A 115,343-nucleotide genomic window follows, 5' to 3' on the forward strand; every position below is an offset into this window, starting at 1 on the left:
GACCGACCGCTTTTTCCATACGCTCGGTATGAAGAGTGGTACCAGTCACTGACAGTACATCGCCACGATGAATATCCGTTTGAGCAAGCATCGGGATTTCTTGACTCGCCGCGCCACGAGTAATTTTGTTTAGGTAAACACCACGAGTGTAATCTTCTTTTGCTAGTTCAACCAAAGTGCGGTTAGCAAATTTTTTGTTGGTGACAACAATATCGACCGTTTCAAGAGGCAGATTATCTAGCTCATCATCAACGACTTCTGTCAAATACTGCTGAGCATGAACCAATGCGTCTGTGTGACCAGTTAATGCAATCACATCTTTTGCCATCAGTGGGCTGGCTGCATCAAACTCAATCATCTGACCATTGCGTTTAATTTTCTCTATGAACAAACGCTCTTCTTGGTGCTGAGCTTCAAAGTCAGCTACCGTTTTGTTGTTGATGTTGTCTTGAACTTCATAAGTACGAGACTCTGTGCGATGCCAAACTCGTGCAATACCTTCTTCAGGTGTGCCTTCTGACATTTTTTGTTCGTAATCTTTGCAGGCTTCTTCTAGATCAACGCCCAACAGTTTTGGCCCCACGTACGCTAGAATCATACCAGTACCAATAGTACCGAACAGGTAACAAATTGCGTAAGCCACCGGAATTTGATCGAGTAACTCTTGAGTATTGGCAGCGCCAGATGAGTTAATCGCATCGGTTGCAAGACCAATTGAAGCTGAAATCGTTTGTGCGCCAGCCCAAAGACCAGCGGCCAGACCTACGTCGTAACCGGCCATTTTTGCGCCAGCATAAGTTACAGCAAAGCACAGAAGTGAAATAACCACGGCAAAGATAGCTTGTGGAGCACCATTTTTTGCAACACCTCGAACAAACTGTGGACCAACGCCATAGCCGACAGCAAACAAAAAGAGCGTGAAGAAAATTGATTTAACTTGCGATGATATCGAAATATCAAGCTGACCAATTAATACGCCGGCAATCAAAGTGCCTGTTACTGCGCCAAGGCTAAAGTGACCAAATTTGATAGCTCCTATCCAGTAACCCACAGCGAGAGTCAGGAAAATAGCCAGTGCTTGGTGCTCTCGGAATACTTTCACAATCCACATTGGTTCTGCTTTTACAGATGCTTTCACAGCGGATTTTACAGCAGTGGTATCTGTTTGTTGCGTAGATGCTTGTTCTTGTGCTTGCGCCGAATTAATGAGATTGAAAGAAGGCGTCGCTTGCGTCGCATCAATATTAATGGTGCCAGCGAGCATGAATATGGCAAGCAAGCTTAGAAATACATGTCTGACAAATTTTGTCGGGCACAGTTTGGATAAGAATGTCATGAAAACCTCAAAGATGTTGATGGTAATTTAGTTTGTTATTAATTAAGTGATGACTGGGGCTAAGTGAATAGCCCCAAATTGCGTTCGGATTAACCGTGGTTGAATGAGCTTGCGCTGTCTTCATCAACAGAGTTCACAACAGGGAATTTGTTGAACTTTTCAATCGTACGCTTAAGGTCTTGAACCAATAGATCAACCATGTCACGACTCACACCGTGGCGAATAAGCACACGCATGATGACCAAGTCTTCACGGTTAGAAGGCATTGAGTATGCTGCGATCTGCCAGCCGCGAGCACGAATTGCATCGCTTAAGTCAAACAGGTTAAAGCCTGCATCAACGTCGTTTTTCAAGCTAAAGCTCATTGCAGGGATACCGCCACGACCATCATAAATAATGTCAAATAACCCTAATTTCGCGACTTCGTCCGATAGATATTGTGCTGAGTGGTAACAAGCATCGTGGATGCGTTTGTAGCCTTCTTTACCTAGGCGTAGGAAGTTGTAGTACTGAGCTACGATCTGGCCGCCAGGACGAGAGAAGTTGAGAGCAAACGTTGGCATATCGCCGCCAAGATAGTTCACACGGAAAATCAAATCTTCCGGAAGATCACTTGCTTCACGGAAAACAACCCAGCCCACACCAAGAGGAGCTAGACCGTATTTATGGCCAGATGCATTGATAGATTTCACTCGAGGAATACGGAAATCCCACTCAAGCTCTGGGTCGCAGAATGGTGCGATGAATGCGCCACTTGCGCCATCGACATGCATCGGAATATCAAGACCTGTTTCTGCTTCTAGTTTGTCTAGGGCATCTGCGATCGCTTTTACAGGTTCGTACTGACAAGTGAATGTCACGCCCAGTGTCGGTACCACACCAATGGTATTTTCATCAGCAAGAGCTAGAACTTCTTCAGGTGTCATCAGAAGGCGGTCACCTTCCATAGGGATTTCACGAAGCTCAACATCCCAGTATTTTGCAAATTTGTGCCAGCACACTTGAACAGGACCACAAATCAGGTTTGGTTTATCTGTTGATTTACCTTCTTTGCGACGTTTTTCACGCCAGCGCCATTTCATAGCCATGCCACCTAACATTGCAGCTTCACTTGAACCTGTTGTTGAACAGCCCATCGTGTTTTCTGCATCTGGTGAGTTCCAAAGGTCAGCTAGCATACGAACACAACGGTCTTCAATTTCTGCGGTTTGTGGGTACTCGTCTTTATCAATCATGTTTTTGTCGATGCACTCATCCATGATCTTATGGATATTGCCATCCACCCAGGTTTGACAAAAAGTCGCTAGGTTCTGACGAGAGTTTCCATCTAGGATTAATTCATCAGAAACCAATTGATAAGCAGCGTCTGGATTTGATTCATCACTTGGAAAAACGTGATTGTTAATAGTGCTATCAAGTAATTGATCCGCAAATACGTCATCAGCAGCTTGGTTGTTTTGTTTGTTGTTTAGCATGTTTTTCTCCGTTACATAATTAATAATCAAGGACAGGTTTGTTTACTGTTTAAAACCAGTCTTAGTTGGGACGAGATGAATTATTACCGAATCAGAATATAAAACCATCAATTAAAAATAAAAGAGTCATAATTAAAGAATCAGGAAAAACATAATGGAAGAAAAATGATAAAGAAATAATTACTTGAGTTATTTCTTTGAAATGACAATTTTTCAATTTTTAGGAAAATAGTCATGGAGATACTATTTCAAAATTTACGCCAGAACCCAAAATACAGATTCCTCCTTTGCCTACTAGAGTTAAAGAAGCTCTTAAAAATCAATATCAATATCAATATCAATATCAATATCAATATCAATATCAATATCAATATCAATATCAATATCAATATCAAGAAAATATAATACATATAAATCAACAATTTAATATTTTTGTGCATATTAAAATTATGAATTAATGATGTAAGTGTAATTATTTAATCTTTCCGAATAGATATACTTCTTGGCAACTTATCGAGAGTGGTCAGCAGAGTTTCCTAATATTAAACATCAGTAACACATATTAATTACGTTTGTCCGCTCAATATCAAAACCATTATTAATGGGTGTTAAAATGAAAGACCAACTATTATTTGGCAACGTTTATATACCGAGTTTTATGATACTTGTTATTGTTAGCTTGTTTGCTCTAATGTTAGTTAAGTACTTTCTTGGCAATGTACTAAGAAAGAATAAAATCATGAACCCTTCTTTATGTGAACTATGCCTAGTAATCATTGTTGCTGGGCAGTTTTTATTATTACAGGTAAAATAAAATGAATGTATTTAAAGTATTATTGCCCACAGCTCTTGTTATTGGTGCCGGCTTGACTTGTTATACCTCTTGGGTGGCATACACAGATTCTTTGTGGACTCGTGATGCAAAAATACACGTGGAGATTGCGCAAATCTCGCCGAAGGTATCTGGGGAAATTACTCGTATCGCGGTGACAGACAATCAGTTTGTCCATGCAGGTGATTTGTTATTTACCATTGACGATATGGATTATAATAATAACGTCTCTGATGCCACGTTCTCAATGCTAAAAGCAGAATCTGAACTCAATCAAGCGAAGAATGTGTATCGTCGTGACTCGAAATTATTGTCTGCACGATTGATTTCACCTGAGCAGGTAATGTCAGAAAAGTTGCAAGTTGATGCCAATAGAGCTGAGTATAAGAAGGCAAAACTAGACCTAGCTAAAGCGCAGTTAGACTTGAGTCGTACCCAAGTGGTTGCACCGCAAGATGGTTATGTCACTAACCTTCAACAACGCCAAGGTAACTTTATTAATACTGGCGAAACCTTTGTAGCATTGGTGGAAAGCAACACTTATTACATTCAAGCTTATTTTACCGAAAACAAAATCAAAGAAATTAAAGAAGGGGCGATTGCAACTATCACACCTTACTCTTCTGGGGACACCTTTGAAGGTACAGTGGACGGAATTGGACGTGCGATCACCGACCAAAGTGCCGATAGCTCTGGCTTGGTATCAAATGTAGATCCCACCGTCCCTTGGGTGCGTTTAGCGCAACGTGTGCCTGTTCGTATTAGCATTCCACATGAAGTCATCGTAAATGAGAGACTGATTGCGGGCACCACTGTCTCGGTTACAATTCAATGATGTTACTTAATTGGGCACGGCAGTGGCTCGATCCTGACTCTGCCATTTTTGGTTTTCGTTTTGCTGTTGCCGTAGTGTTGACTTGGGTTTTGTCACAGCTGTTTGATTCAGATTCCACTGGAACGGCAATGATGACGACAGCCATTATTCAAATCACAGGTACTCGGGGAGCCAGCATCCGAAAAGCCATGGCGCGTCTTGCAGGCACTTTTATGGGGGGCGCTTATGTGTTGCTCATAGCAAGTGTGACTTTGATTGATGCATGGCTTTTTAACAGCTTCATTATTTTGGGCATTGTAGTTAGCCTTGGCATCGCTTCTTATTTTCATCACCGAGTTTCGTACATGTTTGCCATTGTGGGCGTAACGTTATCATTGGTTGGATTTCCTGTGGCAGCGGACCCGAATATGGCAAACCTCTTCGACCACGTTCAACTACGATGTGTAGGTATCTCGTTTGGGATAGTGATGTCTATGGTAGCGAGCCTCATGATTCCGTATCCGGATGATAAGCGTGAGCTAACGTTTGTCAAAAAGCAGACAATTCATTTTATCAACACACTTTTTCAATCGGATGCGTCCTCTGTCACTAAATCAATCCGAATTTTTTTGACGATGATTGGCCGAAAATGGCTGGCAGTGGATGATGAAATCTTTGGTAGTCAAAGCGATATGGCTGCCAAAATATCAAGCCGTACAAGTTTTTACGATTGTATCAACATTGCCATTATGGGTATTGAACTGCGTAACATGGGTGATTCTGCTGGTATGACCCAAGATGCATGGCAAGCATTACAAGAGAGTGACTTCATACTTGAAGCAAGTTTTGCACAAGAGTGGTCACTGACAGAAAGTGACTTTTTCTCACTTTTTCACTTTCAAGTTAAGCAATTTGCCGCCCAACTTAACAACTTTTCGCAGCAAAACGGCCTAGTAAAAACTAGCGAGACACAATTTGTAGATAAAATTAGCGATTTTACCGATGGTTATTTGGTGCTAATCAATATGTTCAGGGCAGCACTAGCCCTTTTTCTATTGTCATTTATGTGGATTGAACTGCAGTGGCAAGATGGAATGGGTGCAATGATCATGGCTGGTATGGTGGTATCGGTCTTTGCGGCAAACCCTGGTGCAGAAAAAGCATTTAGTCCAAACATTTATGCCCAGTTTTTGGCTGGAGGATTTGCCTTCTTAGTCAACTTTATTGTCATGCCCATAGGCTCACCAATCATTGTTTATACGGTGGGGTTTATGGGGATTTACATCATGGCGTATTGGTTTAACCAGAGTAAATCGCTATTAAAAATCATCATGATGGTCTCGTTGTTCTCTTGGAGTAATCTTGTACCGACAACCAGTATACCTACTTTTGATTTTGCTCATTTCTTAAACACATTGGTAGCGAATATGGTGGGATTAATTGTGCTTTGGCTTTCTTACCAATTAATACCTTCTAGAACGGCAGTAGATATTGTTAAACGTCGTGTTGAACAACTGGTGCGTAAGGTCAAATACAAGCATAAGAGTGCCATTAACCAATTGAATTTGAACAATCTGTTTTTATCATTTTATCCTCACGTATTAGGTGAGAATGAAGATGATACGGTATTTCGGTTGCTCTACACCAAGTCCATTGTTCGTGTGCTAACAAACGAAATGCTTGATAGCGTGGAGCGCGACGTGCTCCTTTCTTCTTTGGACAGTGATAAAGAGCAACTCCTGAAAAACCAAGCGTTGCTGAAGCTTGTGAGTAGCAGGGTTAGTGATCAAGCACAGTTAAATTACAATTGGTTTGCGCTAATGAAGTTATGCAATAGCACACCTTAACCGTGGCAACCTATATAGAGATTGGTTCGCCAATCTCTATATAGGGTAGGAGTAGCTCGCAATGTAACGATACTTGTCATCGACGTTAGTTCGACAACGCTGTTTGTTTTTATAAAGAGTCTTGTGCAGGGATAAACTAACCTGTCATGACTGTTTTATCTCCATTTTATTTTTTCGGCTAAACTGTTCGATCCAACATAACGACCAATATAAGCTGCTGATTTTATTTACTTAAAATGTATATTTTATATTTTTAATAGGTTTTATTTTTGTATAGCGAAGAGAAAATCATCAATGATTTAAAGGTTACGATAAAATGAAATTTACTTTATTTATTCGCTGACGGTATCGCGCATTATTCATATCGAAACTTACTTAACGATATGAAAGGTAGCGAACGATGAACACTTACATAAACCGTATTAATCAACCTTCTCCGCAGTCTAAAGCTTTACTGCTACTTCTTTCCTTAGCTGCGTCACCGGTTATGGCTGATGATACTCGAACCGATTCTGAACAAACGTTTGATAATTGTGTATTACGTCAAATCCATATGGATGTTGAGCAAGACAGCCTAGAAAAAATTAAAGCTCAGTGTGAGCAAGAAAAAACAGCGGGCCATGCTAAAACCACAACACGACATGAACTAGAAAAAGAAACGGCAGAGAACCCTTTTGTTATTACGCCTTATCGTCAGAACTACCTACTACCGATCACTCATATGAAATCGGTCAATAAAAACCCATACAACTCTGAGGTATTCGGCGATGCAGCCGATGGTTTGAGCGATGAAGAAATCAAATTCCAGATAAGCTTTAAAGTGCCTTTGATTACGGATGATATCTTCAATGAAAGTGACGAGTTGTACTTTGGTTTTACATTAAAATCATTTTGGCAGGCGTACTCGTCTGATATCTCAGCGCCCTTTCGAGATACGAACTATCGCCCAGAAGTGTTTTACGAAACAAAATTGCCTATCGAAGCTGGGGATGGCTTATGGTTCTCTCGAGTTGGTTATGAGCACGAATCAAACGGTCGTACTGATGAGTTAAGCCGAAGCTGGAACCGAATTTATGCGGGTGTGGGTTACGAGGAAGATAATTTTATGATGTACGTTGAACCTTGGTATAACCTGGGCGGAATGGACAGTGATAACACCGATATCGAGGACTACCTTGGTCACTATGAAGTGACGACAGCGTATAAATATGACGTATTAGAGTTCACTGGCGTGGGTCACTACAACTTCAGAACAGGCTACGGCGGTCTTGAAGCGGGCGTCAGCTTCCCACTCTTAGAACACGTGCGTGGGTACGTGCAGTATTTTAATGGTTACGGTGAAAGCTTGATTGATTTTGACTATCACAACCAACGTATTGGTGTCGGCATCTTGTTGACTGATATTATCTAATAAACTGAATTTAAAAGAGAAGCTTTCGATGACAAATATTATATCAATTCAATCACACGTTGTTTTTGGTCATGCCGGTAACAGCTCCGCCGTTTTTCCAATGCAAAGAATGGGCGTTGAGGTTTTGCCAATTCATACCGTTCAGTATTCTAACCATACTCAATATCAGCAAGGCTGGACGGGGCGAGCGTTTGACGCCTCAGATATTGACCAGTTGATTTCGGGATTAAACAATATCGGGCAGCTTGATCAGTGTTTTGCCTTAGTCTCAGGCTATCAAGGAAGTGCAGCTCAATGTGATTCTGTTGTAACGGCGGTTAACACCCTTAAAACCCGTAACTCACAAGCTTTGTATGTATGCGACCCTGTAATGGGTGACCCTGAAAAAGGGTGTATAGTACCTGATGAAGTCACCGATAAACTGGTCAACAACCTGATGCCGATCGCTGATGTGATTGTTCCTAATCAATTTGAACTGACTCAATTTACTGGGATGAAAATTGAATCACTTGATGATGCAGTGAAGGCGTGCGCATTGGCCTTGAGTAAAGGTCCGAAAGTGGTGTTAGTGAAACACTTGCATAGCTTGTCAGATGAAAATTTCTCGATGATGTTAGCAACAGCTGAAGGCACTTACTTAGCTCAGCGCCCTAAACTAGAGTTTGCCAAACAACCGGTAGGCGTTGGTGATTTGATCACGGGCTTGTTTTCTGCAGGCCTATCAAAAGGTTTATCGGCAGTCGATGCTTTTAGGCATGCACACAACGCAGCGTTTGGGGTATTAAAAATGACTCAAGACTGCGGGGAGTGGGAGTTGCAAACCATTAAAGCGCAAAATGAATTTGTCCAGCCTACTTACGATTATCCTGTACAAAAAGTAGGTTAACACTCTAAAAATCCAGTGGCGGTGAGTACGTAAATCAATGGCGGATATTGTCAATGAAACGCGAGACAGATTGGGTGCTCTTGCTACCATACTTCGATGAAAAGAGCGCTAACACAACCAGTTGTCAGTGAAGACGTTAGAAGGTTACTCCGAAGCGTATTTAAGCGCAAAATAAGCTATTGATTCTAAAGAGCCTCAATAATGAAAATTATCGAGGTTTTTTTGTTTTTTGTACAATTCTATCCTATAGTTTTTAACTAAATACAATAAGTTATAAAGAGTCTCGACAGAATTTATGAAGAATCAAAAAGTGCAGTATAAGTTCGACGAATGGTTGTTTGTTCCCTACGAGGATAAGTTTATCCTAGATGGAGAGACCATTGTTATTGATAATAGACTTTCCAAACTATTTCATTTCCTTTGTGAGTACCCAGATACTGTCTTTTCAAGAGACGAGCTGATTGACGAAGTGTGGAATGGTTCGATTCTTTCTGATCAAGTTATCACACAGGCTATTTTTGAGCTTCGTAAAATTCTCAAACAGCATGGGAATCACCCTCATGGATATATTGTTACGGTACCCAAACGAGGTTATAAATTAGACGCTACTGTTGATCGGACAATCGAAGCTCCGAAAGTATTGATTGATAGTGTTTTTAGAAGTGAATCGCTAGAAACTGAAACGTCGGACAATTCAAATGAAGGCGAAGTGCAACCTGAAACAGAATCTGCAGAGTCTGTTATCGCAGAGACTAAAGAAGTTGAACAATCTGAGGCTTTCAATGAAGACCCGGTTGCTGAAGAGCAGGCGCAGACGTCAACACCGTTAGTCGAGCCTACTAAACCCAGTCATCCGCCAGTACAGCCACCAAAGGCACAGACAAAAGAGCCCAAATCAACTAACGTAAAAAAAGCACCTTTGCTGATTATCGTTGCTGTGCTCTGTGCCGTGATAGTCTCTTGGTTTTTTATTAATCAGAACCAAGCCCCAAGCACACATGTAGCGACAAAAGATATCGTTGAAACACCAAGTTATTTATCTCTTGAGCCTAGATACATTCATGTGATTATTGATGATGATGTAAGAAAAGATGATTTGAAAGTCGGTGTCATCAAAACGTTATTAGACTTTTTAAAAACATATCAAGATTTTCGGATTATCTATGATGGTCCCGCTGCCAAGTTAGCGGCAAATGAGATTCACTTTAAAAGCAGTACAAATCAAAATAAAGAACTGTTAGAGATAGAGTATTTCAATCGTATATCGAAACATAAGCATTTAGACCGCAAATATGATGTATCTAATCAAGCATTGAAAAGATCTATAAAATCGTCGTTGGATGATTTACTGGATTCATTCAATCTTGATATCGATAAACAACAGATAGCGAAACTAGTTAATGAATTACCTGATGATAGCGTCGCATTAAACTCAATCTTGACCGCCCACTCAGCTACCTACCATGGTACTTCAGAGCTAGAAGCTCTTGAACTGATAAAACAAGCCGAGATTTACGCACCAGAAAATCCTTACATTGTGGCTTCGGGTTATATCTATAACCTTTCTTATATGTATTTGAATCCCAAGCAAGATAATACAACGTTAATTGCAGAACAAAATGAAAGAGCACTACGAAAATTCACGTCATTCTCAGAAGAAGGACGTAACACTCCAAGAGTAATAGAGGCTATGGTAATGATGGCCTTATCACAGGATGATACTGTAGCAGCCAATTCGTTACTTAATACGATACCTCCAAATCGCCGTTCGGTTCTTTTTTATATTCTAAGTGCTAAAAAAGCAGAGTTAACGGGTAATCGAGATGCCGCAGAAGAGCTTTATTACTATGCGGTATTAGAGGCTTCGACCACTTTAGTACTCGATCTATCTGAAGTCCTATTTTTCAACAGTGATTTATCGGATATAAAGACCAAAATAGAACTGAGCTCTCGTTAGAAACTAGCAACCAGATACACAAAAGGCACGGTAACTGAGGTTACTGTGCCTTTTGTGTTTGAGTTCATTCACCTTGTGTTCGCTTTACCTTAGTTAAGGATGGTATAACCACGTTCAGTCATACAGTTTCTCATCACTTTGTCTTTTTCTCCTGAATATTGCATAGAAGCTTGTTCTTTTTGCGCTGAACCGCCTAAAAACCCCGTCACCAGTCCAATGCCCGCGCCTATCTCTGCGCCTGTTGAACCTGAGCCACCGCCGATTGCAGCTGCGCCAGCACCTAGAGCCGCTCCTCTGCCAACATGCCTAATTGTCGTTCTGCCTGTGCTCTGTGTTTGTTGCAACTGCACTTGGCTACTCAATTGTTCACATTGATACATATCAGCACTGTATTTTTCCTGATCTAAACCTTTTGTGTCGATGATTAAGTTTTGTGAGAAAGCTTGCGGAGCAACCGCAATTGCCATTAGTGATAGTAAAAGTGGTTTTTTCATTTTCTTATCCGTTAGTTGATTAATTAAGATGATCATAACGGATGACAAATCTGAATAAATAAAGGCCGTATAAACCATATCTAATAATCTTCTACTGCAAAGCCACCATCAGAACGTTTTTAATTTCAGGATAAAAACCAGATAAAAATTAGATAAAAACTCAATAAAACTTAATCCTATCCTGTTGTTTTAAATAGATTATATAGAAAGTAGCATAGTGTAATTAATTGATGATAACAAAGCTTGCTTAGTACCTTAGTATTCTCACCACGTTAACCACATCCTATCTAGGAGAGAATATGCCAACTCCAACAAAATTATACCATTCAGAGACATTGAATAAGCTTCGTGATCTGATAACTCCAGCCGCTTTAGTTACTTTTTAATGAAAAAACTTCATATTTAATACGGTATCAAAATGAAAAATAAGACAAAAATTACTCCTCTGATCTTGTTGGCGATGAGTGGAGCGGTAAAAGCGGATTCACTGAGTGAAATCTATGGTTTAGCCAAACAACATGATCCTGAACTGCTTGAAGCGGCTGCTCAACGTGACAGCGCATTTGAGGCGATCAACTCAACAAGAAGTGACTTGTTACCACAAATTGACCTAACTGCAGGGTACGTCTATCAAGATACAGATCGTCATGAGGCTGACGGTAGTTCTGGGAACGTTAACCTTGGATTAGTCCAGTCGATATACGATCGCGGCAGCTGGATATCTCTCAGTATTTCTGAAAAAACGGCACGTGAAGCTGATGCTCGTTATGCGGTTACTCAGCAATCTGTGATTTACAATATAACAGAAGCTTATTTTGATGTTTTATCTGCGAAAGATAATCTTCGTTTTGTGCAGTCAGAGAAAGAGGCTTTAGATAAACAACTCAATCAAACTGAACAACGTTTTGCAGTGGGCAGTGCTCCCATTACTGATGTTCAGGATGCACAAGCGCAATATGACAATGTTGTAGCGCAAGAAATACAGGCTCAAAATTCGGTAGAAAACGCTTTGGAAGAAGTACGAGCGATTACCGGACAGCCTGCTTCAAACCTTTCTGTTCTTGATATCAATCGATTCTCGACTTCGATGCCTGAACTCTCTGCAAATGATCTTGTTCAAAAGGCAAGTAATGAGAACCTACAAATTTTAGCCGGACGTATTCAAAAGGATATTGCTAAAGAGCAAATCTCACTCGCTGATTCTGGTCATTTACCGACAATTTCATTGACCACAGGTTATGAATACACAAAGAATTTTGATGAACCGAACAACCCAGTAACAGGTTATACGCAAGATGATGATGAGAACTTATTCAACATTGGAGTATCTATTGATCTGCCAGTGTATTCCGGCGGACGTGTCACTTCAGAGGGCAAACAAGCTCAATATCAATATGTTGCTGCAAGCCAGGATCTAGAAAGTACTTATCGCGACGTAGAGAAGAATATTAGAGCAATCAATAACAACATTCGTTCAGCTATTGGGTCGATAAAGGCTTATGAACAATCATTGGTGTCTGCAAAGTCAGCGCTAGAGGCAACAGAGCAAGGCTTTATGGTGGGAACACGAACCATGGTAGATGTTTTGGAGAGTACGCAAAACGTTTATCAAGCCAAAAAGAACCTATCGGATGCTCGTTATCAATATATTTTATCAAGAGTTCAGCTGAAACAGGCTACTGGTTCACTAAGTGAGCAAGACATTTTTGATGTGGACGCTGGCTTAACTCGAATCCATTAATTGCGCTCTTAGAATACTATCCATGTGCTCCCAAAGCTTGGGAGCAATACAAATTACTATGGTGCAAGTGCCATTGAACAGGCAAACAAAATGAAAAATTTAACTCGAAATGTAGTTATCACTCCACAAACGCAATCAATGATTAATGAACAGTTATCAGCTTTAATGCAGTTAACCGAAGGCGCTTTACACGTTGAGTATGAAGCTAAATTCAATATTGTATTCCAAGATTATGAAATTAAAGTATCTGCGTTCCTGCCAAGCCAAACCTTTTATCTAAACAGCACTGATTGTGATTTGGACAAGGGACTAGAAGATGCATTTCTTGGACTCCAACATAAACTACAGAAATATGATGATAAAAAGGCAGTTAAACAAGCCATAGCAACTAAGATAAGTCAGGTGGTTCATGCTCTGAATGGTAATAGACAAGCTTTGCTTGCCAAGATTCGTTAACCCAAATCAAAAGCATCATTGCGACAGAATTAAATTTACTTACGTCCAATCCACATTACGAATAAGAGCTGTTTGAAACTTTCTTTCGAGAGTTTTATGCGGCTCTTTTGCATCTGTTATTTATGTTGCGCCATGACCTCGCTGTCGGGCTCTCTGTGATGCCATCTTTTTATCGGCACTAGAACATGATCTTCCTACACCGATACTGTACATAGTTAAGGCGTTTTTTAGTGATAAAAACTGTCTCACGTAGCCCATCAGAAATTGAGTTTTGGCAAATTCACTAAAACTTAGTAATCAGTCTTTAGAAATAGATAACGCACTATGTAGCTGGCTATAAAAAGTAGATAAACTAATGATAAAAGAGCAAAGCGAATTAACTCTAACCACTTGTTATAAAGGTCAAATTTAATAATTAGTTTTTGATTACCCTTAATTTATAACAATGTGTAGATGTTTCATTAGTATTTCTCTCACACCTACTCAATGAGAGAAACAACATGACAAATAAACTACTTAACCTTTCTATTGTAACGCTCGTAACATTTTCTACATTTGCTCAAGCAGCAAATGATGACATTTTAGATACAGCATCCACAACAGCAGAAATACAGGTTGAGTCAACTATTACTTGTGCCGATTTTTTGGAACTAGACCAAGAAATTATCCCTATCAGCGTTAACTATTTAATGGATTGGGATTCAGAAACACAAAGTATTGATACTCATAAAGTTGAAGATTTTGACACTATCGATATCACTCAGATTGTGGAAGTTTGTGAACAAGAACCAACGGCTTTAGCGGTAGAAGTTATTGAACAACAAACCGCAAAAACAAACGCAAAAAAAATTGAAAAAGCACTGTAGGACTAAATAATGAATTCAAATAAAACAATCGCTATCGCACATACTCATGCTGACGCAGAGCATTTAGTCACTCAGTTAGCAAAGCAGGGTTTCCCTATTGATAAAATGTCGATTATCGGCAAAGGCTATGAAACGGAAGAGCATGCTACGGGCTTCTACAACATTGGTGACCGAGTCAAATCTTGGGGTAAAACCGGCGGTTTATGGGGCGGTATCTGGGGAGCGCTTGTTGGTTCTGGTCTTTTTTGGTTGCCGGGTGTTGGTGCTGTACTTGCTGCAGGTCCATTTGTTGCCACGTTAGCAGGGGCAGTTGAAGGGGCAGTTATCACTGGTGGGTTCTCAGCATTGGGCGGTGCCTTAGCGAGTGTTGGAATTCCAAAAGACAGCATCATTAAATATGAAGCTGCAATAAAAACAGATAAGTACCTAGTCATGCTTGATGGTACTGAACAGCAATTGCTCGATGCTCAGGTATTTATTGAAGATCATCCTGGCAGTTCAATTTAATTAATACATTACTTTAGCTTATGTTTTTGAATACTCACACAGCAACTAGGTGTGAGTATTCTACTGAATAGCCAGTAGATAAAGGTTCTTTTAATATACGAAAGCCCGAATAGCTTTTGATGACTAAAGGTAACATCATGGGCTGTGGAATGACCACTCATTTACTTTTAATTCAAAAGTTTGTATTAGATTCTTGTAATCGATGTCTCCGTATTTACCTGATTATTAGTCCTTATATGCGGTGACAATTTTCGTTGCTGTTAATAATAAAATGGTCTCTTCAAACTTCGGACATTTTGTATCTGATCTACCACATAAACCTTAGACACCAAAGTAATCGACTTTCCATATCTATATTTATTCATAAGTCGCTAATATTCAATTTTCCAAAACTCATTTATGTCCAAAAGCAAGCTTCAGAACCTGTAATTCGCCTGCACCCACTACACCATACAAGCATCTTCAAGGTCGATTTCAAAATCAACGGGCGGTAAGTTTATTAAGTGCTTGCTCGTATCATTCAGTAAATCTACTTTTGCGGGCTTCCCTACTTCGTTTGTGTAGATGGTCGCAAGATAAAGCTTGTCTGATCGGTGGAACGCATCATGAAAGCTCACCTCTTTATTTAGCAAGCTGGCTAACAATGGTTTGGTTACCGGAATGTAAGCCCACTTAATGCATTGGCCGGCGTCGTAATCCCCACTCCAATAAACCATGAACCTTTGAGTGTTTTCATTCTTAACCGAAAAGCACTTCGGCCCTAAGACGTCTTGATATACTTCCAGTAGTTCCAATTTACCTAGCTGTGTGCCTGTTGGGAGTAAGTTCATCGCTCGTTCCTCATCTTTCTAACGTTGCCTATCAAACCTTGTCTATAATCTTATAGTTAAATACTGTTTTTATATACAGTTATTTGGACATGTTTTGATATGGCCGCTCGAAATTGAAAAGGCGGCAGCAGCAATACTTAAAGAAGACGGTAATTTCACCGATCTTTAAACCACGAAAACGTTTGTCTCCATTAAGTTCTAACCTATAACGATTAATTACACTTCACCCCTTGTTTAACCTTTTATTGCCTCCATATTTTCCATACAATCCTAAGCGATTATAAATAAAAACAATTTCAATTTCGGAGTCCTCATGAGCGACGTAAAGCACTGTAATTTATTGATTCTTGGTTCTGGCCCTGCTGGCTATACAGCTGCAGTTTACGCTGCTCGTGCAAACCTAAACCCAGTACTTGTTACCGGTATGCAGCAAGGTGGTCAGCTTACAACCACGACAGAAGTAGAAAACTGGCCGGGTGACGCTGAAGGTTTAACGGGTCCAGCTCTAATGGATCGCATGAAAGAGCACGCAGAGCGCTTTGAAACAGAGATCCTGTTCGACCACATTAACGAAGTCGACCTTTCAAACCGCCCTTTCCGTCTTAAAGGCGATTCTGGCGAGTACACGTGTGATGCATTGATCATCTCAACGGGTGCATCGGCTAAGTACCTAGGTTTAGATTCTGAAGAAGCATTCAAAGGCCGCGGCGTTTCTGCTTGTGCAACGTGTGATGGTTTCTTCTACCGCAACCAGAAAGTAGCGGTTGTTGGTGGTGGTAACACGGCAGTTGAAGAAGCACTTTACCTATCTAACATCGCATCTGAAGTTCACCTAGTTCACCGCCGTGATACGTTCCGCGCTGAAAAGATTCTAGTGAAGCGTTTAATGGACAAAGTAGAGAACGGCAACATTGTTCTTCACACTGATCGCACGCTAGACGAAGTTCTAGGCGACGATATGGGCGTAACTGGCGTTCGTATTAAAGATACTCAGTCTGATAAGACAGAAGACATCGAAGTAATGGGCGCATTCATTGCTATCGGTCACCAACCAAACACTGAAATCTTCAAAGGCCAAGTCGACATGAAAGATGATTACATCATCGTTCAGTCGGGTCTTGAAGGTAACGCAACACAAACCAGCATCCCAGGCGTGTTCGCTGCAGGTGATGTAATGGACCACAACTACCGCCAAGCAATCACTTCTGCTGGTACAGGTTGTATGGCTGCACTGGATGCTGAACGCTTCCTAGATGGCCTTAACGATAAGTAAATCTGAGATTGCAGATTTGATTATCGGTGCTCTCGCCTCAGTAGATGCAGGGCGTCATCACATTTTGTTGTAAATCCCTAGAGCCCAGTGGTATATCCACTGGGCTTTCTTTTGTATACTAGCCGCCCTCAACAAATAATAATTATCATTAAGCCTTCATAATGGATAAGAAAAAACAACGCAGCTTGAACAAGTGGCTTAAGCAACAGAGTAAGTTAGCGAAACGCTGGCTTATGATTGCGATTAGCCTTGGCGTACTTTCAAGCGTGTTCTTAATTGCTCAAGCAGCTCTTCTCGCCTCTATTCTTCACCAGCTGATCATCGAGAATGTCGATAAATCTGAACTGGTTGGTCATTTCGCAGGCTTGGCATTATCGGTCGTTGGCCGTGCTGGCTGTACATGGGGACGTGAAATCGCAGGTTATCGCTGTGGTGAACAAATCCGTGTCTACATCAGGCAACTCATCCTAGATAAATTACGTGAGTTAGGCCCTGCTTACATTAAAGGTAAACCTGCCGGTACGTGGGCAACGCTGTTGCTAGAACAAGTAGAAGACATGCAAGACTTCTTCTCTCGTTACTTACCTCAGATGTCTCTGTCGGTAATGATTCCATTCATTATTTTGGTCGTGGTATTTCCAGTAAACTGGGCAGCAGGACTGATCTTCTTGATTACTGCTCCATTGGTACCGATGTTCATGGCACTTGTTGGTATGAAAGCGGCCGATGCAAACCGTAAAAACTTCAAAGCGCTGCAGCGTCTTTCTGGTCACTTTTACGACCGTCTTCAGTCAATGACGACTATCCGTCTATTTGATCGCACCAACGCTGAAACAGAAGTACTTAAAGGTGCATCTGAAGTGTTCAGAACGCGCACGATGGACGTGTTGAAAATCGCTTTCTTGTCTTCTGCGGTACTTGAGTTCTTCACGTCGATCTCTATCGCGATGACGGCGGTTTACTTTGGTTTCACTTACATCGGTGAACTGAACTTCGGTCACTACGGTGCAGGCATTACTCTATTCGCGGGTTTGTTCATCCTTATCTTAGCGCCAGAGTTTTACCAACCTCTGCGTGACTTGGGTACTTTCTACCACGCGAAACAACAAGCGGTTGGCGCAGCCGAAAGTATTGTCGAGTTCCTAGAAACAGACATCACTAAGGTTAAATCAGGCAACACTCAGCTCGATCCGGCTCAAGGCATCAATATTGAAGCTACCGACCTAAAAGTGTTAAGCCCTGAAGGCGTTCAATTAGTTGGTCCTATCTCGTTCGCATTGAACACTCGCCAATCGACTGCATTAGTTGGCCCAAGTGGTGCGGGTAAAACAAGTTTGATCAACGCCATCCTTGGTTTCATGCCTTATGAAGGAAGCTTGAAAATCAATGGTATTGAACTGCGTGACTTAGACTTAGCCTCTTGGCGAAAAACCATTAGCTGGGTTGGTCAAAACCCGTTACTACTGCACGGCAGCATTCATGACAACGTCACCCTAGGTAAGCATGATATCGCTGACCAAGTTGTCGAGAATGCACTTGAGCAATCATTTGCTAGCGAATTTGTAAACGAGCACGGCTTGGATTACATGATTTCTGATCGCTCTGGTGGCCTGTCTGTTGGTCAATCTCAGCGTTTGGCTCTGGCTCGCGCAATGATTCAAGATGGCCAGTTCTGGTTGTTAGATGAACCAACTGCCAGCCTAGATACTCGTAGTGAACAGTTAGTGATGAAAGGCATCAATAGCAATATTGAAAGCCGCACTGCCCTGCTTGTGACGCACCAACTCGCTCCTCTTAAATCAGTCGATAATATTCTGGTGATGCGTGATGGTGGTCTGGTTGAACAAGGTCATTACTCTCAGCTTTCAACTGCGGGTGGTTTGTTCGAAGAGATGCTGAACGCGAACTTAGCTCAACAAGATAATAAGGGTAATTTAGATGCGTGATTTACTGCCTTACCTGAAACTCTATAAAAAGCATTGGTTTGGCCTATCGCTAGGCATGCTATTGGCTTTCGCTACTCTGTCGGCTTCTATCGGCTTGTTAACGCTATCAGGCTGGTTCATTTCAGCTTCTGCGGTTGCAGGCCTTACAATTGCACGTGAAACCTTCAACTACATGCTGCCGGGCGGCGGTGTACGTGGTTTGGCAATGAGCCGTACTGCGGGTCGTTGGGGTGAACGTGTTGTCAGCCACAATGCAACATTCAAACTGTTAACTGATCTGCGTATCTTCTTCTTCAAGAAGCTGGCTCCGCTGATCCCAGGTCGTATCTCAAACCTTCGTGACGCAGACTTACTCAACCGTTTGGTTGCTGATGTTGACGCCATGGATCACGTGTACTTGCGCTTAGTAAGCCCAGTGACGGTTGGTGTGTTCGGGATTTTCTTCCTGACTCTGTTCTTGATGTGGTTCGATAGCTCACTAGGTTTGATCTTAGGTTCTATCCTTCTGATCATGCTGTTGGTTTGGCCAATCTTGTTCTACAAGCTGGGCAAGCGTAACGGCGGCGAACTGACACAGAACAAAGCGGATCTTCGTGTAACGACACTAGATTGGATTGAAGGCTACAGCGAACTGACTCTGTTCGGTGCGGAAGAGCGTTACCGTAATGCGATTCTAGAGACACAACACAAGCTGATGGCAAATCAGTTTGTAAACGCTAACCTAACCGGTATGGCGTCAGCTGCGCTAATGCTGTTCAACGGTTTGACACTGGTTCTGATGCTTTGGCTTGCGGCTGATGGTGTGGGTGGTAATGCACCAGACCCGTTCATCGCGCTAATGGCTTTCGCTACTATGGCAAGTTTTGAATTGTTGATGCCAATTGCAGGCGCGTTCCAGCATTTAGGTCAAACTCTGTCTTCAGCACGTCGCTTAAATGAAGTGATTCTGTCGGAGCCTGAAGTTCAGTTTGCTGAAGAGAAGCTCGACATCAACAAGCCGCTGGATATTACGTTCTCAAACGTGACGTTCAACTACCCTGATTCTGAGCGCAGTGTTCTGAACGCTGTTGACCTAACGATTCCTGCAACGAACAAGGTTGCGATTGTGGGTCAAACGGGTTCTGGCAAATCGACTCTGATTCAGCTTCTAACTCGCTACTGGGACCCGAAAAAGGGTTACATCTCTATCGCGGGCATTGAACTGACGCAGTGGAATGAATCACAGCTTCGTGAATCTATCAGTGTGGTAAGCCAACGTGTCGACATTCTAAATGGCACTTTGCGTGACAACTTGTTGATTGCAAAACCAGAAGCGACCGATGATCACTTAGCGAATATCCTAAAAGACGTTGGCCTAGAAAAGCTGCTTGAGAATAACGCGCTTGATAGCTGGTTAGGTGACGGTGGTCGTCAACTGTCTGGTGGTGAGAAGCGCCGTATTGGTATCGCACGTGCGATTCTTCATGATGCCCCTATCCTGCTTCTAGATGAGCCGACAGAAGGCTTAGATAAGCAAACTGAGCAGAGCATCATGGCGCTGTTCGAGAAGCACTTCGAAGGCAAGACGGTTATCTTCATTACGCACCGTTTGATTGGTCTGGAATCGATGGATTCGATCGTTCTGATTGAACAAGGCGAAATTGTTGAACACGGCTCTCATGATAAACTGTTAAACGAAGCAGGACGTTATTTCCAACTTCGTCAGGCAATCTAGTTAGCCTGCTTTCACAGCTTAAGTAAATCATTCAAAGCCCGAGTTTATACTCGGGCTTTTTATTGCCTGTCACCTTTGATTTTCTCTGAATACCGCAATCCATCAATCCGAATTTATAACTCTCATTCGGTTATTGATATCGGAGTTAATGCCCAAAGCGACATTCAAAATCATAAGGTTTGGCGAAGAAGGCGAAGGGTAAAATAAGAATGATTACTCAAGCTTATTCGTTGGGTATGACTTGGGGAAATCTAAATAATAGCCTTGGTAGTAATCTGCACCGTATCGAGCTGCCGTTTTGAGGTTGTCGCTATTTTCGATACCTTCGAATATGACTTTAATGCCTTGTAAACTCGTTATTGTATCGATCTCTGCAAGGAGGTTGTTTTCTGTCAATTCGTTCAGGCCAAATTCAATCAACATTTCCCGACTTACTTTGATGTAGTTAGGTTGTACCACCGCCATACGGCTATAGCCTGACCAACCTGTTCCAAAATCGTCTAACGCGAAAGATATACCTATGCTCTTTAGATAGGCCGTACCTTTATGTAAGCTTTCAATATCCGCCAGAGGACAATAATCCTCTACGATTTCAACAACAATCTGGCTCAAGTCAACTTGCTCTTGTTTGATCAATGGAAGGTACAGATTGTCTAAGTCTTGCTCATGTGCGAAATATTTGAAGAAACAGGGAGTCAGATTCAGAAATAATTTGGTTTCTCGATCATAAATATTCGAGTTTCTGAAATTCCTCAAATGCATAATGTTCAGGAAAAACTTGAATCTAAACTCCGCCTTTTCGCCAAAGTCTTCGAGTATCTTGAAAAACTTTTTTATGTCGACGCTCTCTCCTTGCATCTCAATACGGCAAAGCGCTTCGTACCCAAACACCGTTTGACTGTCGTGATTGATGGATTGAAATACGCTGTGTACTTGATATCCAAGCACTGTCATCTCATATCGATGGTTGTCTGTGTTCCACTCAAGCATAGGGCGATCTCACTTAGGTTGATTTGTGTTACACAACAACTTCATCGAATCCAATAATATCGCTTCCGCTTCTTCTAACTCCATATTTTGAGCAAACACCACTTCCGCCGCTACCAACTCTTTAATGTGATCCATCAAGGTTTGTCGATCATCCTCAGAGATGTTTTTGCTGCGTAGGTTACACAATCGAATCAACAGGCTTATCACATCCAACCCTTGTGATTCGACACAAGCAAGTTGTTTATACTCTTCAATACCATCCAAGGTATTCGTAACACATTCTTTAGAAACGACTTTCATTCCTACTCCAAAACAAGCAACGCTACTGATTATCCCTCTAACTGGTGATCTTCTATCCATGAATTAGCCGTTGATACTACGTAGACAAAACCTAAATCACCTCATGCAAAAATAACGAAAAACACACCAAATCTACATTCCACATATTTTTCAAACGAACCTGATTTTTGATGGCTAAAACTAAGAAAAAAAATAGAATCGACGGCAAATAGGTTAAGCGCAATAACGACGACAATAATTAATTTTTGAGAAATAGAATGGATAACGATAATTCACTAGTAATTAATGACGAGTTACATATCAACCTAAGCGATCGTTCAATCACCAATATAGAAAACAACACCTTAATCAAATTAAGGCCAAAACCTTTTCTTGTTTTACTTTATCTAGATACTCATCGTGGCCGTTGTATTAGTAAGGATGAACTTTTTTCCGAGTGTTGGAATGGTGCTATCGTATCCGATCAATCACTCACGAATACAATCAGTACACTAAGGAAAGCACTCAATACGATTGGAATCGTCAATATTAAGCTGACAACCATCAGTAAAGCTGGCTATTTACTGGAAGATACAACCACGGATGAACAAGCCGATGAGTTAGGTCAGCTCAGAATAGAAAATCACGACTCGGCTGATTGCCAAACTCAAGAATTACAGGTCTCCGAAAAGCAGAATGCTAACAAAGACGTTTCGCCCGAACGCGACAAAAAGTATGCACGCCCAAAAAAGTTAATGATGCTAATGCTCGGCATTACTTCTCTATCGTTAATAAGAGGTTGCTACAACACGAACAGCATTGACAAGAGCATGAATCAACGTTCGGTATCAACTGAAAACATTTCATACAACCTTGTCGATTATACTGAAACCATAGATCTTGAAACTATTGAGGGAATAATAAGATTAAACTCATACAAAAACTGTAAGGCTAGCCATATTGATATCACGATAACTCAAAACAAAAATGGCATCTTCGAAACGGATTTTTCGATCATCTACAAAAATAAAGCGCGTAACTATTTACAGTCATACAAGGTAAGGAGTGACAGCTCCGAAGTTCGTATCGTACAGCTATCGAGAATACTTAGCTTATGTAAGCTCTCGTTTTAAATAGGTGTGATTTCTTCTTTATCCGTTGATATAAAAGAATTAAATATTTTAGTTTGGTTTTCATTATCTATTTGTTTGAACAAAACCTTAAGAATCTAGCTAGAGTGCGCTCGGCTTAAACACAGGGCCGAATCAAACAAATTCAAGAGACTAAACATGAAAAAAACGCTAACTACGCTAGCTACACTAATACTTACAATGACAATGGCAACAACAGTTACCGCTGCGGACTACCTAACCACCAGCGAGACGGCTCCGACAGGCAAAGACAACACACTGACCCTGTTCCACGACACAACACTCAATCTAGTTGGTAACAATTTGGCTGTGGGTGATGACCTACCTTCGGTCACATTGATGACGAACCAGAATCAACCATACGACACCACAGCGAAAACAGACAAAGTTCGTATTTTTAGCGTACTGGCGTCTGTTGATACGCCGGTATGTAACCAGCAAGCACAGGATCTGTCTAACTTTGTAGAAGCGAACCCTGCATTAACAAATAACATTGAATTCATCGGCTTAAGTGCAGATACAACGTTCGCTCTAGATCGATTCAAGAAAGAGAAAGACATTACCGATAAACTCACTTTGCTTTCAGATGCAAAAGACCACGTATTTGGATTTGAGTCAGGCACGCAAATCAGCGAACTAGGCTTACTTGCTCGTACGACTTTCGTTGTCGACAAAAACAACAAAATTGTTCACATTCAGCGAGTTCCGGAACTCACTATGGTTCCAGACCTGAACAAAGCAGTTGAAGTAGCGAAAGAGCACTTTTAAACACTGCTCTTCAGTGGGCTGGCTGAGGCTGGCCCACTTAACCCTCTCTAGAGCAAAATATCGAACAATCGATAGAGACAATCAATTATCACGAGTTCATTTGTAAGCATTATCAATACACAACTTACAAAAGCTTACTAAGAGGCAATACCATTTCTTGTAACATGCAGGCTTTATTGCTTGCAGATAACTTGGTTCCCTATGGTATACAAACTCACTATTCCAACTCTTGTTCTGACTACGATGCTTACTGCGTGCGGTGGCGGCAGTAGCGGTGGCAAGACCGCTAGCGCCTCAAAGGGTGTCATCGACGCATCAAGCGCAAACTCCGTTGTTACCTTAGGGAGCAACTACTCTCTGCACTTGAGTGTTAAGTCGATTACCCCAGGTACTGACAAAAACGTGAACATTGATATTACTCAGTATGGTAATACACAGAAAGCGAGCGGCAGTTTCGCGCAAGTTCACGGTATTCCAGAGCGCAATTATAAAACCCAAAGCGATGCAGATATCACCTTCTCCGTCACGGCAACAAACTCATCAGGCAAAACGTTCGACGTTGAAAATTTCAATATTTATTACGAAGACTTTAGATCAACAACAACACCTGAAGCTTGCGAATCCCCTCATAATCAGGCTTAAAAACAATGAGGTAGACGTGCATCGCCGTCTTTGATCTAATGAATATCGCTGAACACACATTTCGAACAAGTGGGTTAATAATGCGCGACATTCAGATTCTACAACAAACCATACAAAACCAATGCCCCTCCATTCACAAAAAACGCGTTAGTTCTCTGATACTTGCTACAAAAAGTGTACTTGACGGCTCAGACTTAACGCTGACTAAACTAGGTCGCAAACTAGAAACTAATACCACGGTAAAACATGCGATCAAACGCGTTGATAGACTGCTTGGAAATCGCCAACTACATCGTGAAAAAGACCTTATTTATAAATGGCATGCCTACTTAATAACGGGCGCTAACCCATGCCCTGTGATCCTTGTGGATTGGTCTGATGTTCGTGAACAACTTCGTTATATGACGTTAAGAGCATCCGTTGCACTTGATGGTCGAGCCGTCACAATCTTTGAACAAGTTTTTGAGTATGGCCAATACAATTCACCGAAAAGTCACCAAACATTCCTCGATAAATTGCAGAGTATTTTGCCGAATAAAATCAGTCCGATCATCGTTTCTGATGCGGGTTTTAGAAATACTTGGTTCCGCCAAGTTCAGGAGAAAGGTTGGTTTTGGTTAGGTCGTGTCCGAGGTGAAGTATCAATCAAACAACCTCAAAAACCTTGGGTCTCAAATAAAACCTTTTATCCAAACGCTGTCCATAAACCCAAATATCTTGGCAACTGCTTATTAGCAAAGAGATCACCGATATCTTGTGAAGCCTATGTTTATAAGGGATTAGAAAAAGGCCGAAAAGCCCAGCGCCATAGTAGAACCAGCCAAAAACACTCCGCTACACATCTCTATCAACGCAGTGCAAAGGAGCCGTGGCTACTCGCGACTAATGTCCCTCGACATATCTTAAATGAAGTACAAATTACCAATCTGTACGCCAAGCGTATGCAGATAGAAGAAGCCTTCCGCGATCTAAAGAGTACCGCCTATGGGATCGCACTTCGTCACAACAGAACTCGCTGTACTAAGCGATTAGATATCCTGCTTCTTATTGCGTTGCTCGCTGAAATCTTGATGTGGTGGAATGGCCTAATTGCAGTACAAGCCAAATGGCATTTTGACTTCCAAGCCAACAGCATTAAACACCGCCGAGTTCTATCCATACCTCGTCTAGGGAGAGAGGTACGAAATCATCGGCGATATCAAATTAATGAATCCCAATATCAATGGGGAATGTTCGAATATCAAAGGCTCACACACAACGCAGGACTAGGGAAATTATGAGGGGATCCGTCAGCACCTGAAGACCTTGCTATTGCAGAAGTTGAGAACAATATAAACAACGTTGTTTTATGGAAAAAAGATGACACCGTGACCATCAATAAGCAATTCATTCTTGATGCTACTGGTGTCAAATTTAACATCGACCAAATGAGACCAATGAACCTCTATGTTCGTGTGGGCAATACTTTGAGTAATGGTATTCAATTTGTTCCATCTTTCGCTCAAAGTAACTCAGAGACATTCGGCCGAGTCTCAACAAATGACTGTTCAGTAATCTCAAACACGACAGGTGACCTGCTCGCGAAAGGCATCAAACAACGCACATGCGTAGAAGCACACGGTTATAAAATCCCATTGTTGATTGAAGATAAAACTGTAAACAATTCGGAAGCAAAGGTCGCACACTTTAAGAACATCATGCAATATTACCTTGATAGCTTCCCCGCTCAAGTGACTAAGGCCATTTATGATAGTAAAGCTGCGATGGCATTCTTTTACGATGAAGATTGGGCTGATGGTCCGAATAGAGATGCAGGCGAATATTTAGATGAGAATTACCGCTTCCAAGATCTGTTCGCGACTGAAACTACAGACACGACAACAGGCGAGAACAAACCGGACTTGGCAATGAAAAGAGACGCCGCGTTTGAAGAAATCATCCACTTTGTACACGATTACGGTGTGATGAATTTAGCGGTTCAGTCGCCTTCATCAAAATGGGGCGTGATGCAAAAAGAGTTAGATGAACTGAATGAGAAAGCGATTCTTGCGGGCTCTTACTTTCCTAACGGCCAAGACTCGACGATTGTTGAAGCTGATCTAGACGCAGAGTCGTACGACCAAGAATACCTAGCCTACTCTCTTTATGCCTACTACGACCTCAACTTTAAGGGTTACAACGCGCAAGAATTAAGCTCAGCAACGTTCGCAGAGCTACAAGCGAACGACCCTGAGATGGTTAAGTTTATGGAGCAGTACTTCCCTACTCGCGCAGCCCTGAAAGCTAAATTCCCAGGCTATCCGAACAACTAGTTTGGATTCGGAACTCTAACTAACACGCACAAAAAAGCCGAATGTGATAATCACATTCGGCTTTTAAATAACAAGTTAGCGCTTACAGCTTGAAGCGGCTAATTTCGCTTTCTAGCTCGTGAGACAGTTCAGACAGCTGCGCTGCTTGCTCTGCCGCTTGGTGTGCTTCGTCAGCCAACTCGTTAGACACGTCACGGATTCCCTCAGTGTTACGAGTAATCTCAGACGTTACTGACGCTTGCTCTTCTGCAGCAGAAGCAATCTGTGTTGCCATATCGCTAATGCGTTCAACGGCAGCATGAATTTGCGTTAGGCTTGCAGCCGCTGAGTTTGCGTCATCAACACTGGTTTCAGCAAGCGTACGGCTATCATTCATGATGTTAACCGCTTTGCCTGTTGTACCTTGCAGCAATTCGATAGTTTGTTGAATCTCTTGCGTTGAACCGTGTGTACGTTGGCTCAGAACACGAACTTCATCAGCAACAACCGCAAAGCCACGACCTTGCTCACCCGCACGTGCAGCTTCAATAGCAGCGTTTAGTGCAAGTAGGTTAGTCTGTTCAGCGATACCTTGAATGTTCGACAAGATAGCGTTGATGCTGTTGCCGTGCTCTTCAAGCTCAAGAATCACATTAGTTGCGATTTGAACTTCTTGAGCAAGGTTTTGGATTGAGCTTTGAGTCTGTGTCACTTGACCAGTACCGTGCTCACACGCACCAACCGCTTCAGATGAGTTCTGTGCAGTGTGGTCAGCGTTACCCGCGATCTCTTGTGTTGCTGCAGCCATTTCGTTAACGGCTGTTGCGACCATGTTGATTTCGTCTTGTTGCATCTGGATGCGAGCACTACGCTCTTCAGCTTGTGATGCCGTTTGACGCGCTTGGTTACCCAACGCAGCAGACACTTCACTTAGCTTAATAACCATAGTGTGCATGTTGCCCACGAAACGGTTGAAGTTTGCAGCAAGCTGACCAATCTCGTCATCGCTCTTAGGCTCAAGACGCTGAGTCAGATCGCCTTCACCTGAAGCAATTTCTTCAAGTGCAGCAGAAACACGGTTTAGATCGCGGAATAGGAAGCTCACTAACCAAGAAACCAATACGATCACGATAAGCGTAATTACAACAGCCGTCATGATTAGCTGAGTAAGCAGTGTTGAGTGGTTCGCTTCTTCAGTCGCTCGGTCCATCTGAACCGCGAAGATCCAGTTAGTGTTAGGAACTTTAGTGAAGTAAAGCAGCTTCTCAGCGCCACGCTCTTTGATGATCTCGATGCTACCAGTACGCACTGCGTTCTCAATGATAGGCATAGAGATGTCATTTGAAAGCTGGCTTACCGGCTTAAGGCTCAATGCTGAATCTGGGTGTGCTAGGAATGTGCCGTCAGAGGCATCAATTAGCATCGCGTTTGCGTTGTCACCAACATCTAGGCTAATTACATCGTTAACCAATTGATCGATAAGTACATCTGCACCTACTACACCAACAAGTTTTCCGTTATGACGCACAGGTTCTGCAATTGTTACTAGCAATGCTTTAGTGATCGCATCTTGGTAAGCAGTCGTGATGATTTGCTTACCCGCTGCGTTTGCTTCTTGGTACCAAGGACGTTGACGAGGATCGTAACCTGCGCGATTACGTTCAGGATGTGAACGGTACATTCCGCCTTCTGGAGTACCTAAAAAGATATCGTCAAAACCACCCGCTACACGAGCTTGTTTAAGGAAAGGAACAACATCATCCTCTCGTGAAAAGTCATTAAATGCTGATGCGATATCGGTACGGATATCAATCCAGTTTTTAATACCTTCAGATGCTGCTTCTGATACGCTTTCAGCTCGTAGGTATACGCCATTACGAGTCTGTTCAAATAATTGGTTTGCTGACAACCAAGTCAACGCTGTAGCCATAACGACAACAGCAGATAGGCTAGCACCTATCAACTTCTGCTTTAGTGTTAGTTTCATGTCAAAGTTTCACGAGTGGTGGGAAATCTCGCGCATACTACCCAATATCAGTATTAAATTCGAGCGATTTCACAATTTAATATTGGAATATATTTTTATGTAAACCATGGCCTTAGCTTATGCCAATTCCTTGGCTTTTCGCCAAATTCACGGCGCTATTAAGTGTATGGTTATTAGAAAATATGTCAGCTTCAATACGGTAAAATAGGTATTGGAATAGATAGAAAAATAGATGTAAAAAAGGCAGGAGAGTTTCCTCACCTGCCTTCTTATTATTTAGCATTCGACCGTCTATAAATCGCGGTCGATTTTAGCTTTAAAGGTTAGCGCTTTTCTGTACGCATACCCATTAGCAAGCTCACACACATCAGTAATAGAATGATGGTGAATGGCAATGCTGTCGAGATAGCACCTGCTTGCAGAGCTTGTACTGCTTCGGTACCGCCAACCCATAATAGAGCCACAGCAATAGCACCTTCAAGGAACGCCCAGAACACACGTTGAGGCACTGGCGTATCAACTTTACCACCGGCGGTGATGCTGTCGATTACTAAAGAGCCTGAGTCAGACGATGTAATGAAGAATACTAGAACCAAGATAACCGCAATGATTGATAGCAACGTACCGAACGGTAGAGCATCAAACATCTGGAACATCGCTAGTGATACATCAGTCAAACCATCTTGACCAAGGATACCCACGTTATTCACAATTTGGTCAATCGCCATGCCGCCGAATACTGACATCCAAATGATAGTAACCGTCGTTGGAACAATCAGAACCGCTGTGATGAACTCACGAACAGTACGACCTTTAGAAACACGCGCGATAAACATACCTACGAATGGTGACCATGAAATCCACCAAGCCCAGTAGAATACCGTCCAACCGTGCATCCACGCTTCATCTTCACGACCATGAGGGTTACTCAAAGGAATGATGTTTTCAACGTATGCCATAAAGGTTGTTGGGATAGAACCTAAACTCACCGCATAGCCGATTAGAGCCACTAAGATAAGCAGTAGGAAAGCAACCAACATGTTAATGTTACTGATAACTTTAACGCCACCATCAATACCGCGAAGTACTGAAACAACCGCTAATAAGGTTACTACGGTAATAACAACAACTTGTAACCCCAAGCCAGCCTCGATTCCGAAGACATGCTGGATACCACTTGCTGCTTGTTGCGCACCTAAGCCCAGCGACGTCGCCAAACCAAACAGCGTTGCAAGAACCGCTAGAATATCAACAATGTGACCAGCCCAACCCCACGCTCTATCACCCAAGATTGGGTAGAAAATAGAACGAATAGAAAGAGGCAAACCTTTATTGTAAGAGAAGAAAGCAAGTGACAACGCTACAACACCATAAATAGCCCAAGGGTGAAGCCCCCAATGATACATGGTTGCACCTAGTGCTAGCTTAGCCGCTTCTGGTGTATTCGCTTCAACACCTAACGGAGTCTCATACAAACCGGTGTAATATGCTGCTGGCTCTGCCACACTCCAGAACATCAAGCCGATACCCATACCTGCGGCAAACAACATCGATAGCCAAGACATGAATGAGTAATCTGCGGTTGCATCAACGCCACCAAGGCGGATTTTACCGTATGGCGAAACAATCAGGCCTAAACAGAAAATAACAAAAATGTTACCAGACCAGATGAACAACCAATCAAACGAGTTGATGATTTGGCCTTTAACACCATCAAGTGCTGCTTTTGCTGATGCAGTATCTGTAATAAGAATACCGATCAAAAACAAAGTAATTAGGCCTGCGCTAATACCAAATACAGGGTTATGAACATCAAAGCCCCATTTTTGGACGTTATCTTGACCGACAGTGTAATCCGTACTGTCGATACTGTATTTATCTATACCTTTAGTCATTATCCCTCTCTACGGAATACTAATACGGTCTGTTGACCTCATATCCCTTACTTACCTGCGACTTAATCACAAACTCGAACATACGATCCAAGTAGTACAAGCTGTTGTCACATAATTCAAATACTTGGATGTCTGAAGTTTAGCAGGTTAACTTATTGTTTTCAGTAAACCAGAATCGGTTCGATGAGTTTTCAAGCAAAATTCACGTAATTACTCGAATTACTGACGAAAAAAAGGCCGACTCTGTCGACCTTTATTTGGAAAATACTTTTAGCTCAAAGCACTTTGCTGCTTAACCAATTGATTTTCTGTCCGTAAACCTAGCAATAAGCTTAGGCACATAAGCAATAATATGAATGCAAATGGTAACGCCATTGATACCGTTCCGGCTTGTAGTGCTTGGATGGATTCAGTACCGCCAACCCAAAGTAAAACCGCGGCAATCGCACCACCCATCAGCGCCCAAAATACACGCTGTGGTACTGGCGCATCGACTTTACCACCAGAGGTAATGCTATCGATAACTAACGAACCTGAATCCGAAGAAGTGATGAAGAACACCATAATCAGACCAATCGAAACGACTGAAAGCACAGAGCTCATTGGCAGCGCATCATAAGTGTGGAATAGAGAAAGCGTAATATCTTGCAAACCATTGACACCGATCTCACCAACCTTGTTCGCCACTTGATCAATCGCGATACCACCAAAAATAGCCATCCAGATGATGATTACTGTCGTTGGGATGAACAGTACCGCCACGATGAATTCACGAATTGTACGACCTTTAGAGATGCGAGCGATAAACATACCAACGAATGGTGACCAAGACATCCACCAAGCCCAGTAGAATACAGTCCAACCCTGCATCCAAGTTTCATCATCACGACCATGAGGATTACTTAAAGGAATAAAGTTTTCGATATAGCCCATCAATGCCGTTGGAATGGCTTTAATACCTGCCATGCCACCAGCGATGGTCACGAAGATTAGCAAGCCCAAAGCAACCAACATGTTGACGTTACTTAGAACCTTTACACCGCCGTTAATGCCGCGAACCACTGACATTGTTGCTAAGAAAGTGACTACTGCGATAACAATCAGCTGCATGCCAATACCACCATCGGTACCAAACACATGGTTAATACCACTGGTAGCTTGTTGTGCGCCTAAGCCAAGTGATGTTGCAAGGCCAAAAAGCGTTGCAAGCACAGCCACGATATCAACGATATGACCAAACCAACCCCAAGTTCTGTCGCCTAAGATCGGGTAGAAAATAGAACGAATCGAAAGCGGTAAGCCTTTATTGAAGGTGAAAAAAGCGAGGGCTAGAGCAACAACGGCGTAAATAGCCCAACCGTGAAGACCCCAGTTGTAGATAGTTGCGCCGAGCGCCAACTTAGCCGCTTCAGGAGAATAAGCTTCAACACCGAGTGGCGTTTCATACCAGCCCGTAAAGTAAGCTACTGGCTCTGCAACACCCCAGAACATCAAACCAATACCCATTCCCGCGGCGAATAACATCGACATCCAAGATAGGTTGGAGTGCTCTGCTTTGGCATCATTGCCACCAATACGTATCTTGCCATACGGGGAGACAATGAGGGCAAAACAGAAAATAACAAAGATGTTGGCTGCCCACATGAAGAAACCGTCGAAGTTACCGATGACTTTCCATTTAATTCCATCAAGTGCTGATTTTGCGGTTTCAGGGTCTGCGACTAAAAGTGCGACTAGGAAGAGAATAATCGCTCCAGCGCTGATTCCAAATACTGGGTTATGAACATCAAAACCCCATTTCTGAACGTTATCTTGTCCTACTGTATAATCGGTATTATCAATACTATACCTATCTTTTACAGGCTCCATGCTTCCTCTCTAATTTGTAGCGCACAGTTTGCAACATTGCATTCGGCGCTTAAATTTCGAAAAGAAGAATATCAACCTGTCGCAAAAATACTAAAAAAACCTCCAAAAAGTAGGCATAAATGGCAAAGTTAGTAATTCAATTACACTTTTCATGTAATTTAGCGTAAGATCAGTCCACAAGCCCCAAATTGATAGCATACTTCGCCAATTCTGCAGTTGAGTGAATATCAAGCTTATGCTTAATGTTTTGTCTGTGTGTTTCTACCGTTCGGTAACTGATATTTAATCCCTTCGCGATCTCTTTACTGCTCTCCCCTTTTGCCACCAATTTCAACACCGCTTCTTCACGTCTGCTCAATGGATTCTTGACAGATTGAGTCGGAGTAATCGGTTGAGTAAACAAATTCTGCGTCACTTTTTCACAGAAATAGGTCGAGCCTTGATTGACCGTTTTGATCGCCTGCACCATTTTTTCAGCGGAAATCTCTTTCAACATATAGCCGACTGCGCCCGACTGCATCACCTTCATGATGTATTCACGGTTGTTATGCATAGTCAGCATCAGCACCTTCGCATCAGGGTCTTCTTCTTTAATCAGGTGGGTTGCATCAATGCCGTTCATAATAGGCATGCTAATATCCATCAAGACCACATCGGGACGTAAAGACTTAACAACCTCTACCGCTTCTAAACCATTACTGGCGGTACCTATCACACAAATATCTGGCTCGAGTTCCAATCTCGCCATAAAGCCATCCAGTACCACTTGGTGATCGTCAGCGATCACAACTCGAATAACTTCACTCATTCATTAATCCCTCTAGTGTCAGTAACACTGTAATTTCCGTTCCGAGGCCAATCTCACTCATTAGTTCAAAATCCCCACCAATGAACTCCACTCGCTCTCTCATATTACGCAGACCAATCCCTCGTTTTTCCATTGCTTTATAAGTGTTGAAACCGACACCATCGTCTTGGATCAGCAGTTGCAATACATTGCCAATTTGCTGCGCGATAACCGTCACTTTGGTCGCTTGTGCGTGCTTTTCTATGTTGTTCAAAGATTCTTGCACGACTCGATACAAGGTCGTTGCGGCTTCTGATTTGAGCTTGCCGGGTTGAGTGCTGAACAAAGTCTCGACTTCAATACCCGAGTGAGCCTGAAAATCCAACAACAACGAAGACAATGCCGCTTCTAAGCCGATATCATCCAGTGAACTTGGTCGAAGTTGATGGGAGATGTGCCTCACCTCTTCAATCGCTCGCATCAGTGAATGCTGAGACTTATTCAAGTGCGCCTTGAGATCTTCATTTTGTAACTTATTACCAAGCAGTTCTAAATGGCAACGACTTGATACTAATAATTGATTAATACCGTCATGTAGCTCTCGCGCTAAATGCTTCTTCTCGTCTTCTTGAAACATCACCGTTTTATGGGCGAGCTCTTTCAAATTATTATCCGCGATTCGATGCTCGTGCATGTTGATGGCTAAGGTCAACACGATGATCACCGCCACGGTCACGCTTAAAATGACCACAATGGAAAAGAACGTAGTTTCAATATTCTTGTTGATCGCAGCCTGCATCGAAGCCACTTCTTGATGTACGTCTTCAATATACAACCCCGTGCCAATCATCCAATCCCAACGTTCTAACCAAGCCGCATAGCTCAGCTTAGAGACCACTTCGCCGGTTGAAGGCTTTTGCCACAGGTATTGGTGAAACCCGCCTCCGGTTTGCGCTTCCTTCAACAGCGCTTCGATTAGGAAATCGCCATCTTCATCTTGCAGTTGAAGTAGGTTTTGCCCAATCAACTCTGGCTGGATTGGATGAACCAAATTGGTTCCGTGGCGATCATACGCAAAGAAGTAACCGTCAGAACCATACCTAAGTTTAGACAATATGGTTCGAACTTCTCTTTTGGCTTGGGCTTCTTGGATATCGGGATCGTTGTAGATATGTTCGATGGCATCAAATGCGAGATCGACAGTGTCTTTGAGGGCGTTTTCACGCGACTTGATTAAGCTGTCTCTGAAGATCTCGACCTCTTTCGCACCCAACGTCTTGGTTTGATGCAACGAGATCCAACTAATGCTCGCCGTTACTAGCAGCAACGGGAGTAACGTCAGCAAAATCAGCTTAGCTTTTAGAGGCATTCCTTTTCCTCACAAAAAACGGCTTACTGAACATCAATAAGCCGTTTTACTTTATCAATTTATAGATAGCCGTTGAAACATATCATTCACATTCTAGGCTTCACTCACATTCCATAGAAAGATGGGAAAGCGAGAAGTGATCCAAGTACGAGGATTTGAATCAGAATGAACGGCATCACGCCTCGGTAGATGTCCTTTGTGGTGACGCCTTTCGGTGCTACCCCTTTCAAATAGAACAAACTGAAGCCAAATGGCGGTGTTAAGAATGAGGTTTGCAGGTTCATTGCAATAAGGATAGCAAACCAAGTCATGTTGATGCCCATCAATTCAGCCACTGGCGCAATGATTGGCACGATAATGAAACAGATTTCTACGAAGTCGATGAAGAAACCCAAAATCAAAATAACCAACATGGTGATGATCAGGAAGCCCCACTTCTCACCTGGCAGCTGCAACATCCACTCTTCAACCAGATAATCACCGCCCGTGTAAGTGAACGCCATCGAGAATGCCGTCGCACCAAGCAGGATAGCAAAGACCATCGCGGTCACTTTCACTGTCTCTTTCGACGCAGCAAACACCATCGACCAACTAAATTGACCGTATAACAGTGCAAGAACCAATGCACCTGCACCACCTAACGCTGCCGATTCAGTTGGCGTTGCTACACCAGCAAAGATAGAGCCCAATACAACAATGATCAGCGCTAGAGGTGGAAGAATCGCTTTAAGCGCATTAAACACTTCTTGCTTACGGCTAATGGAGTCATCACGCTCAATAGGTTGAGCCGATTCAGGGTTGAGCTTTGCGTATATCAAGATATAAACAATGTAAGCACCCACTAGCATCACACCCGGCCAAATTGCCGCTTGGAACAAGTCCCCAACCGGTACACCCAATACATCACCTAATAAAATCAGGACGATGGATGGCGGAATGATTTGCCCTAACGTACCAGACGCACAGATGGTGCCGCAGGCTAACCCTTTGTCGTAGTTGTATTTGAGCATAACGGGCAGAGAGATAAGCCCCATTGCCACCACAGAAGCACCCACTACACCCGTAGATGCGGCAAGTAGCGAGCCCACCAGCACGGTCGAGATAGCAATACCACCTCGAACACCACCAAACAATCGCCCCATTGACTCAAGCAACTGCTCAGCAAGCTTGGTCTTTTGTAGAACAAGCCCCATGAAAACGAACAATGGAACGGCCATCAGCACCGTATTTTCCATGATCGATTGAATTCGATATGGCATGAAGGCGAACATTTCGATGCCTTCAGCCCAAACACCAAAGATTAACGCGATACCACCAAAGGTGAACGCAACCGGGAAGCCAAGTAAAAGTGCAAACAAGGCTACGAAAAACATTACTATTCCAATCATGTTCAGCCTCTACTTGTTCTTTGCATGAATATTATTTGCATGGATAAGATGCGGATTAAAGATCTTGTTCAGTGAATGCAGGATTAAACCCACGCCACTGAGTGCCATTAAGAAAAATGAAAGTGGAATCATCGCTTTAATGATCCATCGGTAAGGAAGGCCTCCGGGATCGCCCGACGTTTCGCCAAGATTATAACTTTCTTTCGCAACATCGATTCCAAACCAAGCCACTAACAAACAGAAAGGAAGCAGGAAGACAACGGTACCTATTAGGTCAATAATCGCTTGTGCCTTGAAGCTGAGTTGCTCGTAAAAAACATCAACTCGTACGTGGCCACCCGCTTTAATTGCATAAGGAACACCTAGCAAGAATACGGCTGAGAAAAGGTGCCATTCCATCTCTTGGAAGGCGATAGACACATCGTTAAAGGCGTATCGCATCACAACGTCATACACAACGTTCGCAACAAGAAGGATAAACAACATACTGGAAAGCCATCCCAGTGCATCACCGATACGATTAAATAGGCGTTCAATATAAATTAGACTTCGCATTCCCGACTCCATGGAATTTGAAAAGACATCGCGTATTAGAGTTAGTGCAGCTACAACGAATAGCGCTAACAAGATACACGACGTAGAAAGGGTTCTTGAGCGTATTACAGGATTTATCCTGCTTAATTATTATGGTTAAAATGAACCCGCTGCTTATCTGCTTATCTACTTATCTGCTTATCTACTTATCTGCTTATCTGCTTATCTGCTTGGATACGTAGATACTTAAGCCCTTAGGCACAAGTGATATAGCAGTGCATCTGCTTTGGGTTCATTTAACTTTTAGGTCAACCGCTGTCGACTATTTCGCTTGGCTATTTAAATAAGCTCTGTGTGAAATATCCGTCCATGAGCGCACTTGCTCTAGGTAGCTTGCTTGTGAAGCTTGGATTTCTTTCGCCAGTGCATCTTTCTCAGCATGTGCTGCAAGTAGGCGATCGTTCGCTTCTTTCAGTGCCGACATGACTTCTGGCGGGAAATCTTTCACTTGAACGTCTGGGTATTCTGTTTTCATTGACACCCAGTTTTTGCCGCTTTCATGCGTTGCTTGTGTATACATGTCGTAAGCCGCTGTACGCATTGCAACACGCAAGATTTCTTGTAAGTCTTCAGGCAGCTTGTTCCAAGTACGTTTGTTCACTAGGAATTGAAGCTCAGAACCCGGCTCATGCCAACCTGTGTAGTAGTAAGGCGCGATCTTGTGGAAACCCATTCGTAAATCAAGAGATGGACCCACCCACTCTAGTGCATCAATCGTGCGACGCTCTAAAGACGTGTAAAGCTCACCTGGGGCAATGTTGGTAGGTTTAGCACCTAGCTCCGCTAGAATCTCGCCAGCAAAGCCTGGGATACGCATTTTCAGACCTTGTAGGTCTTCCACGCTGTTGATCTCTTTTTGAAACCAACCGCCCATCTGGATATCCGTGTTACCACCTGGGAATGACATTAAGTTGTGTGGAGAGTAAACCTGCTCCATCAACTCCATACCACCACCGTGATAGAACCACGCGTATTGTTCTGCAGGCGTCATACCGAAAGGCATAGAAGTGAAGTAAAGAGTGTTTGGAACTTTACCTTTCCAGTAATAAGAGCCTGAGTGACCCATGTCGTATTGACCAGACTTAACCATGTCAAAAACGCCAAGTGGTGCTTTATGTTTGTTTGCTGAATCGATTCTGATTTGCAGTCGACCATTCGACATTTTTTCAGCCATCGCAGCCATGTTCTTCGTCGCGTCACCGAATACAGGGAAGTTTGGTCCCCATGTTTCCGCCAGCTTCAAGCGATAAACCTTATCAGCAGCAGTTGCACCAGTAGCGACCAAAGCTAAACAAGCCGCTGCAGTTACCGCAACGTTTTTAAAAACTCGTGTGAGGGAGTTAGAAATGAGACTCATGTTCACGTCCTTTTGTTGGGTTAACACTCTTTCTTTGAGTATTTTTTATGATTCAACATAAGAGTGCACCTTGATGAGGCAACTAGATATCAGGGAGAGCACGCACGACGGACTCACACAAACTGCGTATTAGACCAAAGGATTACGTAGAACTACGTAGGAGATGATTGAGCAATGCCGAATTTAAAGGACTTAGACCATTCACTAGAAGAATGCTTATTGATAAATACCTAAGTGTTAATAATTAAACATCGTTAACAATTGATTGCCATTTCGTGATGGAGACCTATTTCATCATGCACCAAATATGCACCCAAGCGCATTTAATCTATAAAAATCAAGGTTTCAGAGAATCAGACGCCCTACTTTGGGGCTTAATAAATATTGGAATGAAGAACCTGGAAGCTAGAGAAGAAAGAAGAAAGAAGAAAGAAGAAAGAAGATGTAATCCAGACCACGAACTAAAAGCCACAAGATAAAGTATTTATCGTCAACCACACATCGAACCCAGACATAAAAAAAGCCTCGATAATCGAGGCTTAAAAACTTTAACGAAGCGAATGTAATCCCGCGGGATTAGATAGCTTTGTAGATAACCTTGTTACCTGCAAGTTGCTCTTTCGCTACTAGGTTTTCTTCAAGAAGTTTTTTCAATGCGCCTGTTGCCCATGAAGCTGCTTTTGCGTCTTCTTGACCAGCTGCTAGGCCGATACCTTTAGGGTTAATGCCTTCAGCATTGCTAACAACGATGTCTAGAACTTGTTGTTGCTTAGGAGTCAGTGCTACTGCAACTTCTTTTGTTGCTGCTACTGCTTTCTCTACCGCTGGTTTTGCTGCTACAGTTTTTTCTGCTACAACTTTCTCTGCGACAGGCTTCGCTTTTTTCGGCGTTGCCACTGCTTTAACTACAGCCGCTTTAGTGCGTTTCTGCAGTTTAGCCTGCACCTTACGCTTATGAGCAAGTCTCATTGAATATTTCTCCAGTTCACTGCTCTTTTCGCAGTGGTGAAAATTTGAAGCGCGATTTATACCAAAAAACGGGAGCTATTTGTAGAGTGAAGCGTCGAAAGTCGACGAAAAATACCGATATTGTCTACTACCGTCTATTATTTAAACATAGACTTATCAATTTAGGGTCATATACACTGGTTATCCATCCAGACAAAAATATGAAAACTTGGTGTTGCCTATGGACACTCGTCACCTTACAAATTTCTCTTTGCCTGCATTTACGCAATCATATCGAATTATTGCCATCATTTTAGGATTCGCTTGTCTAATCATGGCGTTATACATTGATAACTCAAAATTACTGATCGTGGGTGCATTTTGCATCAGCGCGCTTTTGGGCACGGGCTATTATTTGATGCTTCGTAGCAGAGTGATGTTCACGCTTACCCCCACTCACTTTCAGCAGCATTTTTATAAAGGTGGATGGGTTTTAAAGTGGAGCAATATTGAAAAGATTGGCCTGTGTACTTACGAACAAGAGGGGTGGCATCAACCTCTCCCTTGGGTGGGCATTAAAATGAAAGATTACTCACCCTACCTTGACTCTATCTGCCCCAAAATAACCTGCGAATTATTGCTGAGCCAGCGAGCACTTTTATATCTTGGCGCCAAGCAAGCAGGTAAAGAATCACACTTTGAAGATATGGTGCTCGACTCATCGCATTACCATGCACGTTGCACAGAAAGCGGCTGTATTGAATTGAGCCAATATAAAGAGTCAGAGAATAGTGACGACGATAACGTCAGTGATTACCAGCCACACACTGCCCTTGATTCAACCAATGAATCGAACACTCAAAACGCGTTGATTAAAGATTATTCAGGATTACAGGCGATGCTTGCGAACAGAATGAAGTATCAAAGAGGATTTCACGGCTACGATATTTTCATATCAACCCATGATCTGAATATCAGTGGAGAGGAGTTTATTGGACTGGCTCGACGCTATTTAGCAGCGGCTGAACGCCTTTCTGATTAAAAATAAACTCGCTCGCAATAAAAAGCCTAGCTTTCATAAGAAAAGCTAGGCTTCATTTTCAATCGTTCTTCTATTAAATCAGAGACCTAGTACAGGGGCATTTCATCCGCTACGAATGGGTTTGATGCGCGCTCGCGACCAAATGTAGATTCAGGACCATGACCCGGTACGAATGTCACGTCACTGCCTAGCGGCCAAAGCTTAGTCTTGATTGAAGCAATTAGCGTGTTGAAATCGCCTTGTGGGAAATCCGTACGACCAATAGCACCGTTAAATAAAACGTCACCAACAAACGCCATGCGTGCTTGCTCGCTGAATAGCACGACGTGGCCTGGCGTATGACCCGGTGTATGGATAACATCAATCACCTGGTTACCAAAAGTGACTTTGTCGCCCTCTTCTAACCATGTGTTTGGTTCAAAAGCTTTGCACAATGGGAAACCAAACATCTGGCTTTGATTCTCTAAACCTTGAAGCCAAAAGTTGTCTGCCTTATGTGGGCCAACAATGTTCACGTTCAAGATTTCAGCAAGCGGTACTGTTCCGCCAACATGGTCTAGATGACCGTGAGTCAATACCAAGTTCACCACTTTAACACCTAACTCTTCGATGATAGCAGCCAGTTGCTGAACATCACCGCCCGGATCGACAACGATGCCTTCCATTGTCTCATCACACCACACAATTGAGCAGTTTTGAGAGAAAGAGGTAACAGGGACAACTTGATACTTAAGAGACATATACAAACCTTAGAGGGCAAACTGAAATTTGGGCAAACTATGACATTGGATGTCTACTTTGACAAGTACCAAGCATTCGCTCGCAAATTCAGCTTAACACTACCAACTGCGTACTGGACCAGTATCAATATGGATAAAGTTGCTACGTGCATAATAACCGACACCACCCGCATTCAAGCTTTTAGCAACGTCTCTTAATTCTTTTAGATTAACGCCATCAATACGGAAATCGATCGCTTTACCTAACATATGGTAGCTCTTCTTGGCTACGCCACTCGACTTTGAGCGCAGTGCTTCATTGGTCGCTGGAGAACGGTAACCAGAGATGATTTGAACTTCTTTTTGAATACCCAGTACATTTTGAATCTGAGTGATCTGATCAAACAGGTTCTTATCCATTGGATGAATCTCATTGCGGCGGAAGTCACGGCACAGTTTGCTTAGACGAGCCATTTCATCACCAACATAGTTAGTACCATCGAAATAACAGGTCTCTAATCGTTCACCGGTGTGAAGGTTGTTCATGCTAATCGTTCTTGGTTGATCAGGGTATGAAGCAAAAGCGATAGAAGGAGTAATTGAGGCGACAACAGCGGTACCACCAGCGTAAGTCAGAAACTGACGGCGTGAAAATAAACTTTGAGACATACAACAAAAAAACCAATTAGATCGAACGAAAAATGCACGATACATAATGGAAATTGCTGCGTCAACGTACAAAAACCGCCCAAAAGGTTAGTATTTGTAACCTTTGCACGGTTAGTTATTGATCCACATTATAATTTTATCAATAGAAGCTTGGTTGTCATTTTTTGGTCAAGATCACCCTTATTGGCTTCACTGATGGTTAACCACCCTCTTTATCATATTGGTAGATGTCACCACGATACTGTATGCCCCCTTCTTCAAACAGCACAGTTTGATAGATGATATGCACGGGGATTCGCTTCTTGAGGCGAACCTTAGTATTAGGAGCAAGGTCGTTACTTTGGTTAGGGACTTTCCTTACCTTGGTGGCAAACAACAATTCAGCCAATTCCTCTGCATGTTCGACACGTATACAACCTGAACTATAAGCTCGGAAGTCATCATTAAACAGGCCTTTACTTGGTGTATCGTGCAGGTAGATGGCTCGCTTGTTGGGTGTGTTGAACTTATACAAACCTAGTGCATTACGTGAGCCCGCCTGTTGACGCATTCGATATGGGAACGAATTGAAATTGATGGTCTGCCAATCGATATCTGTGGTGTCGACGGTTTCCATGGTGCGCCAACCATCAATAACTTGGAAGTTGTGTGTTTCTAGGTAGCTTTCGTCCGCTTTTACTTTAGGCAAGATGTCTTTCACCATGATTTTCCATGGTACGTTCCAAGTCGGATTTAGGATGACCGAATCTAGGTTTATCTCTAAAAGCGGTGTTTTTCGCGACTTTCTACCCACGACGACTTTGGATTCAAATACCTCTTCACCATCTTCCCAATACTTCATATCAAAACTAGGGACGTTCACTACGATGAGTGAGTCCCTGTCTCTTGGCCACAAACGAACACGTTCAGCATTCAGAGCTAATGACGTCAATCGATCATCAAAGCTCATGTTGATCCATTTGATCGTATTTGGCCCGACGATCCCATCAGCCGTAAGGCCGTGCATATGTTGGAAGGATTTAATTGCTGTTTGCAGATCTCGATCGAACTCTGGCAAATCAACCGCAATCATCGAGGTATCAACACCGACCAAAGCAATACGTTCAACAAGAGTCGCCTTGTCTGAAAGCGGGTCACCCAATCGCTTCAAACCTTTCTGGTTATAACGTTCAATATTGAGTTCAGACGCGGTTTCTAGCATGGAGTAGGTCGCCTTGAATTGGTCAAAATCTCCAACAGGCGGCGCATAGGACAATACCATCTCTAATAAGTAATCGTTGGTGACACTGCTTTTCAATCTCATAAGAATATGAGGAGAAGGCGCAGGTAATTTAGAATGCAGCTTGCCCGAGAAATACCACTCTTTACCGGCAAGTGGTGCATTCTCAATATAGCTTAGGTAATAGATAAAGGTGTCGGTTAACAAGATATCCAATTCTTGCCATTGACCACGAGATTGATACTGGCGGATTTGTTTTAACTGACGATCAAAAAGAGGCGCCATTTGTGCTTGTTCTAAAAGCGACAATTGGAATTCAAACGCCTTAACAAGTTCAGGTGAATCCCAAAGAATAGGAAGAGAAGAGTCTTGATAAATGCTCTGGGTTAGCTCTGGATAAATCAGCATAAAAGAGAGTTCTGAATCAGCCGGAATAAATCGGCTCTCGTCAGAACTCGTATAGCCCCATGCATGCACAGAAACTAACACCAATAATCCACAGAAGTATTTCGCTAACATGCTTAACCCCGTCACCAATCATCTCATAAGTATGGCAAAGAAATAGGAGTAAGCATGTTATTTTTTAAGGAGTTTTATGAACTAGATTGCACTCCAGTGGTTATCCCACTGAACCGATGATTGCTGACTGGATTTCTCATAAGGCTTGCGTTGCCTCACCACACTGCCCGCTCCAGAGCTGAGTCGAAATTCACCATCAAGCAGCACGGCACCAGAAGCATCAGACAGTGCAGACAGCTCTACCAAATCTTTGGTCTCTTTAGACCAAATACCGTAGCAGTTGCCTCTTGGTGAGGTCGCAATAATCCAATCATCTGACGCCGCAATACTGGCGATATAGTGATTGAACCTTGCCCATTGCTCAGGTTCCGCATTCAGTGATTCAAACTGTCCACCTTTAGTATGCATCGCCAACAGCGAAGGATACTCGTCTGGCTCGCCACGATATTGCTGACCACAAAGTACAGTTTCCGCACCATCATGGGCTAAGTGTCGAATGCTCAGCTTCTTGTCTAGCAATTCAACCTGATCAAGTAGCGTACCTTCAGGTGAAACATAACTTAAACTCGGTTGCATTGAATCCAAGTTTTTCGGTGTTCTACCATCAGTATGAACGCCGCCAACGCCGATCGCGAGATTTCCATCCGGCATGATGATCACTTCATGAGGGCCAATACCAAAGCCTGTGAATTCCTCGACCTTACGATAGCCTTGTGCGACATCGTAAACGCCAATCACACCTTGGCTGCTGTCCGTTTTCCCTTCAGTGGCATACAGTAACTTGCCATCTAATGAGTAAACGCCATGACCATAGAAGTGACGATTATTCCCTTTCACAACTAACTTGATTTGCTCACCGCTTTTATAGTCAAACACCATAAAGTAATCACCAGGACGACGAGCAAAAACCGCCGCATGTGATGATGTTGGGCAAATAGCAACACCGTGACCACGAGCGGGAATCGGCAATTGACTCAATGGCATACCAAATTCATCAGCCACAACTGCTGAATATTGGCCACGACCATTAAGCGCACAACCAATCAACTGGGGATAGTTCGACGCACTCGCCCCATCCTTTCGAGTCGCACAGCCAAATGGAAGCACAGGAACAGCTGCACAACCCAGTGCAGCCTTGAGTAGCGTTCTTCGCGTAGTATCAGTCACCATCGGTAGCATTAAATCCGATTACCACGCCAAGCTCTATCGCCACTTCTTCATGAATCAGGTACTTCAAACGTTCTAGTTTGTTGTATTGAGTCAACACATCTCGGTAGCCCTCTTTGCTCTGCAATAACTCAAACAAGCTAGAGTCTGTAGGCCAGGTATCTAGCGTCAATGTGAACTGGTCAGCAACGCGATCAGCAAGGTCGTTTAAGCCCTTCTCTCTTAACAAGCCATCAAGACCATTACCATCAGCCAGATAAAGCTTTTGAAGTGCTGCTACATTCGCTTTTAGTTGAGTCATCGAGGTTTGTGCACGCCATGATTCTGAGAAGTAAGGACGCGGATGACCGATTTTCGCCATCGGACGACTCAGCTTTTTCATGCTGTAATCAAGTTGGTTGGTCAATAAAGCGATGTATTCAGACTCCCAACGCGTCTCGTCCAGCGCTAACCAAGGGTTAACCTGCCATGCCTGTGCAATCGAAGATGACTTAATCGCTAGGTTTTCAGTAATCGCTTGCGACGATTGGCAACCTAACGCTTTGTCTTGAAGCAATGGTGATTGCTCGTCATAAAGCGACCACTCTAACGCGCCTAGCCCTTGCACTGTCACACTCTGCTGAGCAATTTCGTCTTGAGACCAAACTTTATCTTGCTGAGTCAGCTGGCGCATTTTTAGGCCTGTGGTGTTCTTTTTGTCTGGCCAGAATTGAACATTCCAGCTCTCTTCAAGCGCCGCTGTCGGGCCTCTTTCTTGGCCTTGCAGTGCCATCCAACTGTTCATGGTGAGCTGCCACTGATTTTTCAAGGCATCTAACTCAACATCATTGGTTTGGCAGTAACCCTGCATCAAGACTTCTAGCTCATTGGCTTGCTTGGCGAATAGAACGGCTGAATCAAACTCTTGTTGATAGACACTGCGACTGATGTGATCGGTCGTGTCTGCTTGATAAGACACACCGTTAACCTCAGATGAAGCGGCTTGCTCACCCAATGATTGGCAGCCTGCCATGATTAATACCGACAAAGGCATTAACAAAAATTTATGTGTCATGCTGTTACCTTACTTCCTAATTTTTCTTCTAATTATATGAGTTCATTAAATACGAAACGACCGCTGACCCCGTATTCCTACAAGTTCAGCGGTTATGTGCTTTAGGTTAACTTATGCTTCGGGTTAACTTGTTCTTTGGGTTAACTCGATCGTTGAACGACTGAATCTCAGACCGACTATAGCGAATTCAAAAACGCCAGTAGTGCTTCACGCTCAGTGGCATTCAAAGACAGAACGTTTTGTTTCGCCATTTCTGCTTCACCACCGTGCCAAAGTACCGCTTCCATAACGTTTCTTGCTCGACCGTCATGAAGCAGGAACGTATGACCATTCACTTCTTTGGTATAGCCTAATCCCCATAAAGGTGTTGTGCGCCACTCTTGGCCATTGGCAAGATACTCAGGTCGATTATCGGCTAAACCTTCACCCATATCGTGCAGCAACATATCTGTATATGGGCTAATTAGCTGATTAGACAATGCAGGCAGACCTTCACGCTCTGCCGTGCGGAATTCCGCTTGGTGGCAACTTTGACAACCAATGTCTTTAAACAGCTTTTTACCTCGCACGACAGCAGGGTTATCGACGTTACGACGAATAGGCACGGCTAAATGCTGCGAATAGAACTCAACAAAATCTAAGATGTTGTCGCTGACCTCAGGCTCGCCACCATTCGGAAAATCGTCACAGGTTGACTGTGCTGATGTGCAGTTCTCATTCGGGAACAAGCGACTGGTTAAGCCTAAATCACCGTTAAACGCCGCGGCATTTTGTTGCATTAAGTTCGGCTGCCCTGCTTTCCAACCAAAGCGACCTAACGTCATTTCATTGATTTGAACATCAAGAACATGATTAGCCTTACCTGAAATACCCTGCTTGTCCGCTAATTGCTGTTCAGCAAATCCAAGAATTGTTTCTTGGGAGATACTCTCAAGCAGACCAAGGCCAATCATTGGCGGCGCAACTCGAGCAGAAAATTCAGTTTTAGGATGCATCTCGCCGAAGGCAAGATCCGTAATCTTTAAAGTAGGTTTACGCAGGGTAACGACGGTGCCGTCTTTGAATTCAACAGGAACATCGGTGTAGCTGATGTTCACTTTACCCTCTGGTTTCACACCTTGAAGCGCGAAATCTTGTAACTGGCCGCCGTAAGTCGGTTCTGGAATGCCACCATCGCGTATAAAGGCTTGTCGCTGCTCTGGCGTTTCAGCAGGAATACTTAAGCGAACCAACATTGAAACCGCGTTCTCATCGCCTTTTTCAGGTGCGTGACCACGGCCATCTTTGATGTGACAGTTTTGACAACCGTTAGTATTGAACAATGGACCCAATCCATCACGCGCATCGGTTGATGATGGCGCAGGTACCCAAGGGTTTCTAAAGAAGCTGTTACCTACGCTGAAATCCAAGCGTTTGCTCATTGGCAAGTTGGCGGCAGGAAGAGAAAAAGCGTTCGCGCCCTCTTTCTTTACTGTGGTTTTGCCACCAGAGTAGGTTTCATGGGCGTGTAACGGAGATAAGAAAAACAGTGCGGTTAATAGTGAGGCTGAGAGATACGACTTCATACATTGCCTTGCTGTGTTTTGATTTTAGTTTTTATGTGGGTGTCACTTTCTTGAGTAGCAAACAATTAAGGGCTCCATAAGAGCCCTTATATTGATTTGGCCTCGGGTTCTTAGAACTCGTGATCCGCTGTGTCTGGGTTTAGGCTATCAATGCCAATAACACCCGCAGCACGCTCAATTGCAGCTGTTTGAGACACTAGAGCCACAATTGTTTTGTTTACTAGCGCATTACCTGCAGCGTTGTCAGCAGCAATTAGCTGATCGAAGTGCTGGTTGTTTTTCTCTGCAGAAACAACAAGCTGACCAACTTGTGCACGTGCTAGATCAAACTGCTTTTGAATCTCTTTCGCAGCTTGCTCATCTTTTTGTTCAACTAGGTCAAACAGGCTAGGGCCAGAAAGTAGAGAACCATCTTCACGCTTGTACAAGCCAGTGTATACGTTGTAGATACCTTGCTCGTTGTAGTAGTGAGAGTTGTGCGTGTTATCAGAGAAACAGTCGTGCTCATCTTCAGTAGAGTTTGCTTCTAGTGCAACCTTCATACGCTCACCCGCTAGTTCACCTAGAGACAGTGAACCCATGCCAAATAGCATTTTACGTAGGCCGTTCTCGCTAGATTCAGAAAGAAGCTCTTGACGGTAGTTGCCCTTCTCGCCTTCAGCCCACTGCTTTTCCATCCACTCTAGGTCTTGGATAAGAAGTTCAGCTGATGCTTTTAGGTATGCGCCACGACGGTCACAGTTGCCATTAGTACACTCTGCGCCAACAACGAAATCAGTGTAAGCACGCTCACCTGCACCGCTGTTTGTGCCGTTTAAATCTTGGCCCCAAAGTAGGAATTCAATCGCGTGGTAGCCAGATGCTACGTTCGCTTCAGAACCGCCGATCTCATTAAGGTCTGCGATTAGCTCAGGAGTAATGTTGGTTGCGTCTACTGTTGTTTGACCAATTTGGAATGTTTTGTTCGCAACGATGTTTGCGCTAGCGCCTTCGTTACCAAGCTCATATTGGTAATCAGAAGAAACGTAATCGATAAGGCCTTCATCTAGTGGCCATGCGTTCAATTGGCCTTCCCAATCATCAACAACAACGTTACCAAAGCGGAATACTTCAGATTGTTGGTAAGGTACACGAGACTCAAGCCAAGCTTGTTTTACTTGTTCGAAATTGCCAGCAGAAGGAGAAGCTAAGAAGGTATCAATAGAAGAGTTCAACGCTTTTGCTGTAATTACTGAATCTGCAAACACTGCATGAGCAATATCTGCGTAATGTTCTACAACTTGATCTTGAGTTACTGCTGCGAAAGAAGAAGCAGAGGCAAAAATGAGTGACGAAGTTACGGCTTTGGTCACTAAAGATTTAATGGTCATGAAGCATCCTTGTTGAGCTTTAAATTATTATTCGTAGTAATAGTGCAAACCATTATCATTTGCACTACGGATTGGAATAATACAAACTTACAATTTTATTGCAAGATAAATACAAAAAAACCTCACATTTGTGAGGTCTTTAAACATTTTTGTGTTAGGCGCAACAGTGGAGGCTAATCAGATGTCCAGATTATGCTTACCGTGTGAGACTTTGGCTTTCAAGTAGCTTTCGTTACCCGATTTAATGTGGGCCGAAGTGTTGACCACTTCTGCAATCTCAATACCAAACTCTTTAAGTTCGTTGATTTTCTTAGGGTTGTTGGTCACCAAGCGGATTTTTGTGGTACCCAGCGCGCGTAACATTTCTGCAGCTTCGGTGAAATCACGTAAGTCGTCGCCAAAACCCAAGTGGTTATTCGCTTCGTAAGTGTTCATCCCTTCGCTTTGAAGGCGGTACGCATCAATCTTGTTGTATAAGCCGATACCACGACCTTCTTGGCGTAGATAAAGAATCACACCGCCAGTTTCACCCATGATTTGAATGGTTTCGTCTAGCTGCTCGCCACAATCACAGCGAGATGAATGAAAAACATCACCAGTCAGACATTCAGAGTGCATACGAACAAGAGGTATGTCTTGTGTCTTATCGGCTGATTTAAATATCACAGCAACATGCTCTTTATCTGTTTTCAATCCATGAAAAGACAGAAGTTCAGCATCAATACTGCTTGTTACCCCTACTTTGAAATCTATTCTGGCACGTACTTCCGCCATATTTATACTCACTTGAAAATTCGATGTATTTAACAACACTACATTATTTGTCTAAACAAGTTTTTGTAGCCAACTATCTAATGATAGACACTATGGGGCTGTTAACAATTTTTTTCAAGGTCGACTACGCACAAAGTGTTACATTATAACAATTAATCATCGAACAAGAAAAAACCCCACATTGGTGATACCAACATGGGGTTATAAATTAATCAGTTGCGGCTGAGGCTCTACTTTTTACAGAACGATCAACTTACTTGAGTTTGCTTCCAAATGACGAGTTGAACCCAAGCATTCTCCAGCTCTGTTAGTTCTTCTTGCGTGAGCGTAGAAATACTCGACTTGGCACTGTATTTTTCTCCCCACTTGTCCGATTGGACATGGGTATGGAATTCTTTTTTCAAATTTGAGATTAGGTTATCCACAAATACATCCTTATATAACAGTGCTCAGCCTTTATAATCTCTTAATGTTACAAAATACAGGTTAATTGGTAAACAGTAATACGTAATTTTTATGAGCTCTTTCTAACACTTTTTACTGATAAATATATAAATAAGAGAAAAAGAACGACTGGTAAGAGCCAAAGTAATAGAGTTGAAGCACTCATTGCGGGCTTGTAGAGCACAAATTCACCAAACCTTTCCGTCATGTATTGAGTGATTTCATTATTACTCTTCCCCGCTTTCACCATATTAAATACAACAAGACGCAAGTCTTTTGCTATTGGAGAGTTCGATTCAATCAGATTTTGATTCTGACATTGTGGGCAGCGCAGTGATTTCGCCAAACTAATAGCACGCTGTTGTTGATTAGGGCTTTCAAACTCAAATAACTCGACCTGAATGCTTGTATTTTTATCACCCGCTGTAAACAAATCCTCAGCTAATACAGGGAAGTTGACGACAATAGTAGCGGTAAGTATGAGCGCTATGTTGAGCAGGAACTTCATCATCCATTTGTACCTTTAAAATAGTGAGCGAGTTCTTTGCGCCAAACCGATTCATTAATCACGCCTAGCAACTTCTTCACTATTTGGCCTTCAGCATCGACTAAATACGTCTCAGGAGTACCGATTACGCCCAGCTCTAAAGCCAACTTCCCTTGAGGATCACTGATCACAGTTGAGTACGGGTTGCCGTCGTTGGACAATACATTAAGCGCAGCACCGGGGTTATCTCGATAATTGATACCAACAATTGGAATACCTTCCTTTTGTAGTTCGAGTAAAAAAGCGTGCTCGGTTTTACATATTCCGCACCATGAAGCCCATACATTGACCAGTTGGTAAGGGTGTTGAGTAATATCAGTAAGCGTAAGCTTAGCCGTTTCATAGCTTAATATTTCAGAACTTAATGCTTCAGAATCGAATGACTCATCAGTAACGAGCTTTGCTGCCGTAAATTCAGGGAAAGTCCTTTTTTGCTCTGAAACGCTGGTCGTTTGTTGCTTACTGTCGAGCGCATATGAAAATGCAACGACCAAAGCAACAGCCACTGAAAATAGAGCAATGAGTTTATTACGAACGCTGGTATGCATACTGGGCAGCCTTAACGGTTTTCTTTTTACGATTGGTCAGTGAAAGCACAGCACCTAGAATTGAGAACAACCCACCAAACCATATCCAACGAGCATACGCTTTGTACTGAACTCGAAATGCATAAGCGGTAGCGTCAACTTTCTCACCCATGGTGATATACACATCGCCATGCCAGAACCATTTCATTGCGGGCTCGCTCATGTTCATCACTCGAACTTGGTAATGTCTTCTTTCAGGTGTAATGGAAAAATTTTGCTCGCCAGTATCTAGCTTAAGTATCGCCTTTTCAGCGGTAAAATTTGAGGCGACATAAAGCTCTGTATCTTCATGAGCAAGCGTCCAGTCCATAAACTCCACTTGTTCATCTGGGCTTAATTTATAACTGCGCTCAAACGAGTGGTAACTGTTCATTGCAGCGCCTACAGCCAAGACTGCAACACCAACATGGGCAAAGGTCATCACCCAGACTTTTCGTTGGAACTTGGAACTGCGCGTTACGGCTAAGCCATAAACATGAGTGAGCAAAACCCAAAATGCGAGTGACCATGTCATCAGAGCCATCACTTGTCGTTGGACTTGTTCCACTTGCAACGAATAACAAACGTAACCCAATGCCAACGACATAAGAACTAACAATGAAATAACACCTTTGGTTGCTTGAGGTTTAACACTCAACAATGGGGCTAAGCCAACCACGCCAAGTGCGAGCAAAGCCAAAGGCGCAATCAACAGATTAAAGTATGGCGCACCGACCGATATGTTACCCAGCCCAAGCAGCTCAAAGACCATTGGATAAAATGTACCAAACACCACAACAGCGGTCGCTAATACAAAAATGAGCACCGCGACCAGACTTAAAAAACTCTTACTGGCGAAGCTAGTAATCGGGTTAGATTCAAAAGACTCCCCTCTGATGATAAGAAGAGAGAAAGAGCTCACTAGCACCAACATCAATATAAGTAGTAGCGCGATACCTTTGGTCGGGTCGACAGCAAAAGCGTGTACCGATGTGAGTACACCAGAACGAACAATAAAGGTGCCTAAGATACTCAAACAAAATGTAATGAAAGCAAGGCTTAGAGACCACTTCAGAAGCTGTTGTTTGCCCTTGGCAACACCTAAACAATGCAGCAAGGCTGTCGAAGTGAGCCACGGTAACAAACTGGCATTTTCAACAGGATCCCAGAACCACCAGCCACCCCAGCCTAATTCGTAATACGCCCACCAAGAGCCAAGAATGATCCCTGCGGTTAGAAAGATCCAAGCAACTAGACACCAACTGCGACAATGGGTAACCCAATCAAACTCAATAGGATCAACCAGCAAAGCGGCAACGGCAAATGCCAGCACCACAGAAAAGCCGACATAGCCAAGGTAAAGTAATGGAGGGTGAAAGATCAGGCCGACATCTTGCAACATTGGGTTAAGGTCACGCCCTTCTAGCGGCAAGATCGAATTCATTTCAAATGGGTTTGATGCGAATAAGGTGAACCAAGCAAATATCGCGAGCAGTAGATTCATTACCCACAACACGCGGCTTTGGTATTCATTCGAATAGTGTTTTTGTAAGGCAATCACGCCAGACCAGACGCTGATCGTCAGTACCCAAAATAACAAGGAACCTTCATGGCCTGCCCATACGGCTGCTAGCTTAAAAAATGAGGGTAATTGAGTATTTGAATGTTCAGCGACATAGAGAATAGAGAAGTCATCACTGACAAAAGCATAGCCAAGCAATGCGACAGAAGTGAGAGAAAACAATGCACTTGAAAGAGAGAAACTGCGGATTAAACTTATATTTTGCGTCCGTTTGTTTAGCATTTGATAAAACGAATGCACACCAATAATGCTACTGAGTACAGCAACCAACACTAAACTAAACAGCCCCAAAGAACCGACCATATCACCTCAATAAGGCTCCGCTAGAGCAGAGCCGATCTGAACACGCATCTCATGTTTACTAAAAGCATGTTCATTAATAAGCAGATGTCTAGTATCCAACATCTGCTCACTAATAAACTTGCGCGAAATTAAGCTATCGTTAACTGCCCTGCATAAAGGACAAAAGTTCGCAGCATTAATACGCCCATTAGGCTTAGCGAAGTCACGGAGAAAATATACACCGAGCTATGGCGGATTGAGGTTGGTGTCACTGCATTCAGCAACAACGGTAAAACCATACCAACACCGATGACGCCATACCAGAACCAACTCGCCCAGAAACCACTGCCAATTGCGTTCCATACTGCTTGTTCACTTTGACCACCAGCGAAGATCAGGCCGGTAAAGAAAGTGATAAGAACAAACAACTCAAACATCACGACCGGACGTTCAAATCCGTGGATCCATGAAATACTCGGGCTATGAGGTGATTCTTTAAAGACCAACACACCGAATAAAATACACGCCGCCGCACCCGAAGATAAACTCGAGAACAAGAACAAAATCGGCAGTACTGGGTTATTCAATAGTGGGAAGGTATTTAAAGCTGATAGCAAGAATCCGGTATAAGCGGCAAGCATCAGAGCAAGAACAGCTAAGAATATTTCCAAAGCATTCTCGAATACTTCTAATTTGCCAATCCAGTTACCAACAAAATCGAGTCGTCCTTTTAACCATGTTTGGTCATTCAAGAACACGACAATTTGATCTCTAAATATAATGCCGATCCAAAGGAACAAGATCACCATATACACTTGGAATAAGATCACACCCATCGACATCACAGACGTTGGATTATAGAAGATCATGATCTTCCAAAATGACAGTGGTTTTGTCAGGTGGAAAACCAAAATCAGCAGACCTGAAATGATCCCAAATGGCGCAAGAAAAGCTGTCGCCTTTAACACACCATTATGAGCAGGATCGCCTTCAATAACCTTGCGCTTAAGGTAAATGGAGATCATTACGGCACCCGCCGACATCCCCGCGAGAAATAGATAGATTGCTATAATCCAGTCCCATACCACGGTACCAGACTGAAAAGCTGCGTCCCATGCACTCATAATCAAATCTCCCCTTTTTGGTGTGGCACTTTATAGAGTTTTGGTTGAGTGCCTAGATAGGCTTTATCTCTGTAAACCACCTCGGATTGAAGTACTTGGTTTATCTCACTCTTAGGGTCATTTAAATCGCCGAATGTCAGCGCTTTGGTTGGGCAAGATTCGACACAAGCAGGCAACTTCCCTTGTGCTAGATTGGTATCACGACAGAAGTTACATTTATCGGCTGACTTGTTCTCTGGATGGAAAAAGCGCACTTGATATGGACACGCTAACAAACAGTAACCACAACCGACACACTTCTCTTTGTGGACATCAACAATGCCCGTTTTTTCATCTTTGTAGGCCGCACCTGTTGGGCAAACCATGACACACGGCGCGTTATCACAATGTTGGCAAGAGTTACGAGTAAAACGGTAATCAACATTTGGATATTCGCCTTGGGGTTCGCTCTTAATAATTTCTAAGCGCGACACGCCTTCAGGAACTTTATTCACTTCACGACATGCTTCTGTACAAGCAGTACAACCAATACACGCGGTTTCGTCATGAATCATTCCATAACGTTTAGCACCATCTTCTTGAACATTGGCCAACGTTTTACGACTTGTCACCGCCGCAGTTCCCGCGACACCCGTGGTAAAAATAACGGCACCAGCGCCTGCTAAAAAGTTTCTTCTTGAGCAGCTCATAGATTACTCCCCTTCTTTCTTCTGGTTGAAGTCTGAATGGCAATCCACACACAGCTTAATGGTTTGCTTTTTATCTAAGCCCAACACCTTTGCTTCAGTCGCATGAACATCATGGCAATTTGAACACGTTAAGTTTTGCGCGTGAACATCGTGGGTCCAGCTAGCTTCACGCAGATCATCAGGTTTGTGACAATCAATACATTGGCTATTGGCATCTAAAATTAAGCTAGGATCGAGGAAAACCTTTTCGGTTCCTGGTTGTGATTGAGCCGCGCGATACTTCACCACTTCTGGTGCACCTTCTCGGTGATCGGGGCTAATTGAACTATGACAATCGGTACAATTTACTTCACGGCCAAGTAAAGCGTGTGCACTTTCACCATGTGAACCCAATACCGTTTCTTTTGAATCTTTATGGCATTGAACACACTTGTAGTCTTTGTCGCGGATTAATTCGACTTCATGTCTTGTTGATTCTCCTACTGGCGTAACAGCAGGCTCAGCAACAGCATGAATGGAATAACCATAGAGGCAGAATGCTAGAAGGGATTTAAGCATTATGACTATGGCCAATTTAATATTGCCCATTTTATCCTTTCCTTATACCGGCATTATTTAACTCTCAACTAAATAATATTCCGGTTAAACAAAAGTACCCTTAAACGATATTATTACCGCTTAAATGATATCAATTCTTATTTTGGATAAGCCACAACGCTTTCTATAGTTAGAATATACCTCTAATTAGGTAATACGAAATTTGGATGGGTTAATCTGTGAACGCAATCACCCTATTTATATCATGGTCAATCTAGGTAATTGATTGTTATATATGATAATAATTCTCAATTGAATTTTAATTTCACTAACCTCCAATACCTCTTTAGGGGTATATAAACTTCAACGTGATTGAAGTCACTACCGTTAATTGATCTAAGACAAGCTATATCCAACACGTAACAAAATGTGTTTGTTTATGAATTAATATAAACAGGAATTCTCCAGTTCTTAATTTGAATAGCAAACTCACAACGCTTGGTATAAGAATCAGTATATTGGAGATATCACTGTGAAAAAGCATTGGATACGTAATTCGGTCACAGCACTATTAATGGTTAGCGCATCACTAGCAAGCGCGACCAGTTTTGCTGCGTCTGAACAAAAAGAAATTGGCGACCCTCGTAACGACCAGTTCGAGCAAAACCACCCAGATCAATATCACTCATGGAGACAGACTTCAGAAAGCGAAGTTATTGAAGACGCACTAAAAGAAGATCCAAACATGGTCATCATGTGGGCTGGCTACGGCTTCGCAAAAGATTACAACAAAGCACGCGGCCACTTTTATGCCATTGACGATGTAAGACAAACACTTCGTACTGGCGGCCCAACGGACGAAAGCTCTGGCCCAATGCCAATGGCGTGTTGGAGCTGTAAGAGCCCAGACGTAGCTCGTGTTATCGAAGAGCGTGGTGAAGATGGTTATTTTGAAGGTAAATGGGCGCGTCTTGGCAACGAGATCATTAACCCTATTGGCTGTTCAGACTGTCACGACACCCAAAGCGAAGGCTTTAAGAATGGTGAGCCTGCACTGAAGGTGACTCGTCCTTACGTTGAGCGTGCATTTGAAACGATTGGTAAAAAGTTTGATGAGCAAAGCCGCTTAGACCAACAAGCTTCTGTTTGTGCTCAGTGCCACGTGGAATACTACTTCACAGGGCCAACCAAAGGTGTGAAATTCCCTTGGGACCAAGGTACAACCGTTGGCGACATGGAACGTTACTATGATGCAATCAACTTTAAAGATTGGACACATAAAGTATCGAAAGCACCCATGCTGAAAGCACAGCACCCAGGTTTCGAAACATGGCGCGAAGGCATCCACGGTAAGAACAAAGTCGTTTGTGCTGACTGTCATATGCCGAAAGTGACCAAAGAAGATGGCACCGTTTATACCGACCATAAAGTGGGTAACCCATTCGACCGCTTCGAAGATACGTGTGCAAACTGTCACACTCAATCGAAAGAAACCATGCGTAACATCGTTTCAAGCCGTAAAGCGCAAGTACTAAACATGAAGCTGACAGCAGAGAAACAAATCGTTGCTGCTCACTTTGAAGCAGGCGCAGCATGGGAAGCGGGTGCGACAGAGCAAGAGATGGAACCGATCTTACTCGATATCCGTCACGCTCAATGGCGCTGGGACTATGCTATCGCGTCTCACGGTATTCACATGCACGCACCTGAAATCGCTCTAGAAGTGCTAGGTACTGCCGTTGACCGCGCAGCGGATGCTCGTACTAAGATTGTTCGTCTACTGGCGAAGAAAGGCATCACCGATCCAATCGAGATTCCAGATATCTCGACAAAAGAAGCGGCTCAAAAAGCACTTGGAATGGACATGGATAAGATGAACGCTGAGAAACAACACTTCTTAGACACGGTTGTTCCTAAATGGGAAGAGCAAGCTGAAAAGCGTGAAGCCAACTACGAATACTAGTTTCTTCAATTAGACCAAAAAGTAAAAACCAGTCACACTATTGTTGTGTGGCTGGTTTTTTTAGGTTTTGGGGGAATACACATCAATATCGAACCCCCGATCCACTCGCCAATTCAAGGAATAAACAATGAAAATCTTACTTTCGCTTTCGGCATTATGTATTGCACTACTCAGTTCAGGCGTTCACGCATCTGAGCGTGCTGAGACAGGGTGGGAATTAATAGAGAAAGGTGCATTAGTGGTTGATGTCAGAACACCTGCAGAGTTCGAACAAGGGCATCTAGACAACGCCATCAACTACCATCTTTCTGAAGTGGCTACTCACTTTGCTAAGATAGATAAAGACCAACCCATCGTTTTGTATTGCCGCAGTGGCAATCGTTCAGGGCAAGCTTATCAATTCTTGCGCGCTCAAGGGTTTACTCAAATCCACAATGCTGGTGGCTTAATCGAAATGCAGGAAAACCAATAGTCTTCGAAATGAGGTCTTAAGTAAGATCGCCTCTTTAGCAATTAGCCAAGCTTAACGGATCATCTGTTTGGCTTGGTTGATCGAATGGATAATAGAGACACGATCAATGCCCTTCTGATTGGAATCTAAGATTTGAGTCCACGCATCGATCGCTTGTTGATAGCGCATGCTGATGAAGTGATCGGTAGCAATCAGCATCAATGCCGTACGATCATTGGGATCAAGCTGCATTGAGTGCTCCAACAACGCATTAACATCATCACTCATCGCTTGAGAGCTAAGATAGTAAAGTGCAGTTGCTTTGGCAGCATAGAGGCCAGAAGGCGCTTGAGGATCTAAGCGAATCGCATAATCGTAGCAAGTGAATGCCGCATCAAACTCCCCTCTCTGCATGTACACACCACCAAGCTTAAACCACAAGTCGGATTGATTCGGGTCTTGTTTGAGGCTTTGTTGAAGCTCATCTTCGAAATCTGTCGCCGTATAGTTATTGCTATCATCCAAAGGAAGTTGAGGTAACTCTTGTTTCAGTTGAGACCAAACCAGCACGCTCAAAGCCACCGCAATAAGAGAAATCACCACATTGCCTTTTAGATAACTGCCATTGTTGCTCGCGGCAATAACGACCGCGATCAAAAACAGGCTCATTAGTACCAACGCAACCAACAACCAGATATCCATTCCACATCCCTTTTATTTAGATCTATCCCTACTCTATCGTTTTCGCATTGCCTCGTTATTGATCAAAGTTTAGCGTTCGAGATTTAGTGATCAAACTTTTGCATAAAAGCGACGGGTTAAGGTTGGTGCTGAGACCTAAGCCATAAGCCATAAGCCAAATGAGAAGAGAAGAGAAAAAGAGTGAAATGACAGGCAATAAAAAACCGAGCACTTGGGCTCGGTTTTTTTCATTGGTAAGCTTAATTACTTAACGTAATCGAGATTACTCAGTGTCTTGCTCGCTATCACTTTCAGAGTCAGAAGCATCAGATGCTTGCTCTTCACTTGATTCAGAAACAACAGCTGTTTCAGCGTTTACTGCGTCAGCATTTGCTTCTTCAGTCTCTTCGCCTTCAACAATCTCAGCTTCTTCTACTTCGTCGATACGTTGTAGACCTACAACATTCTCGTCTTCAGCAGTACGAATCAGTGTTACACCTTGAGTGTTACGACCAACTTGGCTTACTTCCGCTACGCGAGTACGTACTAGTGTACCTGCATCGGTGATCATCATCATTTCATCGCCTTCTTCAACCTGAACAGCACCAACTACTGGGCCATTACGATCAGAGACTTTGATAGATACTACACCTTGCGTTGCACGGCCTTTCGTTGGGTATTCAGCCAGCTCAGTGCGCTTACCGTAACCGTTTTGAGTCACAGTTAGGATATCGCCTTCGTTTGAAGGAACAATCAGTGAAACCACTTGATCGTCTTCTGGAAGCTTCATACCACGAACACCAGAGGCAGTACGACCCATTGGACGTACTTTGTCCTCGTTAAAGCGAACCACTTTGCCCGACTTCGAGAACAGCATGATGTCGCTATTACCGTCAGTAATATCAACGCCAATCAGTGAATCATCGTCACGTAGGTTAACTGCGATTAGGCCGTTAGCACGTACGTTTGCGAATTGATCCAGTGATGTCTTCTTAACGGTACCGTCGCCTGTTGCCATGAATATGAATTTCTCGTTAGAGAACTCAGAAACAGGCAGGATAGCCGTAATACGCTCACCTTCTTCTAGAGGAAGAATGTTAACAATAGGCTTACCACGAGCGGTGCGGCTTGCTTGAGGCAGTTGGTAAACTTTCAGGCGGTACGTTTTACCACGAGTAGAGAAACATAAGATGTTATCGTGAGTATTAGCAACAAGCAGACGCTCAATGTAATCCTCATCTTTCATCTTAGTTGCACTCTTACCTTTACCACCACGACGCTGAGCTTCGTAGTCGCTTAGGATTTGGTACTTAACGTAACCTGCGTTAGAAAGCGTTACTACAACGTCTTCTTGAGCAATTAGCTCTTCCATGTCGATGTCATGAACCGCTGCTGTGATTTCTGTACGACGTTCGTCGCCATAGATATCACGTACCGCTTCAAGTTCTTCACGGATCACTTCCATCAAACGCTCAGTGCTTGCAAGGATATGCATTAGCTCAGCGATCTCTTCTAGAAGTGCTTTGTATTCGTCTAGAATCTTCTCGTGCTCAAGGCCAGTTAGGCGGTGAAGACGAAGTTCTAGAATAGCTTGCGCTTGAGTTTCCGTTAGGAAGTATTGACCATCACGGATACCGTATTGGTCTTCAAGCCAATCTGGACGAGCTGCATCAGTACCAGCACGTTCAAGCATTGATGCAACGTTACCAAGATCCCAACCACGAGATACTAGACCAACTTTAGCTTCTGCTGGTGTTGGTGCGTTCTTGATCAGTTCAATGATTTCATCAATGTTTGCAAGCGCTAAAGATAGAGCTTCCAAGATATGTGCACGGTCGCGCGCTTTCTTCAATTCGAAGATAGTACGACGAGTCACAACTTCACGACGGTGATCAACAAAACACTTCAACATATCTTTAATGTTGAAAAGTTGTGGTTGGCCGTTGTTCAGAGCAACCATGTTGATGCCGAAAGTTGTTTGCAGTTGAGTTTGTGAGTAAAGGTTGTTTAGTACCACTTCACCGACAGCGTCACGCTTACATTCAATAACAATACGCATACCATCTTTATCAGATTCGTCACGCAGTGCACTGATGCCTTCAACTTTCTTGTCTTTTACAAGTTCTGCAATCTTCTCGATCAGACGAGCTTTGTTCACTTGATATGGAATTTCAGTAACGATAATTGTTTCTTTACCGTTCTTTTCCATTTCAATGTTCGCGCGCGAGCGCATGTAAACTTTGCCACGACCAGTCTTATATGCATCAACAATGCCCTTACGGCCACTGATTAATGCTGCTGTCGGGAAGTCTGGACCAGGGATGTAGTCCATTAGCTCATCAATAGTGATGTCTTCATTATTGATAAATGCTAAACAGCCATCAACAACTTCGCCAAGGTTATGTGGCGGGATGTTGGTAGCCATACCTACTGCGATACCAGAAGCACCGTTAACCAATAGGTTTGGTATTTTTGTTGGTAAAACTGCTGGTATTTGCTCGGTTCCATCATAGTTAGGAACGAAGTCAACCGTATCTTTATCAAGATCCGTTAATAGCTCACCAGCTATTTTTGACATACGAACTTCGGTATAACGCATTGCCGCAGCTGAATCGCCGTCAACCGAACCAAAGTTACCTTGGCCATCGACTAACATATAGCGTAGTGAAAACGGCTGAGCCATACGAACAATTGACTCGTATACCGCACTATCACCGTGTGGGTGATATTTACCGATTACATCGCCTACTACACGAGCAGACTTTTTATATGCTTTGTTCCAATCATTACCTAGTACATTCATCGCGAACAAAACGCGGCGGTGTACTGGTTTTAGGCCATCACGCACATCTGGAAGGGCACGACCAACGATGACGGACATCGCGTAGTCTAGGTATGAACCTCTAAGCTCATCTTCAATATTTACGGGCGTGATCTCTTTCGCTAGATCGCTCATAGAGCCATTTTCCCTCTATAGTCAGATCGTATTTTTGAATACGTATAAGACCGAAAAATATAACACAAATTTACCTACGGAGGCATCACTTTCCCTCTCCTTTTACCATCTTGTGACCCTTGTAGCCAATCTATTGATGAGAAATTGCACCTCAGCGTCATATCTTGCTGAAACATGGTCACTTTACATCCAATAAACTAGCAAAATTGTAGATCTTCTGGTCAGCAGGAAAAGGCAAGTTATAATGCCTGCAATTTCATGGATGCATTATTTAACTTGGAAATGCCGATTATGACTAAATCACAGAACGTAGACCCAGCAGAAATCAAAAAATTCGAAGACATGGCGTCGCGCTGGTGGGATCTAGGAGGCGAGTTTAAGCCACTACATCAAATCAATCCGCTGCGCTTAAATTACGTGCTAGAGAAAACCGAAGGCCTATTTGGCAAGAAAGTCCTCGATGTTGGCTGCGGTGGCGGTATTTTGGCTGAGAGCATGGCTGTAGAGGGTGCGGTAGTTACTGGCCTGGACATGGGTAAAGAACCGCTAGAAGTCGCTCGTCTGCACGCATTAGAAACCGGCACCAAGCTGGATTACATCCAAAGCACCATTGAAGACCATGCAGAGCAAAACCCGCAAACTTACGATGTGGTGACGTGCATGGAAATGCTAGAGCACGTTCCTGAACCACAATCGGTTATCTCGGCTTGTTCAAAGTTGGTTAAACCGGGCGGCCATGTGTTCTTCTCGACATTGAACCGTAACTTTAAGTCTTACCTTTTCGCTATTGTTGGTGCAGAGAAGCTACTTAAGATTGTGCCTGAAGGTACTCACGACCACGAAAAGTTCATTCGACCAGCTGAACTCATCAAGATGATCGACAATACGCCTCTGCAAGAATTAGGCATTACTGGGCTGCATTACAACCCACTAACAGACACGTATCGTTTAGGGTCAAATGTCGATGTGAATTACATCGTCCACACTCAAAATTTCGCCCAATAACTGTTCGTATCTCTAACAGTATCCCTACCGTAATATCTTTTATAAAAAAGCCCCATGAAAAGAGTTGCAATTACCATAAGATTGCGACTTTTTTCAGTCTAAATTTCGTGCGCCAGCTTCCATTTTGACCACCTCGATTTAAATTTAATCACCTAAAATCCATCGCCCATTTTGCCCAAAGATCAAGGGATTTTTTTTTATGGGAGTGCAAAAATAAAGCATCATTAAAAGGCGGCTTTTATACAATCAAGTCACATCTAACCTCATCAGTTAGTGGTCACTTACAGTTTTTTTTAATCCACCACTTATCCACAAGCAACCCAATTTCTTTACCTTGAAAAATATCAGTTGTAGCACTATCTTGTAACCCAACAAACAAATGACCCCCATATGTTGTGTTTGAACTACAATGTATGGGTAGACCAAGATCACAAAGCCGAAACGTAATTTACAAAAATTACACAGAAACACACAAAAACACGGCCTTGTTCAGTTTTGTTAGGGAAATTAAGCAGAATGAACCAACAACTTACTGTTACCAAGCGTAACGGGCGCAAAGAAACGATCGATTTAGAGAAAATCCATCGAGTGATCACATGGGCAGCTGAAGGCTTGCACAATGTTTCTGTATCACAAGTAGAATTGAAAGCTCACATTCAGTTTTACGATGGCATTACCACGACTGACATTCATGAGACAATCATCAAGTCAGCAGCGGATTTAATCTCTGAAGAGACTCCTGATTACCAATATCTAGCAGCACGTCTGTCAGTGTTCCACCTACGTAAAAAAGCGTACGGTGAATACGAGCCGCCTGCTCTTTATGACCACGTTGCAAAACTGGTTGATATGGGTAAATACGATAGCCACCTTATGGAAGACTACACGAAAGCTGAATTCGAAGAGCTTGACGCGTACATCGACCACAAGCGTGACTTAAACTTTTCTTACGCGGCGGTTAAGCAGCTTGAAGGTAAATACTTCGTGCAGAACCGTGTAACAAAAGAAATCTACGAGAGTGCTCAGTTCCTTTACATCCTAGTTGCTGCGTGTTTATTCGGTAAATACCCGAAATCAACTCGTCTGGATTACATCAAACGTTTTTACGACGCCTCGTCTACGTTTAAGATTTCTCTACCTACACCAATTATGTCTGGTGTACGTACGCCTACTCGTCAATTCAGTTCATGTGTACTGATTGAGTGTGGTGACAGCCTTGATTCTATCAACGCAACAGCAAGCTCTATTGTTCGTTACGTATCTCAACGTGCTGGTATTGGTATCAACGCAGGTCGTATCCGTGCGCTTGGTTCGGAAATCCGTAATGGTGAAGCGTTCCACACGGGCTGTATCCCTTTCTACAAATACTTCCAAACAGCAGTAAAATGTTGTTCTCAAGGTGGTGTTCGTGGCGGCGCAGCAACCGTGTTCTACCCACTATGGCACGGTGAAGTTCAGTCTCTATTAGTACTGAAAAACAACCGCGGCGTTGAAGAGAACCGTGTTCGTCACATGGACTACGGCGTACAGCTGAACAAGCTTATGTACTCTCGTCTTGTTCAAGGGGGCAACATCAGCCTGTTCTCACCTTCTGACGTACCTGGCCTTTACGACGCGTTCTTCGAAAACCAAGAGCGTTTTGAAGCGCTTTACGTTAAGTACGAAAACGATCCTTCAGTGAAGCGTGAAACGGTTAAAGCCGTTGAGCTATTCTCTCTGCTAATGCAAGAGCGTGCTTCTACTGGTCGTATCTACATTCAGAACGTTGACCACTGTAATACACACAGCCCGTTTGATTCTGAAGTAGCACCTGTTCGTCAATCGAACCTATGTCTAGAAATCGCGCTACCAACTAAGCCGCTTTCTAACGTGGAAGATGACGAAGGTGAGATTGCACTATGTACGCTTTCAGCGTTTAACCTAGGCGCAATCAACGAGCTAGACGATCTGGCTGAACTTTCTGAACTGGTTGTTCGTGCTCTAGATGCACTACTTGATTACCAAGACTACCCGCTTCCAGCAGCACGTAAGTCGACAATGAACCGTCGTACTCTAGGTGTGGGTGTAATCAACTACGCATACTACCTAGCGAAGAATGGTGTTAAGTACTCTGATGGCAGCGCAAATGGCCTGACGCACCGTACTTTTGAAGCAATTCAATACCACTTGCTAAAAGCGTCTGTTGACCTAGCGAAAGAGCAAGGCCGTTGCCCATCTTTCCACGAAACCAACTACGCGAAAGGCCTACTGCCAATCGATACTTACAAAAAAGATATCGACTTAGTATGTGAAGAGCCACTGCACTACGATTGGGACACGCTACGTGAAGAGATCATGGAGCACGGCCTACGTAACTCTACACTGACAGCGCTTATGCCTTCTGAGACTTCGTCTCAAATCTCGAACGCGACTAACGGTATCGAGCCACCACGTGGTTACGTATCAGTTAAAGCATCGAAAGACGGCATCCTGAAGCAAGTAGTTCCTGATTTCCTAAATCTTAAAGAGAACTACGAGCTACTTTGGAACATTGGTACTAACGATGGTTACCTGCACTTAGTGGGTATCATGCAAAAATTCGTTGACCAAGCTATCTCTGCAAACACTAACTATGATCCAAGTGTTTACGACAGCGGTAAAGTACCAATGAAGCAACTGCTTAAAGACTTGCTAACAGCGTACAAGTACGGTGTTAAGACGCTTTACTACCATAACACTCGTGATGGTGCTAAAGACGACCAAGGCGATGCAGTTCAAGTGCCGGAAGAAGATTGTGAAGGCGGCGGTTGTAAGATCTAAACCGCAATAAACATTAAGACCCCAGAGAAGTTATCTTCTCTGGGTTTAAAGCATTAACAGGGTTCGTTTTATTACGGGTCCTTAAAGGATTTGAGGCATTTATGGCTTACAGTACTTTTTCTCAACAAAAAAATGACCAACTAAAAGAACCAATGTTCTTGGGTCAGTCGGTAAACGTTGCACGTTACGACCAACAGAAATTCGAAATCTTCGAAAAGTTGATCGAAAAGCAGCTTTCTTTCTTCTGGCGTCCAGAAGAAGTTGACGTGTCTAGCGACCGTATCGACTACAACAAGCTTCCTGAGCATGAAAAGCACATCTTCATCTCTAACTTGAAGTACCAAACACTTCTAGATTCAATCCAAGGCCGCAGCCCTAACGTTGCCCTACTTCCTTTGGTATCACTGCCAGAAGTTGAAACTTGGATTGAGACATGGTCATTCTCTGAAACGATTCACTCTCGTTCATACACGCACATCATCCGTAACATCGTGAATGATCCAGGCGTAGTATTTGACGATATCGTTGAAAACGAAGAGATCCTAAAGCGTGCGAAAGACATCGCGTTTTACTACGACGACCTAATCAAGCTGACTGCTGACTACCACCGCTACGGTGAAGGCAACCACAACATCAACGGCGAAGACGTTAAGATTTCACTTCACGACCTGAAGAAGAAACTTTACGTATGTCTAATGTCTGTAAACGCACTAGAAGCGATTCGTTTCTACGTGAGTTTTGCATGTTCATTCGCATTCGCTGAACGTGAGCTAATGGAAGGTAACGCGAAGATCATCAAGCTAATCGCTCGTGATGAAGCACTTCACCTTACTGGTACACAGCACATGATCAATTTGCTGCGTAACGGCCAAGATGACTTCGAATTCATGCAGATCGCTGAAGAGTGTAAGCAAGAATGTTTCGACCTATTCAAAGAAGCAGCAGAGCAAGAAAAAGAGTGGGCAGAATACCTATTCAAAGATGGCTCTATGATTGGTCTAAACAAAGACATTCTTTGCCAGTACGTTGAGTACATTACGAACATCCGTATGCAGGCTGTTGGTCTAGGTACGGCTTACCCAGAAGCAACGTCGAACCCAATCCCATGGATCAACGCTTGGTTGTCTTCAGATAACGTTCAAGTTGCTCCACAAGAAGCTGAAATCAGTTCTTACCTAGTTGGTCAAATCGACAACGAAGTAAAAGCTGACGACTTTGAAGGATTTGAGCTGTAATGCCAACAATCAAAATCAACAAGCTGACTTCGATTGAATCTAACCCGTCGAATACTCTATTGGAAACGATGGAACAGGCGGGCTTAGAACCAGAATACAACTGCCGAGATGGGCACTGTGGCGCTTGTCGTTGCACGTTGGATTCCGGTGAAGTTGAGTACGTTGGTTTTGCTATGGCTTACACACAAGGCGATGAAATTTTGCCATGCATCTGCAAAGCAAAAACCGATTTATCGCTGAGTAACGTAACTCACAGAAGCAAACAGAAGCGCGCCTAAGCCAACCAGCTTAAGTTTGTTTCGTTTCATTTAGAGTTGCGTGAATTCAAATGTTTTTAAACGCTACGCTTCATTGAAGATAACAAGTATTAAAAAGGGTCCGCCTCCTCTTGGAATGCGGACCCTTTTTCTATTTATGCCTTTAGGTATCTGAGACGACTTTCCTATCACTCAAAGCCTTCTTGTTGGTTCCCACCAAGCAAAACCGGATGTTTACTGTTGAGTCAGGTTCAGAGTCACTGAGCCAATGTAACAAGCGCTTCGGCACTCTCCGCAACCATCACACTTATCTTTGTCTAAGGTAGGTAACTCCCCTACTTCGATTTGAATTGCACTTACTGAACAAGCGGTTTGGCACGCATTACAATCCATTTGCATGTAGTTGTTGCAGCTATCAGCAAAGCTGGGCTTGAGATCAATATAAGGCGTTACCGTTTGATGAAGCGCGCCAGTCGGGCACACTTCACTGCACTTATCACACAGCGAACAACTGTTGTAATCCAAATTCAACAGCGCACTGCCCTCTAGCATCTCAATAACGCTATTTGGACACGCTTGCTCACACAAACCACAACCGTCGCAAAGACGCTCAAACAGCACCTCATCAACCGCTCTTGGCGGCCTTGCATACACGCGCTGTGATTTCTCTTCATAACTTGCCGCAACTTTAACTGGCTTAGAGAGTCGAGTTAAGAAACCGCGTCTATTTGAATTTATTTGTTCAGGCATTAATCGATATATAACTTTTTAGTGGCTACGTTTAAATTATATTTAGATATTAATTGATTAAGCCAATTTATTACATCGCTTGATAGCTTCTTATAAAATGATAAATCTGATGCTATATTTAATTTCTCTAAATAAACAGAAGACCAAGTCAATAAGTGACACTCAATCAATTCACGGGCTGAATTGGTATTGTTGTTTTCTAACAAATACGCATGGGCGAATAGCATTAAACCAAATTGATCTTCTGGCTCTCTTAAACCTGTGTCCAATTCAATATGGTTCAATTCTAGAAACTGTCGATATTCCACAGTCGAGGCACCAAACACAACACGGTCTTTATCTAGGTACACAGAACCCCAAGGTGGCGCCGGCATGTCTCCAACGCCTTCAAAAAGGCGGCTAAACTCTGCAACTAGCGCATCTTCTTGTTCATTTTGAAGTGCTAGCAAGCACGCTTCTGATAGTACTTCACTCTCGACCAATGCTTCGACTATGGTTAACAACTGTTCTTTACTTGCCGCTTGATAAAATAGCGAACCCAATAATTTATGCGTATCGATAATCATTATTATTTATACCGTAATAGGTTTTAACGATAATTATATTAATTAAACCATTCCATTCTTTGATCTAATTTATACATTCAATTCATAAACTTTAAATTGAGCACTTACTTGATTCCTATCAATCAACATTTAAAAATTAAAAGACAAAAACAAAACTACCTATAAAGTGCTAGTCATCAATAACAAAAGGCATCTTAGAATGACGAATAAGAAAGAATCTGGGGTAATGAATCTTACTCGAAGAGGGTTCATGAAAGCTTCTTCTGCGGTAGGTAGCGCAGCAGCTCTCGCGGGCGGCATCGCTTTACCTTTCAAATCCAGACCCGTAGCGGCTGCGGTTGCTGAAAGTGTGGATGAGAAAATCGTATGGAGTGCATGTACGGTAAACTGTGGCTCTCGCTGCCCATTACGTATGCATGTGCAAAACGGTGAAATCAAATACGTAGAAACCGACAACACAGGTACTGACGAATACGGTCATCACCAAGTTCGTGCTTGTCTACGTGGACGCTCTATGCGCCGCCGTGTTTACAACCCAGATCGCCTGAAATACCCAATGAAACGTGTTGGTAAACGTGGTGAAGGTAAATTCAAACGTATTAGCTGGGAAGAAGCTTACGATGAAGTTGCTGGCACCATGCAACGCCTTATCAAAGACTACGGTAACGACACCATCTACCTAAACTACGGTACAGGTACGCTAGGTGGCACTGTCACAAAATCTTGGCCACCAGCACAAACGCTGATTGCTCGTCTAATGAACCTAAGTGGTGGTTACCTGAACCATTACGGTGACTACTCAACAGCGCAAATCGCGAAAGGTTTGAGCTACACCTACGGTGGTTGGGCAGATAACAACTCTTTCTCTGATTTAGAGAACACTAAGCTTAACATCCAATTTGGTAACAACCCTGCAGAGACGCGTATGTCTGGCGGCGGTCTGATCCACCACTACGTAGAAAGCAAAAACAAATCGAACGCAAGAACGATCATCATCGACCCTCGCTACACCGATACTGCTGGCGGCCGCGAAGATCAATGGATCCCAATTCGCCCATCTACCGATGCTGCATTGGTTGCTGGCCTTGCACACGTGATGATCACTGAAGACCTTGTCGACCAACCTTTCCTAGACAAATACTGTGTCGGATACGACGAGAAGACGCTTCCTGCATCAGCACCAAAGAACAGTGACTACAAATCTTACATCCTAGGTTTAGGTGAAGACGGTGTAGAGAAGACGCCAGAGTGGGCTTCTAAGATCACAGGTATTCCAGTTGATACTATCGTCAAGCTTGGCCGTGAGATGGGCACTGCAAAACCGTGTGCAATCCATCAAGGTTGGGGCTTACAACGCACTGCAAACGGTGAGCTAGCTTGTCGTGCAATCGCAATGCTGTCTCTACTAACCGGTTCTGTTGGTGTATCAGGTGGTTCTACTGGTGCTCGTGAAAGTGACATCAATATTCCATTTGTTCGCTTCCCGACTGTGCCAAACCCAGTTGAAACTTCTATCTCGATGTTCATGTGGACAGACGCGATTTACCGTCACCATGAAATGACCGACATCACTGATGGCGTTCGTGGTGCAGACCGCCTTAAGAACCCTATCAAGATGATCTGGAACTATGCAGGTAACTGTATTATCAACCAGCACTCAGACATCAACAAAACACACGAAATTCTTCAAGACGATACCGCGTGTGAAATGATTGTTGTGGTCGATAACCATATGACATCTTCTGCGAAATACGCCGATATCATCCTGCCTGACTTAACAACGTCAGAGCAAGACGACTGGTGTATGGATGGTAAAGCAGCAAACATGCCTTACTTCATCTTCGCGCAGAAAGCGATCGAGCCTCAGTTCGAAGCCAAATCTATCTACGAGATGTGTTCTCAACTGGCGAAACGCATGGGTGTAGAAAAAGAATTCACAGAAGGCCGTACTCAAGAGCAATGGATTGAGCACCTTTACGCGGAAACTCGTAAGAACGATCCAACACTACCAACCTTCGAAGAGATGAAAGAGCTGGGTATCTACAAGCGTAGCTACGACCACCACTACATCGCTTACGAAGATTTCCGTAAAGATCCTGAAGCGAACCCATTGACAACACCAAGTGGCAAGATCGAGATCTACTCAGAGCAACTGGCTGATATCGCGAAGACTTGGAAATTGAAAGAAGACGAAGTGATTCACCCTCTTCCGATTTACGCCGATTCTTTTGAAGGCCACAACGACCCATTAGCAGAGAAGTACCCACTTCAGCTAACGGGTTTCCACTACAAGGCTCGTACTCACTCGACTTACGGCAACGTTGCAGAAATCAAAGCAGCAGCACCACAAGAGTTGTGGATCAACCCTATTGATGCTCAAGAGCGCGGTATTAAAAATGGCGACATGGTGAGTATTTTCAACGACCGTGGCGAAGTTCATATTCCAGCGAAAGTGACACCTAGGATTCTTCCTCGAGTTGTCGCGCTAGGCGAAGGTGCATGGTACGCACCAGATGGTCAGAAGATCGACCATGCAGGCTCTATCAACGTGCTGACCACTCAGCGCCCGAGCCCACTTGCTAAGGGCAACCCTCAGCATACAAACCTAGTTCAAATCAAAGCGCTAACGAAAGCATAAGGTAGGTTGGAATGAAACAATACGGCTTTTACATTGATTCAAGTAAATGCACGGGTTGTAAAACCTGTCAGCTTGCTTGTAAAGATTATAACGATCTAGACATCAAAACGAACTACCGTCGCGTATACGAATACGCCGGTGGTGGCTTCACTCAAGATGGCGATACCTGGGTTCAGAAAGATGTCTTTTCTTACTACCTATCAATCGCTTGTAACCACTGTACTAACCCTGCGTGTGTGAAAGTATGTCCTTCGGGCGCGATGCACAAACGTGATGAAGACGGTTTGGTTGTGGTTGATGAGAGCGTATGTATTGGTTGTCAACACTGTAGCAATGCGTGTCCTTACGGCGCACCGCAATACAATGCGAAGAAAGGTCACATGACCAAATGCGATGGTTGTTACCAACGTGTTTCTGAAGGCAAGCAACCTATCTGTGTTGAGTCTTGCCCACTTCGTGCATTGGAGTTTGGTGAAATCAACACACTTCGCGAGAAGTACGGTTCTGGTGCAGATGTAGCGCCACTGCCATCTTCAAGTGAAACGCTACCAAACATCGTGATTAAACTGAACAAAAACGCGAAGCCTACTGGCGATACCAGTGGTCACCTAGCAAACCCGAAGGAGGTGTAAGATGATTTTTCATGAGTGGTCTTTAATCTTCTTTACGGTGCTGGCGCAAACTGCGGTTGGTGGTTACTTACTGATTGGCGCACGTGCACTGGTACTTAATCATGACGAAGATAAGCTGAACAGCTACAAGGTTCCAATGTTCATTCTGTGGGCATTAATGGGTCTTGGTTTTATGTTCTCGACAACGCACTTGGGTTCTCCATTGCGCGCATTTAACGCTTTTAACCAACTAGGCTCAGCTTGGTTGTCTAACGAAGTATTCTTCGGTGCGGCATTTTTCGCTCTGGGTGGTCTGCAATGGTTACTGTCGGTCGTTAAGAAAGGCGGCATCGCTATCCAGAAAGCAATGATGGTTGGCGCGATGGTGCTGGGTGTTATCTTCATGTACGCGATGATCAGCGTATACATGATCAACACCGTACCGACTTGGGACAACATCTACACGCCACTGAGCTTCATCATGACCATGGTTGTGGGTGGCTTGCTGCTGTCTCAGTTCGTGATTGTATTCGCCAACGACAGTCGCTTTACGGTTGACCGCAACATCACGATGCTGGCTGTTATTGCCGTTGCTATTAGCTTGATTGTGACAGTAGGAAAACTGAACCTAATCGGTGACATCCAAACTTCAGTAGCTAAAGCGTCTGAGTTGGTTGACGGTTTAGGTAGCTATGTGATTCTTCAAGTGGCATTACTGATGGCAAGCTTGCTAGTTTGGATTCTACCTATGCTGAACAAAGCAAAAGTGAACCCAGTAAACCTTGGCTTAGCATTGGTACTGTTCTTAGCTTCAGAACTCATTGGCCGTGGTTTGTTCTACAGCCTACATATGACAAGCGGTTTGTAATCACAGCCCTCTTGTTTAGTTATCTAGAAGGCTAGATAAACTAAAGGCCCAACACCTATTTGGATGTTGGGCCTTTTTATTTGTTCTGATTTAACGTTGGCTCAAGAGGCCTGGTTAACTAAAAGAGCTGCTTACTTGATGATAGCTGAAGGAATAAACATGTCTTTCAATCGCTTAACCGAAGAGTAAGTGCCAAACATAGGTTTGTTGTCTAAGTGTCTTCTCAGCATATCTGCGGCAACGGTTTTGATAATGGTGCGCGCATCTTCACGATTGTACTGGCGGTAGAACTCAAGCACTTGGCCCCACTCACCCGCTTCGCTCGATAGTGCAATGCTGAATGTGTTGCCTTCCAACTTACCCGTCACCAAGGCTAATTCAGTACCGCATTTCTCTCTAGTTGCGCCAGCCAGTGCAAAGGTTGCGGCTAATGGATCGCTCTTTTCGAGTTCACCCTCTTTTGGTTCTGCCATGACCCAAGAATGCCCAAAACAATCTTCAACCTGCTCATTCGATTGTAACCAAGCCGACAATGCGCCTTTGGTCGACACTTCAGACACAGACAAAGTTTTCTTTCTCTCTGCCATGATGTGGCCAATATGGTCAATCATCGGCTCATCAACACTGACGACATTACTCTCTAACAGCTTGTACACCATTTGCAGCAGCTTAACGCGGGTTTCTAAGCCAGACTTAGGGCCAAACAGTTTAACTTCAATGAAAGGTAAATAAGAGCGATAACCCAACTCATAACCTTCAGGCAGTTTCAATTGATCCAACACATCAGAGATACCCGACTCAGATAAGCCAAATGTAAATAGACGACTGCACTCAGAAGCAACCACTTGTGGATAAGCGCGCGACAAATCAGGAAGAATCTCAAACGTCACCATGCGTTTGAATTCACTCGGAACACCGGGAGTGAAATAGAACGTCGCATCATTGATTTTCAGCTTGAAGCCACATGCAGTGCCAACTGGGTTATCGACGATCTCTGAACTTGCTGGCAACAAGGCTTGTTTAAGATTGCTGTCAGGCATCGGCATACCACGTCCAGAAAACATCTCTTCCATGCGATCTAGCCATTCAGGGAACATGACTAATTTCTGCTCTGACGCTGCTGCAGCGGCAGCCGCACTCATGTCATCCGTTGTTGGCCCTAAACCGCCATTGACGATAACCACATCATAGTTAAAGCTCAGCATCAGCAGTTCTTCAATGAGAGCATTCATTTGGTCACCCACAGTGGAACGTTTGGCGAGAGCAAAGCCGTGTTGGTAAAACTCTCCAGACATCCAAGCTGCGTTTGTGTCTACAATGTCTCCATGAAGAACTTCTTCACCTGTGCTTAACATTGCGATTTTCGTCATATTTCTATCCCTTGTGGTCATAAAAAGACACTGCATTATTCATAAACTGGTCTATGGTTGAATTTGAGACATTCCAGCTTTTCACAAATATTATTAATGTTAAATCTAAGGTTTTCTTAGGAAAAGCGACAAATTATTAGTTCCCTAAATCAGGCATTTAATAGATAATTGTGACTCTGATCAATTCTTAACTTCTCATGGAGACCCTTGTGGCCAAATCACCGTTACTAGCGAAGGTTACTGCTGCATTTTCAATGCTAATGTCAGTTAACTCGGTTGCAAGCCAATACGACTTCGACCAGCCAATCAACCTTTCTTATTCGGATGAATGTGCTCAAGACTACTGTGTTAATGATAGCTTGTACACCTACAAGCCAAGTGCCAATTACGCACTGAGCGAATCAAGTGATGAATACGACTTCTCAATCCAACAACCAAAACATATGTTGGTGAGTCAAGAGAAGGATTGGGATTATCTAATGGGTCAAACCTACACTATTCTTGGTTTAAGTGTCGCGACAGTGGGTCTAATGACTCTGCTACCTGAAAGTATCACTAAGTGGGATGATGACCAACGTGATATCAGCTCATTAGGTAAAAAGTGGAAAGATAACGTGTCTGAAGGCCCAGTATGGGACCGCGATGAACACTTCCTAAACTACGTGATGCACCCATATTTTGGTGGTGTTTACTACACCGCAGCTCGACACGCAGGTTACGATGAGTTTGAGTCTTTCTTATACTCTTGGACCATGTCGACGTTCTTCTGGGAATACGGTGTAGAAGCATTCGCTGAAGTACCTTCTTGGCAAGATCTGTTCATCACACCATTCTTTGGTGCGGTTGTCGGTGAATTGATGCTAGAAGCTGAGCAAGACATTGTGGCTTCAGGTGGCGAAGTGATGGGCTCTCAAACCATGGGCGATGTTTCTCTATTCTTCCTAAACCCTGTTGGCCATATCCACTACTGGGTAAGTGACGCTTGGGGTGGTGATGCAGAAGTTAACCTGAACACCAACCCTTGGTGGGATAACCAAGATGCAGCAAGGTTCGCATACGATGCAGGTGCACCTTATGACTCTCAGTTTGTTGGTATGAACTTTAAAGTTACGTTCTAAAATAGCTTTCAGTCTCTGAACTCTAAGTTACTGCATTCCCAGTAACAACGACGACTCTTCTAAAAAGCGGCTCTCTAGCCGCTTTTTTTGTGCCCTACTCTCCATTCTCTTTTTTTGCATCACAGCTTAGTTTCAAAAATTGACGCAGGTCAAACATTGTTCGATGTAAACTTCTACACTGAAATTAAAGAACTTTATCGCGTGATATCAAACATTTAATTAGCAACGATTAATTGAGACTTTGGGGGCTGATATGAACAGTACATTTATCGTAAACTTTATCGGAAAAGCATCACCAGCAACAATCAAGCAACTTGCTGCGGTTACTCACGAAAACGACGGGAAATGGCTCATTAGTAAAGTTAACTTTATTGAAGACCAAGTCGCAGGCGTACTCAAGGTTCAACTTCCAGCCATCAACGAATCGATTGTGAAAGAAGCTTTCAGCGCCAATGCTGATCTTATCGTGCAGTTTGTTGATTCAGACCATACTCACAACGCACAAGATACGATCCATCACCTACGACTCGACTCTAACGACCGAGCTGGCATAGTGAATGAAGTAACACACGTGTTAGACAGACAAGGCATCAGCATTCTAGATATGGATTGTCACCGCGTGTTTATCGCCGGAGGCGGTGGTGTTAGCTCTAGTTTATTTACTTCCAAGATTGCCGTTAAGCTACCAATCGAAGTTTTGATTGATGATGTAGTCAACGAATTGGAAACGCTTAGCGAAGATACTCGCGTGATTATTGAAAGCTAACTGGTAATTGTTGTAGCTAATGATTGTAGCTAATGGCTATACCAAAAAATAAAAAAGAGCAGCTCATCGGCTGCTCTTTTTATTGTTCTGAAGTAAGATTTCGCTACTTAACCGACCATTGCGACAATGAGCGTTTGAAGTCTTCATAGCCGAATTCATTTAGCTTCTGAACTTCGCCACTGCTACGTTCGCAGTAGATTGATGGCATTTTTAGGCCATTGAACCAGTTTAGTTTCACCATGGTGTAACCCGCACTGTCTAACAGATGCAGTCTTTGACCAATTTTCAGTGGCTCTTCAAAGCTTGCTTCACAGAACTGATCGCCTGCAAGGCATGAACATGAACCAATCACGTAGTCATGATTGCCGTTTTCAGACGCTTCGAATACCGACGCTGGTTCATTGTAGATAAGCGTATCAAGGCGATGAGCTTCGGTTGCTGAATCCACAATTGCAGTTTTCTTTACGTTCTCAACAATATCAACCACAGTCACAACTAAGTCAGTCGTCTTAGTGATGATGGCTTCACCCGGCTCTAGGTACATCTGCACGCCGTGTTTTTCAGAGAAGGCTTTTAGCGCAAGACCCAGTCTCTCGATGTCATAACCCGGCCATGTGAAGAACACACCTCCGCCCATGCTCACCCAGTCCAACTTATCTAAGTGCTCACCAAACTGCTCTGAGATTGAATCAAGCAAACCGATAAATGCATCGACGTCTTTGTTCTCACAGTTCATGTGGAACATCACACCATTAATCTCATCGAAGATCTCTGGTTTAATGTGATCTGCTTGCACACCCAAACGCGAGAATTGACGCGCTGGGTTAGCCAAGTCTTGTCCTGCGTAGCTCACGCCCGGATTTAAACGTAAACCCAATGAAGCTTTACCTTCAACAATATGACGGTAAGCAGCAAGTTGGCTTTGAGAGTTGAAGATCATCTTATCGCAGATATCCGCAACTTCTCTCACGTCATCTTCGCTGTAACCGACACTGTAAGCGTGCGTCTCACCACCAAAGGTTTCGTGGCCAAGCTTGACTTCGTATGGGCCAGAGCTTGTCGTGCCATCGAGGTAAGGCTTGATGATGTCAAACACACCCCATGTCGAGAAGCACTTCAGTGCCAACACCAACTTCACACCTGAAATCTCTTTCAGCTGCTTAGCTATCTCTAAATTCGCAATCAACTTGTCTTCGTTGATCATGAAATAAGGCGTTTTTAGTTCGTTGTTTTGCATGTTAATACCTTGCGGCCCTCGAGTTCCCGAAGGCACATGATAATCGAACAAAGCCGACGCAACAGCATCGGCTTGTAATTATACGTTCTCGTCAATCATATGACTTTGAATGGAATTCGCAGAGCTTTGACCTTGTCGCTAGGACATCGCGCGGAGTTTACGAACGTAAATGAGCACGATGGACAACGCGACGAGGGCAAAGAGCCAGAAATTACTTCAAAGTGTGGATCAGAGGTAAACCGACTGTCGGCTCTAGCTCTTGAACATGCCAGTCTAGACCGATTTCAGGCATCGTTGCTAGGAACGGGTCTGGGTTTAGCTGTTCCATGTTGAACACGCCTTTATCAGCCCATTCGCCACGGAAGAACTGAAGTGCAGCAGTAATCGCAGGAACACCCGTAGTGTAAGAAATCGCTTGGTGCTCTACGTCTTCGTAAGCCACTTCGTGGTCTGCGTTATTGTAGATGAAGACACTGCGCTCTTTACCGTCTTTCTTACCTTGAACCCACGTACCGATACACGTTAAACCTGTGTAACCCGGAGCTAGAGATGTTGGATCTGGTAGTAGTGCTTTAAGAACATGTAGAGGCTGAACCACAGTGCCGTCATGTAGCGTTAGCGGATCTGGGCTAAGAAGACCGATATCACGCATGCAGTTGAAGTAGTTCAGGTATGCATCACCAAAGCCCATCCAGAATTCGATACGCTTAGCTGGGATGAACTCTTTCATTGAACGCACTTCATCGTGTGCCATTGAGTAAACTTTGTGAGAACCACAGTTCGGGAATTCAAACTCAAGCATACGAGAGTGACAAGGTACTTGTTTCCACTCTTCATTTTCCCAGTAGAAAGAATCGCCTTGGATCTCAAGCATGTTGGTTTCTGGGTCAAAGTTTGTCGCAAACTTCTTGCCATGGTCGCCAGCATTCACGTCCATTACGTCAATTGAGTCAATCTCATCGAACAAGTGCTTAACCGCGTACGCAGCAAAGATTGATACCACACCTGGATCGAAACCCGCGCCAAGAATACCTGTGATGCCCGCTTCTGCGAACTTCTCACGGTAGCCCCACTGCCAATCATAAGCTTGTGGTACTTGTTGGCCTTCAGAACATAGATCAACCGCAACCGATGTATCTAAATAAGATACTTTCGATTGGTAACACGCTTCCATGATCGCCATGTTTACCCAAGGAGGACCAGCGTTGATCACTAGATCAGGCTTAACTTCTTTAATCAAAGCAACAAGTGCATCAACATCGTCAGCGTCTACTGAACGAGCTTCTAGTTTCTTAGTAGAATCTTTAAGGTTGTTTTTGCCCTTGATAGATTCGATGATTTTTTCACACTTCGCGATTGTGCGAGAAGCGATTGTGATATCACCCAGTACTTCGTTATTTTGTGCTGCTTTGTGTGCAACAACCCAACCAACGCCGCCTGCACCAATTTGTAGAATAGCCATAGTTTTAATTACCCTTGTTGTTCTGCTAGCTCAATGGCTAGAGTTTGAATTTTGTTAATTAAAGATTTGAAATCTGATGTCGTTAAGCACGGATTCAAGATAGTGAATTTCAGCGCGCTTTTACCATCAACGACCGTTTCGCCAAGTACTGCAACGCCACGAGTCAGCGCCTCCAGTCTTAACGTCTGATTCAGTTTGTCTAAATCAAGAACGCCGTTTGCTGATAGCTCGTTGTTCGGTACCGCACGGAACAGCACAGTCGACAGTGACGGCTCAGCAAGCAACTCGAAATCGTCATGCTTCTGAATCAGATCGGCTACCTCAAGCGTCTGCTCTAGAAGGTGGTCGTACATATCACCCAGTTGCTTTGGTCCAACGCTTTGCATCGTCATGAAGACTTTCAGTGCATCGAAACGCTTGGTGGTAGCGATAGACTTATCGACTAGATTTGGCAGCTCATCGTGCTCGCGATTCAAGTAATCTGCGTGATGCAGTAAGTACTTAAAGTTCGCTTTGTCTTTGAGAAGCACTGCGCCACAGCTGATGGTTTGGAAGAACAACTTGTGGAAGTCGACACTCACTGAGTCCGCTTTTTCGATACCTTTTAAACGAGCTTTGTGGCTACTTAAGATAAGCGCGCCACCGTAAGCACTGTCGACATGGAACCAAAGGCCTTGTTGGTTGGCGATGTCAGCAATCACTTCAAGATCATCAATAGCACCGTGATCGGTAGTACCCGCAGTACCAACAACAGCAAAAGGAATCAACCCTTGAGCTTTAAGTGCTGTCACTTCTGCGTCTAGCAAGTCAGGCTTGATCGTGCCATTGGCGTTGGTATCAACACAGCACACTGCCGCTTCACCCAACCCGAGTAGCGAGGCAGACTTTTGAACCGTGAAGTGAGATTTCTTTGAACATAAGATACGCAGCTTGCTTGCGTATTCTGGTAAGCCAAGCTTTTGGATTGAGTGGCCATTGTGCTTATCCGCAACCCAGTCTCTCGCGAGCAATAAACCCATTAGGTTACTTTGCGTGCCACCGCTGGTGAAAACACCGTCAGCTTGTGCGCCAAGTTGGTATTTTTCACACATCCAATCCACCACTCGTTGTTCAACATAAGTCGCAGCAGATGCTTGGTCCCATGAATCCATTGATTGATTCAACGCCGCGATAATCGATTCCGCTGCTACCGAAGCCATAAGAGGTGGAGTGTGAAGGTGTGCAATGCAATCTGGGTGCTGCACGAAGATGGAGTTTGCAGCGACAAGGTCTGCAGTGCTATCTACAACATCAACCAAAGCGTGTTGATTGTTATCGAGATCAACAGCATTGATAGCAGCTTCTAGCACTTTGGGGTCTAAACCCGAATAAGGGGTTTCAACTTGTTCAAAAACGGCTTTCATCGCTTGAGTGGTTTGGTTCATCACGCTAGCAAATTCGTCGCTACCGCCTAAACCTGTCTGGATGAAATGCTTATTCCATTCTTGGTTAGTTTGTTCGCTTGAAGCTGGGTCTTGTTGTAAACCACCACCCGCTGCGATGATCGCTTCTTCCATGACGCGCAGTGCAAAGTCGATCTGCTCGAAAGAGATAATCATTGGCGGAAGGAAACGAATTACTGAACCATCACGACCACCCTTTTCAACCATCAAGCCGCGCTCTAGTGCTGCTCGTTGAATCGCTAGAGTTAACTCGCCGTCTGATTGTGGTTCGCCAAACTTGTTAAGCTCACCATTTGGTTGCTTGATCTCAGCACCGAGCATCAAGCCTTTACCGCGAACTTCAGCAATACAGTTCACACGCGATTGAATCTTCTCAAGCCCATGACGTAAATATTGGCCTGCGATGTTCGCGTGCTCAACCAAACCATCACGTTCGATGATTTCCAACGCCTTAGCGCCAGATACCATTGCCAACTGATTACCACGGAATGTGCCAGTGTGCTCACCCGCTTTCCAAGTATCGATGCTCTTATCAAACACAAGCAACGACATAGGCAGTCCGCCACCAATCGCTTTAGACAAGCACAAGATATCAGGATTAACACCTGATTCTTCAAACGCAAAGCGATTGCCGGTTTTACCCACACCACACTGAATTTCATCAAAAATCAGTAGGATGCCATGCTCATCACATATGCGACGTAGACCTTGTAGCCAAGACGCCGGAGCTGGAATCACACCGCCCTCACCTTGTACAGGCTCAACGATCATCGCGGCAGGTTTCATGATGCCAGATTCGTCGTCATTCAACATACGCTCGATGTAACGAATGCTCGCGTTAGCACCCGCTTCACCACCAATACCAAACGGGCAACGAAGGTTGTATGGGAAAGGCATAAAATGTACGTCAGACATTAAGCCGCTGCGACGTTCTTTGGTGCCAAGGTTACCCATCATGCCCATGGTGCCGTTAGTCATACCATGGTAAGCACCACGGAAAGCAAACATGGTGTTGCGACCTGTAGTTTGCTTGGCTAGCTTGATCGCGGCTTCCACAGCATCAGCGCCAGACGGGCCACAGAATTGAAGAACCGAGTTCGTTGAAAAGTCTTGAGGGAGAAAAGCTTTAACTCGCTTGATAAACGTCTCTTTTGCTTGAGTCGTAATATCAAGAGTCTGGTATGGCAAACCTGAATCGAGTTGGTCTTTAAGTGCTTGGTTAATCTCAGGGTGGTTGTAACCCAGAGAAAGTGTACCTGCACCGGCCAAGCAATCGAGAAAGAGTTGGCCACGAGTATCTTCAACTAAAACACCACATGCTCGTTTAATAGCAATCGGTAGGCGTCTTGGGTATGAACGAACATCCGATTCATGCTGTTCTTGCTCAAGCAAAATAGCATCGGGTGTTAGGTCGTAAGTTCCCTCTACGATAGGAACCATAGTTGAAAATGAATTTGCGATAGTATTAATATCGACTTCAAAGGCGGTAGTCATAAAAGTCCCCTTGAATGTGTTCATACTCACCTCCATCAGACGCAACTGCACACCGTCCCTCTATTGATTTAGAGAGAATTCATAGTGAAACACGCGTATTGTCTAGAAATGAGATATAGCTGTACGCTCGCATAAGTCAAATGACGAATACGAAATTAGGCCGTCTTAGGACAGCAAAAATTAGTTAGCGTGAGCTCAAGGTTCAGTAATGCTACTGTTTTGAAGAATTGGACATTTGTGCAGTATCGGACAGCTATGAAGAACTGGCCCTTTTGGAAATGCAGAGCTGATTAGCAATGTTGTTATTAGTGTGTTCAATGTTGGGTTTCCCATTAGCATGGCGAATTGCGCCATAAGTATCCCGTCTATCAGCTAAAGGCTAGCTGATACCTACCCTACGTAATGTCCCAATCAGCAAGAATGGTCACTACGCGTATCCCCCAGAAGCAATCGTTGCTCTTCTTGAACATTGTTCATTCCGAGATTGCGCGGGAAAATAACATAAAGTGAAATGAACGATCAATAGTTTTTAATAATCGCTTGATAAATAGGAGCGGTGACTGACAAATTGCTGAAAATATCGTCAACACTATCGTTGGGGAAAGAGATCCCCGGTTCATTCGTTCCTCATGCCCGAGGATGACGACGTAAGTATACAAGCTATGTTAGAGAGACTTCGAGAGTATTGCGCCTTTCCGTTACTCCCAGTATGAGGAGCTGGCTCATAAAGATCCCTTACATCATGTCGTTATATTGCTTTATTCAAGACGCTATCTGATGCAATAGGTTAAACACTAGTTAGTCAGCAGGCGATAAGTAGATCCCCGGTTCGCTCGTTCCTCAGCCTGAGGATGACGAAGCGGGTATACAAACGTTGCTAGTGAGGCTTTGAGATCTCAGCATCCTTTCGTCACTCACTAGTACGAAGAGCGAGTTCATAGGGAGTCTCGCTGTTAACGAGCCTTAAAAGCCAACAAAGTAATAAGATGAGTCAAGCCTCAGAGGTCATTTGAGCACAAACGTCATTCCCTAGCACGAGGAACGAGTTCATAGGGAATCTCGCTTTTAAAAGCTAAGTAATGTAAACGAACTTGATAGCGACGTTTTTAGATAGAAAAGAAGTTTGAGTGTGTGTTCAAACAGAAAGAGGAATAACGCATAAAAATCAGAACGGCAGAAACCAAAAAGCCCGAACATTTCTGTTCGGGCTTTTTAATTTGGAGCGATACATCGGGTTCGAACCGATGACCTCAACCTTGGCAAGGTTGCGCTCTACCAACTGAGCTAGTATCGCATTTGCTACATCCGTTAAGACATAGACTTTAATAGATGGTGCCCCGGGCCGGACTTGAACCGGCACAGCGCGAACGCCGAGGGATTTTAAATCCCTTGTGTCTACCAATTCCACCACCAGGGCACGCAATTCTTTATTGCGATGCCGATTACTGAAAAGTAAAACACCATCTTAATGCTGACGCCAATCAACATTACAAATTTTGGAGCGATACATCGGGTTCGAACCGATGACCTCAACCTTGGCAAGGTTGCGCTCTACCAACTGAGCTAGTATCGCATTTTCATTACTCTACGAAAGAGATAATGGAGGCGCCTCCCGGAGTCGAACCGAGGTCCACGGATTTGCAATCCGCTGCATAGCCACTCTGCCAAGGCGCCTTAGTAACTCCAATCGAATCGCTTATTGCCATCCTCTTGGGTACGGGATGCATTCTACGGATTCGAGCGTTTGAGTCAATATTATTTTTGTATTTTTAATTCGTTTGAATAGATTTCATACGAAACAGGCTAAATAGCTGACTTTGTGTGCAAAGCACTTTGTGGACAGGCTATTCAAAGGAGATCTATATCACATTAGATATCCACTATTGATAACTTAACCTTAGGTTAAAGATCAAAAAAGCGAGCCTCAGCTCGCTTCTTCATCAATGGTGTTTTTCGTCTAACAAATCATCTTTGGCGGCCATCAAGTATTGCGCCATTGACCAGTAAGTAAGAACGGTTGCAACATAGAGTGCAATGTAACCCACCCAAATCATCCAGTCGTCGTATCGCCAGATAAGTACCCAAAGAGCAAACATCTGAGAAACAGTTTTGACTTTACCAACCCAAGATACCGCAACGCTTGCACGTTTGCCGATTTCAGCCATCCATTCACGAAGCGCCGAAATGATAATTTCACGACCAATCATGGTCACCGCAGGAATAGTCACCCAGATCGAGTGGTAATGCTCGGTAACTAAGATAAGAGCAGTAGCAACAAGCACTTTATCCGCCACAGGGTCAATAAAGGCACCAAAGCGAGACGTTTGTCCGAGTTTACGAGCCAGCATGCCATCTAGCCAGTCAGTAAAACCCGCTACCCAAAACACCATTGCAGCAGCAAAAGGAGCCCATTCATAAGGTAGGTAAAAAACAACAACGAATACTGGGATTAAAAATAGTCTCAGTAAGGACAAAATGTTAGGTATATTCAAACGCATATTATTAGGCTCTTATCAATTGCGCTTTAATGGTGCGGGATTTTTACTATTGTTTCAATGCTTGATAAATGTTTTCTGCCAAAGAATGACTAATGCCCGGCACTTTGGCTATTTCTTCGACAGTTGCACGCTTAAGTTCTTGTAAGCCACCCATATATTTCAACAAAGATTGACGACGTTTCGGCCCTACCCCTTCGATTCCTTCCAAAGCACTGGTTCGGCGAGTTTTACCTCGTTTCGCTCTGTGCCCTGCTATCGCATGATTATGACTTTCATCACGGATATGCTGGATAAGGTGCAACGCTGGTGCATCGCTTGGTAAGTTAAATTCCTCACCTTCAAGAGTAACTAAGGTTTCTAAACCCGGCTTGCGGGTCACACCTTTCGCGATACCCATCATTCTTGGTCGAAATGGCCAATCACCCCAATATTGAGAAACAATCTCGTGAGCACGATTCAGTTGCCCCTTGCCACCATCGATAAAGATGATATCTGGGATCTTATCGACATCGAGTTGTTTGGAATAGCGTTTCTCAAGGGCCTGAGCCATCGCCGCGTAATCATCACCTCCAGTAATTCCGGTGATGTTGTAACGACGGTATTCGGGTTTAACAGGGCCTTCCTGATTGAACACCACACAAGACGCTATCGTACTTTCACCCATGGTATGACTGATATCAAAACATTCCATCCGTTTAATCACATCCATCGACAACACTTCTTGAAGCTCTTTGAAGCGCTGATTGATGGTCATCTTATGATTAATTTTGGTGGTAATTGCCGTTAGCGCGTTGGTATTCGACAATTTGAGGTAACGCCCACGAGTGCCAGAAGGATTAGTATTGAAGTGAATCTTACGACCTGCAACTTCACACAAGGCTTCTTGAATCGGAGTGACATCTTCCATCAAATCGGCATTAAGAATTAAACGCGTTGGGATAGTTCTTGCTTCATTATGCGCCAAATAATATTGACTTAAAAAGCTCGAAAAGACCTCTTCTCGCACCGTATTGTTGGGAATTTTAGGGAAATGGCTTCGACTGCCCAAGACTTTACCTTGGCGAATCATCAAGATATGGATACAAGCAACGCCGTTCTCTTGGGCAAATCCGAGAACGTCCATATCTTCCATAGAATCGTCAGATACGTACTGTTGCTCTTGTACACGTCGAATCGCTTGGATTTGATCGCGGAAAGCAGCAGCTTGTTCAAAGCGAAGCTCTCGACTTGCCTTGTCCATCTTGTCGATGAGCGTTTCAAGTACGAGCTTATCCTTCCCTTGAAGGAACAAACGAACGTAGTCGATAAGCTCGCTGTACTCTTCATCAGAGATAATAGAGCTAACACAAGGCGCTGCACAACGACCAATCTGGTACATCAAACACGGGCGTGTTCTGTTCGCATAAACCGTGTCTTCACACTGGCGAGCAGGAAAAATCTTTTGTATTAGGTGTAGCGTCTCACGCACAGCGCCGGAATCAGGGTAAGGACCAAAGTATTCGCCCTTTTTCTTCTTAGCACCACGATGCATCGACAAACGAGGATGCTTGTGACCGCTAATGAAAATATAAGGGTACGACTTATCATCACGCAGAAGTACGTTGTATTTCGGTAAGTACTGCTTAATGTAGTTATGCTCAAGGATAAGAGCTTCTGTTTCCGTGTGCGTTACAGTGACATCGATTTTGTCGATATTGCTGACTAAAGCGCGTGTTTTTTCACTGTCGACTTTTTTACGGAAATAACTGGAAAGGCGTTTTTTGAGGTTCTTAGCTTTACCGACGTAGATAACAACAGCCTCGGCGTTATACATCCGATAAACGCCGGGCTGTTCTGTTACTGTCTTAAGGAATGAGACTGAGTCAAACAAGTTGGTCACTATAAGATCTCAGAGTTAAAGGGTCTCAGTATCTAACATTCCATGTCTAATCGCTAAATGCGTAAGCTCTACATCACCGCTGATGTCTAGTTTACTGAACAGTCGGTAGCGGTAGCTGTTAACTGTTTTAGGACTTAGATTGAGTTGTTCTGAAATATCCGTCACTTTCTGACCTTTGGTAATCATCATCATGATTTGAAGTTCACGTTCAGATAGATCAGCGAATGGATTTTCAGACGCAGGCGAGAATTGGCTTAAAGCCATCTGCTGCGCAATTTCTGGCGAAATGTATCGTTGGCCACTATTAACCACTCGAATGGCATTTACCATCTCGTCCGGACCTGCACCTTTAGTAAGGTAACCTGCAGCTCCAGCTTGCATCACTTTAGTTGGAAACGGATTTTCCGTATGAACAGTTAAAACGATGATTTTAACATCAGGGTTGAAACGCAAGATTTTCTTGGTTGCTTCTAAGCCACCAATACCAGGCATATTCATATCCATCAAAATAACGTCAGTATTATTAGTACGACACCATTTTGCAGCATCTTCACCGCTTTCAGCTTCCCCTGCTACGTTCATTCCACGGACGTCTTCAATAATACGTCGTATCCCTGTGCGAACCAGCTCGTGATCATCTACAAGGAAAACATTTATCAAACTTGTATCTCCACACTATTAATTGGCTCTGCAACCACTGTGTCGTTTCATCTATTTGAAACAATTAAACAAAGGAACAACGGGTCGCAGCATTGTGTATATCTTAACTCAATTACTAAATAAAATCTCTGTTGAATATGTGTCGAAACACTAACTTTAGCAAGTACTTATTTATAAATAAGCCAACTAAAACAACAAGCTTTAGGTAAAAATCAACTAGTTAAAACAACACCCAATAAAATTACACAAGATAAAGAGATTTTCAATACCATTGAATCTCGATTCATTACAATTTCACTCTTTTGCCTATTAAGTCCCGTTATTCTTCTCCAATTCTCAAAATATAGAGACTATTTTCGTTTGCTGTTGTGCGTGATGAGGCGCTAGATGGTAGTATTCCGCTCTCCATTTCAATAGGTTACTACATTGGATATTCAGCAAGGCTTTGTACTCACAAGACAAGCGCGAGACTTTTCAGGGCGCACACAAATCGACTTGTGGTTAAGCACCCCTAAAGGCCCTACGCTACTGACTATTCAAAACGAAAAGCCTGTCTTTTTTGTTGCTCAATCTGATATCGAAACGTGCCAATCTATTGCCGATAAAGAGGCCATAGATTGTCAGTTTAAGCCTTTAGAGCTAGCAACATTTGACCAAACCCCTTTAGCCGCTTGTTACACTTCCTTATCGAGAAGCAGCTTCGGGTTAGCTCAAGCCTTTAACGGTGAAGAGATCCAAACCTTTGAAAGTGATATTCGACTGGCCGATCGTTTCTTGATGGAACGCTTTATCAAGGGCAGTATCGAATTCACAGGCACTATCACCCCAAAAAAACAGCATCGCAGAGTATCGAACGCAAAATGTCGAGCTGGCGATTACTTGCCAAGCTTATCCGTGGTTTCGCTTGATATTGAGTGCTCGGAAAAAGGTGTGCTTTATTCCATCGGCCTAGACAGTCCAATGGATAGCCGAGTGATAATGATTGGCGATCCACAAGAAGCAGACACCAATATCCAATGGGTTGCCAACGAGAAAGCGCTGCTTGAAGCCATGATTGCGTGGTTCTCCGAGTTTGACCCGGACATCATCATCGGTTGGAATGTCATTGATTTCGACTTTAGGCTGCTGCACAAGCGTTCGGAATGGAACGAAGTGAAACTCAGCATTGGTCGCGACAATCAACCGAGTTTCTTTCGCAGCTCCGCACAAAATCAGCAGGGCTTCATTACCATTCCTGGTCGCGTGGTTTTAGATGGTATCGATATGCTTAAAACAGCAACCTACCATTTCCGTTCTTGGTCTCTTGAGTCCGTCTCACAAGAGTTACTGGGCGAAGGCAAAGACATTCATAATGTTCATGACCGCATGGATGAAATCAATCGAATGTTTAAGTTCGACAAGCCTTCACTTGCCAAATACAATCTTCAAGACTGTGTGCTCGTAAACCGAATCTTCGAACACACTCACCTACTCGATTTTGCTATTGAACGTTCTCGCTTAACTGGTGTTGAACTTGATCGCGTTGGCGGCTCTGTCGCTGCTTTTACTAACTTATACATGCCTCAGATACACCGAGCGGGTTACGTCGCGCCTAATTTAGAACCCGAGAACTGGATCGCTAGCCCCGGTGGTTATGTAATGGATTCGATTCCCAACCTTTATGACTCGGTTTTGGTGCTCGATTTTAAGAGCCTTTACCCATCGATCATTCGCTCTTTCTTGATTGATCCGATGGGGTTAATTGAAGGACTAAAGCTAGAGTTAGGCTCCGAAGAAGACCAAGCAGTGGCTGGATTTCGAGGCGGTCAATTCCACCGCTCTAAGCACTTTCTACCGGAGATGATCGAAAATCTCTGGGCAGCGCGTGATGTCGCAAAGAAAAACAACGAGAAAGCTTTTTCTCAGGCGATTAAGATCATCATGAACTCTTTCTATGGCGTGCTAGGTTCTTCTGGTTGTCGTTTCTTTGATACTCGCTTGGCATCCTCTATCACCATGCGTGGGCATGAGATCATGAAGAAAACCAAGGTTCTGATCGAAGATAAAGGGTATCAAGTAATTTACGGAGATACCGATTCAACGTTCGTGTCTCTTAATGGCAGTTTTGAGCAAGAACAAGCAGACGAGATTGGTCACTCCCTTGTGGCTTACATCAACGACTGGTGGACGAATCACCTGAAAGAGGTCTACAACCTCACCTCGATACTTGAATTGGAATACGAGACCCATTACCGCAAGTTTCTAATGCCAACCATTCGAGGCTCTGAGACAGGATCGAAGAAACGTTATGCAGGCCTAATCAATCAAGGTGACCAAGAGAAGATCATTTTTAAAGGCCTTGAGAGTGCCCGAACCGATTGGACGCCTCTCGCACAACAGTTCCAACAAACCTTGTATGAGATGGTCTTTCACGACCAAGATCCAAGTGATTATGTTAGACAGTTTGTCGATGAAACATCCGCGGGCAAACACGATGATTTACTGGTGTATCAAAAGCGCTTGCGCCGTAAGTTACATGAATACCAGAAGAACATTCCGCCACAGGTTCGCGCAGCAAGATTGGCAGATGAGATCAATGCCCAGCTTGGTCGCCCACTTCAATACCAAAACAAAGGGCGTATTGAATATTTGATTACGCTGAGTGGCCCCGAGCCCAAGGAGTATTTGAAGAGCGGTATCGATTATCAACATTACATCGACAAGCAGATTAAACCGGTCGCAGAAGCAATTTTGCCGTTTATAGGACTAGATTTTGAAAGAGTTAGCGGGCAGCAGCTAGGTCTGTTCTAGATTGAATCCTCTTTTCGAAGCGACATTAGACTCGAGATATCTATTAAAACTCGAGCCAGACATAAAAACGAAAAAAGCAGAGGAGTGCTTAACTCGCTCTGCTTTTTCATATCAATGGATAGCTTACGATCTTGATAGCTTACGACCCCCTACCCGATTCGAAACTCAGTTTTCTGATACTGCTTAACCAACCATTCACCAAAGCCATCAAGAATACCTATTACTGAACGTTTTGGAATCGCACGCCCAGACAGCAAAATACCCAATCTTTGAATCTCGACTTCTTTCTCTGGATGATATCTCAAGAACTGTTGACCGCACTCCATAGGTGCATCGAACCAATTCTTGTCTCGGTACATAACCAAAGAGTAACTGGCTCGCAGAAGCTTCTTGGCAATAATCACCTGCGCTGCGACTTGCTGCTCTGGCGTTGTTGCTCGGGCAATCTTATTACGATAAACCGCTAACCAATTTTCCGCGTCCATATTCCAATGCTTAGCAATTTCCCAACTCGTTTCGAAATCGCCATAACAGTCCGATAGATCTTCACCATGCACACACACGGCTAAATGCTTGAGCATAAAGCCCCACGTAAAGATGTTGTCGAAATCAACAATCTCGCTTACCAAGGTGGTTTTGATTGCCACTTGTGTGACCTGAGGGAAGCTCTTTTGGAAGCGCCATTTGATGGTATTCAGCAGCGTGGTTCGTTGTTCTGGAAAAGGACGATGGGTAACCACAACCACATCTAGATTCGAGCGACCGACAACGGCTTGCTTGCGTGCCACACTGCCATAAACATAGACACTGTGCAGATTAGAACCTAACCCACCTTTTAGAAAGGTAATCAGATCGTTAACCACAGGTTGAAATTCAGGTTGAAATGGCTGTGTTGGGTCAATAACAGGTAGCTGCATAGGTCGTTTCGGTAAATAAAATAATGATTTAACTGTCTCTCTATGATCGCTTAGGTGACTTTATGATTCAAGCTATTCCTATTTATAGCGTCTACGAGATATAATCACCGGATAGACCCAATAAGGACAAACACAAAATGCCTAGAGCAAGTGAGATTAAAAAAGGTTTTGCGATCAATGTTGATGGCAAAACAGTACTAGTTAAAGATATCGAAGTAACAACACCAGGTGGCCGTGGCGGTCAAAAGATTTACCGCTTCCGTGGTCACGATGTAGCAACTGGCGTTAAAACAGAAGTTCGTCACAAGGCTGATGAAATCGTTGAAACGATAGACGTAACTAAGCGTGCAGTGATGTTCTCTTACGTTGATGGCAACGAGTACATCTTCATGGATAACGAAGATTACACACAATTCATCTTCAACGGTGAAATGATCGAAGACGAACTGCTGTTCATCAACGAAGATACGCAAGGTATGTACGCGATTCTTATCGACGGTACTGCGGCGACTCTTGAGCTACCAACTTCAGTTGAGCTAGTAATCGAAGAGACAGACCCTTCAATCAAAGGTGCATCTGCTTCAGCTCGTACTAAGCCAGCTCGTCTGTCTACAGGCCTTACTGTTCAAGTTCCTGAGTACATTGCAACTGGCGACAAAGTTGTTGTGAACACAGCTGAACGTAAATACATGAACCGCGCAAGCTAAGATACTGATTATGACCGAAGCTAACGACCTAATGTCTTACGACGACGCAATTGACACTGCATACGACATCTTTCTAGAGATGGCTGCTGATAATCTTGAACCTGCAGACGTGATCTTATTCACGGCTCAGTTTGAAGATCGTGGCGCTGCAGAACTTGTTGAAACTGGTGACGATTGGGTTGAACATGTTGGCTTTGAAGTCGACAAAGAGATCTACGCTGAAGTACGCATTGGTCTTGTAAATGAAGCTGATGATGTCTTAGATGACGTATTCGCTCGTCTACTGATCAGCCGTGACCCTGAACACAAGTTCTGTCACATGTTGTGGAAACGCGACTAGGCTCTTCTTAAACCAGCTCAGAGTACTGAGCTGGTTTTCTTACGACTTCATAGCCTCATCACTTTACCAAACTGCAACTCTACAAAATTATGACCAAAGCAAAGACAGATACCCTATCCAAAGGCTATGCCTGTGTTGGATTAGTAAATCCCAAAACCCCTGAAAATGTTGGCTCAGTAATGCGAGCAGCTGGTTGCTACGGAGCAAACTCTGTATTTTATACTGGCACCCGTTATGACCACGCTCGACAATTTCATACCGACACCAAAGAAAAGCATCTTGAGTTGCCTTTGATTGGTGTTGAAGATCTTAAAGATATAATTCCTGTTGGCTGCGTGCCCATCGCGGTTGATTTGATAGAAGGCGCTAAGCCTCTACCTGATTATAAGCACCCACCTCGTGCTTTTTATATCTTCGGCCCTGAAGATGGGACTCTGAAAAAAGAGATCACGGACTTCTGTCGTGAAACCATCTACGTTCCGACTAATGGCTGCATGAATCTTGCTGCCGCGGTCAATGTTATTTTGTATGACCGCATGGCGAAGGGTGATAATTTTTCTAATCATTTGAAAGTGACCTAATATCAATCGTAGCAAGTCAGCCGAGCTGGTGAGCGCTTCTAGCTGGCTAAGCACTTCTACCTGATCAAGCACTTCCACATGATTTGAACTACGCCATATTCAAGACATAAAAAAACCTGCTAAGTTAGCAGGTTTTTTTGTATTCGAAACGTAGGATTAAGCTTTAAGCTTAAGAACTGTAGCAACTACTGGTGTAATTACTTACGTGATCTTGGCTTAGCCGGTTTAGCCGGGCGTCCGTTGTTCAATTTAGGCTTTTTGGTAGACTGAGGTTTGCCATTGGTCGCTGGAGCACTACGACCTGAATCAGGTGTTGTAGTACCGCGAGTTGCAGGCTTCTTACGCTTAGTCTGGTTGCTACGGCCTTTAGGAGCATTTGCGCGCTCTTCGTGACGCTTAACAGCACGACGAATTTTCTGGCTACGAGAACGCTCACGCTTACGAGAAGTGTTTGCAGGATCAAGATCCAACAGTGTCTCTTTTTCTGGCTGAAGTTCAACAAGCTCACGCAAGTAGTTTACTTCTTGAAGGTCTAGCTCTTTCCAACCGCCACGAGGCAGTTTCTTATCAAGATAGATATCACCGTAACGTACACGTTTCAGACGGCTTACTGTTGTTTCTTGTGATTCCCAAAGACGACGAACCTCACGGTTACGACCTTCGTTAATTGCTACGTAGAAAGTATGGTTCATACCTTCACCGCCAGCGTAAACCACATCTTCGAAACGAGCCATACCATCTTCAAGTTGAACGCCACGAGTCACGTTCTTAACTTTTTGCTCGGTTACTTCACCAAATACACGTACTAGGTACTCACGCTCAACCTGACGGCTTGGGTGCATTAGGCGGTTAGCTAGTTCACCATCGGTTGTGAACAACAGTAGGCCTGATGTGTTTGCATCAAGACGACCAACTGAAATCCAACGAGAACCACGGATCTTAGGTAGACGATCGAAAACAGTACGGCGACCTTCAGGATCGTGACGAGTACAAAGCTCACCTTCAGGTTTGTAGTAAGCAAGTACACGACAAACCACTTCTTCAGAGGCTTTGCCTGTAATAGTGTGGCCATCGATACGGATCACTGAGTTCTCGTCTTCAAGACGCTCACCCAACTTCGCAACTTGACCGTTAACACTTACACGACCAGATTTGATTAAACCTTCTAGTTCACGACGAGAACCGTGACCAGCTCGCGCTAAAACCTTCTGTAATTTTTCGCTCATTTACTCTTTTCTACCTAATTGTCGTCTTCACAGACGTCGAATGAATTTTTCGCGACCAAATCGCGGTCGCGTATTATCGCAAATAACCTGCCAAAAAGCACTTGTTATTTACTCTGGCAGGTTTGCTGTTTCGTTACAGACTGTTAATCAGTAACGCTATTATTCAAACGGCGCTGGATCACCGGCACCACGACGTAAAACAACGGCGTCATCGTCACTGAAGTCAATAACCGTGGTTGGTTGCTCACCTAAGTAGCCGCCATTCAAAATGACATCAACCGCATGCTCTAGGCTGTCACGAATTTCTTCAGGATCCGATTCAGTGGTCTCGTTACCCGGAAGAATCAGAGACGTCGACATCAATGGCTCGCCCATTGCTTCTAGAAGGTCTAGGGCAATTTTGTTGTCCGGTACACGAATACCGATCGTTTTACGCTTAGCGTTCATCAAACGCTTTGGCACTTCTTTTGTTGCTTTGAAAATAAACGTGTAAGCACCTGGCGTGTGCGCCTTAAGCAGACGGAAAGCCACGTTATCTACTCGTGCATACAATGACAACTCAGAAAGATCACGGCATAACAAAGTGAAATTATGCTTATCATCGATTCGACGAATTTTACAGATGCGTTCGAGTGCTTGTTTATTCTCAAGCTGACAACCCAGTGCATAACCTGAATCTGTTGGATAAACCACAACGCCGCCATTGCGAATAATCGCAACCGCTTGAGTAATTAAGCGCGCTTGTGGGTTATCTGGGTGTACATAAAAAAACTGGCTCATTGTTGTTCCTCATTATCGAATCTCTCGACTCTATCATCAGAAGGAGCTGGTTCACCTAAAGACTATTCAGATGGTGAAACCGTTTGAAACTCCCAATCTTTCCATACTTCTTCGACCCCAGAAGGTAGCCAGAGATTACGTCCAAGTTCCATCCATGGGGATGGGTAATGGAAGTCGCTGCCTTGGGAGGCTAATAGTTTGTATTGTATAGCATAATCCGCAAGTGTGCGTCTTTCTTGTTGCGCTTGCTGAGGTTGAGCCACTTCCATGGCGTCACCATTTGCTTCAACAAATGCAGCTAATAGACGCTTAACCCACTTGGCGGTCAGGCCATATCGCGCAGGGTGAGCTAATACCGCTTGGCCACCAGCTGCATGAATTGCCGTGACAGCATCACCCATTGAGCACCATGTTGGCGGCACATAACCTGGATTGTTGCGCGTAAGAAACTTTTTAAACACCTGCTGCATGGTTTTCGCGTAGCCATTGTCGACTAACCATTTCGCAAAGTGAGCTCGAGTAATTGGTGCATCACCTGCAATCAACTTAACCTCTTCCAACACACCTTCACGAGTCGCTTTCTCAAGACGTTGAGCAATCATCTCTGCACGTCCGACACGGTGTTGCTTCTGTTGTTCAATTAACGCTTTCAATTCTGGTGATTCAGGATCGACGTTTAACCCAACAATATGGATATCTTTGTTTTGCCAAACGGTTGAGATCTCGATGCCGTTAATCAACTGAATAGGAAGATTGTTATCAGCAATATAGCTGCGTGCTTCTGCAAGCCCATCAGTCGTATCATGATCTGTAATCGCTAACGCTTCGATGTTAAAGCCTAGCGCTCGGTCAATCAGTTCAGGTGGAGTAAGTCGGCCATCTGAGGCTGTTGTATGACTATGTAGATCAATTCTCATATATTCTTTTTCATTGTTTTCAATTTTTATCGTTATATTTGTGTCAACGCACTTGACCTGCAAGCGCAAAACTAGTTAACTAGTACACAAATACGAAGTATCACATTTGATAGGTTCACTATGTTACAAGAATTTAACCAAAACCATAAAGATAAAGATAAAGTTTTAGAACTTTCTTCAGTAGAAGCAAGTTCAGAGCTTAATTGGTGGCGCACTTGGACAAGTTCTTGGTGGGCCAACGTGTACTTCTAATTAAACAGTTTGTTTATAAAAAAGTTATCACTAAGCCCGCTTTCATAGCGGGCTTTTTAATTTGTCGAACATCTCACATTCAACTGACTAACAAATCAACGAATTGACCATATTCTAGATTGGGTGAAAGGTATCTTTATGCGACTATGTACGGCAGGAAATTTAAAGAATCATAAAGGAGGTCTTGTGAACAAGGCCATTGAAATCAAAAAGCTGGGAACCATTGAGGTCATCAATTCTTCCGTTCCTTACTCGCAAGATCCAACCAGTGTTTTTCATACTCTGTGTGAAAACAAAACAGACAGTCTGTTGTTGGAATCTGCTGAGATTGAATCTAAACAGAACCTGACAAGCCTACTCCTTATCGACTCTGCTGTTCGCATCGTATGTCGCGGACATGAAGTAACCTTTCAAGCGTTGACTCAAAATGGTCAAGCGCTAATCGAACACCTAGCTCAAAACGTTAAAACAGAGATAAAATCTGACCTAACGGATAACGTATTGACGCTGACTTTTGTCGAACCAAGCAACGAATTAGACGAAGATTCACGTTTAAGAGAAGCGTCTTCATTCGATGCACTGCGTTTGGTTCAGCATAGCTTTGAGCAAGACGCGGATAACAAACACGCGTTATTCATGGCTGGCCTATTCGCTTACGACATCGTGGCGAACTTTGAACCGCTAGGCGATGCTGAAGCGACCAACAACTGCCCTGACTTTGTTTTCTACGTTGCCGAGACACTATTACGTTTCGACCACCAAGAAAACGAAGGCCTGCTTCACGCGAGCTTGTTTGCTCAAGATGAAAGCATCAAAGCGCAATTAACAGAGCGCCTAGCCGACATTCAAACACAGTGTCAGTCATTGAAAGCCATCACAGAAGTTACGCCACTCGACAATGTTGACGCTGTACCAAGCGTTTCAGATGAAGACTTCTGCCAAACGGTTCGTGATTTAAAAGAATACGTCGTTAAAGGCGATGTATTCCAAGTGGTACCTTCACGTCGCTTTACGCTACCTTGCCCTGCTCCACTGGCTGCTTACAAAGAACTCAAGCAAAGTAATCCAAGCCCTTACATGTTCTACATGCAAGACGAGCTGTTTACTCTGTTTGGTGCTTCTCCAGAAAGTGCACTGAAGTACGAAACTGAAACCAACCAAATCGAAATTTACCCAATTGCAGGTACTCGTCGTCGCGGTAAACGCCCAGACGGTCAAATCGATTTCGACCTAGATAGCCGTATCGAACTTGAACTGCGTACCGACAAGAAAGAAAACGCTGAACACATGATGCTGGTCGACCTAGCACGTAACGATGTGGCACGTATTGCAGAAGCTGGCACTCGCCACGTAGCAGACTTGCTGAAAGTTGATCGCTACAGCCATGTAATGCACTTGGTTTCTCGTGTGGTTGGTCAGCTCCGTGAAGACTTAGATGCCCTGCACGCTTACCAAGCTTGTATGAACATGGGTACGCTAACGGGCGCACCAAAAATCCGCGCAATGCAGCTTATCCGTGACGTAGAAAAAACGCGTCGTGGTAGCTACGGTGGCGCAGTCGGTTACCTAACAGGCGAAGGCACGTTAGATACTTGTATCGTCATTCGTTCTGCTTACGTTGAAGATGGCGTAGCACAAGTACAAGCGGGCGCGGGCGTGGTGTTCGACTCTGACCCACAAGCAGAAGCGGATGAAACTCGCGGCAAAGCTCAAGCGGTTATCTCAGCGATTCAAGCAGCTCATACTAAAAACCTAACAAATAAGAAGGAGTCGTAATCATGGCTGATATTGTATTCATCGATAACTTCGACTCGTTCACTTACAACCTTGTAGACCAGTTCCGTTCATTAGGTCACAGCGTGAAAATTTACCGTAACAACATTCCTGCAAAGGTAATTGAAGCGGCGATCAATGAACTAGACAACCCTGTTGCATTGCTCTCGCCAGGCCCAGGCGCTCCGGCTGATGCGGGCTGCATGCCTGAGCTGATTCAGCTACTAAAAGGCAAAGTGCCAATGATTGGTATTTGCTTAGGCCACCAAGCGATTGTTGAAGCCTACGGCGGTACCGTTGCAGGCGCTGGCGAAATCATTCATGGTAAGGTGTCGATGATGGAACACCAAAACCATGCGACTTACCAAGGCTTACCTTCGCCACTGGCTATCGCTCGCTACCACTCTTTAGTGGCAACGCATGTATCCGATAGCCTAACGGTGACCGCTGAAGTCGATGATTTGGTGATGTCTGTGGTTCAAGAACAAGACAAGGTTTGTGGATTCCAATTCCACCCTGAATCAATTATGACGACCTACGGTGCAACGCTTCTGGCGAACGCTATCGAATGGGCTCTTGAGAAACCTCTTCGCCTTGAGAAAAGCTCTACCCTTGAGAAGAAAGGAAAATAGGAAACGATCATGGAACAGATTAATAAACTTTACGAACAGCAGTCTCTTACTCAAGAAGAAAGCCAACAATTGTTTGATGTGATCATCAAGGGTGAGCTAGACCCAATCTTGATGGCTTCTGCTCTGACTGCATTGAAAATCAAAGGCGAAACGCCTGATGAGATCGCTGGCGCGGCGAAAGCACTGCTTGCCAATGCAAACCCGTTCCCACGTCCTGATTACGATTTTGCAGACATCGTAGGTACAGGAGGCGACGGTCACAACACCATCAACATTTCTACAACTTCTGCATTTGTAGCAGCAGCGTGTGGCTTAAAAATCGCGAAGCACGGTAACCGCAGTGTATCGAGCAAATCAGGTTCTTCTGACTTACTGGACTCGTTCGGCATTAACCTAGCGATGACAGCGGAAGACACTCGTACTGCTGTTGACGAGCTTGGCGTAGCATTCCTATTTGCTCCGCAGTATCACGTTGGTGTACGTCACGCGATGCCGGTGCGTCAAACAATGAAAACACGCACTATCTTCAACATCCTTGGCCCACTGATTAACCCTGCTCGCCCTAACATCGAGTTAATGGGTGTTTACAGCAAAGAGCTAGTACGCCCTATCGCAGAAACCATGCTGCAAATGGGCATGAAGCGCGCGGCGGTTGTTCACGGTAGCGGCCTTGATGAAGTGGCTATTCATGGCGAAACCATCGTTGCTGAAATCAAAGACGGCGCAATTCACGAATACACAGTGACACCGGCAGACTTTGGCCTGAACACTCACCCTCTTGAAGCAATCAAGGGCGGCGAGCCAGAAGAGAACAAAGCCATCACAACCGATATCCTGACGGGTAAAGGCAGTGATGCTCAAGTTGGCGCAGTGGCAGTCAACGTTGCTCTGCTGATGCGTCTATTTGGTCACGAAGATCTAAAAGCCAACGCACAGCAAGCGATTGACGCAATGAACTCTGGCAAAGCGTACGAGCTTGTGAAAAAGCTTGCTGCACACGCCTAACGAACGACGAATTGAGACAAAGAACATGACACAGACTACCGATAAATTGTCGACCCACGTTTCAGTCAAAGAAGCTGAAATGGCGGAAGTATTAGCAAAAATCGTTCGTGATAAATACCAATGGGTTGAAGCGCGTAAGCAGACTCAACCACTGGACGAGTTTAAGGCAGCGTTAACCGCAACAGACCGCAGCTTTTATGATGCACTGAGCAGCGAACAAACGGTTTTCATCACTGAATGTAAGAAGGCCTCTCCGTCAAAAGGTTTAATCCGTGACGAGTTTGATTTGGACTACATTGCATCGGTTTACAACAACCACGCAAACGCGATTTCAGTGCTGACAGACGAGAAATACTTCCAAGGTGACTTCGAGTTTTTACCTAAGGTTCGCAGCATTGCTAAGCAGCCTATCCTGTGTAAAGACTTCATGGTTGATACCTACCAGGTTTACTTAGCTCGTCACTACTCAGCTGACGCAATTTTGCTAATGCTTTCGGTATTGGATGACGAAGAGTACAAAGCGCTGGCTGACGTCGCTCACTCGCTAAATATGGGTGTACTTACCGAAGTCAGTAACGAAGAAGAGCTTCACCGCGCAGTCGCTTTAAAAGCAAAAGTGATCGGTATTAATAACCGTAACCTACGTGACCTTTCGACGGATCTGAACCGTACTAAAGAGTTGGCTCCGCTGGTTCGCGAACTGGCTCCAAACGCAGTCGTGATTTCAGAGTCTGGGATCTACACACATCAACAAGTTCGTGACCTTTCAACATTTGCAGATGGCTTCCTAATCGGCAGCTCTCTTATGGCTGAAAAGAACCTAGAACTTGCGGTGCGCAAAGTAACACTCGGTGAAAACAAGGTGTGTGGTTTAACTCACTCTGATGATGCCGCGAAAGCGTATCAAGCTGGTGCGGTATTCGGTGGTCTGATTTTCGTTGAAGCATCTAAGCGTCATGTGGATATCGAAGCAGCTCGTTTAACCATGAGCGGCGCACCGCTGAACTACGTGGGTGTGTTCCAAAACCACAGCGTAGCAGACGTTGAAAAAACGGTTTCTGAGCTAGGTTTATTTGCGGTGCAACTGCACGGTGATGAGTCTCAAGCATTTGTCGATGAGTTAAAACAGTCACTGCCTGAAAGCGTTGAGATTTGGAAAGCTTACGGTGTGGCTTCTGGTGCTGAAAAAGGCGGTGAGAGCTCGCTGCCAGAATTACTAGAAAGCAACGTGACTCGTCACCTGCTAGATACTAAAGTGGGTTCTCAAACGGGTGGTACTGGCCAAGCGTTCGATTGGAGCCTAATCAACAACCAAAGCGCAATCATGTTGGCAGGTGGTCTAAGCCCAGAAAATGCTAACCAAGCGGCTAAGTTGGGTTGTTTAGGATTAGACCTAAATTCTGGCGTTGAATCCGCTCCAGGTAAAAAAGACGCAGACAAACTGCAACGCGCTTTTACAGCGATTCGTAATTACTAGTCCAAGCTCGGCTCTAGGAATTAGAAAGCAGAAACTAAAAACATATTTGTGAGCTTTGCTTCAGCGAAGCTCAAACAAGATTAAATGACTTGGTGTGAAGACACATCAATAGAATTGAAGGAATAACACAATGGCTAAACTCGATGCCTACTTCGGTGAATACGGTGGTCAATACGTACCGCAGATCCTAGTGCCAGCACTAGACCAACTAGAACAAGCATTTATCGATGCACAAGCCGATCCTGAGTTCCGCAGTGAATTCATGACGCTTCTGCAAGAGTACGCAGGTCGCCCAACGGCACTAACGCTAACGCGTAACCTGACTAAAGGTACAAAAACTAAACTGTACCTAAAGCGTGAAGATCTACTTCACGGCGGTGCTCACAAGACAAACCAAGTACTTGGTCAAGCGCTGCTAGCAAAACGTATGGGTAAGCAAGAAATCATCGCTGAAACTGGTGCAGGCCAACACGGTGTGGCAACGGCTCTAGCATGTGCTCTGTTGGGCCTTAAGTGTCGTGTTTACATGGGTGCCAAAGACGTTGAGCGTCAAAGCCCGAACGTATTCCGCATGAAGCTAATGGGCGCAGAGGTTATTCCTGTTCATTCTGGCTCTTCAACGCTAAAAGATGCATGTAACGAAGCACTACGTGACTGGTCTGCAACTTATGAAGACGCGCACTACCTATTGGGTACTGCAGCGGGTCCTCACCCATTCCCAACGATTGTTCGTGATTTCCAACGCATGATTGGTGAAGAAACGAAGAACCAAATTCTAGCTCGTGAAGGTCGCCTTCCAGATGCCGTTATCGCTTGTGTTGGCGGTGGTTCAAACGCTATCGGCATGTTCGCTGATTTCATTGAAGAAGAGTCTGTTCGCCTAATCGGTGTAGAGCCTGCTGGTAAAGGTATTGATACTGACCAACACGGCGCGCCGCTTAAACACGGTAAAACCGGTATTTTCTTCGGTATGAAAGCCCCACTGATGCAAGATGAGAACGGCCAAGTAGAAGAGTCTTACTCTGTATCTGCGGGTCTAGATTTCCCATCAGTTGGTCCTCAACACGCGCACCTAAATGCGATTGGCCGTGCTGAATACGACAACGTGACCGATGACGAAGCGCTAGAAGCGTTCCAATTGATTGCACGTAAAGAAGGTATTATCGCAGCACTAGAGTCATCTCATGCCTTGGCTCATGCAGTTAAAATGGCTCACGACGACCCTGAGAAAGAACAGCTATTAGTCGTTAACTTATCTGGTCGTGGTGACAAAGACATTTTCTCTGTACACGACATTCTTAAAGAGAAAGGAGCATTATAATGGATCGCTATCAATCACTCTTCACTCGCTTAGCTGAAAAGAATCAGGGCGCATTTGTACCATTCGTAACGGTTGGCGATCCTAACCCTGAGCAATCTCTTAAGATCATGGAAACCTTGGTTGAAGCGGGTGCAGATGCACTTGAGCTTGGTATTCCATTCTCTGATCCTCTTGCAGATGGCCCAACAATCCAAGGTGCGAACATTCGTGCTTTAGATTCTAAAGTAACGCCAGATGTGTGTTTTGATCTTATTGGTCAAATTCGCGCTAAATACCCAGAGCTACCAATCGGCCTACTGATGTACGCGAACTTGGTTTACGCACGTGGTATCGAGAACTTCTACGAACGCTGCGCAAAAGCAGGTATCGATTCAGTATTGATTGCTGATGTACCAACCAATGAAAGCGGCGAATTTGTTGCTGCTGCGAAGAAGTTTGGAGTTCACCCAATCTTTATTGCTCCGCCAACAGCAAGCGATGAAACACTTCAATCAGTTTCTGAGCTAGGTGGCGGTTACACATACCTACTTTCTCGCTCAGGCGTAACGGGTGCAGAAACAAAAGCAAACATGCCTGTGACAGCCCTACTTGATCGTTTGAACAAATTTGATGCGCCACCAGCACTGCTTGGTTTCGGTATCTCTGCTCCTGAACAAGTAAAAGAAGCGATTGTAGCGGGCGCTGCAGGTGCTATCTCTGGCTCAGCGGTGGTGAAAATCATTGAAAACAACGTTGAACAACCAGAAGCAATGCTTAAAGCACTTGCTGAGTTTGTTACGCCGATGAAAGCGGCTACCCAAAAATAATCGACGGTCATTAAATAGAACCAGCGATTCAAATACTAAAAGGCTCCACAACTGTGGAGCCTTTTTATTATTCGTCATTCACGCTAACTACTCATCAGCTTTCATCGCTTTCTTAATCGCAGCCTCATTGAGCGTCGCTTTGATCGGGTCGGTTATCTTCTCCACTAGATCGATGGGCATTGGGAAGATGATGGTGGAGGTTCTTTCGTTAGCCACCTCGGTTAGCGTTTGCATATATCGCAATTGAATGGCGTTGGGCGCTTGATTCAGCACTTCGGCCGCTTCGCGTAATTTGGTCGATGCTTCTAACTCACCCGTCGCATGTATCACCTTGGCTCGACGAGAACGTTCCGCCTCTGCTTGTTTAGCAAGAGCTCGTACCATACTGTCATCCAGATCAACATGCTTGATCTCGACATTGGCAATCTTGATCCCCCAGTTATCGGTGTGTTGATCCAGTATCGCTTGTAAGTCTCTATTAAGCTCTTCACGCTCAGACAACAGCTCATCCAGTTCATGCTGACCGAGCACCGAACGTAGCGTTGTTTGTGAAAGTTGGCTGGTCGCTTCAAGGTAATTCTCAACGTTGTTGATCGCCATCTTCGGATCCAGCACTCGGAAATACACCACGGCATTCACCTTGACCGACACGTTATCGCGTGTGATCAAATCTTGTGTTGGAACATCCAAAACGATAGTTCGTAGATCCACTCGCACAATTTGTTGGATAAAAGGAATGATGATAATCAAGCCCGGCCCTTTCACACCGTAAAAGCGCCCGAGGAAGAACACCACTGCACGCTCGTACTCGCGCAGCACTCTGAACATGCTGGCTATTAACAAGATAACGAGCACGATGACAATACCTATAGTGTGTATAAACATAACCGCCCCCTAATGGTAACGATGGATAAGCAATTAATAATTCAATAACGTTTGTACTAGCATTCCGCGCTAACTAGATTTAGATGATGTCTCATCGGGCAACGCCTCAACATCCAACAACAACCCAGTCAGTTTGGTCACTCTAATAAGTTGCCCCGCTTGCAATTCACTCGCGCATTTGGCTTGCCAGATCTCACCTTCAACCAATACTCGACCCGTACCGGGGAAGCCGCTTACCACTTTGCCAGTGTCGCCGACAACCGCTTCCATTCCCGTAGTCACCGGCTTGTTTCTCACTCGGACTAGCATAGAGATAGTTACAACGATAAAAGCGACAGAGAATAGGCTAATACCGATAATTAACGGCAATGCGATTTGATAACCCGGCACTTCGGTATCCATCAGCATGATCGAGCCCAATGTAAATGCGGCGACGCCACCCAAACCGAAAATCCCGAAGCTCGGGCTAAAGGCCTCTGCCACCATTAAGGCAATTCCAAGCAGAATCAACGCAAGGCCTGCGTAACTCACCGGCAGCATTTGTAAAGAATACATCGCCAATAACAGACAGATACCGCCCAATACACCCGGTAAGCCGACGCCAGGGTTATAGAACTCAAGGAGCAAACCATAGATGCCGATGAGCATCAGAATGTAAGCGACATTTGGATTTGTGATCACCGAGAGCAAACTAAAGCGCCAGTCTTGTTCTCGCTCGACAAAAGCAACATCACTAAGTTGGACTTCCTGACTGACACCGTTGATGGTGATGACGCGTCCGTTGCTCAGTTCAACCAATTGCTGAAGATCGCTGGCAATAAAATCAATCACGTTAAGAGTCAGTGCATTCTCAGAATCCAAGCTGGCTGCCTCTCTTACCGCTTTTTCTGCCCATTCTTCGTTACGTTTGTGCAGCTTAGCCAAACTGACGATGTAGGCAGCTGCATCATTAATGACTTTCTTTTCCATCGCAGTGGTGGCTTTTACTTGGTCTGAGTTCTCTTGTTTAGTTTCGTCTTGCTCACTCGCTGACGTGTTGTCATCTTTATTGGCATCATCTTGAGGAGATAAAGGATTAGTCGGCGCTTTGCCACCGCCGAGAGACACAGGCGTGGCTGCGCCTAAATTGGTTCCGGGCGCCATAGAGGCGATATGGCTGGCAAGTAAAATATAGGTTCCGGCGCTCGCTGCTCGTGACCCCGCAGGCCCAACCCAAGTAGCGACTGGAATCGGTGACGTGGTGATGGATCGAATAATGTCACGCATCGACGAATCTAACCCGCCAGGCGTGTTCATTTTCAAAATAATGAGCTTTGCTTGCTCATCGTGAGCTTGTTCTATTTCTCTCGTGAGGTAATCACTGGTCGCCGGACCTATCCCTCCGTTCACCTCAATCACCCAGACATCATCGGCCTGAGCAAACACTGAGCTGAACAACAGAAGAAACGCAAACAAGTACTTTAATATAAAAGTCATAGCCCCTCTCCTTACAACTGAGATGCTAGATAGACGTTTTATTTAAAGCGCAGAGGTAACATCTTGGTAATAAATAGATACCTTAAGCATAGTTCAGGCTAAATTTCACACAACACGTACCTGTGGATTTACCCCAACATAAACGTTCAAAAAACACTCGCAAATGAAATCAAAATGTTAATGGGACGTTTTCAACACCAACGATTGTAAATCATTCACAAAACCTCCAGCGAAAAAGCTTTTATAAATTCAACAAATAACATCGCTATAAAAAACCAAGGCAAACGATTGCATTGTTGTGCAAAATCAACAAATGACATTAGACCACCTGTTTTTCAGAGACTTTCACCTCTGCTCATATTGATAAATGTAAAGGATACGTGTAAAACTCGTCGCGAAATATTAATCCAATGGTACATCGTACATTGGTGAGTAGTTCTGGGATTTTTATATTTAGTAGCACAGAGGTTATGGAAGTGTTAAAAGAAAAGAGTTTACTAAGCAACATCGGCGTTCAAGTCGTTATTGCAATGATCATCGGTACTGTAGTCGGTGCGATGATGGGTGACAGCGCAACTATGTTCGCTCCACTGGGTGCTATCTTCATCAATTTGATCAAGATGCTGGTTATTCCTCTAGTCGCGGTTGCCCTAATTTCAGGTGCTGCAGGTCTAGGTAATAGCTCATCGGCTGGTAAAGTCGGTGTAACAACACTGGGTTACTTTGCACTAACGTCTGCACTTGCTGTAGCACTAGCGCTTGTAATGGGTGAAGTGTTCGAACCCGGTCGTGGTATCGATGTTTCTGGCGTTGAAGGCATGTTCTCTTCAGAATACGCTGCGAAAGGCGAACTTCCAACGTTCTGGGCAACCATCACTGGCATGATCCCTACCAACGTTTTCCAATCACTGAATGAAGCAAACATTCTGCAAATTCTCGTTTTCTGCTTATTCTTTGGTATTGCGATTTCTAAACAAGCAAAAGAGAAACGTGACCCTATCATCAACGGTGTAAATGCTATCGTTGACGCTATGGTATGGATGATCAACAAAGTTATGATCATTGCACCACTTGGCGTATTCGGCCTAATGGCTGAAGCAGTAGGTACGTTTGGTTTTGGCGCGCTTATGGTCGTGTTCAAGCTGTTCATTGTTTACATCGCTGCGATTCTTATCTTCGGCTTTGTTGCTTACCCACTGATGATTCAAATCTTCACTAAGACTTCAGCTAAGAAGTTCCTAGTAGCAATGAAGAAGCCTCAAGCGGTTGCACTATCAACAGCATCTTCAATGGCGACACTACCAGTAACAATGGAAACGGTAGAGAAAGAACTTGGCGTTCGCAACTCTACGGCTTCATTCGTTCTGCCTCTTGGTGCGACGATCAACATGTCTGGTAACGCAATTTACTACGGCCTAGTTGCTATCTTCTTTGCACAGCTGTTCAACATCGACCTGTCTATGGGCGCTTACGTTGCTATCATCGTAACCTCTACGCTAGGCGCAGTTGGTCAAGCTGGTGTTCCAGGTCCTTCTTTCCTAGTGGTTGCCGTTCTTCTAGCAGCTGGTATCCCTATCGAAGGTCTACCTCTGTTGTTCGCTCTAGACCGTATCTTCGACATGATTCGTACTGCTCTTAACATCACTGGTGATGCAGCATGTGCAGTAATCGTTGATTCTCTAATCAAAGACGAAGAACAAGAAACTGAGCTACAAAAGCAACAAGCGTAAAGACTAAACGTTAAGTTGATGGTTGATTATTAATTGAATTGATACCGCTGACATAAACGAAAAAATCCGAGAGCTTCACAGCCCTCGGATTTTTTTTTGTGTTCTAATTTTTAGGCGTTAGACGAATTACAAATCAGCGCCATAGATATCAAACGTGAAGTACTTAGCGGCAATTTTGTCATAGGTACCGTTGGCTCTGATCTCTTCGATGGCGTTGTTGAATTGTTTCGCCAGTTTTGAATCTTGCTTCCTTAACGCTAGTGCCGTGCCTTCGCCAATGTAGGCTTTGTCGGTTACTGCTTTGCCTTTGAATTCAAAACCCTCACCTTCTTTCTTGTCTAAGAAAGCCAATGACAGTTGATCTGAGTTGCCGAAGGTTAGATCTAGACGACCGTTTTGCAGATCCAGATACACTTCATCTTGGCCGGTATAACGCTTAATGTTTGCCACATCGCCAAACTTGTCTGTTACGTAGCGATCATGAATCGTACCTTGCTGAACACCGATAGTTTTGCCCGCTAAGCCAGCCTCATCTACGCTGAACTCCGCGCTTTTAGCAGCAACAAATACGGCTGGTGTTTGGTAGTACTTATCGGTGAACAAAATCTTGCGCTTACGCTCTTCGGTAATACGCATCGACGCCATGATCACGTCTGACTTTCTCGCCAATAGACTTGGAATTAGCGAGTCCCAACTTTGTGAAACCCAAGTACAATCGAGTTTGGCTTGCTCACACAGTGCATCAGCTATCTCAATATCAAACCCGACAGGCACACCATCACTATTTTTGTAGTTGAATGGCGGATACGTAAAGTCTGACGCTAAACGGATTTCTTTCGCCTGTACTGTTGCACCAAGTAAAGCAGCCGCACAAGCGAGTCCTAGTATTATCTTTTTCATCATTGCCATCCTAGATATGATCTTTATCGAGTTGAGATTGAGTTTTTTTATGTTGAATTTGTTTGTCTTGTTGATTCTGTCCTAATTCGGTTTGGTAGCGTAAAAGTGACGCTATCACTTCCGCCATACTCTCTTGGCTACCAATACTGATTCGCACGCAATTACGTAAAGCCGGTTCGTGGTTTTGGTTCCTTGTTACAATGCCATCCTTCGTCAATACGCTAAACAGTTGATGCCCCGATTTTTGACGTAACAAAATGAAGTTGGTCGATGACGGATAAACGTGTTCAATAAAGTCGAACTGCATTAACTCCGTAGCAAACTGATTACGAATCTCTACCAGTTTAGCGGTCGCCTGTTTCATCACGGCAACACGCTCATTAGATAACGCCTCTAAAACTATCTGAGAAGAACAATCTGGCATTGGGTAAGGGGGAATCAGCTTAGATACGTATTGCATCACGTTAGGGCTCGCCAAAATAAAGCCACAACGTACGGCTGCGAGTCCAAACGCTTTAGATAGAGTGCGAATCACGACTAGATGCGGATAACGCTCAATAAGGTTCACGGCCGATGTCTGAGGTTCAAATTCAATATACGCTTCATCGACCACGACTAGCGATTTACCCACGGTTCCTTCTAGCACCTCAATAAGGTCAGCTTTTGGAATTACGTTGCCCGTTGGGTTGTTTGGTGAACAAAGAAAGACAAGATTAACCAGTTCAGACTTCTGCACGATATCGGCGACATTAAGATTAAAGTCTTCTTGTAATGGTGAGTCTAATGTCTCGATAGCGAGTGCATCGGCGCAAAACTCGTACATTGCGTAAGTCGGAGAACAAATGAGGATATTGTCTTGTGCTGGTTTGCAAAAGGTTCTGATCAGTAAATCAATCGCTTCATCTGCACCGCGAACCGCGACTGTCAGGGCATCAGTGCCACAGTAATCTTGGTAAGCCTTGGCAATGTCTTGCGGTAAGAAATCAGGATAACGATTGTAACCTTGCTCATCTTCAAACAAAGTATTTTCCAGTTCATTGGCATTTAGCCAGACACGTCCATCGCCGCCAATTCTTCTTGCTGATTGATAAGGTATTAATTTTTTTACAGCTTGAGGCACTAAGTTATCAATAAAAGATGTCAAGAAGCTATCCCTTTCATGTAATTACGATTCCTTCATCACTGCCTTTATATTCAATATATGTAACTTATACACATATTGAATCACAAATGATGATTAAGTATTTACATTCAAACAGAACACTATTGATAAATGAATCGAAATAATCACATAATAGCCATGATAAAAAGTCATAGGTAAAGCATGAATAAAACTCTCCCTTCAACAAAAACACTGCTCGCGTTCTTGTCTACAGCTAAGCACCTCAACTTTACACGTGCGGCACATGAGCTCAATGTCACGCAAGGGGCGGTAAGCCGTCAGGTCCTGTCGTTTGAAGAAAGTCTCGGGTGCGATCTTTTCTACCGACATGCTCGCGGGTTGTCATTAACACCTAAGGGAGAAGAACTGGTTCCGCTGATTCAAGATACCATCCAACAACTGCAATCGGCGTTAAATCAAGTTGCCAGCTCTCCATCGAAGATCAAACTCAACGCACCAAGTTGTATCACCTCTTGGCTATTGCCTAAGCTGATGTCATTTCAACAAGCCTTTCCTGAAATTGATGTAGAGTTGACCTCAACCATTAAGCACGTTTTCGAACCAAGCTTTGATCCTTTTGATGCCGTCATTACCTATGGCAAGAAGCCAAGCCAACAATCGATTGTTAGTCAACTCTTGTTCAACGAGCAACTGGCGCCCGTCTGCCAAGCACAAAGTATTAAACCCAGTCACCTTGCTAGTGGTACCTCCTCTCTAATCAAGCCACATAAACTTGCTCAATACACATGGCTACACGCCAATAACGAACAAAGTGACTGGCGACTTTGGTTAGAACATATTGGAAGTCATGACCTTTCAAGCAAGAAAAACCAGCAATTCGCAACACTCGATCAAGCGATGAACGCCGCAATACAAGGTTTTGGGATTGCGATTGGCGACATCACTCTCGCCAAGCAAGACATCGATTTAGGGAGATTGGTTAAGGTTAGTGAAGGAAGTATCTTTTCTGGCAACGGTTATTTTTTACTGCAACCTAAAAACCGTCAAAACCCTTCCCTATCAACTCTGGTTGACTGGCTTGTTGATTAACGGCCTATCAAAGTTGCCAATTCAAGACCATCAAAGCTTGAGTTGCTCGTCATAATGAGAATTTTACGATTCTCAAAATAAAACTATTTCTCGGTAGCTACGTATTGGTGTTTAGAGATTAGAACGGACGTTTATTTAACTAGTTGAAAAGAAAATTAATTCAACTTTTTACGTCAGAAATTCTATCCCAATGGATAAAATGGCATTCGAATTGCTTTGTCATAGATAACCCAACCAATATACAGCAGGTTGCATCAATAACATTGCAGCTTGTCACGGAGGATAGGCTATGACCTTACAAAGACATACATATTACGGCTTAATTCACCACGGAATTAAAACCTTATTAATAGATAGAATTGGCCACTTCACAGAACGCGAATATCACGAGTATCTTGATCTGACGACCGGAAAATCAACGTGTTTTGCGATGAGTGAGCAAGAGCTTGAAAACACTTTAGACACGTTGAAGAGTGAGGGCTACCTTGAAGATATCAAAAAACTGATCCCACGCTACCAAACATCGTCGATGCGGTGACAAGGAGTTCAAACAAAATAGTTTTGCAGCCAATTGTCTCGGGCTATTTAGCATCGAGGCAATTTTGGTTAGACTGTCTGCAACTCAACTAACTGGATACTCAGTGCCACATGAAGCAAATTCTTGATTTCATTCCTCTCATTATTTTCTTTGCGCTTTACAAGATGTACGACATCTACACGGCTACAGGTGCATTGATTGTTGCTTCCGCAGTACAAATCGTTTTGACGTACATCATCTACAAGAAAGTAGAGAAAATGCAGATCATCACATTTCTGATGGTTGCCGTATTTGGTGGCATGACCATTTTCTTGCATGACGACAATTTCATTAAGTGGAAAGTGACTATAGTTTATGCGCTATTTGCTATCGGCCTGACAGTCAGTCATCTAATGGGCAAATCAGCGATTAAAGGTATGTTGGGTAAAGAGATCTCTCTTCCTGAAGCGGTATGGGGCAAGATCAACTGGGCTTGGACTCTGTTCTTCACATTGTGTGCAATCCTCAATGTTTACGTTGCTTTCAACCTGCCTTTGGATGTGTGGGTCAACTTCAAAGTGTTTGGCTTACTGATCGCTACTTTTGCATTTACCTTGCTAACGGGTGTTTATATCTACAAGCATCTACCAAAAGATCAGCAGAAAGAGTTAACGGATAAAAATACCGACGAGAAATAACCCTTAGGGATGAGTCCGCATCCCCTTTTTGATACAATTATTATCAATATGCGATTTAACAGTGGCCAATGATACTCGTGATCATTGGCCACTGGTTGTTTGTGTTCGGTGAATACGTTAAAAATACGACCACCACGAGTCCCGCAAACACATCTATTTTAATTTAAAACAATCAATACCATTAAGAGTACAACAATGACTATTCAATCAACTTTGAACCCGATTGGTTCTTTACTTCTTCGCACCTTGGCGATGCCCTCTGATACCAATGCAGCAGGTCAAATATTCGGTGGTTGGATAATGTCTCAACTGGATCTGGCTGGCGGCATACTGGCGAAAGAGATCTCAAACGGAAAAATAGTCACCGTGTCAGTATCAAGCATCGAATTCAAACAGCCAGTATCGGTTGGCGATGTGGTCTGTGTTTATGGCGACTGCACCAAGATTGGCCGAAGCTCGATGAATATCGACCTAGAGGTATGGGTTAAGCCGGTACTTGATCACGGCATCGGAGATCGTTACAAGGTATGTGGCGCGACATTCAACTACGTTGCTGTAGACGAAAGCGGTAAGCCTCGCCCAATCAACAAATAGTCCTTCGACGACCTTATCTCTCTCAAAGGTCTTTAGTCATTTCGATTAAAAATGCTAAAGACCTTCTCACTCTGCCGCACCATTTCACAATTTCTTATCATTAGCTCTTCCAATACCCATTAGTTCGCGTAAATTAGCCAGATAAATAATTTAACCGCTCTAATTCAGTGAAGTAACATAAGGATATCTCAACATGTGGTACGTAATTTTTTCTCAAGACGTCGAAAACTCATTAGAAAAACGCCTAAGTGTTCGCCCACAACATCTAGAACGCCTACAAACACTTCACGATGAAGGTCGACTTCTAACAGCAGGCCCAATGCCAGCTATCGATTCAGATAACCCTGGTGAAGCGGGTTTCACAGGTTCTACTGTGATCGCTGAGTTCAACTCTTTAGAAGACGCACAAGCATGGGCCGACGCAGACCCGTACATTGATGCTGGCGTCTACCAAAACGTCATTGTAAAACCATTCAAGAAAGTATTTTAACGTGAAAAAATGGATTATTGGCTCACTGGCAGCGGTTCTGCTTGCAGGCTGTGCTTCAAGCGAGCAAGACAAACAAAGACAGCTTGAAATGATGGCGCAGCACCGTGCTGGCGTTTTATCTGCAGGCCTGCCGATTGAATATGGCCCACTGTCAGTCATGCGTGTACTTGCGAAAAACACCGTGATTGAGATCATGATGATCTACAACCAAGATGCAAAAGGTGCTAAGCCTTTAAACCAAGTTGTCGATATGAGTGTGAATAGCTACTGCACCAACTCAGAAGTAAGAGCAAACCTAGACATGGGCTTGGCTTACAACATCAAGATTCGCAACACTCGCGGACAATTGATGGTTGAGAAGCTGATCAGCAAAGATACTTGCCAGAGCAGCAGCTAGATTCGATATTCGAGCAAGCATTAAACAGAAAGGCCTCGCATTTGCGAGGCCTTTTTTGTAGTTCATCGTGGATTAGCGGGTAATCAAACCCTAGTATTAGTTATGCTCAAGCTTCTGAGGCTTCCCACTCTTTAGGCAGTGTCTTAGTCGCCGAAACTAAGTTAGTTAGTGCGGCTTCTGTCTCTGCCCAGTTACGCGTCTTTAATCCACAATCTGGGTTCGCCCACAAACGTTCTGCTGGGATTTTTTCTGCGGCTTTCTTAAGTAAATCCACAATCCACTCTTCTGAAGGAATGTTCGGCGAGTGAATATCGTAAACACCGGGGCCAATCGCATTCGGGTAGTTGAACTCTTCAAACGCTTTCAGCAGTTCCATGTTCGAACGAGAAGTCTCAATGGTAATCACATCGGCATCTAGCGCGGCCACTGAATCAATGATCTCGTTGAACTCGCTGTAACACATGTGGGTGTGGATCTGAGTCTCAGGCTTGGCACTCGCTGCTGAAATCTTAAAAGCATCCACTGCCCACTCTAAATATTCGGCATGGTCACGCTTTTTCAGTGGCAAGCCTTCGCGAATAGCAGGCTCATCAATTTGAATAATGTTAATGCCTGCGTCTTGTAAATCCGACACTTCATCACGCAGCGCAAACGCCAATTGATTGGTGATCTCTTTACGTGAGATATCTTCACGCGGGAATGTCCAACATAAGATAGTGACAGGCCCTGTAAGCATGCCTTTCATCTGCTTTGAAGTCAGAGATTGAGCATAGGTAGACCATTCCACCGTCATCGGCTTTTCACGCTCAATATCCGCAACAACGATTGCTGGTTTCACGCAGCGAGAGCCATAACTTTGTACCCAGCCAAACTTAGTCGTTTGGAAGCCGGCTAGGTTTTCTGCAAAGTATTCCACCATGTCATTACGCTCAGCTTCACCATGCACAAGCACATCTAAATCAAGGGCTTCCTGACGTTTGACCGCATCCGCAATGTGACCTTTTAGTGCGTTGGTGTATTCCGCTTCACTCAATTGACCAGTGCGGTAAGCACTACGCTGAACTCGGATCTCACCTGTTTGTGGGAATGAACCGATCGTTGTGGTTGGTAACAACGGTAAGCCGAGAACTTCAGACTGATGCGCCGCACGTTCTGCATAAGGCGCACTTCGCTCTGCTAACGCTTTAGTGATGGTATTAAGGCGCTCTTGTACCTGAGGCTTATTCACATGAGTCGCGCTCTTACGAGCAACAATTGGTTGGCTGTACGTCTCACACGCTAAGATGGCATTATGATCGCCATCTAACGCGGCCCCCAATAAACTCACCTCAGTGACTTTTTGTTTCGCGAAAGCAAACCAACTCTTCACTTCTTCGCTGAGCGAATCTTCTAACTCCAAATCTACCGGGCTATGCAGCAAAGAACATGAACTAGCCACCCACAGTTTGTCTCCTAGCTTCTCTTTCACTGGCTGTAATCGCTCCAGTTGCGTGGCCAAATCAGCTCGCCACACATTACGACCGTTAATCGCCCCTGCAGAAAGCACCCAATCTTCCGGTAGCTTGTTTACCACTTCATCAAGTTGCTGCGGTGCTGCAGCCAAGTCGATGTGTAAGCCGTTGACGGGCAGCTCTACGATTTTATCTAGCGTGTCTGTCACCGAATCAAAGTAAGTGGTAAGCAATAGTTTTACATCGCCTTGAATCACTTGATAAGCCAGTTTGAATGAATCTACCCACTTAGTCTCAAGTTCCAGAGAGAGAATGGGTTCATCGATTTGAACCCACTCAACACCCAGCTTAGCGAGTTTTGCCAAAATAGCTTGGTAAGCGGTAAGAAGACGTGGAAGTAGAGATAAGCGGTCAAAGTCCTCTTCTACTTCTTTGCCTAAGTACAAGTAAGAGAGTGGTCCAAGAAGTACAGGCTTAACTTTGTGTCCTGCTTTGATCGCTTCGTTCACTTCGTCAAACAGCTGCGGCCAACTCACTTCAAACGAATCATCTTTACTGAACTCAGGAACAATGTAGTGGTAATTGGTGTTGAACCACTTGGTCATGTCAGAAGCCGCTGAACTGTCTTTCGTGACATCATTCGACGTATGCGTACCACCGCAGCAAGTAGATTGAACTTGAGACTGACCACGACCAACGCGGAACAAGGTATCTAAATCTGGGAAAGCTTTTTCATCTTCAGAACCACCAGCATGACGCTTGGGAACATGGCCTAGAAGTAGCGTCGTTGTCAGAACATGGTCGTACCATGCAAAGTCACCCGCAGTTGCAAAGCTAAGATTCGCGTCGGTTTGTACATTCCAGTTACGCTTTCTTAGCTCGCTGCCGAGCTGCTTAAGCTCTGATTGGTTAATCTCACCGCGCCAGTATTTTTCTAGTGTAAATTTAAGTTCGCGTTTTTCACCGATGCGTGGGTAACCAAGAATATGCGTTGTTGTCGTCATGAGTCTGTTCCTTATTCGATAATTTTAATTTCCGGTCAGACTGCCTGTGATGATTTCATTTTTTACAAAGGCGTCTGGATGGCTAAACTATCGCCTTAATCCGATCTATGAACAACGTCCAAATATTCATCTTGTTTATTAATAATATTCATCTTGAATCATCCAAAGATGAACAGTTTAAATCCATCTGGACATCTAGACGTTTACAAGAGAGCAAAAACACCGTAGGGTGATTATTAAGAAATATTGAATTGGCTTAGGGAATATGAGGAATACTCATGATAGAGCTTAAACACCTTCGAACATTGACCACCTTGAGAGACAGCGGCTCACTGACTGCGACCGCAACCTCTCTTCACCTGACTCAGTCGGCGCTTTCGCATCAATTGAAAGACCTTGAGGCTCGTATTGGCGGTCAGCTTTTCCTGCGTAAAACTAGGCCCGTAAAATTCACCTCTGAGGGTGAGATCTTGCTTAAGCTCGCAGATGAGATACAACCAAGAATTGCCAAAGCAGAGAACGAACTCGCGAGCCTGAAAGAGGATGTGAATGGGCGATTGCACATGGCGATCGAATGTCACTCCTGCTTCCAATGGTTAATGCCCGCTTTGAAGGAGTACCAAGTTGCTTGGCCAAGCGTGACCCTAGATTTCTCGTCAGGGTTTGGCTTTGAACCTTTACCGGCTTTGATGGCTGGGGAATTGGACTTGGTGATCACCTCAGACATTCAGCCGCGTTCAGAGGTCCATTACGAACCGCTCTTTGATTTTGAAATGCGTTTAATCACCGCTATTAACTCCCCTTTGGCGGAAAAGCCAAGTATCGATCCGCAAGATCTTAGCGATATCACGATGCTCTCTTATCCAGTTCAAAAGCAGCGTCTTGATGTTGTGAAGCACTTTTTGCAGCCGGCAGGCGTAGAGCCTAAAAAATGGAAACAGGCAGACAACACATTGATGTTGGTGCAGATGGTATCAGCAGGTCTAGGGGTTGCAGCCTTACCTAATTGGGCGATCAGTGAGTTTTCAAGACAAGGGTTAATCGCCAGTAAACCATTGGGCAACGGACTTTCAAGACGATTGTTTGCTGCGGTAAGAAACTCAGAGAAAGACAAACGTTATCTGCAGGCTTTCTTTAGCACGGCAAGACAGCAGAGTAAGAGCCACCTAGATGGGATTGAGGTCGTTTAAGAGACTCGTTGTTGGGTTAGTTTATGCATGCGTTGAACCAGATAGGTATGCGCCAGAAACAAAAAAGTCACAGGTTATCTGTGACTTTTTTATTACCAATACCGACAACAGGCAATGAGTGTTAATTCACGATAGAAGAAACTCTCATTGTGAGCTTATCTTGAGTAAGACTTGAACTGATTCGTCAGTGGGTCGTATTGATAGCCAAGCATATCGAGCTTACCGACGACACTTTCTATATCCATTTCATACATGCTGACCAGCTCTTCAAAACTATCGCATTCCAAACGAAGCTTTTCGTTGACGATCCCGAGCAAGATAATGCTATCGAAACCTTTGACGTTGCTTAAATCCATCCTGAACTCCTAACGAACACACGATTAGAATTAAGTTTAGAACGCTTACCAGCCGCATGCTTAAAAACAGATCACACTTCTTTCGCTAGCACGGATTTTATCGACTAAAAGTTTCGCAAGCTCGACAACCTCTTACAACGCCCAAACCGGTGTTAAGCCAATCACTGACGCTAACAACATCAGCAATGCTATCGTTAACTGCAACTTCTCAGGTGTTTTGACAAACAGCAAATGCCAACACCAAACCACGATAGAAGAGATAAGCAAAGCAAAGCTAAACAACAAGGTTGAAATAACAGGTTCTAGTTGCGCTTCAGACAGTGAATAAACGTTAATCACTGTCGCCAACACCACCAGCATGCCACTTAATACGCCCACAACAGGCAGAACGCGATGAAATGCTTGTAAGCGCGTTCTTGCGATAGTCAGCAGTAAATGTCCGAAAGAAGCACCCAGTAAAGCCACCAACAACACAGTAGTGATAATACCCACTGGGTTTACCTGTTCGCTTGCTTGGATAGCAACGTATGACAGCGCCAAACCACACGCAAGATACATCACCCAGATAGGGCCTGAGTCACGTGTCTTCTTAGTTTGAACTTGAGAATAGAAGTAAAAGATAGCGAATACGATCAGAAACGCTT

General features: G+C 43.9%; 98 protein-coding genes, 4 tRNA genes, 2 pseudogenes and 1 other annotated feature (2 of these 105 only partly in view). Of the genes and pseudogenes, 48 read left to right on the forward strand and 56 right to left on the reverse strand.

All coding sequences use genetic code 11. The annotated features are described in order from the left end of the window. A protein-coding gene (aspT, locus tag QWZ07_RS15625) for an aspartate-alanine antiporter (RefSeq protein ID WP_081279890.1) crosses the window boundary here: on the reverse strand, positions 1-1,336 show its 5' portion. It extends 557 nt beyond the left edge of the window; only the first 1,336 of its 1,893 coding nucleotides appear in the window; it begins with the start codon at positions 1,334-1,336; its stop codon lies beyond the left edge, outside the window. A gap of 89 nt (positions 1,337-1,425) precedes the next feature. Continuing rightward, on the reverse strand, positions 1,426-2,811 hold the full coding sequence (gad, locus tag QWZ07_RS15630; RefSeq protein ID WP_017110925.1) for a glutamate decarboxylase: 1,386 nt from the start codon (positions 2,809-2,811) through the stop codon (positions 1,426-1,428). A gap of 815 nt (positions 2,812-3,626) precedes the next feature. Here gad and QWZ07_RS15635 point away from each other — a divergent pair. The 5 genes from QWZ07_RS15635 to QWZ07_RS15655 all read left to right on the forward strand — a co-directional run bounded on the left by QWZ07_RS15635 (position 3,627) and on the right by QWZ07_RS15655 (position 10,558). Then, positions 3,627-4,478: an efflux RND transporter periplasmic adaptor subunit gene (locus tag QWZ07_RS15635; protein ID WP_192853403.1), complete on the forward strand. Its 852-nt coding sequence runs from the start codon at positions 3,627-3,629 to the stop codon at positions 4,476-4,478. Continuing rightward, positions 4,475-6,304, forward strand: coding sequence for an FUSC family protein (locus QWZ07_RS15640; protein ID WP_192853404.1), 1,830 nt, complete (start codon positions 4,475-4,477; stop codon positions 6,302-6,304). Before QWZ07_RS15635 ends, QWZ07_RS15640 begins: the two co-directional genes overlap by 4 nt. A gap of 400 nt (positions 6,305-6,704) precedes the next feature. Further along, a complete protein-coding gene (locus tag QWZ07_RS15645; protein ID WP_192853405.1) occupies positions 6,705-7,715 on the forward strand; it encodes a phospholipase A in 1,011 nt (336 codons plus the stop codon). 28 nt (positions 7,716-7,743) lie between these two features. Then, the gene (gene pdxY / locus QWZ07_RS15650) at positions 7,744-8,601 is read left to right on the forward strand and encodes a pyridoxal kinase PdxY (RefSeq protein WP_192853406.1); all 858 of its coding nucleotides are present in this window, start codon (positions 7,744-7,746) and stop codon (positions 8,599-8,601) included. Positions 8,602-8,896: 295 nt separating this feature from the next. Further along, a complete protein-coding gene (locus QWZ07_RS15655) occupies positions 8,897-10,558 on the forward strand; it encodes a winged helix-turn-helix domain-containing protein (RefSeq protein ID WP_192853407.1) in 1,662 nt (553 codons plus the stop codon). An 89-nt stretch (positions 10,559-10,647) separates the two neighbouring features. Here the strand turns inward: QWZ07_RS15655 and QWZ07_RS15660 are convergent, their stop codons facing one another. Next, positions 10,648-11,052 (reverse strand): RNA polymerase subunit sigma, encoded by a 405-nt coding sequence (locus tag QWZ07_RS15660; protein ID WP_065105502.1) that lies wholly within the window; start codon positions 11,050-11,052, stop codon positions 10,648-10,650. Positions 11,053-11,470: 418 nt separating this feature from the next. Here QWZ07_RS15660 and tolC point away from each other — a divergent pair, with 418 nt between their 5' ends. The 4 genes from tolC to QWZ07_RS15680 all read left to right on the forward strand — a co-directional run bounded on the left by tolC (position 11,471) and on the right by QWZ07_RS15680 (position 14,622). Beyond that, positions 11,471-12,793, forward strand: a complete 1,323-nt coding sequence (gene tolC, locus QWZ07_RS15665) for an outer membrane channel protein TolC (RefSeq protein WP_192853408.1) — start codon at positions 11,471-11,473, stop codon at positions 12,791-12,793. Between the two features lie 90 nt (positions 12,794-12,883). Further along, entirely contained in the window at positions 12,884-13,249 is a 366-nt protein-coding gene (locus QWZ07_RS15670; RefSeq protein ID WP_192853409.1) for a hypothetical protein, read from the forward strand. Positions 13,250-13,749: 500 nt separating this feature from the next. Beyond that, positions 13,750-14,115 carry an HdeA/HdeB family chaperone gene (locus tag QWZ07_RS15675; RefSeq protein ID WP_192853410.1) on the forward strand — a complete coding sequence of 122 codons (366 nt, stop codon included), beginning with the start codon at positions 13,750-13,752 and terminating at the stop codon, positions 14,113-14,115. A gap of 9 nt (positions 14,116-14,124) precedes the next feature. After that, positions 14,125-14,622 (forward strand): DUF1269 domain-containing protein, encoded by a 498-nt coding sequence (locus QWZ07_RS15680; protein WP_017110936.1) that lies wholly within the window; start codon positions 14,125-14,127, stop codon positions 14,620-14,622. A 443-nt stretch (positions 14,623-15,065) separates the two neighbouring features. Here QWZ07_RS15680 and QWZ07_RS15685 read toward each other — a convergent pair whose 3' ends face one another. Continuing rightward, positions 15,066-15,452: a DUF6575 domain-containing protein gene (locus QWZ07_RS15685; protein ID WP_102308254.1), complete on the reverse strand. Its 387-nt coding sequence runs from the start codon at positions 15,450-15,452 to the stop codon at positions 15,066-15,068. 313 nt (positions 15,453-15,765) lie between these two features. Between QWZ07_RS15685 and trxB the strand changes: the two genes are divergently transcribed. The 3 genes from trxB to cydC all read left to right on the forward strand — a co-directional run bounded on the left by trxB (position 15,766) and on the right by cydC (position 20,385). Beyond that, positions 15,766-16,725, forward strand: a complete 960-nt coding sequence (gene trxB / locus QWZ07_RS15690; protein WP_004733400.1) for a thioredoxin-disulfide reductase — start codon at positions 15,766-15,768, stop codon at positions 16,723-16,725. 161 nt (positions 16,726-16,886) lie between these two features. Beyond that, positions 16,887-18,671 (forward strand): heme ABC transporter permease/ATP-binding protein CydD, encoded by a 1,785-nt coding sequence (gene cydD, locus QWZ07_RS15695; protein ID WP_192853411.1) that lies wholly within the window; start codon positions 16,887-16,889, stop codon positions 18,669-18,671. Beyond that, positions 18,664-20,385 carry a heme ABC transporter ATP-binding protein/permease CydC gene (gene cydC / locus QWZ07_RS15700; protein ID WP_192853412.1) on the forward strand — a complete coding sequence of 574 codons (1,722 nt, stop codon included), beginning with the start codon at positions 18,664-18,666 and terminating at the stop codon, positions 20,383-20,385. The genes cydD and cydC overlap by 8 nt, the downstream gene beginning before the upstream one ends. 213 nt (positions 20,386-20,598) lie before the next feature. Here the strand turns inward: cydC and QWZ07_RS15705 are convergent, their stop codons facing one another. Together QWZ07_RS15705 and QWZ07_RS15710 are read right to left on the reverse strand one after the other, a co-directional pair. After that, positions 20,599-21,375: an EAL domain-containing protein gene (locus QWZ07_RS15705; protein ID WP_192853413.1), complete on the reverse strand. Its 777-nt coding sequence runs from the start codon at positions 21,373-21,375 to the stop codon at positions 20,599-20,601. A 9-nt stretch (positions 21,376-21,384) separates the two neighbouring features. Then, positions 21,385-21,675 (reverse strand): hypothetical protein, encoded by a 291-nt coding sequence (locus tag QWZ07_RS15710; RefSeq protein ID WP_099165420.1) that lies wholly within the window; start codon positions 21,673-21,675, stop codon positions 21,385-21,387. A 257-nt stretch (positions 21,676-21,932) separates the two neighbouring features. Here QWZ07_RS15710 and QWZ07_RS15715 point away from each other — a divergent pair, with 257 nt between their 5' ends. The 5 genes and pseudogenes from QWZ07_RS15715 to QWZ07_RS15735 form a co-directional block, all read left to right on the forward strand. Beyond that, the gene (locus QWZ07_RS15715) at positions 21,933-22,787 is read left to right on the forward strand and encodes a winged helix-turn-helix domain-containing protein (RefSeq protein ID WP_192853414.1); all 855 of its coding nucleotides are present in this window, start codon (positions 21,933-21,935) and stop codon (positions 22,785-22,787) included. Between the two features lie 156 nt (positions 22,788-22,943). After that, positions 22,944-23,573, forward strand: a complete 630-nt coding sequence (locus QWZ07_RS15720) for a redoxin family protein (protein ID WP_192853415.1) — start codon at positions 22,944-22,946, stop codon at positions 23,571-23,573. A gap of 201 nt (positions 23,574-23,774) precedes the next feature. Continuing rightward, a pseudogene (locus QWZ07_RS15725) lies at positions 23,775-24,185 on the forward strand (hypothetical protein); the annotation flags it as partial. A gap of 110 nt (positions 24,186-24,295) precedes the next feature. Beyond that, positions 24,296-25,495, forward strand: coding sequence for an IS4 family transposase (locus QWZ07_RS15730; RefSeq protein WP_132982278.1), 1,200 nt, complete (start codon positions 24,296-24,298; stop codon positions 25,493-25,495). A 9-nt stretch (positions 25,496-25,504) separates the two neighbouring features. After that, positions 25,505-26,527: pseudogene (locus QWZ07_RS15735) on the forward strand (hypothetical protein); the annotation flags it as partial. 82 nt (positions 26,528-26,609) lie between these two features. Here the strand turns inward: QWZ07_RS15735 and QWZ07_RS15740 are convergent. From QWZ07_RS15740 to QWZ07_RS15780, 9 genes are all read right to left on the reverse strand, one after another. Then, positions 26,610-28,493 (reverse strand): methyl-accepting chemotaxis protein, encoded by a 1,884-nt coding sequence (locus QWZ07_RS15740; protein WP_017110946.1) that lies wholly within the window; start codon positions 28,491-28,493, stop codon positions 26,610-26,612. Between the two features lie 323 nt (positions 28,494-28,816). Further along, positions 28,817-30,388, reverse strand: a complete 1,572-nt coding sequence (locus tag QWZ07_RS15745) for a BCCT family transporter (protein ID WP_099165416.1) — start codon at positions 30,386-30,388, stop codon at positions 28,817-28,819. Between the two features lie 270 nt (positions 30,389-30,658). Further along, entirely contained in the window at positions 30,659-32,257 is a 1,599-nt protein-coding gene (locus QWZ07_RS15750) for a BCCT family transporter (protein ID WP_192852943.1), read from the reverse strand. A 169-nt stretch (positions 32,258-32,426) separates the two neighbouring features. Next, positions 32,427-33,065: a response regulator transcription factor gene (locus tag QWZ07_RS15755; RefSeq protein ID WP_017110950.1), complete on the reverse strand. Its 639-nt coding sequence runs from the start codon at positions 33,063-33,065 to the stop codon at positions 32,427-32,429. After that, positions 33,058-34,413, reverse strand: a complete 1,356-nt coding sequence (locus tag QWZ07_RS15760; RefSeq protein WP_017110951.1) for a cache domain-containing protein — start codon at positions 34,411-34,413, stop codon at positions 33,058-33,060. Before QWZ07_RS15760 ends, QWZ07_RS15755 begins: the two co-directional genes overlap by 8 nt. 104 nt (positions 34,414-34,517) lie before the next feature. Then, positions 34,518-35,801: a TRAP transporter large permease gene (locus QWZ07_RS15765; protein WP_017078694.1), complete on the reverse strand. Its 1,284-nt coding sequence runs from the start codon at positions 35,799-35,801 to the stop codon at positions 34,518-34,520. A 9-nt stretch (positions 35,802-35,810) separates the two neighbouring features. After that, positions 35,811-36,368 carry a TRAP transporter small permease subunit gene (locus tag QWZ07_RS15770; protein ID WP_081279830.1) on the reverse strand — a complete coding sequence of 186 codons (558 nt, stop codon included), beginning with the start codon at positions 36,366-36,368 and terminating at the stop codon, positions 35,811-35,813. Positions 36,369-36,657: 289 nt separating this feature from the next. Then, positions 36,658-37,752 (reverse strand): TRAP transporter substrate-binding protein, encoded by a 1,095-nt coding sequence (locus tag QWZ07_RS15775; RefSeq protein WP_029223544.1) that lies wholly within the window; start codon positions 37,750-37,752, stop codon positions 36,658-36,660. 576 nt (positions 37,753-38,328) lie between these two features. Then, on the reverse strand, positions 38,329-38,721 hold the full coding sequence (locus QWZ07_RS15780) for a hypothetical protein (protein ID WP_004733388.1): 393 nt from the start codon (positions 38,719-38,721) through the stop codon (positions 38,329-38,331). 220 nt (positions 38,722-38,941) lie between these two features. On the opposite strand from QWZ07_RS15780, the gene QWZ07_RS15785 reads away from it, so the two are divergent. Beyond that, positions 38,942-39,742: a DUF2982 domain-containing protein gene (locus QWZ07_RS15785; RefSeq protein WP_192852942.1), complete on the forward strand. Its 801-nt coding sequence runs from the start codon at positions 38,942-38,944 to the stop codon at positions 39,740-39,742. 86 nt (positions 39,743-39,828) lie between these two features. Here QWZ07_RS15785 and QWZ07_RS15790 read toward each other — a convergent pair whose 3' ends face one another. From QWZ07_RS15790 to nrfB, 15 genes are all read right to left on the reverse strand, one after another. Then, positions 39,829-40,482 (reverse strand): MBL fold metallo-hydrolase, encoded by a 654-nt coding sequence (locus tag QWZ07_RS15790; protein WP_004733386.1) that lies wholly within the window; start codon positions 40,480-40,482, stop codon positions 39,829-39,831. A 99-nt stretch (positions 40,483-40,581) separates the two neighbouring features. Continuing rightward, on the reverse strand, positions 40,582-41,130 hold the full coding sequence (gene mepK, locus QWZ07_RS15795) for a peptidoglycan L,D-endopeptidase MepK (RefSeq protein ID WP_004733385.1): 549 nt from the start codon (positions 41,128-41,130) through the stop codon (positions 40,582-40,584). 199 nt (positions 41,131-41,329) lie between these two features. Further along, positions 41,330-42,868, reverse strand: a complete 1,539-nt coding sequence (locus tag QWZ07_RS15800; RefSeq protein WP_192852941.1) for a L,D-transpeptidase family protein — start codon at positions 42,866-42,868, stop codon at positions 41,330-41,332. A gap of 81 nt (positions 42,869-42,949) precedes the next feature. Then, positions 42,950-44,038: a DUF1513 domain-containing protein gene (locus QWZ07_RS15805; protein WP_192852940.1), complete on the reverse strand. Its 1,089-nt coding sequence runs from the start codon at positions 44,036-44,038 to the stop codon at positions 42,950-42,952. Continuing rightward, positions 44,028-45,089, reverse strand: a complete 1,062-nt coding sequence (locus QWZ07_RS15810) for an imelysin family protein (protein WP_192852939.1) — start codon at positions 45,087-45,089, stop codon at positions 44,028-44,030. Before QWZ07_RS15810 ends, QWZ07_RS15805 begins: the two co-directional genes overlap by 11 nt. Positions 45,090-45,265: 176 nt before the next feature. Beyond that, positions 45,266-46,654: a di-heme oxidoreductase family protein gene (locus tag QWZ07_RS15815; RefSeq protein ID WP_192852938.1), complete on the reverse strand. Its 1,389-nt coding sequence runs from the start codon at positions 46,652-46,654 to the stop codon at positions 45,266-45,268. Between the two features lie 110 nt (positions 46,655-46,764). Further along, positions 46,765-48,024: an imelysin family protein gene (locus QWZ07_RS15820; RefSeq protein ID WP_017110962.1), complete on the reverse strand. Its 1,260-nt coding sequence runs from the start codon at positions 48,022-48,024 to the stop codon at positions 46,765-46,767. Positions 48,025-48,201: 177 nt separating this feature from the next. After that, positions 48,202-48,837 (reverse strand): GTP cyclohydrolase II, encoded by a 636-nt coding sequence (locus QWZ07_RS15825; RefSeq protein WP_017110963.1) that lies wholly within the window; start codon positions 48,835-48,837, stop codon positions 48,202-48,204. Positions 48,838-49,046: 209 nt separating this feature from the next. Beyond that, positions 49,047-49,223 (reverse strand): hypothetical protein, encoded by a 177-nt coding sequence (locus tag QWZ07_RS15830; protein WP_017106656.1) that lies wholly within the window; start codon positions 49,221-49,223, stop codon positions 49,047-49,049. 89 nt (positions 49,224-49,312) lie between these two features. After that, positions 49,313-49,753 (reverse strand): heme lyase NrfEFG subunit NrfF, encoded by a 441-nt coding sequence (gene nrfF, locus QWZ07_RS15835; protein WP_192852937.1) that lies wholly within the window; start codon positions 49,751-49,753, stop codon positions 49,313-49,315. Then, the gene (locus QWZ07_RS15840) at positions 49,750-50,337 is read right to left on the reverse strand and encodes a DsbE family thiol:disulfide interchange protein (RefSeq protein ID WP_102352028.1); all 588 of its coding nucleotides are present in this window, start codon (positions 50,335-50,337) and stop codon (positions 49,750-49,752) included. The genes nrfF and QWZ07_RS15840 overlap by 4 nt, the downstream gene beginning before the upstream one ends. Continuing rightward, positions 50,318-52,240 (reverse strand): heme lyase CcmF/NrfE family subunit, encoded by a 1,923-nt coding sequence (locus QWZ07_RS15845; RefSeq protein WP_192852936.1) that lies wholly within the window; start codon positions 52,238-52,240, stop codon positions 50,318-50,320. The genes QWZ07_RS15840 and QWZ07_RS15845 overlap by 20 nt, the downstream gene beginning before the upstream one ends. Positions 52,241-52,368: 128 nt before the next feature. Then, on the reverse strand, positions 52,369-53,343 hold the full coding sequence (gene nrfD / locus QWZ07_RS15850; protein ID WP_029223547.1) for a cytochrome c nitrite reductase subunit NrfD: 975 nt from the start codon (positions 53,341-53,343) through the stop codon (positions 52,369-52,371). A gap of 2 nt (positions 53,344-53,345) precedes the next feature. Next, positions 53,346-54,032, reverse strand: a complete 687-nt coding sequence (nrfC, locus tag QWZ07_RS15855) for a cytochrome c nitrite reductase Fe-S protein (RefSeq protein WP_009848842.1) — start codon at positions 54,030-54,032, stop codon at positions 53,346-53,348. Between the two features lie 3 nt (positions 54,033-54,035). Continuing rightward, the gene (gene nrfB, locus QWZ07_RS15860) at positions 54,036-54,620 is read right to left on the reverse strand and encodes a cytochrome c nitrite reductase pentaheme subunit (protein WP_009848843.1); all 585 of its coding nucleotides are present in this window, start codon (positions 54,618-54,620) and stop codon (positions 54,036-54,038) included. Positions 54,621-55,101: 481 nt separating this feature from the next. On the opposite strand from nrfB, the gene nrfA reads away from it, so the two are divergent. Beyond that, the gene (gene nrfA / locus QWZ07_RS15865; protein WP_017101428.1) at positions 55,102-56,532 is read left to right on the forward strand and encodes an ammonia-forming nitrite reductase cytochrome c552 subunit; all 1,431 of its coding nucleotides are present in this window, start codon (positions 55,102-55,104) and stop codon (positions 56,530-56,532) included. Between the two features lie 127 nt (positions 56,533-56,659). After that, a complete protein-coding gene (locus tag QWZ07_RS15870; RefSeq protein ID WP_192852935.1) occupies positions 56,660-57,004 on the forward strand; it encodes a rhodanese-like domain-containing protein in 345 nt (114 codons plus the stop codon). Between the two features lie 51 nt (positions 57,005-57,055). Here the strand turns inward: QWZ07_RS15870 and QWZ07_RS15875 are convergent, their stop codons facing one another. Next, entirely contained in the window at positions 57,056-57,685 is a 630-nt protein-coding gene (locus tag QWZ07_RS15875; protein ID WP_192852934.1) for a TPR domain-containing protein, read from the reverse strand. A gap of 262 nt (positions 57,686-57,947) precedes the next feature. Further along, the gene (gene gyrA / locus QWZ07_RS15880) at positions 57,948-60,620 is read right to left on the reverse strand and encodes a DNA topoisomerase (ATP-hydrolyzing) subunit A (protein ID WP_017106649.1); all 2,673 of its coding nucleotides are present in this window, start codon (positions 60,618-60,620) and stop codon (positions 57,948-57,950) included. Between the two features lie 258 nt (positions 60,621-60,878). Between gyrA and ubiG the strand changes: the two genes are divergently transcribed. From ubiG to yfaE, 4 genes are all read left to right on the forward strand, one after another. Beyond that, positions 60,879-61,625 carry a bifunctional 2-polyprenyl-6-hydroxyphenol methylase/3-demethylubiquinol 3-O-methyltransferase UbiG gene (gene ubiG / locus QWZ07_RS15885; protein ID WP_192852933.1) on the forward strand — a complete coding sequence of 249 codons (747 nt, stop codon included), beginning with the start codon at positions 60,879-60,881 and terminating at the stop codon, positions 61,623-61,625. Positions 61,626-62,141: 516 nt separating this feature from the next. Further along, positions 62,142-64,424 (forward strand): class 1a ribonucleoside-diphosphate reductase subunit alpha, encoded by a 2,283-nt coding sequence (nrdA, locus tag QWZ07_RS15890; RefSeq protein WP_076669905.1) that lies wholly within the window; start codon positions 62,142-62,144, stop codon positions 64,422-64,424. Between the two features lie 101 nt (positions 64,425-64,525). Further along, complete coding sequence (gene nrdB / locus QWZ07_RS15895) at positions 64,526-65,659, forward strand: class Ia ribonucleoside-diphosphate reductase subunit beta (RefSeq protein ID WP_004733365.1); 1,134 nt, start codon at positions 64,526-64,528, stop codon at positions 65,657-65,659. Beyond that, on the forward strand, positions 65,659-65,937 hold the full coding sequence (gene yfaE / locus QWZ07_RS15900; RefSeq protein WP_017110975.1) for a class I ribonucleotide reductase maintenance protein YfaE: 279 nt from the start codon (positions 65,659-65,661) through the stop codon (positions 65,935-65,937). The genes nrdB and yfaE overlap by 1 nt, the downstream gene beginning before the upstream one ends. A gap of 213 nt (positions 65,938-66,150) precedes the next feature. On the opposite strand, the gene napF is transcribed toward yfaE, so the two are convergent. Together napF and QWZ07_RS15910 are read right to left on the reverse strand one after the other, a co-directional pair. Beyond that, positions 66,151-66,666 carry a ferredoxin-type protein NapF gene (napF, locus tag QWZ07_RS15905; RefSeq protein ID WP_192852932.1) on the reverse strand — a complete coding sequence of 172 codons (516 nt, stop codon included), beginning with the start codon at positions 66,664-66,666 and terminating at the stop codon, positions 66,151-66,153. Beyond that, the gene (locus tag QWZ07_RS15910) at positions 66,666-67,232 is read right to left on the reverse strand and encodes a molecular chaperone TorD family protein (RefSeq protein ID WP_192852931.1); all 567 of its coding nucleotides are present in this window, start codon (positions 67,230-67,232) and stop codon (positions 66,666-66,668) included. Before QWZ07_RS15910 ends, napF begins: the two co-directional genes overlap by 1 nt. Positions 67,233-67,431: 199 nt before the next feature. On the opposite strand from QWZ07_RS15910, the gene QWZ07_RS15915 reads away from it, so the two are divergent. From QWZ07_RS15915 to QWZ07_RS15925, 3 genes are read left to right on the forward strand one after another with little or no spacing between them, the layout of a single operon-like run. Next, positions 67,432-69,870 carry a DmsA/YnfE/YnfF family dimethyl sulfoxide reductase gene (locus QWZ07_RS15915; protein ID WP_192852930.1) on the forward strand — a complete coding sequence of 813 codons (2,439 nt, stop codon included), beginning with the start codon at positions 67,432-67,434 and terminating at the stop codon, positions 69,868-69,870. Positions 69,871-69,881: 11 nt separating this feature from the next. After that, on the forward strand, positions 69,882-70,502 hold the full coding sequence (locus tag QWZ07_RS15920) for a DMSO/selenate family reductase complex B subunit (RefSeq protein WP_017106644.1): 621 nt from the start codon (positions 69,882-69,884) through the stop codon (positions 70,500-70,502). A 1-nt stretch (position 70,503) separates the two neighbouring features. Further along, entirely contained in the window at positions 70,504-71,349 is an 846-nt protein-coding gene (locus tag QWZ07_RS15925) for a dimethyl sulfoxide reductase anchor subunit family protein (RefSeq protein ID WP_192852929.1), read from the forward strand. Positions 71,350-71,480: 131 nt separating this feature from the next. Here QWZ07_RS15925 and QWZ07_RS15930 read toward each other — a convergent pair whose 3' ends face one another. Next, on the reverse strand, positions 71,481-72,719 hold the full coding sequence (locus tag QWZ07_RS15930; RefSeq protein WP_192852928.1) for a CinA family nicotinamide mononucleotide deamidase-related protein: 1,239 nt from the start codon (positions 72,717-72,719) through the stop codon (positions 71,481-71,483). 209 nt (positions 72,720-72,928) lie between these two features. On the opposite strand from QWZ07_RS15930, the gene QWZ07_RS15935 reads away from it, so the two are divergent. Next, positions 72,929-73,837, forward strand: a complete 909-nt coding sequence (locus QWZ07_RS15935; RefSeq protein WP_017110981.1) for a DUF3943 domain-containing protein — start codon at positions 72,929-72,931, stop codon at positions 73,835-73,837. A gap of 253 nt (positions 73,838-74,090) precedes the next feature. After that, positions 74,091-74,603, forward strand: coding sequence for a glycine cleavage system transcriptional repressor (locus QWZ07_RS15940; RefSeq protein ID WP_017110982.1), 513 nt, complete (start codon positions 74,091-74,093; stop codon positions 74,601-74,603). A gap of 103 nt (positions 74,604-74,706) precedes the next feature. Here QWZ07_RS15940 and nspC read toward each other — a convergent pair whose 3' ends face one another. The 10 genes from nspC to uvrY form a co-directional block, all read right to left on the reverse strand. Then, entirely contained in the window at positions 74,707-75,840 is a 1,134-nt protein-coding gene (nspC, locus tag QWZ07_RS15945) for a carboxynorspermidine decarboxylase (RefSeq protein WP_192852927.1), read from the reverse strand. 211 nt (positions 75,841-76,051) lie between these two features. Further along, positions 76,052-77,302 (reverse strand): carboxynorspermidine synthase, encoded by a 1,251-nt coding sequence (locus QWZ07_RS15950; RefSeq protein ID WP_102351012.1) that lies wholly within the window; start codon positions 77,300-77,302, stop codon positions 76,052-76,054. Positions 77,303-77,310: 8 nt separating this feature from the next. After that, the gene (locus tag QWZ07_RS15955; RefSeq protein ID WP_192852926.1) at positions 77,311-80,262 is read right to left on the reverse strand and encodes a pyridoxal phosphate-dependent class III aminotransferase; all 2,952 of its coding nucleotides are present in this window, start codon (positions 80,260-80,262) and stop codon (positions 77,311-77,313) included. A 1,194-nt stretch (positions 80,263-81,456) separates the two neighbouring features. Then, positions 81,457-81,532 (reverse strand) — tRNA-Gly (locus tag QWZ07_RS15960). Positions 81,533-81,568: 36 nt separating this feature from the next. Beyond that, a tRNA-Leu gene (locus QWZ07_RS15965) sits at positions 81,569-81,655 on the reverse strand. 80 nt (positions 81,656-81,735) lie between these two features. Further along, positions 81,736-81,811, reverse strand: a tRNA-Gly gene (locus QWZ07_RS15970). A gap of 27 nt (positions 81,812-81,838) precedes the next feature. Further along, positions 81,839-81,912 (reverse strand) — tRNA-Cys (locus QWZ07_RS15975). Between the two features lie 266 nt (positions 81,913-82,178). Then, positions 82,179-82,736, reverse strand: a complete 558-nt coding sequence (gene pgsA, locus QWZ07_RS15980; protein ID WP_017110986.1) for a CDP-diacylglycerol--glycerol-3-phosphate 3-phosphatidyltransferase — start codon at positions 82,734-82,736, stop codon at positions 82,179-82,181. Between the two features lie 46 nt (positions 82,737-82,782). Next, positions 82,783-84,615 carry an excinuclease ABC subunit UvrC gene (uvrC, locus tag QWZ07_RS15985; protein ID WP_029223550.1) on the reverse strand — a complete coding sequence of 611 codons (1,833 nt, stop codon included), beginning with the start codon at positions 84,613-84,615 and terminating at the stop codon, positions 82,783-82,785. Between the two features lie 15 nt (positions 84,616-84,630). Beyond that, a complete protein-coding gene (uvrY, locus tag QWZ07_RS15990) occupies positions 84,631-85,275 on the reverse strand; it encodes a UvrY/SirA/GacA family response regulator transcription factor (protein WP_004729778.1) in 645 nt (214 codons plus the stop codon). A gap of 426 nt (positions 85,276-85,701) precedes the next feature. Here uvrY and QWZ07_RS15995 point away from each other — a divergent pair, with 426 nt between their 5' ends. Continuing rightward, positions 85,702-88,065, forward strand: a complete 2,364-nt coding sequence (locus QWZ07_RS15995; protein ID WP_192852925.1) for a DNA polymerase II — start codon at positions 85,702-85,704, stop codon at positions 88,063-88,065. 149 nt (positions 88,066-88,214) lie between these two features. Here QWZ07_RS15995 and QWZ07_RS16000 read toward each other — a convergent pair whose 3' ends face one another. After that, positions 88,215-88,982 (reverse strand): nucleotidyltransferase family protein, encoded by a 768-nt coding sequence (locus tag QWZ07_RS16000; RefSeq protein WP_192852924.1) that lies wholly within the window; start codon positions 88,980-88,982, stop codon positions 88,215-88,217. Between the two features lie 137 nt (positions 88,983-89,119). Here QWZ07_RS16000 and efpL point away from each other — a divergent pair, with 137 nt between their 5' ends. The 3 genes from efpL to QWZ07_RS16015 all read left to right on the forward strand — a co-directional run bounded on the left by efpL (position 89,120) and on the right by QWZ07_RS16015 (position 90,610). Beyond that, positions 89,120-89,689, forward strand: a complete 570-nt coding sequence (gene efpL / locus QWZ07_RS16005) for an elongation factor P-like protein EfpL (protein WP_009848748.1) — start codon at positions 89,120-89,122, stop codon at positions 89,687-89,689. Positions 89,690-89,699: 10 nt separating this feature from the next. Next, a complete protein-coding gene (locus tag QWZ07_RS16010) occupies positions 89,700-90,029 on the forward strand; it encodes an HI1450 family dsDNA-mimic protein (protein ID WP_012604336.1) in 330 nt (109 codons plus the stop codon). An 89-nt stretch (positions 90,030-90,118) separates the two neighbouring features. After that, entirely contained in the window at positions 90,119-90,610 is a 492-nt protein-coding gene (locus tag QWZ07_RS16015; protein ID WP_004729783.1) for an RNA methyltransferase, read from the forward strand. A 197-nt stretch (positions 90,611-90,807) separates the two neighbouring features. Here the strand turns inward: QWZ07_RS16015 and rluB are convergent, their stop codons facing one another. From rluB to rnm, 3 genes are all read right to left on the reverse strand, one after another. Further along, positions 90,808-91,836: a 23S rRNA pseudouridine(2605) synthase RluB gene (gene rluB, locus QWZ07_RS16020; RefSeq protein ID WP_017104066.1), complete on the reverse strand. Its 1,029-nt coding sequence runs from the start codon at positions 91,834-91,836 to the stop codon at positions 90,808-90,810. Between the two features lie 159 nt (positions 91,837-91,995). After that, positions 91,996-92,616 (reverse strand): L-threonylcarbamoyladenylate synthase, encoded by a 621-nt coding sequence (locus QWZ07_RS16025; RefSeq protein WP_009848751.1) that lies wholly within the window; start codon positions 92,614-92,616, stop codon positions 91,996-91,998. A gap of 62 nt (positions 92,617-92,678) precedes the next feature. Then, positions 92,679-93,533, reverse strand: a complete 855-nt coding sequence (gene rnm / locus QWZ07_RS16030; RefSeq protein WP_029223551.1) for an RNase RNM — start codon at positions 93,531-93,533, stop codon at positions 92,679-92,681. A 120-nt stretch (positions 93,534-93,653) separates the two neighbouring features. Here rnm and trpL2 point away from each other — a divergent pair, with 120 nt between their 5' ends. The 7 genes from trpL2 to trpA all read left to right on the forward strand — a co-directional run bounded on the left by trpL2 (position 93,654) and on the right by trpA (position 100,799). Next, the gene (gene trpL2, locus QWZ07_RS16035; RefSeq protein WP_192852923.1) at positions 93,654-93,785 is read left to right on the forward strand and encodes a tryptophan operon leader peptide; all 132 of its coding nucleotides are present in this window, start codon (positions 93,654-93,656) and stop codon (positions 93,783-93,785) included. Beyond that, positions 93,732-93,846 (forward strand) — a sequence feature (Trp leader region). It overlaps the preceding gene by 54 nt. A 125-nt stretch (positions 93,847-93,971) precedes the next feature. Continuing rightward, positions 93,972-95,561, forward strand: a complete 1,590-nt coding sequence (locus QWZ07_RS16040) for an anthranilate synthase component 1 (RefSeq protein WP_192852922.1) — start codon at positions 93,972-93,974, stop codon at positions 95,559-95,561. A gap of 2 nt (positions 95,562-95,563) precedes the next feature. Continuing rightward, positions 95,564-96,190: an aminodeoxychorismate/anthranilate synthase component II gene (locus QWZ07_RS16045; protein WP_192852921.1), complete on the forward strand. Its 627-nt coding sequence runs from the start codon at positions 95,564-95,566 to the stop codon at positions 96,188-96,190. A gap of 9 nt (positions 96,191-96,199) precedes the next feature. Further along, positions 96,200-97,195 carry an anthranilate phosphoribosyltransferase gene (gene trpD, locus QWZ07_RS16050; RefSeq protein ID WP_192852920.1) on the forward strand — a complete coding sequence of 332 codons (996 nt, stop codon included), beginning with the start codon at positions 96,200-96,202 and terminating at the stop codon, positions 97,193-97,195. A gap of 25 nt (positions 97,196-97,220) precedes the next feature. Then, positions 97,221-98,672, forward strand: a complete 1,452-nt coding sequence (trpCF, locus tag QWZ07_RS16055; protein ID WP_192852919.1) for a bifunctional indole-3-glycerol-phosphate synthase TrpC/phosphoribosylanthranilate isomerase TrpF — start codon at positions 97,221-97,223, stop codon at positions 98,670-98,672. Between the two features lie 130 nt (positions 98,673-98,802). Then, a complete protein-coding gene (trpB, locus tag QWZ07_RS16060) occupies positions 98,803-99,993 on the forward strand; it encodes a tryptophan synthase subunit beta (RefSeq protein WP_009848758.1) in 1,191 nt (396 codons plus the stop codon). Beyond that, positions 99,993-100,799: a tryptophan synthase subunit alpha gene (gene trpA / locus QWZ07_RS16065; RefSeq protein WP_017080965.1), complete on the forward strand. Its 807-nt coding sequence runs from the start codon at positions 99,993-99,995 to the stop codon at positions 100,797-100,799. The genes trpB and trpA overlap by 1 nt, the downstream gene beginning before the upstream one ends. A gap of 87 nt (positions 100,800-100,886) precedes the next feature. On the opposite strand, the gene QWZ07_RS16070 is transcribed toward trpA, so the two are convergent. Beyond that, complete coding sequence (locus QWZ07_RS16070) at positions 100,887-101,684, reverse strand: slipin family protein (RefSeq protein WP_065680081.1); 798 nt, start codon at positions 101,682-101,684, stop codon at positions 100,887-100,889. 69 nt (positions 101,685-101,753) lie between these two features. Beyond that, the gene (locus QWZ07_RS16075) at positions 101,754-103,160 is read right to left on the reverse strand and encodes an NfeD family protein (RefSeq protein ID WP_192852918.1); all 1,407 of its coding nucleotides are present in this window, start codon (positions 103,158-103,160) and stop codon (positions 101,754-101,756) included. 410 nt (positions 103,161-103,570) lie between these two features. Here QWZ07_RS16075 and QWZ07_RS16080 point away from each other — a divergent pair, with 410 nt between their 5' ends. Further along, a complete protein-coding gene (locus QWZ07_RS16080) occupies positions 103,571-104,890 on the forward strand; it encodes a dicarboxylate/amino acid:cation symporter (RefSeq protein WP_390226356.1) in 1,320 nt (439 codons plus the stop codon). 126 nt (positions 104,891-105,016) lie between these two features. On the opposite strand, the gene QWZ07_RS16085 is transcribed toward QWZ07_RS16080, so the two are convergent. Together QWZ07_RS16085 and hisC are read right to left on the reverse strand one after the other, a co-directional pair. Next, positions 105,017-105,790 carry an ABC transporter substrate-binding protein gene (locus QWZ07_RS16085; protein ID WP_192852945.1) on the reverse strand — a complete coding sequence of 258 codons (774 nt, stop codon included), beginning with the start codon at positions 105,788-105,790 and terminating at the stop codon, positions 105,017-105,019. Positions 105,791-105,800: 10 nt separating this feature from the next. Further along, on the reverse strand, positions 105,801-106,934 hold the full coding sequence (hisC, locus tag QWZ07_RS16090; protein WP_192852916.1) for a histidinol-phosphate transaminase: 1,134 nt from the start codon (positions 106,932-106,934) through the stop codon (positions 105,801-105,803). Positions 106,935-107,114: 180 nt separating this feature from the next. On the opposite strand from hisC, the gene QWZ07_RS16095 reads away from it, so the two are divergent. From QWZ07_RS16095 to QWZ07_RS16120, 6 genes are all read left to right on the forward strand, one after another. Continuing rightward, positions 107,115-108,002: a LysR substrate-binding domain-containing protein gene (locus QWZ07_RS16095; RefSeq protein WP_017110997.1), complete on the forward strand. Its 888-nt coding sequence runs from the start codon at positions 107,115-107,117 to the stop codon at positions 108,000-108,002. Between the two features lie 289 nt (positions 108,003-108,291). Continuing rightward, positions 108,292-108,540 (forward strand): hypothetical protein, encoded by a 249-nt coding sequence (locus QWZ07_RS16100; RefSeq protein WP_192852915.1) that lies wholly within the window; start codon positions 108,292-108,294, stop codon positions 108,538-108,540. A 110-nt stretch (positions 108,541-108,650) separates the two neighbouring features. Further along, positions 108,651-109,217: a septation protein A gene (locus tag QWZ07_RS16105; protein ID WP_076668843.1), complete on the forward strand. Its 567-nt coding sequence runs from the start codon at positions 108,651-108,653 to the stop codon at positions 109,215-109,217. Positions 109,218-109,412: 195 nt separating this feature from the next. Next, the gene (gene yciA, locus QWZ07_RS16110; RefSeq protein WP_017061510.1) at positions 109,413-109,811 is read left to right on the forward strand and encodes an acyl-CoA thioester hydrolase YciA; all 399 of its coding nucleotides are present in this window, start codon (positions 109,413-109,415) and stop codon (positions 109,809-109,811) included. 193 nt (positions 109,812-110,004) lie between these two features. Next, positions 110,005-110,301, forward strand: a complete 297-nt coding sequence (locus QWZ07_RS16115; protein WP_004741234.1) for a YciI family protein — start codon at positions 110,005-110,007, stop codon at positions 110,299-110,301. Between the two features lies 1 nt (position 110,302). Further along, positions 110,303-110,698: a GspS/AspS pilotin family protein gene (locus tag QWZ07_RS16120; protein ID WP_017105190.1), complete on the forward strand. Its 396-nt coding sequence runs from the start codon at positions 110,303-110,305 to the stop codon at positions 110,696-110,698. 106 nt (positions 110,699-110,804) lie between these two features. Here the strand turns inward: QWZ07_RS16120 and metE are convergent, their stop codons facing one another. After that, positions 110,805-113,153 carry a 5-methyltetrahydropteroyltriglutamate--homocysteine S-methyltransferase gene (gene metE, locus QWZ07_RS16125; protein WP_192852914.1) on the reverse strand — a complete coding sequence of 783 codons (2,349 nt, stop codon included), beginning with the start codon at positions 113,151-113,153 and terminating at the stop codon, positions 110,805-110,807. A 278-nt stretch (positions 113,154-113,431) separates the two neighbouring features. On the opposite strand from metE, the gene QWZ07_RS16130 reads away from it, so the two are divergent. Further along, positions 113,432-114,343 carry a LysR substrate-binding domain-containing protein gene (locus QWZ07_RS16130; protein ID WP_017111000.1) on the forward strand — a complete coding sequence of 304 codons (912 nt, stop codon included), beginning with the start codon at positions 113,432-113,434 and terminating at the stop codon, positions 114,341-114,343. 155 nt (positions 114,344-114,498) lie between these two features. Here QWZ07_RS16130 and QWZ07_RS16135 read toward each other — a convergent pair whose 3' ends face one another. Together QWZ07_RS16135 and QWZ07_RS16140 are read right to left on the reverse strand one after the other, a co-directional pair. Then, positions 114,499-114,699, reverse strand: coding sequence for a DUF4250 domain-containing protein (locus QWZ07_RS16135; RefSeq protein ID WP_017105187.1), 201 nt, complete (start codon positions 114,697-114,699; stop codon positions 114,499-114,501). A gap of 132 nt (positions 114,700-114,831) precedes the next feature. Then, positions 114,832-115,343, reverse strand: the 3' portion of a protein-coding gene (locus tag QWZ07_RS16140) for an HI_1241 family integral membrane domain (protein ID WP_102291005.1). The gene runs 169 nt beyond the window's last position; 512 of the gene's 681 nt are visible here — the last part of the coding sequence; its start codon lies beyond the right edge, outside the window; its stop codon occupies positions 114,832-114,834.

This window comes from Vibrio lentus (assembly GCF_030409755.1).
Lineage (GTDB): Bacteria > Pseudomonadota > Gammaproteobacteria > Enterobacterales > Vibrionaceae > Vibrio > Vibrio lentus.

Bases quoted from the DNA above. Each gene is read 5' to 3' on its own strand.
- QWZ07_RS15785 (WP_192852942.1), top strand. From the start codon at position 38,942: ATGGACACTCGTCACCTTACAAATTTCTCTTTGCCTGCATTTACGCAA.
- QWZ07_RS15930 (WP_192852928.1), bottom strand. From the start codon at position 72,719: ATGACGAAAATCGCAATGTTAAGCACAGGTGAAGAAGTTCTTCATGGA.
- nrfD (WP_029223547.1), bottom strand. From the start codon at position 53,343: ATGAGTGCATGGGACGCAGCTTTTCAGTCTGGTACCGTGGTATGGGAC.
- QWZ07_RS16045 (WP_192852921.1), top strand. From the start codon at position 95,564: ATGGCTGATATTGTATTCATCGATAACTTCGACTCGTTCACTTACAAC.
- QWZ07_RS15660 (WP_065105502.1), bottom strand. From the start codon at position 11,052: ATGAAAAAACCACTTTTACTATCACTAATGGCAATTGCGGTTGCTCCG.
- QWZ07_RS15680 (WP_017110936.1), top strand. From the start codon at position 14,125: ATGAATTCAAATAAAACAATCGCTATCGCACATACTCATGCTGACGCA.
- QWZ07_RS15645 (WP_192853405.1), top strand. From the start codon at position 6,705: ATGAACACTTACATAAACCGTATTAATCAACCTTCTCCGCAGTCTAAA.
- QWZ07_RS15845 (WP_192852936.1), bottom strand. From the start codon at position 52,240: ATGGTCGGTTCTTTGGGGCTGTTTAGTTTAGTGTTGGTTGCTGTACTC.
- yciA (WP_017061510.1), top strand. From the start codon at position 109,413: ATGACTATTCAATCAACTTTGAACCCGATTGGTTCTTTACTTCTTCGC.
- QWZ07_RS15750 (WP_192852943.1), bottom strand. From the start codon at position 32,257: ATGGAGCCTGTAAAAGATAGGTATAGTATTGATAATACCGATTATACA.
- trxB (WP_004733400.1), top strand. From the start codon at position 15,766: ATGAGCGACGTAAAGCACTGTAATTTATTGATTCTTGGTTCTGGCCCT.
- trpB (WP_009848758.1), top strand. From the start codon at position 98,803: ATGGCTAAACTCGATGCCTACTTCGGTGAATACGGTGGTCAATACGTA.
- QWZ07_RS15765 (WP_017078694.1), bottom strand. From the start codon at position 35,801: ATGATTGGAATAGTAATGTTTTTCGTAGCCTTGTTTGCACTTTTACTT.
- QWZ07_RS15635 (WP_192853403.1), top strand. From the start codon at position 3,627: ATGAATGTATTTAAAGTATTATTGCCCACAGCTCTTGTTATTGGTGCC.
- trpD (WP_192852920.1), top strand. From the start codon at position 96,200: ATGGAACAGATTAATAAACTTTACGAACAGCAGTCTCTTACTCAAGAA.
- QWZ07_RS15920 (WP_017106644.1), top strand. From the start codon at position 69,882: ATGAAACAATACGGCTTTTACATTGATTCAAGTAAATGCACGGGTTGT.
- QWZ07_RS15940 (WP_017110982.1), top strand. From the start codon at position 74,091: ATGAACAGTACATTTATCGTAAACTTTATCGGAAAAGCATCACCAGCA.
- QWZ07_RS16085 (WP_192852945.1), bottom strand. From the start codon at position 105,790: ATGAAAAAGATAATACTAGGACTCGCTTGTGCGGCTGCTTTACTTGGT.
- QWZ07_RS15755 (WP_017110950.1), bottom strand. From the start codon at position 33,065: ATGAGTGAAGTTATTCGAGTTGTGATCGCTGACGATCACCAAGTGGTA.
- trpL2 (WP_192852923.1), top strand. From the start codon at position 93,654: ATGTTACAAGAATTTAACCAAAACCATAAAGATAAAGATAAAGTTTTA.
- napF (WP_192852932.1), bottom strand. From the start codon at position 66,666: ATGCCTGAACAAATAAATTCAAATAGACGCGGTTTCTTAACTCGACTC.
- gad (WP_017110925.1), bottom strand. From the start codon at position 2,811: ATGCTAAACAACAAACAAAACAACCAAGCTGCTGATGACGTATTTGCG.
- QWZ07_RS15950 (WP_102351012.1), bottom strand. From the start codon at position 77,302: ATGGCTATTCTACAAATTGGTGCAGGCGGCGTTGGTTGGGTTGTTGCA.
- QWZ07_RS16010 (WP_012604336.1), top strand. From the start codon at position 89,700: ATGACCGAAGCTAACGACCTAATGTCTTACGACGACGCAATTGACACT.
- QWZ07_RS15760 (WP_017110951.1), bottom strand. From the start codon at position 34,413: ATGCCTCTAAAAGCTAAGCTGATTTTGCTGACGTTACTCCCGTTGCTG.
- QWZ07_RS16025 (WP_009848751.1), bottom strand. From the start codon at position 92,616: ATGAGCCAGTTTTTTTATGTACACCCAGATAACCCACAAGCGCGCTTA.
- metE (WP_192852914.1), bottom strand. From the start codon at position 113,153: ATGACGACAACAACGCATATTCTTGGTTACCCACGCATCGGTGAAAAA.
- QWZ07_RS15925 (WP_192852929.1), top strand. From the start codon at position 70,504: ATGATTTTTCATGAGTGGTCTTTAATCTTCTTTACGGTGCTGGCGCAA.
- QWZ07_RS15810 (WP_192852939.1), bottom strand. From the start codon at position 45,089: ATGACACATAAATTTTTGTTAATGCCTTTGTCGGTATTAATCATGGCA.
- QWZ07_RS16105 (WP_076668843.1), top strand. From the start codon at position 108,651: ATGAAGCAAATTCTTGATTTCATTCCTCTCATTATTTTCTTTGCGCTT.
- yfaE (WP_017110975.1), top strand. From the start codon at position 65,659: ATGCCAACAATCAAAATCAACAAGCTGACTTCGATTGAATCTAACCCG.
- QWZ07_RS15675 (WP_192853410.1), top strand. From the start codon at position 13,750: ATGACAAATAAACTACTTAACCTTTCTATTGTAACGCTCGTAACATTT.
- QWZ07_RS16135 (WP_017105187.1), bottom strand. From the start codon at position 114,699: ATGGATTTAAGCAACGTCAAAGGTTTCGATAGCATTATCTTGCTCGGG.
- QWZ07_RS15655 (WP_192853407.1), top strand. From the start codon at position 8,897: ATGAAGAATCAAAAAGTGCAGTATAAGTTCGACGAATGGTTGTTTGTT.
- QWZ07_RS15840 (WP_102352028.1), bottom strand. From the start codon at position 50,337: ATGCATACCAGCGTTCGTAATAAACTCATTGCTCTATTTTCAGTGGCT.
- QWZ07_RS15805 (WP_192852940.1), bottom strand. From the start codon at position 44,038: ATGGTGACTGATACTACGCGAAGAACGCTACTCAAGGCTGCACTGGGT.
- QWZ07_RS16070 (WP_065680081.1), bottom strand. From the start codon at position 101,684: ATGTTTATACACACTATAGGTATTGTCATCGTGCTCGTTATCTTGTTA.
- rluB (WP_017104066.1), bottom strand. From the start codon at position 91,836: ATGAGCGAAAAATTACAGAAGGTTTTAGCGCGAGCTGGTCACGGTTCT.
- QWZ07_RS16130 (WP_017111000.1), top strand. From the start codon at position 113,432: ATGATAGAGCTTAAACACCTTCGAACATTGACCACCTTGAGAGACAGC.
- QWZ07_RS15740 (WP_017110946.1), bottom strand. From the start codon at position 28,493: ATGAAACTAACACTAAAGCAGAAGTTGATAGGTGCTAGCCTATCTGCT.
- QWZ07_RS16075 (WP_192852918.1), bottom strand. From the start codon at position 103,160: ATGACTTTTATATTAAAGTACTTGTTTGCGTTTCTTCTGTTGTTCAGC.
- ubiG (WP_192852933.1), top strand. From the start codon at position 60,879: ATGGATGCATTATTTAACTTGGAAATGCCGATTATGACTAAATCACAG.
- QWZ07_RS15790 (WP_004733386.1), bottom strand. From the start codon at position 40,482: ATGTCTCTTAAGTATCAAGTTGTCCCTGTTACCTCTTTCTCTCAAAAC.
- QWZ07_RS16080 (WP_390226356.1), top strand. From the start codon at position 103,571: ATGGTACATCGTACATTGGTGAGTAGTTCTGGGATTTTTATATTTAGT.
- QWZ07_RS16000 (WP_192852924.1), bottom strand. From the start codon at position 88,982: ATGCAGCTACCTGTTATTGACCCAACACAGCCATTTCAACCTGAATTT.
- nrdB (WP_004733365.1), top strand. From the start codon at position 64,526: ATGGCTTACAGTACTTTTTCTCAACAAAAAAATGACCAACTAAAAGAA.
- nrdA (WP_076669905.1), top strand. From the start codon at position 62,142: ATGAACCAACAACTTACTGTTACCAAGCGTAACGGGCGCAAAGAAACG.
- rnm (WP_029223551.1), bottom strand. From the start codon at position 93,533: ATGAGAATTGATCTACATAGTCATACAACAGCCTCAGATGGCCGACTT.
- QWZ07_RS16115 (WP_004741234.1), top strand. From the start codon at position 110,005: ATGTGGTACGTAATTTTTTCTCAAGACGTCGAAAACTCATTAGAAAAA.
- QWZ07_RS15875 (WP_192852934.1), bottom strand. From the start codon at position 57,685: ATGGATATCTGGTTGTTGGTTGCGTTGGTACTAATGAGCCTGTTTTTG.
- QWZ07_RS15705 (WP_192853413.1), bottom strand. From the start codon at position 21,375: ATGCTTGAGTGGAACACAGACAACCATCGATATGAGATGACAGTGCTT.
- QWZ07_RS15670 (WP_192853409.1), top strand. From the start codon at position 12,884: ATGAAAAATTTAACTCGAAATGTAGTTATCACTCCACAAACGCAATCA.
- nrfB (WP_009848843.1), bottom strand. From the start codon at position 54,620: ATGGGCAATATTAAATTGGCCATAGTCATAATGCTTAAATCCCTTCTA.
- pgsA (WP_017110986.1), bottom strand. From the start codon at position 82,736: ATGCGTTTGAATATACCTAACATTTTGTCCTTACTGAGACTATTTTTA.
- QWZ07_RS15770 (WP_081279830.1), bottom strand. From the start codon at position 36,368: ATGGAGTCGGGAATGCGAAGTCTAATTTATATTGAACGCCTATTTAAT.
- QWZ07_RS15820 (WP_017110962.1), bottom strand. From the start codon at position 48,024: ATGACCATTAAATCTTTAGTGACCAAAGCCGTAACTTCGTCACTCATT.
- gyrA (WP_017106649.1), bottom strand. From the start codon at position 60,620: ATGAGCGATCTAGCGAAAGAGATCACGCCCGTAAATATTGAAGATGAG.
- cydD (WP_192853411.1), top strand. From the start codon at position 16,887: ATGGATAAGAAAAAACAACGCAGCTTGAACAAGTGGCTTAAGCAACAG.
- QWZ07_RS15780 (WP_004733388.1), bottom strand. From the start codon at position 38,721: ATGAGACTTGCTCATAAGCGTAAGGTGCAGGCTAAACTGCAGAAACGC.
- trpA (WP_017080965.1), top strand. From the start codon at position 99,993: ATGGATCGCTATCAATCACTCTTCACTCGCTTAGCTGAAAAGAATCAG.
- QWZ07_RS15915 (WP_192852930.1), top strand. From the start codon at position 67,432: ATGACGAATAAGAAAGAATCTGGGGTAATGAATCTTACTCGAAGAGGG.
- QWZ07_RS16100 (WP_192852915.1), top strand. From the start codon at position 108,292: ATGACCTTACAAAGACATACATATTACGGCTTAATTCACCACGGAATT.
- QWZ07_RS15685 (WP_102308254.1), bottom strand. From the start codon at position 15,452: ATGAACTTACTCCCAACAGGCACACAGCTAGGTAAATTGGAACTACTG.
- QWZ07_RS15870 (WP_192852935.1), top strand. From the start codon at position 56,660: ATGAAAATCTTACTTTCGCTTTCGGCATTATGTATTGCACTACTCAGT.
- QWZ07_RS15955 (WP_192852926.1), bottom strand. From the start codon at position 80,262: ATGAACACATTCAAGGGGACTTTTATGACTACCGCCTTTGAAGTCGAT.
- QWZ07_RS15910 (WP_192852931.1), bottom strand. From the start codon at position 67,232: ATGATTATCGATACGCATAAATTATTGGGTTCGCTATTTTATCAAGCG.
- QWZ07_RS15815 (WP_192852938.1), bottom strand. From the start codon at position 46,654: ATGAAGTCGTATCTCTCAGCCTCACTATTAACCGCACTGTTTTTCTTA.
- QWZ07_RS15640 (WP_192853404.1), top strand. From the start codon at position 4,475: ATGATGTTACTTAATTGGGCACGGCAGTGGCTCGATCCTGACTCTGCC.
- trpCF (WP_192852919.1), top strand. From the start codon at position 97,221: ATGACACAGACTACCGATAAATTGTCGACCCACGTTTCAGTCAAAGAA.
- QWZ07_RS15745 (WP_099165416.1), bottom strand. From the start codon at position 30,388: ATGACTAAAGGTATAGATAAATACAGTATCGACAGTACGGATTACACT.
- QWZ07_RS15710 (WP_099165420.1), bottom strand. From the start codon at position 21,675: ATGAAAGTCGTTTCTAAAGAATGTGTTACGAATACCTTGGATGGTATT.
- nrfC (WP_009848842.1), bottom strand. From the start codon at position 54,032: ATGAGCTGCTCAAGAAGAAACTTTTTAGCAGGCGCTGGTGCCGTTATT.
- tolC (WP_192853408.1), top strand. From the start codon at position 11,471: ATGAAAAATAAGACAAAAATTACTCCTCTGATCTTGTTGGCGATGAGT.
- nspC (WP_192852927.1), bottom strand. From the start codon at position 75,840: ATGCAAAACAACGAACTAAAAACGCCTTATTTCATGATCAACGAAGAC.
- QWZ07_RS15800 (WP_192852941.1), bottom strand. From the start codon at position 42,868: ATGTTAGCGAAATACTTCTGTGGATTATTGGTGTTAGTTTCTGTGCAT.
- QWZ07_RS15720 (WP_192853415.1), top strand. From the start codon at position 22,944: ATGAAAAAAACGCTAACTACGCTAGCTACACTAATACTTACAATGACA.
- mepK (WP_004733385.1), bottom strand. From the start codon at position 41,130: ATGTCTCAAAGTTTATTTTCACGCCGTCAGTTTCTGACTTACGCTGGT.
- pdxY (WP_192853406.1), top strand. From the start codon at position 7,744: ATGACAAATATTATATCAATTCAATCACACGTTGTTTTTGGTCATGCC.
- QWZ07_RS15715 (WP_192853414.1), top strand. From the start codon at position 21,933: ATGGATAACGATAATTCACTAGTAATTAATGACGAGTTACATATCAAC.
- efpL (WP_009848748.1), top strand. From the start codon at position 89,120: ATGCCTAGAGCAAGTGAGATTAAAAAAGGTTTTGCGATCAATGTTGAT.
- QWZ07_RS15730 (WP_132982278.1), top strand. From the start codon at position 24,296: ATGCGCGACATTCAGATTCTACAACAAACCATACAAAACCAATGCCCC.
- QWZ07_RS16095 (WP_017110997.1), top strand. From the start codon at position 107,115: ATGAATAAAACTCTCCCTTCAACAAAAACACTGCTCGCGTTCTTGTCT.
- QWZ07_RS15775 (WP_029223544.1), bottom strand. From the start codon at position 37,752: ATGAGTCTCATTTCTAACTCCCTCACACGAGTTTTTAAAAACGTTGCG.
- nrfF (WP_192852937.1), bottom strand. From the start codon at position 49,753: ATGATGAAGTTCCTGCTCAACATAGCGCTCATACTTACCGCTACTATT.
- QWZ07_RS16015 (WP_004729783.1), top strand. From the start codon at position 90,119: ATGACCAAAGCAAAGACAGATACCCTATCCAAAGGCTATGCCTGTGTT.
- cydC (WP_192853412.1), top strand. From the start codon at position 18,664: ATGCGTGATTTACTGCCTTACCTGAAACTCTATAAAAAGCATTGGTTT.